The following is a 115,343-nucleotide window of genomic DNA, read 5'->3' on the forward strand; positions in this document are numbered from 1 at the left end:
AGGTGTTGGCGAGATCGGTTTGGCGGCTATGCCTCCTGCCATAGCCAATGCCATATTCCATGCCACTGGCAAACGGGTTAATCAGTTCCCCATCCACTTTGATACGCTGATGTAATTGGCTCAAACCAGTTTAGCTGAAATGTATCATTTTTGATTTATTGAAACCATATCTTAGTTCTTCTGTTTAAATTTATGTACTGATTATCAGCTACAAATCAATGGCTTATATACGCTTAACCTATAAGACCTGAAGCATGAATGAAAACAAGACCAAACTGACCGAAGAAGAAAAGAAACTCTTTGGCGACCTGATGCCCGAAGAACTTGATGAAATTATAAGTTCGGGACTGAACCGCAGGCACTTCATGAAACTAATGGGACTGGCATCGGCCGGATTACTGGCCAGTCACCTGATTGGTGCAGAGCAGCTTTTTGCACGTTCTGCCGAAATTGGTGACATTGCAGACCTGGCTCCTGCAGCCATAGAAAATGGCATCAATGTTAGTTTTAAAGTCAACAATACTGCAAAAAAGGTTCTGATAGATTCCAGGGCAACCTTACTGGACACTTTGAGAGAAAGACTGGATCTTACCGGATCTAAAAAAGGTTGCGACCATGGACAATGTGGTGCCTGTACAGTCATCGTTGATGGTAAAAGGGTACTTTCCTGTCTAACGTTGGCAGCTACCTGTGAGGGTAAATCAGTAATTACAATAGAAGGGTTAGCCAAAGACAATGAGCTCAATCCAATGCAGGCTGCCTTTTTAAAACACGATGGCTTTCAATGCGGATTTTGCACACCCGGACAAATCTGTTCGGCAGTAGCATTGATGAAAGAGGCTAAAGAAGGACAGGCAAGTTTTGTTACTGCAGATGTTAGACAAAATCAGCAGTCCGTTATCTTATCTGATGAAGAAATTGCAGAACGCATGTCTGGCAATATCTGCCGATGTGGTGCATACCCCAACATCGTTGCCGCAATCAAAGAGGCCCAAACCGGAAAGAACGTTGAACAGACCTGGCTTTTTGCAGGTTAGTATTTAAGATCAGGAATATGAGACCATTTAAATTTACCAATACCAGCAATGCATCATCTGCCATCAATCTTTTAATTAAAAATCCGAATGCCAAATTTCTTGCAGGGGGAACAAACCTGCTCGATCTGATGAAAGAAGATGTAGAGCGTCCCGATGAATTGATTGACTTAGGGCGGCTGGATCTTACTGCAGTTAGACCATTGGTTACCGGCAATAACGTCGTCGGGATTTCTATTGGCGGACTCGGGAAAAATACGGATGCCGCAAACCACCCATTGATCCGCAAAGACTATCCGTTACTTACCAAAGCCATATTGGCAGGTGCTTCGGCACAGATCCGCAATATGGCCACCAATGGCGGCAATCTGTTACAACGAACCCGCTGCTCCTATTTTTATGATATAGCCATGCCCTGCAATAAAAGACTGCCTGGAACCGGATGTTCAGCCATGCAGGGAATTAACAGGATGCATGCCATATTTGGATGGTCGGACAGCTGCATTGCCGTTTATCCGTCAGATATGGCTGTTGCCCTGTCTGCATTAAACGCATCGGTTAAAGTGATGCAGCCTTCCGGAACAGCACGCATAATAGCTATACATGATTTTCACCGGCTGCCAGGTAATCATCCGGAAAAGGACAACAACCTGGATCACGGCGAACTCATCACAGCAATTGAAATTCCTAAAAATAAATTTGCGGCCAACTCCGCTTACATTAAAGTCCGGGACCGGAATTCTTATGCATTTGCATTGGTATCTGTCGCTGCTGGATTGGAACTGGCTGGTGGCAAAATAATTTCTGCAAGCATTGCTATGGGCGGTGTTGCCCATAAACCATGGAGAGCAACCCATGCAGAAAATATACTGCGTGGAAAGATGGCAACAGTAGAGAATTTCCAAATGGCAGCAGACGCAGAAATGGAAGATGCCAGACCATTGGCTCACAACAAGTTTAAAATCGGGATGGGTAAAAAAACCATCGTCTATGCTTTAGAACAAGCATTTAAAGGAACAGGCTACAAGGCATAACGCAACAGTACCCATGGAAGAAAAGAATAAAAGCATTGGAAAAGCAATCACCCGGATTGATGGTTTATTAAAGGTAACCGGCAAAGCTACCTATGCTACAGACTATCCGGCAAAGAATATGGCCTATGCCGTTCTCTTTAAAAGTACCATAGCCTCAGGTCAGATCACCGCCATCGATAGTGCTGCTGCAGAAAAATCACCAGGAGTTTTAAAGGTAATCACGCACAAGAATACGCCAAAGCTCAATATTAAGGGTGGTCTCCGCGGCGGCGCATTACTTCAGGGATCTGAAATTCATTTCTATGGTCAGCATATCGGTATCGTTGTAGCCGAAACATTTGAACAGGCAACCCATGCTGCTCGCCTGGTTCAGGTAAGTTATGAGGAAAAAGCTGGAAAAATAGATTTTGATGAATTGGCAAAGGATGCAGTAAAGCCTAAAGGACAGGAACTGGCAGACCAGATCCGCGGCGATGCAAAAAAAGCACTTGGCGAAGCTGCTGTGAAAGTTGAGGAAACTTATGAAACACCAATTGAACACCATCATCCTATGGAGCCTCATTCTACAATTGCAGTTTGGGAAGGCGAAAATGTAATTCTTTACAACGGCTCACAAATCATCAATGGTGCCCAATCATCCGCAGCAGCAACGCTTAACTTAAAACCAGAAAATGTACGGATCGTTTCCCCATATATTGGCGGAGGGTTTGGTTCAAAAGGCGGACAATGGGCAAACCTGGTACTTACCGCGGTAGCGGCAAAAGTTACCGGCAGGCCGGTAAAATTAGCCTTAACCCGTCAGCAGATGTTTAATTCTGTAGGCTTGCGGCAAAGAAACATTCAAAAAGTAAGTCTTGGTGCTACAAAAGAAGGCAAGCTTATTTCAATCAGTCACGAGACTACTACCCACTCTGCTATTGACAGTGAATATATTGAACCTTGTGGCGACTGTACAAAGATCATGTATGACGCGCCAAATTCATTGATCAGCTACCGGGTGGTTCCCATGAATGTAATCCTTCCAACATATACCAGGGGACCAGGAAAATCAACCGGAAGCTTTGCGCTGGAATCGGCAATGGACGAGCTGGCACACAAGCTGGGAATCGATCCCATTGAACTGCGTATAAAAAATGAACCGGAAAAGGACCCCTCAAATGGAAAGCCGTGGTCGTCCAGAAAAACAGTACAATGCTTACAGGAAGGAGCCAAAGCATTTGGCTGGGAGAAAAGGAATGCCATACCCGGACAAACTAAAGCAGGCAACTACCTGATTGGATATGGCGTGGCTTGCGGCACTTACCCTGCCCGGCAGCGGGATAGTTCGGCAATTATCAAATTAAAACGGTCAGGAAGCCAGGTTACAGCAACCATAGAACTCGCTGCATCAGATCTGGGTACAGGAACAAACACCATTCTGGCACAGGTAGCGGCCGATGGATTAGACCTGCCGATTGGAAATATTACCGTAAACATTGGCGACTCCGACTTACCGCCCGCAGCAGGATCTGTAGGCTCCGTTGGTGCGGCCAGCTTTGCCAATGCAGTAAATGATGCCTGTATAAAAATTACCAATGAGCTGATTGCCAAATCAGACAAACAGTTTTTTGTACGTCCCACTGCAAGGCAGATGATGATCTCAGAGCAGACCTTAGACTTTCAAACCCGTGCAGATGCCAAAGCCCCGTCAAATACAGATCAGTATTCTACACACAGCTTTAATGCGAATTTTGCCGAAGTAAAAGTCAACATCGCTACCGGAATGGTAAAAGTTACCCGCTTCCTCGCTGCTACCGGTGCAGGTAAGATCCTGAATCCAAAAACCGCACGCTCGCAGATCATTGGCGGTAACATTTGGGGTATAGGTATGGCTTTGTCTGAAGAATCAATAATAGACCCAAGATATGGAAACTTCGCAACGCGTTCCTTTGGAGATTACCATGTACCCAGTAACCTGGATGTTGGTAAGCTGGATGCCATGTTCATCAACGAAGAAGACTTTATTCCAAATAAACTCGGCATAAAGGGCATCGGTGAAGTGGGTATAGTTGGCGTTGCTGCAGCCATTGCCAATGCGGTTTTCAATGCAACAGGCAAACGGATCAGAAGCCTTCCCATTACACCCGATAAATTATTGTAAATCAATATATTTATTAATTGAATTTTCATACCTTACACTGTCTAAACCATTTATAACATTGAACATAACGCTTATGAAAACCAGGAATCTACTCCCGTTCGTGCTATTAATGACAGTACCCGCTTTGAATTCATTTTCACAAACCATTCAGGCAAATCTGAATACAGAGAGAAAAGCCGGAGCTACTGAAGTAAAAATGAATAGTGAGTTATTCCTTTTAGGAACGCTAAACGACTACATCAGCAGAAAACGGAATACCACCGAGGTGAATCAGTTTGACAGCTATCATGAGGGAGAAAAACCACTGGTAAATTTTATAGACAGCATCTTGAAGAAGGATTTTAATACGGCGCTGAATAAAAAATACGGTATATATTTTTCTGAAATAATGTCCAAAAAAATGAATGCCTATTATGATGGCGATCATTTGATTGACAGTTTGCTCTATTCCAGTACCGAAAATAAACTCTCCTTTCTTTTGGGCGTTTACTTTAGAAACGGAGAAAAGATCAATGACAACATTTATCGGATCCACCTGGCAAATTCACCTAAACATGCCAATTGCTACGAAATATTAAAACAGCTGAGCTGTAACAACATTTATTACAAACGAATTGATAATATCCCGGTATCCCATATTCTTTATTTTGAAGCTACCCCTCAAATAAAACAATTTTTTGCGGCCATTAATTTAGAAAAGGATAAGTTACTTCAATCCAGTCTGACAAGTGCCGACGCCAGGTTAGCTCATGAAAAATATCTTAAAAGAGAAAACGATAAAGTAGACTTGCTTTTCCGCTTGCCTTATTAATCCGACCATTTAAATACAACACCTTAAACTTAACCTTGCTGTAATATTCGGACAACACAGTCCAAATAACTTTGCATTGAAATGCAGGTACATGGTTTAGAAGGTGACAAGCGCTTAATAAAGGAATTGCAAGACGATAATGTACAGGCTTTTCAAACTATATTCAATGCCTATTGGAAAGATCTCTATAAGCTTTCCTATTATCGTTTAAAAGATCAAAATGAAGCTGAAGACCTGGTACAGGATGTCTTTACAGACTTTTGGGACAAAAGGCATCAGATCGAAATAGACACCTCATTAAAAAGCTATCTGCAAGGATCCGTCAAATATCGGATCATTAGATTATTCAGCAGGGGCAATCTGCATAAAACTGCTATTGAACATTTGATATACCGCATGACGGAAATTGAAAGTACGATCCTTGATGTACTGTCGCATAATGATCTGGAGCGAACCATTTCTCAAACCATACACACTTTTCCAAAAAACATGAAAGATATATTCTTATTGAGGGCAGAAGAATATACCATCAAAGAAATCGCTGATGCATTGGGACTGGCAGAACAATCTGTAAAAAACAACATCAGCGACGGATTAAAAAGATTAAGAATTGCCCTCATCAAAACCGATCCCGATATTAAAGGATCATTCTATATGCTGCTGGCAGCCCTTATGTTGGAAAAATAAATCCAGCCCGTAGTAGTTAACGCAACTTTAACAATTACATAACCATTTCTTGAAGTACTTTATGCCTGGTCAGGTCACTATCTCTGTGTAAAAGCGAAATAGTGAAAACACAACAATTTAAACAATTATTAAAACGGTACCTGGATGAATCTGCCAGTAAAGCAGAGCGGTATATCGTAGACATTTGGTATCATTCATTTGACCGGGATCATTCCGGAATTGTACCTGGCATTGAAAACAGCTCGATCGAGTATGAAACCGGCCAGCGCATCCTAAGTAAGATCCAGACTTCCAACCATCGTAAGGGATGGTACAGCTGGCAAACTTTACGGGTTGCCTGCAGCATCCTCCTTATAAGTACGGTATCGCTATTCTTCCTTTTAAAACCAAAAGATCATTCGGGCCAGACTGCCGTTATTTTTAAGACGTTACCAGGCCAAACTAAAAAGATCCTGTTAAGAGACAGTTCGGTAGTTTGGCTAAATGCAAATTCAACATTAGAAATTGCAGCATCCTACTCTGAAAAAAACAGATCCGTAAAATTAAGTGGCGAGGCTTATTTTGAAGTAACACATGATCCTCAAAAACCCTTTTTTGTAGCTGCAGGGCCTTTAACTACCAAAGTATTGGGCACCACATTTAATGTCCGTGCCTACCCGGCTTCCAGGTTTTCGAAAATCACGCTTTTAACCGGTAAGGTATGGGTAACTGTTAAAGCACCTGGTAAAAGAACAGGTGGCGTTATTTTAACGCCAAACCAAACCTTACAGTACGATCTGCTTTCGCATCACGCAAAAACCCAAAATAAAGAATCTTCTATTGATCAGAAAGCCTGGACTACAGGCAAGTTAATATTTGACGATACGTCAATGGATGAGGTTAAAGAAATACTGAAAGAATCTTATGGACTGAATATGCAGGTAATCTCAAAGAAACTGAATTCCAGAAGGATCTCTGGCGAGTTTAGGCTCGACGATCAGCCAGAGTACATTATTAAAACGCTATGTAAGTTAATTCATGCAAAATATACCATAAACGGCAAAACGATCTATATCCAAAGCAAATGATAATGAATCAAAAAAATCAATCGAAAAAACATTTTTAATTAATTTATGAAACGATCAAAATCAATAATATTCTTTGCCATTTTTTTATGGCTTGGTACTGCAAAACAAAGCTTCGGGCAAAGCTTTCTGAAAAACCTGGTTCATGTTAATTTAAAAGACCAGAAGCTTAAAGAAGCTTTTAGTCAGTTAAATAAGCAAACCAATGTTGTATTTCTATATGCAGATTTAGAAGAACTCAATAAAAAGGTAAATGTTAATATGGAGGAAATACCATTGCAGAATGCCTTAAACCAATTGTTAACAGCTCATAGCTTAACCTATGAACTTGATGGCAATAAAATATTAATACAAAAGACCAAAGCCATTAGAAATACCTTGAAAGGGACAGTTGTTGACGAGCTGCAAAAGCCCTTACCTGGTGTAACGGTTAAGGTTAAAGGCAAGTCAATGGTTACAAGTACCAATACGGAGGGAGAATTTAGTTTAACTACCGATAATATCCAGGAAACCCTGACATTCAGTTATATCGGATTTATTACTGTGGAGAAATTGGTTCATTCGAATGCACTATCCAATATCCGGATGAAAGCTGATGAAAATAGCCTGGACAATGTAGTGGTAGTTGGTTATGGCACCCAGCTAAAAGAACAGATCACAGGGTCCATAGCAACCATAAGCGGCAAGGAGATCCAGAAATCGCAGGTAGGTACTTTTACCGAGGCGATGGCAGGTAAACTTCCAGGCGTTCAAATTAGCCAGATCACAGGTGTACCAGGTGCTGCACCTTCTATCCGGATTCGGGGAACAGGATCTATCACTGCCGGCAATGAGCCCTTATACGTTGTTGATGGTTTTCCGCTTGGAAAGGAAGCTTTAAGTAATTTCAATATGGGGGATATTGAGTCGGTCAGTGTTTTAAAAGACGCTTCGTCAACATCAATTTATGGATCCAGAGGAGCAAACGGCGTAATCATTGTAACTACTAAAAGAGGAGAACAGGAAAGAACAAACCTTACGTTAAGCTCTTATTTTGGGATCCAGCAAATCTCCAAAAAACTAGACCTGCTTTCACCGGATGAATTTATAGATTTTGCGATTGAATCCAGAAATAATGCATGGGAATATCTCGGTGGTAAACGTGATGATCCAAACTCGCTCCGGTCTCCCCTATACCAGATCTCACCGTTTTTTACGGATAAGGACAGCTGGGTAATTACCAATTGGCAGGATGAGATATTTGACATCGCGCCAGTGCGCGATCATCAGCTCTCTGTTTCTGGCGGCTCTAACACATTAAGATACCTGGTGTCTGGAGGTTACTATGGTCAGGATGGAATTATCAGGAACTCAGATTTTAAAAGATACTCACTAAGGACAAATATAGACGCACAGCCTTATAAAAACTTAAATGTAAGCGGATCTATTAATACCACAATAGTTAATCAAAAAAACGCACAGGACGAAGGCCAGTTCGGAAACGGGATTATTGGATCTATGATTAACTTCCCCGGAATATTTGGCGGTCAAAATGCAGACGGCAGCTATCCATCATTCAGAGGCTTTGGCTATGGGGTATCAGAGGTACCAAACCCACTCGAGTTCATTAACGAGTACAACGACAAGACCAAACAATTTAGAACCATAGCTAATCTATCCGCCCAGCTTAAACTTGCAAAAGGATTAAGTGTCAAATCGATGATTGGAATTGATTACAACTTAAGCCAAAACAATACGTTCATTAATGGGTACAAGTATAATGTACCAAATAATCCCAACCATGTTTCCGGCACAACCATTCCAAGTGGAAGTTATGAAAGCTTGTCTGATTTAAACTGGTTGTCAGAAAATACGATCAACTATAATTTTAAACTTGGAAATAACCATAATTTTGAAACCCTTGGCGGTTTTACAGCTCAAAAAGCAAGTATTGAAGGTGCGGGCATCACCGCAACAAACTTTCCAAATAATTTAGTACCTACTTTAAACGCTGGTCAAATTACAGGCGCAAGTACTTCCAGGTCTGAATGGTCATTACTGTCTTACTTAGCACGGGCAAATTACAATTATGGAGACCGCTACTTTGCTTCTGCCACCATCAGAACAGATGGGTCGTCCCGCTTTGGAGACAACAAACGCTGGGGCATATTCCCTTCCCTTTCTGTTGGCTGGATGCTGTCAAACGAAGAGTTCTTTGATGTTTCATGGATCAATTTCTTAAAGCTCCGTTCAAGTTTCGGATTATCGGGAAATAACGAAATCTCGAATTATGGATCTATTGGCTTACTTTCCTATAGCGATTATATCATTGGTGGCAACTTAGTGTCAGGTATATCACCCGCTACCCTCTCCAATAAGAATTTGAGCTGGGAAAGATCGGAGCAATTTGATATTGGGGTAGACATTGGACTATTAAAAAACAGAATTAATTTAGTCGTTGATGCTTATCAGCGCGTCAACAATAACTTGCTGTTAAACGTGTCGGTACCGAGTATTTTGGGGGTAAGCAATTCATTACAGAATATTGGAAAAGTTAGGAACAGAGGATTAGAGATCTCATTAAACACGAAAAACACAACAGGCAAATTTAGCTGGAATACAGAATTGAACATTTCTACAAACAGAAATATCGTACTGGCATTAGGTCCGAAGGGCGATCCGATCATTTCTTCCTCCAATGGCGTGTCACACATTACAGAGATTGGTAAACCCATTGGAAACTTTTTAGGGTACATATTTGATGGCGTATACAATACCGTTCAGGAAGTTAACGATCACCCGCATATAAGTACCGATGCGCCAGGCGATCCAATGGTTAGAGATGTTAACGGTGATGGTAAGATTACGTCTGATGACCGTACCATCCTGGGAAATAATCAGCCAGATTTCATTTATGGGGTAAACAACAATTTCTCCTATGGTAGTTTTGATTTGGGTATAATGATCCAGGGCGTTCAGGGAGCAGACATTATGAATTTAGGCATGAGACAATCTATGTCAATGACAGGCAGAACCAACAACCTGGGGATTGCCAGAGACCGCTGGAGATCAGCAGAACAACCTGGTAACGGCAGTGTATTTAAAGCCATTACAGATGTTAGGGGTGTACGCAGGGATGCATCCAGTTTCTACATGCAGGACGGTTCGTTTTTACGCGTCAGGAACATCACCCTGGGTTATAATTTCACATCATCGCTTACAAAGAAATTAGGCCTGTCTGCGGCAAGAATCTATGCCGCTGCACAGAATCCTTTCACATTTACCAATAAGAATTACTTAGGCTATAACCCAGAGGTTAGTTCTTATCACAATGCCCTCACACCAGGAGTTGATTATTTCAATTATCCCTTATCAAAAACGTATTCACTAGGTCTAAACATTACTTTTTAAGCTCATGAAAAACATTTTAAAATCCATATATTTTTCTTTCTTCATATTGGCCTTAGCCGGATGTAAAAAAGATTTTATTGCGTTAAATCCGATCTCTAACGCAAATGAAGAGAATTTCTACAAAACTGAAGATGATTTTACCAATGCGATTTATGGAGCCTATTCTTCATTGAAGTCCAATGGGATCTATAACGATTATATGCAGTTGGTTGGCGATTTGCGTTCAGACAATACAGAGATGGGATCAACTGCAAGTTCACGCTTTGCCTTTTATGAACTTTCTCAATTTCAGGTACAGCAAACCAGTGAAATTGTAGAAAGCATTTGGAAAGATCATTATGTAGGTATACGCCGTGCAAATACAATTTTGTCAAGAATTAATGACGCCGGTATTTCTCAAAACAGCAAAAATAGAATTACTGCAGAATCGCAGTTTTTGAGAGCGCTGTATTACTTTAACCTGGTTCGGGTATTTGGCAATGTGCCTTTAGTAACGAAAAGCATTCAAACCATTGAAGAATCATATACCTATGGCAGAACTGATGTTAAAACAGTTTACAATCAAATTATTGAGGATTTATTAAACGCTGCACCTGCATTACCTTTGACAGTTAAGGGTGAAGAAGGCCGGGCAACGCAGGGAGCTGCAAATGCATTATTGGGAAAAGTTTATTTAACCTTACACGATTACCAGAATGCAAAAACCAGTTTAGAAAAAGTGATCAGCTCTAAACAATATGATATTTTGCCCGATTATAGTAGCCTGTGGAATGCCGATGCTAAAAACCATAAAGAATCTATTTTTGAGGTTCAGTTTAAAACGAATTTAACGGCATCAACAGGTTCTCAGTTTACAGAGCGGTATACACCGTATCTATTTCCAAATCTACCCTATTCAAGCACCGCTGGAGGATATAACATTCCGAGGGAAGACTTGATCAATGCGTATGAAGCGACTGATCTTCGTAAAAATGCTTCTCTAAAAGAAAACTATACTAAAAAGGACGGCACTGTGGTTAGGGGATTAGAAGGCAGATACACCTATAAATTCCATGACATGCCTGTTAAGGGTGGTGGTGCAGATGATAACTGGCCGGTTCTACGCTATGCTGATGTATTGTTGATGTATGCAGAGTCATTAAATGAAATTTCATTTACAACAGATGGTGAAGCTTTTAAACAACTAAATGCCATAAGAAAAAGAGCAGGGTTGCCCGAAAAAACATTTAGCAATGCAAACCCGCTTTTGGCAATCAACTCTCAGGAAGAATTTAGAACAGCAATAGAAAAAGAAAGAAGGGTTGAGTTCGCATTTGAAGGTCACCGGTGGTTTGACCTGTTAAGAACGGGTAAAGCCATTGCCATTTTAGGGCCTAAAATTAAAACCGGTTTAGTTGCAGAACAATTGTTATTGCCAATTCCATTGAGCCAGATAGATGTTAACCCTGACAATATTAAACAAAACCCGGGATATCAATAATGAGAAGATTCATATTTAAGCCGTTTATTCTTTGTTTTGCTCTGCTGCTAACGGTTAATTTTTCAAAAGCACAGCATGCTAAACCCGTGATCAAAGTTGATGTTGCCGGGGCAACGGCAGACAAACCACAATCCAAACTATGGTTTATGGATGGCAGCTGGTGGGCACTGCTGCCAAAATCCAGCGGCCCCTCGTTATGGCAGCGTACATCAAAAGGATGGATTGAAGATCCGTTGGTCAGCAAACATTTAACCGGATACCCTGGAAGGGTTGATGTTTGGGCAAATGATCATGAAGTAATGGCTGTAGGGGTAGCATCTAATTATTTATCTGTCTATCAATTAAAAAAGGATAAGAAATCGTGGCAGGTAAAAGTAATGGGTAAATTATCAGCTCCAAAGTCTGCAGATAATGACATAGAAACGGCAACCATTGTTCAGGATAAAACAGGTTGCTGGTGGGTTGCGGCCGATGTTGGAGATCAAGTATATGTATGGAAATCTGTTGATGGCAATCATTGGAATGAAGCAGTAGAACTTGGCAACGGTATTAACAAAGATGATATATCCACATTAACCATTTTACCTGGAGGAATAGGTTTAATCTGGACAGATCAAAATCAGGACGCTGTTAAATTTAGATTTCATGAAGATAACCGGACAGACTGGAATGCAGTCGAGATCATTGAACAGGGCAACCATACGGCCGATGATCATTTGCGTTCATCTGTATCTCCGGACGGCACATTGTGGTTGGCTACAAAAAATAGTGTCGATGAAATTGGCAAACCGCAGCTTGTGCTTAGAGTTCGTCATATTGATGGCAAATGGAAAAACTATCCTTTTGCCAATCTGGATTCCATTAAGAAACCCAGCCGGCCGGCCGTACTTACTACTCCTGATACCGATGTAGTTTTCATTGGCTATACAGAATATAATGCAAAAGATTCAAACCTGGGTGTAATCAAATTTGCACGGGTCAATCTCAATAATAAGAATGTGATTATGGACATTAAAACGGTAATTAAACCTGAAATTAATGCAGAAAAGAACACATTGAGAATTAACGACATTACCAGTTCAAAAGATAAATTCCCTAAAAATGGTCCGTGGATAATTTTAGCTTCCGACCAGTTAGGGAATATTTATGAAGCTGATTTAAGAGCAGATATGAAATAGAAAACCGGAATACTTTCATCACATGATTTCTTAAACACAATAGCTCTAAGAAATATTATAACAAAATGACAAATCATTCATTTATTAATTATACATTTGTCCTTGAGAGCGTTAATTTAAACGGGAGTGGTCTTCGGATCATTCCCGTTTTCCTTTTTAAAGACCTCTGCAAAAGGCTAATTTTGTTCCTCTTCCACACACCTATTGCAATATGTATTTTTGCAGAAGCCTGTTAAATTATACCAACTCCCCGGCCATACGTCTGTTGATGCTTCATGATCTGGTAATATTTTAAAAAAACCAACTTTTGTAACACTTCATGTGCTAAATTTGCATTAATGATTCTATACAAAACCAATGAAGAAGTAGAGCTGATGAAAATCAGTGCACTTTTAGTGAGCCATACCCTTGCCGAAGTGGCAAAAGTTTTAAAGCCTGGCATGACAACCCTCGCAATAGATAAGCTAGCCAATGAGTTTATTCTTGACAACCAGGCAGTACCCTCTTTTTATAACTTTAATGGTTTCCCGCACCACATTATCACTTCAGTAAATGATGTAGTTGTTCATGGTTTTCCATCCAAAGAAGAACTAAGAGATGGAGATATCATTTCTGTTGATGTTGGTACCATAAAAAATGGCTTCCATGGAGACCACGCATATACTTTTATCATAGGCGAGGTATCAAAGGAAATCCTGAACCTCGTAAAAACCACGAAAGACTCCTTATTTCTAGGAATCAAAGAAGCTGTTGTGGGAAAGAGAATTGGAGACATCGGATATGCCATTCAGGTTCATAATGAGAACCAGGGTTTTGGCGTAGTAAGGGATTTGGTAGGGCACGGACTTGGAAAAGATATGCACGAAGATCCGCAGGTTCCTAATTATGGAAGAAAAGGGTCTGGTATGTTATTAAGGGAGAATCTCGTCATTGCTATTGAACCAATGATCAATATGGGCAAGAAAGATGTATTCTTTGATGATGATGGATGGGCCGTAAGGACTGTTGATGGACTGCCATCCGTTCATTTTGAGCACGATGTCTGTATTAAAAAGGGAGAAGCATTAATCTTGTCTGATTATTCCCCAATAGAAAGTGCAGAAAAACTAAATATCAACTTAAATACTTCCTATTATTAGTTTGTTAAAGTTCATAAGATGATTTGCGGCTAATTTCAACAACCAGGTCTTTAATCAGTTCCCGGCCGCTTTTCCATCGCTTTAATCGATTGACCTGTTGAATTGCAGGTCTGTCTTTAATGGCAAGATCCAGTTGATAATAATCAGGCATGATTTCTTTCATTGCGTCATGAACTTCAGATACACTTCCATTTAATGTAAGTTCCGGATTGTTTTTCACCAACTCGGCTAGCGCATCTGCCATGCTGGCTGCATAATAAGGGCAATCCCAATCGTGACGATAAGGATCATCACCTTTGATGTTCACCTTCTGCAGCGGGTGCGAAAGATCTTCAATGATCTCAACTATCGCATCGCCAAATACATTGGAATATTCCGAAATAAAATGATTCCACCAGCGCGGATGCTGCGGCAGCTGTTTAAGCAAGGTATCACAAACCATAACACGCCTTGGAAAGTCAGGATTTGCAGGGTCCATGATTACAAGGGATGTCCCAAAATGACCTTCTTTCAACGAGTGTCTGCTGTAGATCACAAAGAACTGGAGCTGAACCGCTCCTGCCTCATGCATTGTTGCGGTAAGCTCTTTGACATCTTGCAACCGGTCTTCCAGAAAGCCATGCTTGAAAAGCACATGCAGATTACCTTCTGATTTTGCCGTGCAGCGCTTGCTGTTTTCATCAAATACATTGTCATTTGCCGGGCGACTGGTAAAATGATTACCACTGTTGTAACGAATCTCTTCTGATTCGATGGGATAAGTGTTGATATCCGCAGTATCGCCTGCATCAGTTTGCTTATTGGGATGAATTGAGCGGAATGGAACATGCATTTGTTCGCTATCCATCCGACGGGCAAGATTATAGATCCGTTGCTCTGTATGAGCCAACAAAGGATCTCCGCTTATTGGGTCAAAATAAACACTTCCAACTCGCCTGCCCAGATGGCAGGCAATGAAACGATTCTTTAACAACATCACGATTGGATACTCTGTATTAATAAAGAAATCCCGCAACGCATCATTTGCTAAGTACGCATCCAATGTTTGCTCAAATTGGAGCAATATAGTGTCCTCATGACTTAAAACCCATGCACGCAAAAATTGGTAAACTTCCCGCTCGAAACAACGATTAGCCGCTTCCGCCATTTCTCTAGTGCAAATGCATGGTTTCATAAAATTCCCCGGAAAATATAAGATTGTGAACTATCAAATATAACATTTGTAAAGAATTGAACGGCAAAATAAATGAGTCTCGCTATCTTGTTACAACCAAAGCACTAGCTTCTCTAAATTTAACCTTTTTCGAAACTTTATTTCTCCTGAATCTTTATTATTTGAAATAAAACCAAGCTAAGAATGGCTGTTTTGCCGAACATCACAATAAAAAACATAACATCAAAGAATTACATTTATTAATCTACTACAATTGTTAGCATAGATCTTCCAGGAAGTGCAATTAGCTCCGATAATTTCTTTACAGATTGTCGTTTCATATCCATATCAACAGCATCAGTAGTTAGATAACTCAATATAGATCTATATTTCTTTGCCGAATTTTTAATATCCAGCTTCAGTTCTATGTTTATCTTGCCATAATTGGTACATACAACTACCGTTCTATCATTTTTATCTTTGTATGCAGATAAGAGCAAGTCCTTATTCAATCCGGAATTGGCAGTTAATGTTTCTGTTAAAACCCTTGTCATTCCAGGTCTTATAAACCTGCTGTAATGACCTAAAGCCCACAAATTTTTAGTTACAGCAAATTTACCATCTTTAAAACCGGGCTCAGGCTGGAGTGCTATTAAATAATACCTGGTATTTACAGCTGCGCTTCCTGGTTCATATGAATTCCAAAACTGCCAGGCTGTTGCATTACCCACCGTCAAATCTGTATGGATCACTTTAGATAAAAATAAGGCACAATCCATATTACTCCGATCTCCGGTAGTACCCTCTCTAAATCCATTATCCAGCATAGAATACTCCGATTGCCAATAGTTAACCTCATATGTTTTTGCGGTATCAGCCAGATGCTTCCGGGTACTTATTAACACATCATCATTTGATTCCGTAAAATAACTATGACCAGCAATTGTTTTAGGCACATGTGCTAAATTACCAACATATAAAGGGCTGTTTCTGTCAAAAAAACTTTGGATCTGTCTTGTTGCCTTACCTGATCCTGCATACAGGTAATTAAGCATCCCCGCTTCTGTAATCAATATCTTACTATTCAACCCGGCTTTAGTCAGGGTCGTATTTAAAGCACTGGTTATTTTATAAATTTCAGGATTGGTCCAGGATGAGCCTTCCTGATCTGCCTCTTTATATTTACGGGACCAATCCCATTGGGGTTCATTAACGGGACTTATATAGTTAAAATGTAATCCCTGCTGATCAAAATGCTTAATCACTCCAGCCAGAAATTCGGCATAGGCATCATAAGCATCTTCACGAAGATTTGATACATAATCCTTTTCTGTTTTATAACCTAAACCATTCTTTGTAAACTGAACCGGAGGCGAATTTGAAAAGGCGATAAGCGTTTCTACACCGTAGTCTTTTGCTTTCTTTAAAAAGAACTGATAACCTGCCTGCTTCGTCCAATCGTAACTTCCATCTTTGTTAAGGAAAGATTCTGTTCTTTTCCTAAAGTCCTTAATACCGCTGCTATCTCCTTGCTCAGTTGTGCCAGCACCAATATTAAAACGCCAGGCCGATAAACCTATGCCTTCTAAATTTCCATCCCGGTCAAACTTGCGGCTAAAAAGCAATTGCGCTATTCTTTCCTTTTTCTCATCTGGCCAATATCTGCCTATCCCTTCAGAAAACCAGCAGCCTGCTGCACCAATATTCTCAATAACCTGGGCTTTTTTGGTTAGATCTATCTTCACCAAAATGGTATTGCCGTTTTGTTGAGCATTTACATACAAACTAACCAGACTGAATAATAGAAATAAATAAGACCTCTTGAGCTTTTTAAAAATCATAACCATCAAAACGATTTAAACCATTACAGATGCCAAACCTCGTAAACTACAGGAATCCGGGCTGAGCACTTTCCAAATGTACTTATACCTGATGATCAATCCATTACATTCTTTTGAAAATACATTGTGATATACAAAATGAATTTCGTTAAGATTGCAGGGAATAAACGTCCGTGTACTTGACAATAACCCTTACATGATATCAGCACACCATTCTTTAACCGATCTGCAGCTGGCAGATCTCTTGCAGGAAGATGACCAAACTGCTTTCGCAGAGATCTATAACCGTTATGCTGAACGTTTAACCGGATTTGCCAGTTCCAAATTATATAACCTTGATGATGCCAGGGATATTATTCACGATGTATTTGTGAGATTATGGGAAGAAAGGAAGCAGCTAACAATCAACAGGAATTTAGAAGCCTACTTATTTACAATTGTACGTTATCGTATTGTTGACAAGATCAGGAAAAACATTACCCGTGAAGACTATATGGAAATGGTTCTTGCATTACAAACAAGCCCTGGATCTGATGTTGAACAACAAATCGCTGCAAAAGAATTAAAGCAGCAAATCGATGGCGCGCTGGATAAACTATCTCCAAGAGTAAAGGAAATTTACCATTTAAGCCGTGAAGAAAACTTAAGCATTTCCGAAATAGCCGTTAAATTAGATCTTTCTGAACAAACGGTTAAAAACCAGCTTACATTTGCTTTAAAACATTTGAGAACATCATTAACCTACCTATCTACTACTGCATTGATATTTTGGTGCCTGCATTAGTGCATCCCATTCAACCCCTAAAAAATATTTTATTTTCTTATAGTACCAAATGCCTGTTCATACGACTATTGTGCAAACCCGATAAAAATGGACAGCAACATCGAAAGCCTGCTTGACAGATACCTGAAAAGGGAAACTTCCATGGAGGAGGATCAGCACATTGAAAAATGGCTGGAAGAAAACAGCATTGCTGATCCTGCATGGCAGCATCTGGATCGTCCTTATAAAGATAAATGGCTTTCTGATGTATTTGTGGACATCAAAGCATCTGTTCAAGAAAATGAGTCTAAAACATTGCCACGCAGATCCGAAAACTATCTCTGGCACAAAATTGCAGGTGTCGCCGCGGCATTGATCTTAGTCTTTAGTTTGTATATAACCTGGCCGGTGCTGAAAAGGCAGACCTTATCTCAAGATCTAACTTTGATATCCACTCCTGCCATACAAAAGAAACAAGTTACCCTGGCTGATGGCACTACGGTTTGGTTAAATGCTGGTTCTGAATTAAAATATCCCAAAGTTTTTAATGAAAAAACAAGAGTAGTCTATCTTTCAGGAGAAGCTTATTTTGATGTTAAACACGAGGCGTCCAGAGCCTTTGTAATCCATACCGGCAAAATACTAACTACAGTACTGGGAACAGCCTTTAATATCAAAGAAAATCAAACCCGGCACACCATTCAGGTTACTGTAACCCGGGGTAAAGTTAGCGTAGCCGATGATGGCAAACTTTTGAGCATCCTTACGCCCAATCAACAGGTAAGCATTGATCTGTTGACTGGCAATTTCACCAAAACAACTACCAATGCCAATGCCGTTATTGCATGGCAGAATGATGAAATGCAATTTGATGATATCACCCTGGCAGATGCGGCAATGCAGCTTGAGCAGCGCTTTCAGGTAAAGATTACCTTTGATCATGATCAATTAAAAAATTGCCGTTTTAGCGGCAGTACATTAAAGGGAGATTCGCTCGATAAGATCCTGGATGTAATTTCTGGCTTTAACAACGCGACCTGGAAAAAGCAGTCAGACGGGCACATCGTCATCTATGGAGCGGGATGCAATTAAAACTTTTAAACTATTTTAATGAATAACAACTAAGCATAGATCATGCTGGGAAAGCTTCAGAAGCATTGTCAGTAAAAGTAACCCGTAAACCGACGGCAATCGCTTTACGGGTATCCCGGAAAACCGGGGTTTTAAACAATTCGGAATCACTTAAAACATTTAAAATTATGAAAAATTCTGCAATACTGTGGAATGGTATAACCAATAAACAATTTATCATCTGGCTGATGCGTGTAAGTTTCATCATATTCCTATCCATCTTAACTTCATTTCAACTCATGGCCGTGGACGTAAACGGACAAAGCATGAGTGAGCAAAAGGTAGCCATAAGACTGGAAGACGAAACCCTTTTAACTGCGTTAAAAAGGATTGAGGCACAGACTACCTTTCGTTTTTATTATAGAAAGGCCGAAATAAGGGGAATATCCGGACTTCATTTAGAATTTAATACCCGGTCAGTTGAAAACACATTATATGAGCTGCTGAAGAATTCTGATTTTTCCTTTAAACAGATCGAGAACAATATTTTACTGAGAAGGAGTACCCTACAGGATGCATATACTATAAAAGGACGTGTATTGGGTTCGAACAGCAAACCTGTAGAATTTGCAACGATAAGCATTACGAAGGTCTCCAATCCGCAAATTAAGTTCAGTGCGCTGGCAGATACCGGCGGCAGGTTTAACCTAAAGGTTTATGAACGCGGAGACTATTTGCTCAAAATATCATCACTGGAAACAGATAGTCTCATACAAACCATCAATATAGGAGCCTCAAAGGAATTGCAGCTTCCGGATCTTGTGCTGAATAGGTCTGCCATACAATTGAAGAATGTTGCCATTAAGGGTACAAGGCCATTGATCAGCAGATCAATTGATAAACTAACCTTAAACATAGAAGGCAGTGCTTATGAGAATGGAGAGAATGCACTCCGGCTCTTTAGTGTTATTCCGGGGGTAAATTTCGATGGAAAAGACATCCGGTTTCGTGGCGATGAGGGTGTAACCGTGTATGTAGACAATAGAAGGATGCTCTTGCCAGGTGATCAGCTCCTGGGTTATCTAAGATCCATTCCGTCTGAATCCATAAAATCCTTCGAGCTCAAAATCGTTCCGGGGGCAGAAAATGACGCTCAAAATTCCGGCGTAATCGTTAACATTGTTTTAAAGTCAGAATTTAAATATGGGCTTTCTGGTAATGTCAAAGGTGGATTCTTTCATAGCAGTGAAAACAATGTGATCGGATCAACATTTTTAAACTACAGGGCCGGAAAGTTCAACATACAGGGCGGATTTAACTATAGGCGCTGGCCGGCGTTTTATGAAGATCACATCGAACAGGTGTTTCACGATACCGGAGTTGCCAGCAGCCAGGATGAGAAATATTTTGAGCTGTACAATTCTATTGCCTACAACGCCAGCGTGGATTACAAACTTGATCAGCGGCAAACCATTGGACTGAGCTACAATATGTTTAGCAATCCCGGAGATATCCGTAATAGCCTGACCACTGATGTTAAATATTTCTCTCCCAATAGCAATGCGGCAGACTCTTCCCTCTTTTCGGAAAGGACAACCCGGTTTTCATACAGCAACCATATGGCAAACGCCTTTTACAGAAACAAACTAGACACTATGGGCGGCAGACTGGATATTGGTTATAGCTTTATTTATTACGACCTAAATGACCCCTCTGCTTTAGAAACCCGTTTTTTAAATGACCTCGGACAGGAGTTTCATCCCCGGGACAACCAGTTTACCAAAACACGGGGAAGATCTACTATACATGTTTTCAATGCAGATCTGGAGAAACATCTGTCTCCCTCAACAGTGATCAATGCAGGAGGAAAGTTCACCGGATCAATTACTGACTATACCATGGACTACCGGAATGGCCTTACGGAGCAGTCTCCATTAGATCCACTACAATCGGATAGATTTAAATACAATGAGCATATCCTTGCTTTTTATGGTACGCTTGCACAAACCTACAAGCAATGGGGGTTCAAGATTGGCTTGAGGGCTGAGCAGACCAATTATGAAGGTATATCAGTAACAACCGGGCAGACCATAGGCCGCAACCAGTGGAACCTGTTTCCTTCAGCCTATCTGAACAGAAAACTGGGCGAAAACCATTCTTACACGCTTTCCTACAACAGAAGAATAGAGCGCCCTGGATTCAGGCAGCTGAACCCATTCATCAGCTATGCGAACATCAACACGGTAGAGTCAGGAAATCCAGACCTGGTACCCTATTTTAGCAATAACCTGCAATTTGAATATTTGCTGAAAAACCGATATTCATTTACCTTAGGATATCAGAATACGGAGAATGGTATTGCTGCAAATGTCACTAACCTGGGTGATGTCATCGTTTCAAAAAATGAGAATATCAGCGACAACAACAATGTTTTTACCTCCTTCTACATTCCGGTTAAGCTAACAAAATGGTGGGAGTTCAATACCAATACCACGCTGAGGTATCGTACACTCGATGTTCAGGGAAGCTTAGGTTTACACCGGGAGAAGTTTATATACAATATGTGGGCGGCCAATAAATTTACCTTACCGGGAAAATACTATATAGAAGTTTCAGGGAATTATATCAGCAGCAGCTTTCGCGATCTATATGACCAGTTCAATGAAAAATCCATCAACATACTGGTTAAAAAGAGTTTCTTTAAGGACCGGCTAAACCTGACTTCAGAAATATGGGATCCATTCCATTTGTATAAGCCCAGGTATGAGATCAATACGCCAGAGTTTAGCCGGAATGTATTGAGAAACAAAGTAGACTATGCCCGGTACATTGGGCTTTCTATCAACTACAACTTCTCGAGCGGAAAAAAACAAAGCAATACCGAAAATGTCGATGCTGCAGGTAATGAAGCCAGGCGCCGTTTGTAAATAAACTAATTTTTTCAAAATCTATTTCTTATCATAGATCATGAGTTCTTGCTGTTGCATCATGTAACTTTGATTAAATCATTTAAAACAAACACAGATGGAAATAGGAATAGATAGTTTTGCCTCGGCCATGTATGGCAGCAAGGCTTTGAGCAGTGTCGATGCCATGGAACAGTTACTGGACAGGATAGTTTTGGCTGATCAGGCTGGCCTGGACGTTTTCGGTATTGGCGAACACCACAAAAAAGAGTTTCTGGATTCTGCCCCGGCAGTTATCTTATCTGCTGCCGCTGCCCGTACCAAACGTATACGCCTTACAAGTGCCGTGACCGTATTAAGCACTTCCGATCCGGTGCGGGTATACCAGAATTTTGCAACGCTGGACCTCATCTCCAAAGGGAGGGCAGAACTGGTGGTTGGACGTGGTTCTGCTGTAGATGCCTATCCGCTGTTTGGGTTTGACCTGCAGGATTATGATGCATTGTTTAAAGAAAAGTTAAACCTGCTGCTACAGATCCGCGACCAGGAATTTGTAACCTGGTCTGGCAGATTCAGACCGGCATTGGCAAATCAGCCGGTTTATCCGAGAGCACTGCAAAGCAAATTGCCGGTTTGGCTTGGAGTAGGCGGTACACCAGAATCATTTGCACGTGCCGGAACATTAGGCCTGCCATTGATGGTGGCCATTATTGGCGGAGAGACTGAACGCTTTCGCCCGTTGGTGGATCTGTACCGTGAAGCGGGACATAAGGCCGGCTTTGCTCCTGAAGATCTGAAGGTTGGACTGCATTCGCCAGGTTATGTGGCTTCCAGTAATGAGCAGGCAATTGATCAATACTACCCGGGTTATGCAGAACTCTGGACCAAACTCGGCAGGGAACGCGGATGGCCGCCAGTAACAAAAGCACAGTTTGATCACATGGCAGGCCCTAAGGGTGTACTGGTAGTAGGTGGTCCGGAACAGGTAGCTGAGAAACTTTTGCGCCACAGCGAATCATTGGGAGGCATTGACCGGTTTACCTTTCAAATGGACAATGCAGGCCTGAACCATGCGCAGTTGTTACAATCAATAGAACTTATTGGAACCAAAGTAATTCCACTACTGAAATAATATTTTTTCCTATAATTTATGAGGCAGCTACCAACTTAACCAATCTTACATGTAATTCTTCGAGTTGAAAAGGCTTTTGCAGGTAATCATTCATTCCACTTTCCTTTACCCTGGCCCTTACCTCATCAGAAACCGAAGCTGTAAGTGCGATGATATAGGTAGCTGCTTTATCAGGATCTGCTAATTGCCTGATTCGTTTTGTAGCCTCTATCCCATCCATAATTGGCATTTGCATATCCATTAAAACGACATCATACAACTTCTTTGTGACCAGATCCAGGGCTTCTTTCCCATTCTCTGCAATGTCTGCAACAATTTCCCATCGCCTAAACAACTCTTTCATAAAATAGATGTTCATCATGTTGTCCTCTACCAGCAATAGGTTTAATGTGCTTAATGAAACCTCAACGGAGGATTCCGTTTTTATACCAGTCGATTCTTCAATAACAGCATGCTTTAAGGCTAAATCAAAATAGATAGTTGTTCCCTTCCCGGCTTGACTTTCAAGATTGATGCTGCTGCCAAACATTTCTACCAGCTGCTTTACAATAGATAACCCAAGTCCGGAGCCACCAAATTTACGGTTGGTGCTGGAGGAAGCCTGAACAAACGGCTCAAAAATCGTTCGTTGTTGCTTTTCACTAATTCCTATTCCCGTATCAGCCACCTGAAACCGGATCAAGTCCACCTCAGCGATTGTGCTGAGCAATTTAGCCGACACGATAATTCCGCCGGATTGCGTGAACTTAACGGCATTCCCAACCAGATTAAACAGGATCTGTGTCATGCGGGTGGCGTCGCCCAGATAGATCCGGGTTTGTATCTGTTGGTCTACTTCGACCTTGAAATCCAACGCCTTTCCCTTCGCCTGGGCTGCCGTACTGGTGGATACAGATTTAATCAGTGTAAAGCAGTTGAAGGATACCGATTCCAGTTCAAGTTTGCCCGCTGCCAGCTTATTGATATCAAGAATATCATTGATCAGCGAGAGCAGATTTTCTGCTGAGAACTTGAGTATATCCAGTTGTTCTTTTTGTTTTTCGTTCTCATTGTCTTCAATAAGCAAACTTGCTATACCGATGACTGAATTGAGTGGCGTCCGCAATTCATGCGCCATGGTCGACAGGAATGTACCCTTCGCATCGGCAGTCTCAGCAAGTGCATCATTAAGCACATCCTTTTCCTTTAAACTTCCAAACAGCACGTTGTGAAAGTACACATGTGACAGCAGGATCACCACAAAATTAATGGCAATGTAGCAGTCATTTAAGTTTTCAGGTAAGGGCTCCAGCCCAGTCCATCTAAATGCAATATAATGGCTTAAAATTGGGGCGGCACATGCTACCACGCTATAGAAAAGACCCCAGCGGGCATTCAACCCATAAAAAGCGGAAATGATAACCATAACAATAGCCTGCATAGCAATGGTATCCGTTCCAATATCGTCATTAAAAATGCGATAGTAAAGATGTAAAATAGTACCAAATACCGCCCAATGAATACCAAACTTTATATAGCGCGGAAATAACCGGAGTGCCCCCATCAGCAGCACTGAGGTGATGATAAGACGCAAAGCCCTTCCGCTACCATCCCCCTGATGGCGATCATAAGCATCGTACAGATAAAGAAACCCTTTGAATACATTGGCACCGAGCATCAAATAAAAGAGCTTGAGTTGAGCCTTTAAAATTGATGAGTTCGGCTCCCGAATAAGGAAAGACTTAATTTTCGTAAAAGTGTGTTTGGTCATCATAATATATTCGCGATCTGTCCCGATAGTAAAGTTACTTTTTTAATAATTGATGTTATGAAAATATGTCATGTTACAAACCTTGGATAACCCGTAATAAGATAGATGTCATTGATATAATCACACTATATTAGCAGAAACGTTTATGCATGACAAAAAAAACACCAGGCTATTGTGGCTGACAGGCATTGCATTAGTCGCAATCGAACAGCTGTTTACCATTAGCATCTCCACTTATACCTCTGACAGTACATCTGGCAAAGTGATTATGGTGGTTGCTGATCTTTTAGCCGCCGTCCTCTTATCGGCAGGCCTTGCTATAATATTGGCAGCATTGCTAGGTTTGATACCCAGTGCAGGTAAATCATATAAAGTGCGTTTTTTAAATATACTTCCAATCGGTTTGATTATTACAGAACTCGCCATACTGTTACTGGTTCACGTAATGTAGATTTAAATATAATGATTAATTCAATGTAGTTGAATACGGTTTTTTCACCTCAGCCCTGAGTGTATCATTTTGTGGCGTAAGCAGGTAGTCGTTTTCCGCCTTGACCACTGTTGTTAAAAAAACAAGGAGCAAATTAACGGGACTAGAACAGGTAATTTCATATTCAAATTTAAAAAATTTATGGAGTAGTGCCTAACTTTTTGTAAACGTTCAATAATTCAGTTAATTTTCCCCATGCATTGACCCACCAGCAATAAGCTCCAGATTTCCTCTGAGCTTTTGCGGACTCATAAACTTTTTATACCTATTTTTTGAATACCAGGCTTTAATTTGATAGTACGGTGATGCCAGATAAATTCACCATTAAGATTGTTGGGCAAGGTAATTACGCCGGTTAAAAAGCCACCCTGATTCTCCAGGCGCATTTTTATTTCGCCTAATGGATGCGGCATGGCAGCTTCTACCCAGGTAAGGCTACCTAACTCAGGTGCTATTCGTACTTGTTTAAAGCCGGGTTTCAACGGGGTTATGCCGCAAACTGTTGCCAGCAGATCGTAGTTGGGACTGGCGCTCCAGCCATGGCAGTCTGAACGGGTAGGTTCAGGCCGCTCCGCAAAAGTAGAAAGCCCTAGATCCAGCATTTGATTCCACGGTTTCAGCAACCGGAGATATTCCTTACCCAATCCCGCCTTTTTAAAGGCTTGGATCATATAAAAGCGATAGTAAATAGTGCATTGAATGATATCCGGATCGCCTTCAATTTTTAACAGCAAAGCCTTTCTATCCTTTAGGGGAATGGCACCGGCTAAAACCGCCATAGCGTTGGTATGCTGACTAAATGTCCCTTTGTCTGGCGAATCGGCCATCATTTCTCTTTTGCGATCCCAACAGGCTTTATAAGTTGCTTCTACAAGCTTTTTAGCGCGTGTTTCGTAAACTTTAGCTTGTTGAAGCAAGCCGAAGCTCCGATAAAGTTCTTCCGCATAATTTAACGCATAAACATATTGCAGTGTCAGTACAGCAGAGTTGCCTGTTAATGCACTTTCCGGAACGCCACTCACATTTTCATTACCTTTCCAGGGCCATTCTTTGGGCCAGTCAACAAAGTTCCAAAACGGCATTTTTGAGAGCATTCCCTGTTCACTTATATATTGCTCATGCCAGTTAAGTATCTCTGCGACACCGGGAAGCAGATTCTCAACAAACTGTTCATCACTACCAAGCATCCTGTAATCATGAAGCATGGCTATCCAGAAAAGAGAAAAAGGTGGAATAATCTGCTTCATTCCAGAGGGGTAACGGCTTTGGGTTAACCCCTCAGCAATGCGCGACTGATCAAACTGAGTGATCGCATTTTTCATTAAACGGTCGTCACCGGATACATAGAGTGATATAAGTGCCTGTATCCGGGTATCGCCTATATATTGTAGCTGCTCATAATAAGGGCAGTCCATATAAGTATCATAAGCGCAAAGCCTACTGGTACGCCAGCCGACATTCCATATTTTTTCGAGCGAGATATCGCTGGAATTAAAGCTGGCATTTTCTGCAAAGGGGTAAGCCGTAAAGCTGCTTGAAAAGCTGTTTATAGTCAGCGGAAACTGATGATTCTCTATCTTGACTTCCACATACCGGAAAGTACGATAATACAGCGGCCTGAAAAGCCGCATTGCACCACCATCTAAAATAAACACATCCTGGTTGCCTTTAACGGTCTTCCCATCAATCTCATTCCGGTTGGCTTTTTGACCGTCACTATTGGCGTACAAAGCTTCGGTGTAGGTCAGTGTTATTTTGCAATCGCGGCCACCGCTCACTAACAACTCCGGATAGGCATTGGTAAGCGCACCCTGATCTAAAAGCAGCGTAACATTGCTGTGCGGAATTACTTCCAGCGGTTTTGTTCCTTTTATAAATTCATCGCCAGCTAAGATCCCCTCCGCCCTGCGCACACTTTTAAAACGTTGCGGCACTTCTTCAACCATAGCAATATTTCTCTCCAGCAGTTGCCTGCCTTGTTGTTTTTCATGGTTAAACGCAATAGCTTTTTCTGTTTCAATTGCATTTTTCCAATAACGGTCATCATAACCGCTCAGTTCCCAACCCCATGGAAATCGCTGTGCGTAGATTTGCTCAAATGGCCCTGTGATGTGCAATCCAATGGCAATTGGTGCATAAGCAAAATTCTCCGTTACTCGCCATGAGGTATCAGAATTGGCTATAGATGCAGTCCCAACGCCATCTATCAGAAGTCCGGTTTGCAGAGAAAGCTGTGCCCAGGCAGCATTTTCACCTTGGTTCCATACGGTTGCTGCTATTATATTTTCTCCAGTTTTAAGATAAGGCGCCAGATCAATGGTTTCATATCGCCAGTGACTGACGTCAGAACGTTGAGGGCCGCTGGCAACAGCCGTACCGTTTACATATAACTGGTAACGGTTGTCAGCTGAAATATGAATGATAAAATCAGCCGGTCTGGTAGCCAAATGCAGTGTTTTACGAAAGTGATAAATACCATAATTGGTAAGCTGCACATCGGGTGGTCCAATCCACCCTGCTTTAAATTGTGGTTTGTCCGTGTTTGGACCTGGTTTTATATTTTGAGCACAAACACAAGTACTGCTAATCAAAAACAGCGTTAATAAAGTACCGGCATATTTAGCAAAAACTCTCATTACTTATCTACCTTTAGGATTTAAAGTTTTTATCAAAAATCAATTTTTAAGTTTTACCGCAGGTACTGATATATTCCGGTCCCCTGGTAATCTCTCGTCATTAAAAGCAAATTACCGTTAAATCCGAGCGGGTAATTTGCCTTATTTATCATTTCTTTTGACCTATTTATCATTACCAACTTATTGGCGTATTTTAATTAAAGATTTAGTATTTTAGATTTTCGGGATCATAGCTGCCATCAGCCTGATACCCAAACCAAATATAACCTGTCAAATGAATATTCATCAACCTGTAGGCACATTTGTCAAACAGTACTTGTTATTGTTAATAGCTCTGTGTCCGCTTTTAAGCGCCGCCTCCGGACCCTTTTTGAAATTTACTACCATATCCAGGGATAACGGACTTTCCAACAGCACCATCAATTGCATAGTACAAGATAGTAAAGGTTTCATGTGGTTCGGTACCAATGACGGACTAAATAAATATGATGGCTACCAAATGATGGTGTATAAATATAACGCACAAAATAAATCCAGCATCAGTGACAACTATATCAGGCACATTTATGAGGACAGGCAAAAAAACCTGTGGGTCGGAACCTCAAATGGGTTAAATTTATTCGATCGCGAGAAAGGGATCTTTATTACCTATAAACATCAGGTAAATAAGCCTGGTTCATTATCAGACAACAGCATCAGCAGTATTCATGAAGACCATTACGGCAATCTCTGGATAGGCACTTATCATGGCGGACTGAATATTTTTAACCGGCAAACCAAAAAGTTTACGGTATTCAAAAGAAACACTGGCAATCAATCGCTCAACTATGTAAATTATATATTTGAAGACCGTGACCATAATTTGTGGGTTGCTGCCGGCTCGGGCTTAAACAGATTTAATTACAAGACCAATAAGTTCAGTGAGGAACTGCTGATCCCAAATTTCAGGGCCAATATCAGGGTGATGCAACAAGCCCCTAACGGAGATTTCTGGATAGGAACCGAAAACTCGGGCATATATGTAGTTAGTACCAAGACCAAAATGATCAGACATCTTGATCATATCGAAAAAGATGCATCCAGCATTGGCAGCAATTCCATTAACGATCTGATATTTGACCATAAAGGTAACCTATGGGTTGGCTGCGTAAACGGTGGCTTAAACTTACTAACTCCCGGCAGCAGCGGCTTTCATCATTATGCCGAAGATCCTGTAAATAAACCTGGCGCATTGCAACAAAAAACCGTATCGGCACTTTTTGAAGACAATCAAGGTAATTTGTGGATTGGCACCCACCGTGGAGGAGTCAAATTATACGCACCAAAATCGCAAAACTTTGAGTTTTTTCAACATGAGGACAGCAAAAACAGTTTAAGCTACAACGATGTTAAAGCATTTTACGAAGATCCCAAAGGTAATATATGGATAGGTACAGATGGCGGCGGACTGAATAAGTATAACCGCAGCGATAATTCCTTCAAGCATTACCGCTATAACGCCTTCGACAAAAGCTCTATCAGCTGCGATGCTGTACTGGATATAATAGATGATAACCGGGGGAATTTATTAATAGCCACCTGGGGAGGCGGTTTAAATGTTTTTAATGAAAAAACCGGAACATTTAAAAGACTGCTGAACAATCCCAATGATAACTCAAGCATCAGCTCAAACCACGTTTATAAAGTATTGAAAGACAGAAAAGGGAATTTCTGGATAGGCACTTATAATGGTGGATTAAACCGCTATAACCCAGATAACCATACATTCTCCAAAATAACCAGGGACCCGCAAAATATAACCAGCTTTTTAGGCTACGATATTGTGTCGTTAAACGAGGATAAAAAAGGAAATATATGGATTGGCACTGATGATGCCGGCCTGAACTGCTTTGATGTAACAACCAATTCATTCAGACATTATTTTTTGAGTAAGGAGAAAAACCCCATCGTAGAAGTGATCTATACGGACAGCAAAGGCCGCGTATGGGCTGGTCAATCAGGCCTTTATCTGTATAATGAAGAGAATGACAAGTTCGATCTATACCCAAAAAACAGCATACTGGCTTCAGAATTTATTAAGGGCATTGTTGAGGATGAAAGCGGATCGCTATGGATCTCAACGCTGAACGGTTTATTTAAGTTTAACCCCGATAAGGGCACCTACAAAAAATACAATAAGGCAGATGGCCTGCAAAGCGAAGAGTTTTCTGCGAATGCTTTTTTGAAAAGCAGGGATGGTAAACTATTTTTTGGTGGAATCCGGGGGTTCAATTCCTTTTATCCGCAAAACATCCTCATCAATAATTTTATCCCGAAGGTATACTTAACCGAGTTTCAAATCTTTAATAAAAAGATTACACCACTCGATCGTAATTCGCCTTTAAAAAGCGATATCAATACAGCGAAGGAAATTATTTTAAAACACGATCAGTCCACTTTTGCATTATCATTTGCAGCGCTTAACTATACGGCCACCAGTAATAACTTATATGCCTATAAGCTGGAAGGGTTTGACAAACAATGGATCAGCATTGGTCATGACCGAAAAGCTTTTTACACAAACATAGATCCCGGCACTTATATTTTTAAAGTAAAAGGATCAAATAATGACGGGATATGGAACAACCACGAAACCACCATCACCATTATAATCAGGCCGCCGTACTGGCAAACGCTGTGGTTCCGCATTTTAACAGGCCTTATCTTGATAACGGTTGCTTATTATGCCCTAAGTTTTAAACGCAAGCTTGAACTTGATAAACTCGAAAAATTAAAAAAAGAGGAACTGCACCAAATACAGCTCCAGTTTTTCACCAACATATCGCATGATCTGCGCACTCCGCTCACATTGATTATGGGCAGGCTGGAAAGGCTGATCAAGGAGGATGCAGGCGCAACCGCCGGGAGGCATTTTGCATCACTTTTTAAAAACGCCAACAGGCTCATGAACCTGATCAATGAGTTGATGGATTTCAAAAAAGTGGAATCGTCTGCCTTGTCATTAAAGGTAGCCAGGGGGAATATAGATGTATTCATTGACGAGATCACGGATGAATTTGTGGTGTTGGCGCACGAAAAGCAACTTAGCCTCTCCTTTAAGAAAAACTTAACCATAACCGATACGTGGTTTGATCGGCAGATACTTGAAAAAATAGCTTTAAACCTGATCCATAATGCGATTAAGTACACGTCTGCCGGCGGTAAGGTGACTGTCGAAATAGCCGATTTCCAAAACATGACGGTTAGCAGCTATAAAAATGAGCTGCTTATAAAAAACGAGCATCAATCTAAACAATATCTCGCCATTAAAGTAACAGATACCGGGATAGGCATCGATAAAGACTCGCTGAAACATTTATTTGAGCGTTATTACAGGATTACAGAGTCGCACTTGGGATCTGGCATTGGGCTCGCCTTTGTTAAAAGCCTTGTGGCCCTCCATAAAGGCGAAATTTATGTGTACAGTGAAAAAAATAAAGGCACAGAAGTAATTATTAAAATACCTTGTTTAAGAGATGATTATAATGAATCTGAAATATGGAATGAAACTTTAATCAGGAGTGCTGTAAGGCTGGAAAGCGTTATACCCGTTCTGCAATATACTGCAGAGCCGAGCAGTACGGCCGTAGATGATCTAATGGAAGAGGTAAATACCCATACAATTAAAAAACATATTTTAATAGTGGATGATAATCCGGAAATAATTGAATTGCTTAAAGACAGCCTAAGCAACAATTATCAAATTTCGGCAGCGGCAGATGGTGCCAACGGCATTACAAAGGCCAAAGCGGAATATCCAGACCTGATTATTAGCGACATTATGATGCCGGGAATGAATGGTATTGACTTTTGCAGGCTGATTAAGGAAGATCTTGAAACGAGTCACATTCCGTTTTTATTGTTAACAGCCAGGGATAACATCGATTCAAAGATTGAGGGGGTCGAGTCGGGCGCCGACTATTATTTTTCCAAACCGATCAATTTTAAACTGCTGTGTTTAACGATTAAAAACATTTTTGAGCAGCGCCATAAGCTCAAAAACCATTACGCTAAAGATCATCAGATTGAGGTGAGGGAGTTGGTGCATTCTGCCCGCGATAAAGAATTTATTGATAAGCTGCTGCTGCACATCACCGAAAATATGTCCGACCCTTATCTCGATGCAGATTTCCTCTCCGCACAAATGTGCATGAGTAAAACCAAACTGTACAATAAAATTAAAAGCATTACCGGCCAATCTATCGGTGAATTTATCCGTACCATGAGACTGCAAAAAGCAAAGGAGATCATGATCCATGAGGATATTTTTATTACTGATGTAATGTACCGGGTAGGGATGCAAACACAATCCTACTTTACAAGGGCATTTAAAAAAGAATTCGGCAAAACACCGACTCAGTTTATTCAGAAATAAAAGCAGCTACGCCTGCTTCCTGAAACAAAAAAGGCCGCTCCCTCAAAGGGAGCAGCCAATTATAGAGCAGTAATTAATTCCAATCGTTACTGATATCCTTTGCAACGTTCGGGTTCGCATTTTTCTCCGATATCGGGATCGGCAGCAACACATTTTTATCCTGAAAAGGCTGCGTACCATCTTCTATTGATCGCTGGGCATTTATGATTTCTTTGGCAACCCCCCAGCGGATCAGGTCAAAATAGCGGGCTTGCTCACCGGTGAGCTCCAACTGCCTTTCGCGCATTAAAATACCAAATGCATTGGTCTGATTACCCAGCGTAAGATAGGTTGGTGCCCCTACCCTGGCCCTTACCTGGTTAATTAAACCTAAAGGCTCAGCACCGGTATTACCCTGTTGAATGTAAGCCTCGGCCAATAACAGCAACACATCTGCATAACGGATCACCTGACCGTTGATGCCGCTTTGCGGACCTCCATAAACAGCGATCAGATTATAGTATCCATACTTTAAATAATGATAGCCTTTAGCCGCAAATGGGTATGCAATTGGCCCGCCGGCACACTGCTGGCAATATTGCGTTTGCCCGCCGCTTGCCGCATCCCCATAAAAAGTATAGGCTGCGCGCGGATCAACATATGGGGCGTTGGTTTGAGGATGAGCGTAGGTAAATGCCTTTACCGCTGTAGTGGTGATAAACACGTTGCTCCAGTCGTTAAAACCATACTCCTGCGCACGGTCTGAGTGGGTTGCCTTACCATTAATTTCCTGGCCTCCAAACACATAATACTGGCTGCCAATTCCCCAGTCTGTCCAGGTTTGGTTCATGATCTGGAAAATACTTTCCTTATTGTTTTGATTGGCAGCAGTAAAAAGATCGCTGTAATTGGGTGATAAGATGTAAGCATACGGTGCTTGTGTCAGTTTGTTTAGTTCGGTAACCGCCAGCGCATATTTCTTTTGGTAGAGATAAGCTTTTCCTAAAAGCGCTGTAGCAGCTCCCTTAGTAACGCGGCCCAGATCAGTATTAGCAAATGTTACTGGCAAATCGGCCTGTGCTTCCTGCAGATCTTTTTCTACAAAAGCCCATATTTCGGCCACACCGGACCGCGGCTGCTCCAGGGTGTTGGTAGTTTCCTGATAACTGACACGCAAAGGTACCCGCCCATATAAACTGACCAGGTTAAAATAAGCATAGGCACGCAAAAATTTTGCTTCTGCGATGTACTGTTTTTGATGTGCCAGTTCTGCAGTTGTTACAGCTTTCCAAACGCCGGCTCTGTCAATCACCACATTGGCACGAAAAACCATCCGGTATAATGAGGCCCACATGACATCTAAAGTCGGCTGGTTATTACCGAAATTATACTGTGCAAGATTCAGCAGATCACCAGTTAACGGCTGGTCATTCTTAGCTTCGTAGCCTAAAAGGTCAAAAATAAAGTACCACTCCCGTGCCCATAAACCATTGTGCAATAAGGTGGCGTAAGTGGCTATGGTTGCCTGGTTCAATACCGCATCGCTTGCGAAATAAGTATCGTAGGTATAGGCATTTTTGTTTTGTACATCCAGGTTCTTTTTGCAGCTGCCCGCAGTAATTAACAGCACTACGCCAAGCATATATTTGATATATTTTTTCATCATTCTAATCGTTAATTTTTAAAATCCTAATTGTATTCCCGCTATAAAGGTTCTTGGCTGTGGAACCTGACCGTTATCTATCCCCCTGCCAAAAATAAAGTCGCTGCCGCTAACCTCTGGGTCATAACCCTTGTAGCCGGTAATGGTAAACAGGTTTTGCGAGGCGGCAAACACTCTTAGCCCGCTCAGTACCTGTCCGGAAATTGAGCGCAAAGCATTTTTAGAAAAAGTATAGCCCAGGGTTAAGTTACGTACACGCAGGTAAGCGCCGTTCTCGACAAAAAAATCCGAGGGGCGTAAATTACCAGACGAGGTAACACTTTGTCCGGCTCTCGGCAAAGCAGCAACATCACCCGATTTTCGCCAGCGGTCTAAAATGGCGGTGGTCGCATTATGGCCGGTTGAGGCGTTCTCCGTGAAAAATTTAAGCGCGTTACCCAGTTGAATACCTGTTACGCCGGATATTACGAGGTTAATATCAAAGCTTTTATAGTTACCACTCATGTTAAATCCATAAATGAATTTGGGGATTGCGCTGCCAAGTACCTGTTGATCTATGGCATCTACCACACCATCTCCGGTTAGGTCCCTAAATAAAAAGTCTCCTGGTTTTACGCCTGCCTGGTATACCGCAGAGGTATTCCCGGTTTTTTGGCGGGCAGTGGCGTTAAGGGCATCAATCTCGGCCTGCGTACTTGCCACATGATCAACGCGGTAACCATAAAATGCTCCGATTGGAGAGCCCTTTTGTGTAAGGGTAAGGCCATTCAAGCTGTTAAAAACACCACTGATGATCGGTGATTGTGACAGGTTGCCCAACGAGAGCGTTTTGTTTTTGTTCAATGCGCCGTTCGCACTGATGGTGTAGCTGAAATTATGTTCGGTATTACTTTTATAGGAAACCTGCAATTCAAATCCTTTATTTTCTGCATCAGCAGCATTTGAGGTTACCACACTTTGTATACCATTTATACCTCCAATCCCAACGCTGGTAGGCACAGGTACATTAACGATCAGACCGCGGCTTTTACGTATATAATAGCCTGAACTAACCGTCAGCTGGTTGTTTAGAAAACCCAGATCAAGACCGATATCGGTCTGATCCGTCTGCTCCCAGTGCAGGTCCGGGTTGGATATGGTAGCTACCGTAGTACCGCCTGCAAATGCTTCGTTTGTACCAAAAGAGTAAACCAGGTTTCCGTTAGGATAACCGCTATAGGTAAATACGTCGGTTACACCTAAATTAAACTTATTGTTACCGGTACGTCCCCAGCCGGCACGAAGCCTGCTGTCTGAAAGGAACGGCAGTGCCGATTTAATAAAGCTTTCCTCGGTAAATCTCCATGCAAACCCTACGCCCGGAAAGTTACCGTATCTGTTATTGATACCAAAGTTTGATGAACCATCGCGGCGAACACTGCCCGAAAGGATATACCGGTCATTAAACGTATAAATTAAACGGCCGTACCAGGATTGTGCACTGCCAAATTGTGTACCGTAGCCGGAGCCATTACCCGTTGTGGTAACAGTTGGCGCAACGCTGATGTCCTTAATGTTATCATTCGTCAGGCCTGTTCCTAAAACGGTAAGCGCTTTATTATAACCCGCATCAATATAACTGGTACCTAATGTGGCCGATAAGTTATGCTTACCAAAGGTTTTGTTATAGGAGAAATAGTTTTCGAAAGTATAGGTAAATGACGAACCAAATGAGCGGCCAACCTGACGTCCATACGCCAGGTTGTTTGAGGCCACATAGGGATATTGGTACGAATCGGAATGACTGGTATTATAAGTTCCTGAAAGCTGTGATCTGAATGTCAGGCCGCTGATTAATTTCACCTCTCCAAAAACCTGCGGGTATAAAGTTAAACTATTGCTTTTGCTGGATTTAACACCCAGGTCTTGTAACGGGTTGCCTACATTGCTGTTATCATTAACATTGGTTACAATTGAATAGCCACCAAGTACCGCTGGATCCAGTATTGGCTGATACGGTGCGTAAGTAATACCGCCTACAAGGCTGGCTCCTTGTCCCGATCCCCGGTTATATCTCAGATTCAGGGTTTGGCCAAAATGAAAGCGCCCCAATGTTTCATCAAGCGAGATGCGCGTGAACAGGCGGTCATTGCGGCTGCTTTTTATGAGCGCATCCTGCGTGATATAGCTCATAGATAAATTATACAATACCTTTTCACCGCCACCGCTTACGTTCAGATCACTCTCTGTAGAATAGGCTGTTTTAAATACCTCCTTTTGGTAATCAGCACGATCAACCAATACATCTTCTGTATTTAACTTAGCTGGAACAGCAATATTGGTGGTAGCTGCAATATCCTTAAGCAGGTCAACATAGTCTCTTGCTTTTAAAATATCCAGCAGTCGCCACGCTTTGGAAATACCGGCCTGCGTATTAAAGGTTACCCGCGTTGCACCGGCTCTTGCTTTTTTTGTAGTGACAATAACTACACCATTCGCAGCTGCCACACCATATATAGCAGTTGACGATGCATCCTTTAAAACGGTGATCGTTTCAATATCCTGCGGACTTATCGTCGAAAATACATTACCATCGCCTTGTATCCCGTCAATAACATAAAGTGGGTCAACACTTGTAAAAGAGCCGGTTCCACGGATAATAATTTGCGAATTCACGACCTGAACACCTGGCATTTTACCAACAAGCAACTGTGCCGGACTCAGCGCCGTATTAGCACCGGCCTCTTTAGCGGATACCGTATTAACTGCCCCAACCAGGTCTTTTCTGCGGGCGGTACCGTAACCAATAACCACCACCTCATCCAACACCTTATTATCAGGCTGCAGGATGACATTTATTTCACGTTGGTTACCCACAACAACTTCCTTGGGGATGTAACCTATCATGGTAAAAACTAAAGTTGCATTGGCATTTATATCGATAGAAAACAACCCGGCGTTTGATGCCACAACACCATTTTGCGTTCCTTTTTCAGTAACAGTGACACCCGGTATGGGTTGGTTGTTATCTCCAGATCGTATCTTCCCCTTAACGTTTAAGGATTGTGCAAACAGTGGCCCGCAAATAAGGGCCAACATGATCGGCATCACATAATATCTGATTCGTTTTAATAAATTTTTTTGATTAGTAATTTTTGCGCTCATACTTTATTGATTTGGTTATTGATAAATTCATGTTTTTGGAATAAGCAAATCAAGCACTTATCAAGCTGGTTTATTTGTCCTATTTATCATTTCTTTTTACCTATTTATCACAACAAAATATTTAATCACAGTTAGCAATGATGCGCATGTCCATCTATAAAAAAAGAAATAGTATCCATTATAAGATTTCCTAAAAATCAAAATCCCCCAATGCTTGCCGCATTGGGGGATCCAGGTCTGAGAAGATTTTTTATTTTAATTTAGCTTTTTACCTTCATTGATCACAGCCTGATTAACCGCCCTGATTCTCTCCACATCCATTTTCTCAAAAGCACGATCGTAAGTCAGCAGACCATTAACTTCATGTTCTACATCTGTCGTTTGTGTATAGACAGCAACACTTAGCCCTTTATATTTCATAAGCTGTTCAACCTGATCTAACAAGAGTATATAGCGGTCTGTAAGTGCAGCTTTAGTAGGCTCATAGGCATAGGCATTATTTTCTACAGGCCACATATGTCCCCTTACAAACAAACCTACGCCTCCAAATTCGCCCAGTGATGCTGCTCGCTTACCATCAGGCACTGAAGCATCCCTGGGGCCAATGTAAATATGGGTATCTACAAAATCTCCATTCCCAGGATCTCCAGCTGCTTTCTGATAACCGGGGTTGTTGTTAAAGCCAGAATTACCATTAACAAGCCTCGAGGGATCATATTTTTTTACCCAGTCTGTAATCTCTTTCACATCAAATGCGCCCCAGTTCTCATTAAATGGAACCCAGGTAATGATTGATGGAGAATTGTAATGGTCGTCCATTATGGCTTTTAATTCTTTACGAAATACCGTACGGGTTCTGGCGGTATCTTCATGCTGGTACCATATGGCAGGCATATCCTGCCAAACCAGTAAACCAAGTTTATCGGCCCAGTAGTAGAATCGCTTGGGTTCAGTTTTCATGTGTTTTCTAATCAAATTGAATCCGGCCTTTTTGGTAAATTCAACATCATATTTCAGCGCCTCTTCAGTTGGTGCCGTCAAAATTCCATCTGGCCAGTATCCCTGGTCCAGCAAGCCTACCTGCATAACGAATTTATCATTTAACAAAGGTCTTACTACACCGTTCAACTTACCGGGTTTCACATCCCGCATTCCAAAATAACTGGTTACCTCGTCTGTGATCTCACCGCTGGCGGTTCTTAAAGTCAACTTGAGATCGTATAAAAAGGGCTCATCAGGAGACCAAAGCTTTGGATCTTTTATTGGAATGTAAAATGCAGTACCAGCTTCAGCTTTATGCTCAGAAACGACCTTTTTTCCATCAAGCACTACGGCTAAAACCTGTGCGGCTTCTGCATTCACCAGTACTTTCAGACGGCTGTTGGCTAAATCAGGCAGTAAGCGAATGTTCCTGATGTAATTTTTATTAACCGGTTCAAGCCAAACCGTTTGCCAAATGCCTGATGAAAACGTATAATCGCCCCTGGGGCCATTCTTACCTGACGGCGTTCGGCCATCATTTGGATCATGAGCAGCAACGATCAGTGTATTGCTTCCCTTTTTTAAAAAAGAGGTAATATTCAAACTGAAAGCATCATAGCCGCCCGCGTGTGATCCGGCTTTCTTTCCGTTAACAAAGATAGTTGCATCGTGGTCTACAGCATCGAAATGAATGATGACTTCCTTACCTGCCCAGGATTCAGGAATTTCAAGGCTCCTTCGATACCACATATTAATCTCCTGGTTTTTTTCAATTCCAGAAAGCACAGATTCGGGGCAATATGGAACAAGAATTTGATCAGTTTTGCTATCGAAAGCTATAGGCTTTGAAGGATTTAAAGCGTTCATAACCTCTTTACCACCAATATAGTCCCATTTCCCATTTAAGCACAACCAATCCTTACGCTCAAGCTGGGGCCTGGGGTATTCCGGAAAAGGAATTTTTGCTTCCATAGCAATCTTAGTCCACTTTGTCGGTAACTTAGCAACTTGTCCTACGGCCGTTTCGGCAGAGGCAAAAACTAACAATAGGAGGTAGTTTAAAAAAAGGATTTTAATATTTTTCTTCATTAAGAACATTAGTTTAGTTGATGGAATATAGGAACTGGAATGTTAATTTATTTAATTAAAGATAGTTATATTACCTGAACAATCCTGATTGTTGCTATTTTGATTCAGAATGGATCACAAAGGCTTTTAATTGCGCAATTGCACATCATTTTCCATAAATACATTTATAGCAACCCTACTGTTATTTTTGAAAAATTGCCGGGTACTTCCTTATAAAATAAACAGGAGTACAACTCCAGGCATGACAATAGCTATTAATTGGAAAGAAGTTATATGGAGAAAGCTTTTCATTATCCGGATCATAGGCCTCCCAAAACGTATCAGCACCTTTCTTCACCATCCCTCCCCAATAATCTTCCATAACTGACTTTGCTTCCTTATTAAGACCGCATTTGATAAGCGCAGTAATATAATAATGCATTAAGTATGGAGTGCCTGGTTTTACAGCATCTTTTTTGATGGCTATAGCTTTTAAAGCGCTTTGTGCTTCTGCTTTACTTGCCACCCCACTAATGATCATCCAACATTGCGACGCAAATGAAACCTGCTTAGCGGAACCGCTTAAAAATAAGCCACTTTCCTTATTGTACAAAGTTCTCGCAGCTTTAGTCATCCTGGTTTCCAGCTCTTTTAAATAGGCAACTTCATTTTCCTTACCCAGCAATTTAGCCAATGCGAGCGTTTCCTGAATTGAAAAAATCATAATGCCTTGTACCGATGCTTGTTTTTCCAATCCTTCCCTCCAGTCAACAAATAGCCACCAACCATCTCTTTCAGCACGCTGTGTGTTTAATAATCCATTTGCGTCCAAATGTTTACTGATATTTTCAACCTGCCTCTTAGCAACCGGCCAGAGATCAAGGCCAGTTTCCTTGTCATTGGTAGCGATAACGTATTCCTTCAGTGCTGCATTATATAGAAGTGAATATTCAAACAAGAAACCTCCCTCTTGTGTATGTGGTTCCGGAGCTTCGAACACGCAAGGATATAAAAATCCACTCGGTTTACTTACACCAGCAAGTAAATACAGGCATCTCTTTGTAAGGTCATGATTTTTAAAAGAATACGCATTTGCTAAAGCTTCCAGATATAGGTCTCCGGTCCATAACCTGCGATCACGTTTTGGCCCGTCTTCATAAACTGTCTGCATGCACTCCTTTAATGTCGACAGTCCCACTTTATCGATAGCAACTATCATCGGTGATGCTGATGAACTTAGCGAATCTGGTCTGTTAACTACTGATGTAACTGACTTAAATTGTATATCTGAGATCTTGAAATCAAAATTACTGGGACTAGCGAGCAACTCAATTTTGAGATATCTAAAAGACATGCGACGAGATAATGCGACCTTGGCAGGCAGTTCAGTAAGTGTTACAATCTCATCTTGTAACCAGGCGCGGCTTAAAGTACCGGGATATGGATCAAATGGAGTCGCTAATTCTGCAGGGACCTCTCCAAATATCAGCTTAAGTCTTAAAGGTCCATGTAATGCATTTTGACTGGCTTTTATGCTGAACGTAAAATATCCGGTAAGATGCTCACCAAAATCAATTACTGTCGATGATTGTGATTTAAAGGATTTTTCATAAAAATCAGAAATAGCACCAACCTTTTCCGCTTTCCAACCTTGAAAAGAGTTTTGATCTTCAATGAGTTTAACTACCGCTTTTGGTTTCTTTATTTCCGCTGATAATTGAGGCTTACTTTTTTCTGCCTTAAGCAACCACCGTTCACGAAGTTCAACTCCATAATAATCCTGGGCAGATGCAATAGATGAAATCAGCGAAAAAAATACAATTAGGGTTTTGATCATGAGAGATTCTTTTATGTTCTTAGCAGTTGCTGCCTGGATTAAGAATTATATGACGAAAGCTTTTAATTGCGCCATTTTGCCATCCTCAAACCGCCAGACGTCGCAATACGAATAATCAGTTGTTTTTCCATCCCTATCCTTCATACTGATCCTGCCTACTGCCGTAACAAAATCATTCTCAGCAATCAAATGCTCAACCATGAACTTTGGCAGCTCCAGGTAGGCAATTGCCATATACTGGCGAACGGCTTCCTTTCCTTTTAAGATTTTGTCGCCTACAAATTCCCATTCCGTATTTTCAGTGCAGAAAGAAAGAAATCCCTCATAGTCGCCTTTAGTAATCAAGGCATTTGCCTTTTCTAATATAGTTTTATTTTGTTCAGCCATATTCTATTTTTCTACAGCAAGCTCTATATCTTCCTTAATAAATATCCACTCTTTATCTAGTAAACAGATTGGATCGAAATCCTGATCCGCACTTTGGAAGTTTACAAAGTTTTCCAGGATAAGTTTTGAATCATGTGTCCATTCAAAACGTTGTCGATGTAAGTCAATCATAGTCTTGACATCATATCGCGGCAAAAGTTCATGCAAATCCCAAAAATCTTTTTTCCGTCCGCCACGTTGAATAACATCAATTTTCATAGCTATAATTTCTTCAACAGTAGCCACTCGTATTCCATCACACTCGGTTGCATCCTGAAAAAATGGATCCATCGAATAATAAACATCCAGCTTAATTGCCTGATCGGAATCTTTACCAATCAAATATGATTTTCCCATGCCCGGATTACCGCCAAAATCACCTGCAACATAATTAAAACTGTTATTTAAATAATTATCAATTGCGTCAAAATCTATTGATCTATAAGCTGCATCCGTGAACAGATCAATATCAATTGAAATTCTATGTCCCAAATGCAGACTTAAGGCAGTGCCTCCAACCAGTCTGAATTCACTAAACTCCTTAGCTTGCATCAATTTAAATAATGCATTTTGTAATTCATCACTAACTGTATTCCAATGGAGCATATGGGCATTATTTATTTTGAGTGAATATAGCTAAGTTACCATCAACAGATGAACTGCCAACAACCTCTTTTACTTTGTCTTTACCATAAAAATCCAGTATAGCTTGCTTTTCCCTGGAATCTCCCCGTTCAAATATTCTTTTAATAATCGACTTATATTGTCTCTCCCAATCAAGTTTACTTACATCTGTATCCCAAAAAAGAGCTTTCCGAAAAATACTCAAATCTGGACGCCGCTTAATTTGCGCCTTAAATTGTTCTACTCTTATAGCATGATACGCCTGAAGAAGATACATCGTTCCCTCTTCTATACCAAGTGCCCGGTCTATTTTTAAAGATACTTCAGGAGTGAGGTTGCGTTTACCCTTTGTAATATCATTAATTGTTTGCGGGTACTCCGGTAAAGAAAGCGCGAAAGGACGTTTCTTAAGCTTTCTTTTTTTAAGCTCACGTTCCAGGATCAAACCGGGATGGATACCCTTATATTTTTCCAATGACATTTCCATATACAAATATAAACAAAATTGTTTACAAGTTGTTTGAATTACGGAACTCACGACAGCCCTTCTTAGACGGTGCGCCTTTGGTTCCATTTCTGGCTTAAATATTTCCTTACAGGGATATCGTAAACTACCATAACCAGGTATGCTACCCCAACCAGCAGGATTAGTCCAGCTATAATGATGAAAGTCAGCTGCACAGTGTCCGGCTTATGACTGGCGTAATAATTACCAAACATCCATAACACGGCATAATGTGTCATATATAATGGGTAAGAGATCTTTCCCGAAAAGATGCAGACCTTTTTTAAACCAGGTGTTAACATAGCCCCCGCGCCTAAAGCAATCAGCAAGGGAAAGTAAAACAGCACGATCAAAGGTTCGGATAACCAATTCCATTTGGAGAATGGCACGATAAAGGCCAGGAACAATAATATGGCTATGCCGATAAATCCCAGCTTGTTTTTGATGATCCAGTTGGAGCGGTAAATAAGAAGTCCTGCTAAAAAAGAATATGATATCCGGGCGCTCCCGTCCCAAAAGGTTGGGCCGCTCCAGCCGCCCAATAAATTGCCGGAACGGTAACCTACCCAGCAAATAGCAACTGCAGAGAGTATGGTTAATAGCAGCAAATAACCGCGGCTGATCTTATAAAGCACAAATGCGTAAACAATATTAGCGGCATATTCCCAAAACAATGACCAGGAAGGTGCATTGAAGCTGAACAGGTTAAATCCACGGTCAGCTATTACAGGCAGTGGAATCAGCAGTATCGAACAAAAAAATGTGAGGATGATTTTACCGGTGCTGTATAATTCGGGATGGCCGCCAAACGGATCGAACAAAAATGCCAGCAGGCCCAGCACAGATCCAGCCACAACCAGCGGATGCAAGCGGATGATCCTTGATTTAAAAAAATCCAGAATACCCATTCTTGCTATACGATCGTCATAGGCATATCCGATCACAAATCCCGAAAGACAGAAGAAGAAATCGACCGCTAAAAAACCATGTGCCATAAAGTTCTTGCTGAAATCGGTATAAGCCCATTCCATAAAATGAAACGTTACAATGGCCAGCGCAGCAACGCCCCTTAATCCGTCCAGAATTTGGAAATGCGGTTTGGTTTCCAGAATTGTTGCGGTAGTTTTGTCCGTATCCATTTTAAGGTATATCCTGTAAGGTTTAATGTAACGATAGCGCTTGATTCGCCATGGCCACAAATTATCTAAATTACTGGTGTAATCAAAATCGTGTTACATGAAAAGATTTCTATTAAGCGGCGCACAGTTTACTCCTTATTTAGAGTACGCAATACTTGCGAAATAGAATTAGCCATATAGGTTTTACAGGAAGTACTCACCTGGTAACATTTGCACTGTATAACCATTAATTGGCGATACAGCAAGGCCCAGCTGAAATTATAACAGCTTGAATTTTATAATTTTAGCATTAATTCTAAATAATCGTTTTGAAACGTTCGGTTTAATATATACCTTTGTAACGTATGCCAAGGAACAAAGAATTTGATTATGATGAAAAGCTGAAAACAGCCAGGGATATCTTCTGGAAAAAAGGGTATAATGCAACATCTATGAATGATCTGGTGGATGGCATGCAGATCAACCGGAGCAGCTTATACCTAACCTATGGCAATAAACACGACTTATTCTTAAAATCCCTGGCCAATTATATACAAAAGAAGGATAAGCAGTACAGCCAGGCCGCAAAGAAAAGTAGAAAACCAATAGAAGCCATAAAGAATATTATCTATTCAGTATTTGAATCCGCATTGCAGGATAGCAATTGCCTGTTTACCAACTCCGTTTTTGAACTCGCGCTTACTGATAAAGAAGTCAGCAAACTGCTGACCAATCAGACCTTAAAAGCCGTGGAGCTTTTTGAAAAACTCTTGAATGAGGCAAAAGAGAATGAAACCTTAAAATCAGATAAAGATTCCAGGGCACTGGCGCATTTTCTGGTATCAGGCTTGGTATCGATCTACAATACCCAGATATTATTTGCTGATAAAAAATTAACAAAACAAACGACTGAAATTTTAATAGGATCAATAACCTAATATTTTTTTGACCTATTCTGGAACGAAAGGTTTAAAACAAAACCATGATGATACCACAAAAAAAGAACAATAACGGCACATCTCACTCCTGCTTATTACAGAACTTATTGCTTGTACTTGCGTTGATTGCCACTTTACTAACTGCTTGCGACAGAAGAGGAAGCCGCAATAGTAATGTGAAAAATAAGGATACAACAATTAACCCCAAAAAGGCAAAGACATTCCAGGAACTGGGCTTTTTTGGGAATATAAAGGAAGATAAATGGGATAGCTTTATCAATGCTGTGAAGAATAATATCGCCAATTCCCGGAAGGAACCAGGAAATCTATCCTTTAGTTTATATCGATCTGAAAACGGTGGACTTCAACCCATATGGTTTGAGCGCTTTAAAAACAAGGACGCTCATAATCACCACAAAGCGCAGCATTATTTTAAAGATGCGATTGCGGTTATCCAAAAGTCTTTAAAAGGAGAAGCAAGATCTATCGAACTCGAAGAAATAGACAAAATTCCGGTGGTGATCCCAACTCCTTCTGACAGGCCGGAAATGACGCGTCATGTGATTGTGCTGTTTCATGTTAAGCCAGAAAAGAGGCAGCCTTTTATTGACGGTATGGCCGGGGTAGCTGCTCAATCCAGGCAAGCTCAGGGAAACCTGGAATTTAACATTTATCAATATGCAGATGATCCAAATAAATTTGTTCTGATGGAAGGCTGGAAAAATCCGGCCGACCATGAAGCGCAATTAAAACAGGATTACATAAAACGCCTCCATGTTACTATGGTAGGTTTCTTTGTGTCCAACCCTATGGATAACCACTGGCTCGTAAAAGATATATCACAATAAAAATTATATAACAATCACAAAATAAACAAGCATGCAGAAAATCAAATTAAACAATGATGTAGAAATGCCATTATTAGGTTTAGGCGTTTTTCAGATATCAGATCTGGATGAATGCGAGCAAACGGTATTAACAGCCATACAATCGGGGTACCGGCTTATTGATACCGCTTCATTTTACGGGAATGAGTCAGCAGTTGGCAATGCCATCAGAAAAAGTGAAGTAGTAAGGGAAGAACTGTTTATTACCACGAAACTGTGGGTACAGGATAGTGGCTATGAAAAGACCAAGAAAGCCTTTGACAAGTCCTTAAAGGAATTACAGCTGGAGTATTTAGACCTGTATCTGATACATCAGGCTATGGGTGATTATTACGGTTCGTGGCGTGCCATGGAAGACCTGTACAAAGAAGGTAAGATCCGGGCTATTGGCATCAGCAACTTCTTTCCGGACAGGGTAGTAGATTTGATTGCACACAATGAGATCATTCCGGCAGTGAACCAGATCGAAGTAAATCCTTTTTATCAAAGAGCGGATGAGCACGGGCTATTGAAGAAAAACAATATTCTGACGCAATCCTGGGCATCTTTTGCAGAAGGTAAAAATGATTTCTTCAACAATGAGGTGATCTCTGGTATTGGCAGAAAATACAATAAATCCATTGCACAGGTTACCTTGCGCTGGCTCATTCAACGAGGCATAGCAGTGATCCCAAAATCAGTGCGTGAGGATAGAATGGTAGAAAATTATAGCATCTGGGATTTTGAACTGAGCAAGGAGGATATGGATGCCATAGCTACCTTAGACACCGGAAAAAGTGTATTCTTTGACCACCGTGATCCGGAAACCGCTGAATGGCTAACCAAGTTGACTTTTTAAGTAAATAGAAAAGGTTAATTGCATGGCCTCTCCGAAGCGGAGGCCATGCAATCCCAGAATTATCGATATTCAAACTATATCCTAAGGAATAAGCTTAGATGCCCGCAGCTGATCAAAAAGCGTATAAAAAGCATCCTCAGTATCCTGATAAACAAGAAATCCGAGCTTTCGGCTTTTAGACATATCGGTCATTACCTCTATAGGCCTTCCAAGATCAAGATCCGTATGCCATGCGGTGGCCACACGACTCAGGGCTTTCTCCCTTAACTGATATTTTTCAGCAATTTCCAGCCAGGTAGCCGCATCATTGGCCATTTCCTTTTCAAGGGGCTGAATCTGTGTTCCATAACCTATAGATTCTACTTCAAAATAGTCAGCCAAACGTTTCCACAACCTGCTCCATCGGAACACATCGCCATTAACCACGTTAAATGCTTCATTACGCGCTGCATCGGTAGTAGATGCCCAGATCAGATGCGCTGCCAATAATCTTGCATCGGTAACATCTGATAAACCGTTCCATTGTGCCGAAGATCCAGGCCATATAAAAGGGCGGCCTTTCTCCTTACAAATAGCTGCGTAAACAGCCAGGGTAGTTCCCATGTTCATTGCATTCCCTACAACCTTACCGATAACGGTGTGCGGACGGTGGATGCTCCAGGTAAACCCGTCCCGGTCAGCCGCAGCATACACTTCATCTTCCTGGGCATAGTAAAAGTTTTCCAGATCTAACCTGGGATGATCTTCCCTCAAAGGTGTTTCTGGCAAGAACCCTTTCTTGGCATAAGCCTCGAATGAACCTAAATAATGTTTTAAGCCGGTTACCAGTGCAACATGTTCAACGGATCCTTTTTCGGACAACACATTCAGAATATTTCGAACCATCGTTCCATTAACCCTAATATTCTCTTTCTCGGTATCATTGCGCATCCAGGTGGTGATGTAAACATGGGTTGGACTAACCCCTTCCAGGGCCAGCTTAAGGCTGTCGGGATCCAAAAGATCAGCCGAAATCGGCTTAAGGTTACTATTCTCTGTGTTGGGCGTTCTGGCCAATCCGTAAGTTTCCCATCCGGAAGAGATTAGTTTTTCTGCCAGGTTGCTTCCTATGATGCCGCTGGCTCCAACTACTAATGCTATTTTATCTGTCATCTTATTTATTTTAATTTTATACCACCAAGTTCAGGGGTGTGAATACTGACTGGGTATTCATAAATACTTTTTCCAAAATTACCTTAGTCTGAAGAACTGGCGATTGATCTGTATCAAAAAATACACTTAATCCAGATCAAGTTATTTTTGGAAACACACAGGAAAACGAACTGCTCAAAGAACTATCTTTGTTAACAAATTATCTGTCATGATCGAAGTACTCTTTAAGCATATCGGGCAAAAGGTATCCCTCACAATAGCTGATAAAGTAGCAATTGAAGCCTTTTTTGCTGAGAAAAGATTACGCAAAAAGCAATATCTGCTTCAGGAGGGCGATGTATGCAAATACCTGTCATTTGTTGCCAGCGGCTTAATCAGAACGTATAATGTAGATGAAAAAGGCGAAGAACACATGAGTATTTTCGGCTGGGAAGGATGGTGGGTATCAGACTTCAATAGTTTTCTCTCCGGTGAGCCGGCGGTGTTTAATATTGATGCCATTGAGGATTCAGAACTGTTGATCATCTCAAGATCTGATTACGACGAATTGACACTTGCAGTACCCATTATGGACCGTTATTTTCGGATATTATTTCAGAATAGCCTGGTCACAAAAGAGCGCCGCCTGATGAGTTCAATCACCCATACGGCAGAGCAAAAGTATGTAGAGCTTATGGATTCCAGCCCGGAAATCATCAACCGGATCCCGCAGAACATGGTGGCCTCCTACCTGGGCATTGCGCCTGAAACACTCAGCCGAATCAAGAGAAACCTGATCTATAAAAAATAAAGGGTTTCGAAACATCCTGCTCCTGTTCGATAAAAAATCTCATATTCCTATAAAGAATAGGAAACCCTAAAAGCAAAGAAAACGTATTTACGCTATATTATATTATAACTTACAACTATGCGTACACATTCGAAAGAGACTCAAGAAACCCTAACCCCTGACCTGGCCCTCGAAATTTTAAAAGAGGGAAATGAAAGATTTGTAAATAACCTGAAAGCCAACCGTAACTTATTACAACAGGTTAATGAAACCTCATCAGGTCAGTTTCCTTTTGCCACTATCCTGAGTTGTATGGACAGTCGTACCTCTGCGGAGCTGATCTTCGATCAGGGCCTTGGAGATATCTTCAGTATCCGAATTGCAGGAAACGTACTCAATGATGATATTCTGGGCAGTATGGAATATGCCACCAAGGCAGTGGGCACTAAAATCCTCCTTGTTTTGGGTCATACCAAATGCGGCGCGGTTATCGGTGCCTGCAACCATGTCGAAATGGGAAACCTTACCGGATTGCTGAAAAAAATTAACCCGGCGATGGACCTGGAGACCACTACAACATCCGGCAGAGACGGCTCAAACCCGGTGTTTGTTAATAACGTAACCAAAATAAATGTACAGTTGTCGATTGACCAAATCAGAAAGGACAGTCCGATCATCGCCGATCTGGAGCAGGAGGAGAAGTTAAAGATTGTAGGTGGCGTCTATGACGTGGACAATGGAAAAGTGACATTCTTCCAGGTCTAGAACAGGCTACATAGAGATTTAAATGGGCGTATTCTTGCTAATACGCCCATTTTTTTTTAGAAGATCAATTATAACGTGGCCATATCAATTACAAACCTGTAACGTACATCGCCTTTTTCCATACGTTCATAAGCAGCATGAATGTCTTTCATATCAATCATTTCTATCTCAGAAACGATACCATGCTCGGCACAAAAATCAAGCATTTCCTGTGTTTCGGCAATACCGCCAATACCTGAGCCACCAATGCTTTTCCTGCCGCCCAGCAAGCTGAAAGCAGCTATTTCTGCCGGCTTTGGCGGAACACCAACGCAGATGAGCGTACCGTCAGTTCTCAACAAAGAAAGATACATGTTAAAATCGTGCTCGGCAGAAACCGTATCCAATATAAAGTCAAATGTACCTATGGCAGCTTTTACCTGTGCCTCATCTGTAGTCACGACGAAGTTGTGGGCACCAAGTTTCCTGGCATCTTCTTCTTTTTTAGGTGAGGTACTCAGTACAGTTACTTCTGCACCGAAAGCAACGCCAAATTTAACTGCCATATGGCCTAACCCGCCAAGGCCAAGTACTGCCAGCTTATGTCCTTTACCAACTTTCCAGTGTCTTAAAGGAGAGTAAGTGGTAATACCAGCACACAATAGAGGCGCTACAGCAGCTAGGTTCAATTTGTCTGATACATGCAGTACAAATTCTTCCCTAACCACAATGGTATTGGAATAACCACCATAGGTTGGTGTTTTACCGTCTCTTTCTAAACTATTATAGGTACCTGTATTACCTTCTAAACAATATTGTTCCAGATCTTTTTTACAGTTTTCACAAACCTGACAAGAATCTACCATACATCCGGTACCGGCAAGGTCACCTACTTTGAAATTTTTCACATGGTCGCCAACTTTAATTACACGGCCAACAATCTCATGGCCGGGAACCATTGGAAATATACCCGGAAACCAGTCATTTTTAATCTGATGCAGGTCTGAGTGGCAAACGCCACAAAATAAGATATCAAACTGTACATCATGCGGGCCAACTTCGCGGCGTTCAAAAGCCCATGGAGCTAAATCTGTATCTGCGCTTTGCGCTGCATATCCTTTTGTTTCTATCATTTTAGTTTTTTTAGATCAGGTTAAAGGTAGGCACTTGTCCGGATTACCAATTGTAAAATTCAAACAATTGATATCAAAATTCAAACATTATTTGGATATATGATTGTGAAACGACGGATCATCTCATAAGGATATTCTTTCCAAAACAGCTTGGTGATATATTCTTAACATTAACATAATAATTTTGGCCTTCCTTGTGTTTGTAAGCTGATAAGATTCCCATCCTTCTTTTTCAGCGCAACAGTACATCCAAAATAGCTCAAAAATTAAATGTAAAGCCGTAATAAAGCCTGGAACATGCAATTTCTGAGCCGGCAACCCTAAAACGAACTATACCGCCCCTTTTAAAAGCCCTCCCTCAGCCCGGATTGCTGCACCATTGGTAGCTGAAGCGATCGGACTGGCCAGATATGTCACCATACTAGCTACTTCTGTTGTACTTAAAAAACGCTGTATGATGGAGGTCGGACGAATAGTTTTAAAAAAGTCCTGTTCTACCTCAGCCGAGGTCTTACTTTGGTCCTTGGCGAGATTTTCAATAAAGTCTCCCACCCCTTCAGAAAGCGTGGGGCCTGGCAGCACAGAATTTACAGTTACTGCAGTGCCTTTTGTCAGTTCGGCAAGGCCGCGGGCAACTGCGAGTTGCGCAGTTTTAGTCATCCCATAATGAATCATTTCCTCAGGAATCTGTATGGCAGATTCACTGGATATAAAAATTATCCGGCCCCAGCCCTTAGACAGCATTTTACCAAAGTAAGCTCTTGCCAAACGAATTCCGCTAAGTACATTGATCTCATAAAACCTCAACCAATCCTCATCGGTGATCTCGCTGAATGCTTTGGGCTCAAAAATAGCCACATTATTAACTAAAATATCAACCTCGGGGAGTTGGGTAACAAGACTATTGATAGATGCTGCACTGGCAAAATCAGCCACAATGCCGCTCACCTGATCATTTCCGCTTTCTGTCTTAATTTGTTCCACTGCCTTTTCGACACGTTGAGCGGTCCGCCCATTCACAAACACCCTGGCACCTTCTTTAGCCAATTGCAGCGCAATAGCATAACCTATGCCGGCAGTTGAGCCTGAAACCAAAGCGCTTTTATTTTTTAACTGTAAGTCCATTTCAAATTATTAATATGATGAATAAAATTAACTAAAATCAAGATCTATTAAAGAGGTTTTGTCATTCAGTACCATCCGTGCAACGTCATCTTTTCGCATACATTTCACGCCTTCGGCAAGTCACAGTAAAATGGATCGATGGACAGTTCATTGACAACAATGAATTCGTCCTCAACAATTAATATCCTGTTTTCAATGATGACACGATTTTAAAGCCTACAATAATCGTTACTCCGTTGTTATTTATAATAGAAAAGGTCCCACTTAATTGTTTGCTTAGCCCGCGCATAAGGCTCATTCCAAGTGTTTTTACTTCAACAGGGTCAATTTCCACTGACAAACCCACACCATTATCGCGTACGGTTAACTCGTAATGGCCGGCAGTAACCATAGTCAGCGTGATGTATATCGACCCGCTTCTACGATCTGGAAACGCGTATTTCAGCGAATTGGTAATCGCTTCGTTTAAGATCAGTCCCAAAGGAACCGATTTGGTTACTTCTAAATCAATATCTGAGATATCCAATTGGAAATCAATTTGTCCGGCAATGTCAAAACTATTGGATAAGTATTGTACCAGATCGCCAATGTACGCGGGCATATTTACCATTGCCAAATTATCTGACTGATACAGCTTTTGGTGAATCAGGGAAATGGATTGCATCCGGTGCTGGCTTTCCCGAATGGCCTGGTAAGCGATCGGATCTTTCATATATGAAGATTGGGTATTCAATAAACTGATAACGACCTGGAGATTGTTTTTTACTCGATGATGGATTTCCTTCATCAACCATTCCTTTTCTTCAAGCAGATTGTCCTTTTCATTGATTAGTTTGGTGAGGGACTGGTTTTGCTCATTGATCTCGGCTTGCTGCAGTTGTAACTGTCGGTTCACGCGTTGTTTCAGCCGGTACCGGTTGTAACTTAAGCCGAGAAGCATGGCCAATAATACGGCGCCTCCAACGGCCAGATTTTGGGTAGTCTTTTGTTGTTTGTAATTGATGGCCTGCAGTCGGGCTTGTTTGCTGAGCATCGCAATATTTGTCTCTTTCGCTTTTAGCAGCTGATCCTTTTTCTCGGTCTGATAGGCGATATCTACCTGTGCGATTTGCCAGATTTTTTTTTCACTGTACATTTTGTCCCGCAAATTAATGAAGCGCCGGTAATTTTTAATTTCGCTGACATAATCACCTTTCGCAGAGTCCAATTTATATTGGATTGCCAAAGCATTAATCAAGGCGGATTTGTCTTTACTTAAGGTACTCCAGCGCTCAAATTTTGTCGTGTATACCTGTGCCTCGGAATAATTTTTAGTCGCCGAATAATGTTTCGCCAGGGAATGCCATATGGCTGCCCTGCGAAAATCCGCTTTATCAACTTGCTGTTCCAGGCGCAGCAGCGTATCTACGTATTTTTTTGCAGCACCAAGTCGTTTCAAAGACGTCAGTATATCGATGGTAGCAACGTGGATTATCAACCTGTTGTTCAGGTCTTTCGGGAGATAAGTTCTTTGGATTTCCACCAGCAATCGATAGCCTTCTGCTGGTCTGCCTACGGCACTGAGCGCCATGGCCACATTCCGGGAAAAAATAATGATTCCATCTAACTCGTTCTTTTTACGGGCGAAATGGAGGGCTTTATCGAAATAATTTAAGCTCCGTTTGAAATCCCTGATGTTAGCATAAGAAGTCCCAACCCTATTAAGTAAATAACCAACCATTAGACTTGTGTCACCAGCAACTTCAGCGGCCTTCACACTTAACAAATCATATTCAAGTGTTCTGTCATAGTTCCCCAATTTTCTATTTACGTCTCCTAAAACAGAATATAATCGCCTTAAATCTATCTTCTCAGATTTTTTGTACATCGCCAGGGACTGGTTCAATACAGAAAGTGCTTCTTTATGACGGCCCTGCTCCTTGTAAAAATCACCAAGTACTGTCAGCGTGGCTGCAGCCCTGTCATTGATGTGGGCGCGTGTAAACAGTGCTAAGGCTTTTTTGTAATAAGCTATCCGGGGGCCATACCCATGGCCTTGAAAATACGAATAACAATTCTCGAGAGTAAGCCAGCTTTCGGCTGCTTCCCTGTCCTGCCCATTTTTTAAGAACACAGTAATGGCACTCCGTAGGTCGGAATTGCACTTTACACTGTCACCTTTTTTTTTCCAATCACCTGCAGACTGCAAATAAAAATTACCGAGAATACGACGTGTGTCTGATGCTCGGTTTTTGATATGCGCCTGGTTAAATAGTTTCAAGGCCTGTTCATAGTAGGCGATTCTTGGGCCGTAACCGGGGCCATGGAAAAAAGCATAGTAGTTTTCCAGGGTAAGCCATGCCTCGGCAGCCTCTCTAATTTTTCCTTGCCTGGAATATTCAGAAATCGCCTTTCGTATATCGCCATTGGCATTGACACTGTCTTTTTTTAATTTCCATACCTCGGCCGATGCGATGTACGCATCACCGGAATTTCGGGCGTTTATTCCCTGGGCTTTTGCCCGCGCTGGTAGGCAGAAGTATGCCAACCAGAGAATAATGAATAACCGTCTTACTTTCATGCCTGGTAAAAAACAAAATATAGTCCTTAAATGTAAGAAATTGCTATCAAGTGATTTACACTAAAATGAAACTAGCATACTTACTTCATATCGTCATCCTTGACGATATTTCGTGATTTTGCGGTAGGCTGTGTATTTCGGGGATAGTGGATCATTTGCAGCAACGATTCACGATATCCATAGACGCATTGAACTCAAAAACCCAGTCTTGCGCATGCGTGATCAAGTTAAAAAACTGGCCCTTGCTCTGCTAAGCTGATCGTTTTTTAATGCTTAACCATTTCTCTACTGTATTGTACACCGATTCCATAGGCGCCCCCATATTTAACAACCAAATCGTTAACTGGAAGATAGGTTTCCTGGCGGGCCCAATCCCGCTGTAACTCCAAAAGGTACTGCATAGAGGTAATGGGGTGTGCCCCGGCCTGGACCATTCGAGCAACAGCCATCTCGTGGGCTTCCTTGGTCAGGTCTCCACTCGCATCAGTAATTACGTACACATCGTATCCCTCGCTTATTGCTGACAATACGGGTCCAACTATACAAACGCTTGTCCAAAGCCCACCCATTACAAGTGTTTTCTTCCCCTTTCCAACTACTGCTTTATAAAACTGCGCGTCTTCCCAACTGTTCATCGTAGATCGGTCGATATAACCGGATGTCTTCTTAGGATAGAATTCTTCGAGTTCTGGAAATACCGGGCCACTAAATGATTTTTCTGCCACAGTGGTTACAACTGTTGGTACCTTAAAGATCTTTGAAGCTCCGGCAACTATTGCCGTATTGTTCCTTAACTGATCTATGGCAATACTTTTTGTGGGAAATGCCATTTGTCCTTCGTAATCAATCAGAATCAATGTATGGTTAGTTGGACTTAACAACATCGGACTTGGTTTCTGTGAATAAGCGCTAAAAGATGCGATGCCGATAACGGCAAATAATAGTAATTTTTTCATTTTTTTTTAATTGAAGTGGTTAATAATTATTGTTCTACTGTTTTGACACCCTTAGCGTTGTACATTGACCGCTCCAGATCGGGATGGATACTTTTATCCTCAATGCTTTTCACACCCAGTGCGCTTTGAGCAATGGACGGGCTGATAGAAATTAAAAACAACAGCACCAGGGCTGTCAGTATTGTTGTTTTCTTAGATGTTGTTCGATTTTTCACTTTATTAAGTTCTAATTTGTGTCAATGCTATAGCAATCCAAAAACCAACAACACAATATACTTATAATCAATGATTTAAAACTTTTTACACATATAGTATTACTTCATTTCGTAAATTATAAAGGTGAATTGGCTTAATGACGCTAATCTTGAAATTAAGCAATACAATTAATTCCAAAAATCAACAAATCTACCTGATCCGGCCTCCATCAAATACCGACCAGGAACGAAAATCCTACATCAAACAGGTGACCGAACAAAACAACAAAATCACCAAATCCCGCGAACTGCTTTTAGCTGATGTAATCACTATCAACGACAATAAAGAAATCAATTGCTGAAAATACCATCATTAGACTGAAGCCAGCATCAATGATTTGGCTAAAAAAATCGAATTAGAATACGATATCTTAAGTATACTGGACGAATCACTGGAAAACCTAAAAAACATCGTTAATCTATATAAGAAGGCCGATGCAGAGGGTAAGCAATTTATCATAGGTTCGATCTTTCCTGAAAAGTTCGTATTTGATGGTGAAATAGATCGAACCGCCCGAATGAACTTAGCCTTTCAGCTTATCTGCCACATTAACGACAAGTTATAGGACAAAAAAAAGGATTTAGCTCTAAATTTAGAACTAAATCCAGTCAGGTGCACTTAAAGGGACTTCAATTGAACACCTAATATCATTATTACATTCTTCAACAATCTAAATTAAGCTGGCAAGCACTAATTCCCAACGCTATTTCAGGGCTTTATATTCCTGGTCTGAAACAGCGGAACCAGCTGTTACTCCTCCCTTATCTAAATTGGGAGTTGCTACGGTATGTGACATTGGCGCATCTAACGTCGCGCCATGCCAGTGCATTACTCCTGGAGGACATACAACAGCTTCACCCTGAGGAATCACCTGCTTTGGTTTACCTTTTTCCTGATACCACGCTGTACCCGAAACTACTACAATGATTTGTCCTCCAGCATGTGCATGCCATATGGTTCTAACGCCAGCAGGAAAAGTTACATTTGCGACACCACTGTTGATTTCAGGGGAAGCAGCTATTCTTTTCACTATTGCATTTCCACCAGTAAAAAACCCAGTCCCTTGTCTAGGAATCTGTGGGGTTGATTTGGTTGTATCACCTGCGTTTTGTCCCTTGGCAGAACCTGTTATCGAAATAACTATTACGCCGACTAAAATCAGTCGGGCGAAATTATTTAGTAAAATTATAGTTTTCATAATGGCAACCCTTTAATTAACCCTTAATTATTTGCTTATGAACTTATTAAACTTTTATTTTTTATACGAAATCCGGTAAATAACCCCAGCAAAATCATCTGAAACAAGCATAGAACCATCAGCAAGTACCAACACGTCTACCGGACGTCCCCACATTTCCTGCGTGTCATCATCCAGCCACCCTGTTGCAAATGGTTTGTATCCTGCCACTTTGCCCTTTACAGTATTTACCAGACTAACCTTGTACCCACTTTTTTTACTTCGGTTCCAGGAGCCATGCTCGGCAATGAAGATCTGATCTTTGTATTCTGCCGGAAACATTTTCCCTGTATAGAACTTTAGACCTAGCGGGGCAACATGAGCACCAAGGTTTTGAACCGGTGCAGTAAATTCTGATGCCTGGTGATCGCCACCAAACTGCGGATCTTTAATTGTGCCGCTATGAAAATAAGGAAAACCAAAATGCATCCCTGCCTTCGGCGCAGTATTCAGCTCGCAGAAGGGAACATCATCCCCCATCTGATCTCTCCCGTTATCGGTGAACCACAATTCTTTAGAGGTCGGATGCCATGTAAATCCTACAGTATTTCGAACACCGCTGGCAAATGTTTCATAACCAGTCCCGTCATCATTAATCCTAAAAATAGCTGCATGTCTTTCATCTGGCATACCGATATTGAAAGGAGCACCTACCGGAACGTAAAGTTTGCCATCAGGCCCGAAAGCAATATATTTCCAGCCGTGCGGCCATTCAGTAGGGAATTTATCAAAGATCACCTCACCTTTACCAGGATTGGCCAGGTTGCTTTCAATGTTAGCAAACTTAGTGACCTTGCTGATCTCAGCAACATACAGACTGCCATTTTTTATGGCCACTCCGTTGGGATTGTTCATTCCCTGAGCAATAACCCATTTCTTGTCCGCTTTATGATCGCCGTCAACATCTGTTACCGCATAGACAAAACCAGATCTTTGGGTTCCGACATAAAGAGTTCCTTCTGGAGACATTACCATGGATCGTGCGCCTTGAACTTCAGCAAATACGCTAATGGAAAATCCGGCAGGCATTTTTATTTTGTCTAATGGCAGATCAGCACTTGCCTGTGTAATCGCCGGGATAGAACCATCAACAGGATTTTTTGAAAAAAAAGTAAGATCTGTCGAATTACTACCCGTAATCAGGGCAAGCAATGCAACTGCAATTGGCTTATAGGATATTAGGTTCATCTTTTTCTTATTTTACTTTATATGCGATAATACGGTGGGTTCCAAATGAAGGAACATACAAGGTTTTAGTTTTAGGGTTATAACTGATATCGTTAGCCATAATGCGTTTTTCACGGGTGTCCAGCAAAAGTTGTTTTGTGCCGTCAGCATTCAGATAGTAGAGAATTCCCCGGAAATTACTTAAGATAAATTCATTTTTAGCGGCCATCACAATGCCATCCAATCCATTTTCAAATCCTTCGGCAATTTTTGTGACTTCCTTATTTGCGTTTACTTTATGAACACTTGAGGAACCTACCACAAAAAGGTCTGTACCAATAGACAAGAGTCCGTTAGCGCCAGGCATATTTTCCAGATAAAGACTGGATTTTCCTCCTTCAACCCGGTAAACCTTACCATTGCGGGTGTCGCTCACATAAATAATTCCCTTAGCGTCTATTGTTAGGTCATTCAGCATACCTGCACCTTCAACAGGAATGCGTTTGATTATGGTGGATTTAGCAGCATCAATCACTGCCACCCCTGAGCCTTCGGCAGTATAAAATAAGCCGTCGGATAAACCTGAACCCATGTTTGATCTCAGTCCTGTTACCCAGTCGCTTTTAATAACCTTTCCATTTAGGTCGAGTTGCACTACACTCCCGGATCCCATGCTAGACACATATAGCGAATTGGACCCGGCATCAAAAAGCACTGACTCAGGCGACTTGATGGTTACTGAATCAGATTCCCATAATTTCTCCAGACTGTGTTGCGCAAAGACTGAAGAGTACGTCAATAGGAACACTGCTGAAAACAATAGCTTTTTCATATTATTGATTTTTAATGTTAACAAATTATTTTTTCTTAGGTGCTTCGACATTAGAGAAAGTCAATACAGCTTGTGGCAGACGCATGCCCTTCACTGTAATACCCGATAATTCCTGGTTAAACTGCGTTAGCTCTTCAGCGGTAAACTTAATCTCTGCTGCCCGGGAGTTCTCCAGCATATGCTGCATTTGCGTGGTTCCGGGGATAGGTACAATCCAGGGCTTTTGTGCCAGCAGCCAGGCCAGTGATATCTGACCTGGCGCTGCTTGCTTCTTAACAGCCCATTTTTTCAACAATTTCACTAATGCGAGGTTATCCGGCAGATTTTCAGGGGAGAAACGGGATTCAATCCCACGTATATCACCAGGAGCAAAACGGGTGTTCTCATCAATTGCTCCGGTCAAGAAACCTACTCCAAGCGGGCTCCAGCAAACAAAGCCAATGCCGAGTTCCTCACATAGCGGAATTATTACCTCCTCCGGTCCGCGCCATAGCAGAGAATATTCGTTCTGTATCGCAGTAACCGGATGAATTGCATGTGCCCGCCTAACGGTTTGTGGTCCGGGCTCAGACAAACCATAATGCAGCACTTTTCCTTCCCTGATCAAATCTTTAATCGCCCCTGCAACGTCCTCAATCGGAACAGCCGGATCGACCCGATGCTGATACAATAAATCTATCCGGTCAGTACGCAGACGTTTCAGCATTCCTTCTACCACTTCCTTGATATGCTCTGGGCGACTGTTTAAACCCGGGAGACGCTGACCGGTTTTCTGATCGATGTTCCAGCCATACTTCGTTTCAATTACAATCTTATTTCGGAAAGATGCAGTAGCTTCACCTAGTATCCGCTCACATTCAAAAGGGCCGTAGGCTTCCGCGGTGTCGAATAAAGTAATCCCACTATCGTATGCCTTCCTGATAATGTTGATCATTTCGGGTCTTGATGGGATAGTAGTCTGATAAGTACGGTGCATATTTTGCACGCCAAGACCGATGCTGGAAACTTCGAGTGTACCAAGTTTTCGGTGTCCTGTTGTTGTCTTTCCCTGAACAGGTAACGAATGCTCCTGAGAGGCATTCACAATATCTGGCAGTAGTGCAGCTCCCATAAGCGCTACTCCCCCCTTAAGCAGGCTACGGCGGTTAAAACCTGGCGTTAGATTATGATTTTCTGAATTTTGCATAGATAAATGAAAATTATTTGTTGCCGGACAATTTCACAGGCCTGGAAAGTTTTGAGAACGTGAGTGAGCCCATTTTCCATTTGCCATTTTCTTTGATATAAACCTCTGTCACCATAAAGGGATTAATAACTTCGTTGCCGCCTAGCGCTGCCACAAGGTCGATGTCATTTAACAGGATGGCGGTATTTCCAATCAATTTAACCGAGGCAGAATAGACCTCTGCTTTCTTGTAATGGATACCTCCTGATTTAATAACATTTAACTCCCTTTCAGTTCCCCAGCTGCCACCCATATGTACAAACATCGCTTTGGCATCAAATAGCAGACCTAGAGAATCAACATTTTTATCAGCCATCCAAAGCCATTTCTTTTTGGACAGGTCCAAAACTTCTTGTTCTGATTTTGTAGGAGTAGCCTGATTGCTGTTTGCCGTTTGTGCATGTGAAATCTGAACACCGGCAATGAGGATTAACAAGGTAAAAATCGCTTTTTTCATGTAGTCAATATTAAAATAATTATTATTTATAAGGTTATTATTTCAGGATCATTCCCGATCAATTTTGTACAGCCTGCCCTGATCAGTAATGGCATAAAGTGCACCATCGGTACCTTGTGTGATATCCCTGAAACGCTGGTTTTGATCAGCCAGTAGCCGCTCTTCACCTGTAACCTGGTTGTTCTCAATAACCAGCCGCACAATGTGCATACCACTAAGAGCACCAATAAACAGATTGTTCCGCCATTCTGAAATCCGTTCACTATTGTAAAAAGTCATTCCGCTTGGAGAAACTACAGGGTCCCAGTAGTAAACAGGTTGTGTCATTCCCGCTCGTTGTTGGATACCCGTAAGCACCGGTTGCCCGCTATACTCCAGGCCGTATGTGATAACAGGCCAGCCATAATTTCCACCTGCCTGAATCCTGTTTAATTCATCCCCGCCACGTGGCCCATGTTCACACTGCCAGATTTCCCCCGTTACCGGATGAACAGCTAATCCCTGTGGGTTTCGATGTCCAATGGAATACAATTCAGGGAGTGCCCCGGCTTGCCCGATGAAAGGGTTGCCGGCAACGGCCTGGCCCTCTCTAGTAATTCTGATCACTTTACCAATTGAAGCATCAGTGGACTGTGCCTGAGCACGTGTCACGTTATCTGCGCGCTCTCCGGTACTAACAAACAGATTACCAGCAGGGTCAAACAGGACCCTTCCTCCATAATGATTTACGCCCGAATAAGCAGGACCTGATCGAAAAATAACAGTAGCACCCTCAATGGATTGCTCATTATCTGCCAGCCTTCCTTTTGCAACAGAGGTCATATTGCCTCCTGTACCTGGCTCTGAAAATGACCAGTATACCATTCTGTTTAATGTAAAATCCGGATCCAGACACAGCCCCAATAAACCACCCTGTCCCGCGGAATTGACAGCAGGAATGCCGTTAATTGCGTTGCTCACTGTTCCGGTACCGCTAACAATCCGCATCCGGCCAGCCTTCTCAGTAACTAAAAAACGTCCATCAGGCAATGCGGCTATGCCCCATGGTGCAGTAAGAGAAGAAGTCAGTATACTCGATCGAATCCTGGTAGCCGTAGTAACTCCACTGATCCGCGTTTGCCCGGTAAAGGCGGGCGTATAATTCGTATTGGCCGCATTTCTTTCTACAGGTTGTGTTGTAGGTGTTGTGCTCACCGGTTCAGCAACATCACCAGTCTTTTTTTTCGAACAGGAGAACAGCAGCACAAGGCAGCTCCCGATCACGAACATGGTCCGCATTGTCTGTATCAAAGCTAACTTCATAATCAAAACAACGCAATTTCATCAAATAACGATTTTTTAATAGACCGCCTAGCCAATTTCCTAGATGGTCTGTCTGTTTTCATCGATGACTGATCAGAAAAAATACCGATCGATGATTTAGGTACATTCATCTATGGTTTCCCCCAGACCGTCTAGTAGTTGTAACAGTTCCCAAATAAAATGCACTCTTTTGCAGGCTTCCAATATTGGGATATAATAATATCTTTATCATTGAAAGACCTTCAAAAATTAGATGAGCTATTTATGACACGCTTCCAGAAAATATTCCGGGCAATATACAGCATCGACTTTGTGGCGGTCATTGCACTAATTGCAGGTTGCTCTTTCCCGATGACATGGGACATCGAAATGCCAGCCGTTTTCTGGGCTAAACAGATAATTGAATACCTTTTGTATGGAATCTTCTATTTTGGCAATGTCTATTTTCTCTTCCCAAAACTCGCAAACAAAAAATATGGATTTCTTTACTTTGTTTTGCTATGCCTGTGTATATACTTAATCCCGATATTCCTTCGCTGGGTCCGGAATATCACAGATTTGTACGCAACACTGGAAAAAGTTTACTCCGCTGCCGGACATCAATATCATTCCAGTGACCATTGGGACACCACCATAGTCATAGTAATTTCTATGATCGTGCTCACCCTGAGTTACCTGTCAGCAGTGGCAAAAAAAATGCACAGGAACCAGCTTGCCTACGAAACTTCCGAACGGGAAAGAGTCAGCGCCGAACTCTCCTTTTTAAAAGCACAGATCAATCCACACTTCTTTTTTAATACCTTACATACCATCTATGCCCTGATGGACACCGATCAGCCGGCAGCTAAAAGTTCTATATACAACCTCTCCCATATGATGCGTTATGTGCTGTATGACACTAGAAATGACAAAACCTCATTGAGTAAAGAGATCGGTTTTATAGAAGACTATATTGCGCTCATGAGAGTACGCATATCAGATGAGGTCCAAATCATTATTGATAAGCAAGCCCCGATGCCAGATATGGAAATTGTTCCAATGCTGTTGTTGCCCTTTATAGAAAATGCGTTTAAACATGGCATCAGCGCTGTACATCCAAGCTACATATTTATTGGCATAGGAATGACCGAAAACGAGTTAAAATTTGAAGTACGCAACTCACTTTTTGAAGACCTGGGCAAACAGCTTGATGACGATCAGGGGATTGGTATTGCCAACACCAAACGCAGGCTGGATTTACTCTATCCAAAAAAACATACCTTACAAATTGAACGCGATTCCTTTGCCAGGGAGTATAGCATCACCTTAACAATAACGAAATGATCATAAATTGTATTGCGGTAGATGACGAACCGGCTGCATTAAATCTTGTGAGCTCTTACATCAACCAAACTCCATTTCTTCAGCTAAGTGCTAAATTTAACAATGCGCTGGACGCTTTGCAGCACATGCATGCCAATCCAGGATTACAATTAATCTTTCTGGATATTCGCATGGCAGATCTCAACGGCGTTGAGCTGGCCCGGATCATCGAACAATCTGATAAGCGAAAGAGCCTAAGGGTCATTTTCACTACCGCATATGATCAGTACGCCCTGGAGGGTTTTAGGGTCGATGCTCTGGATTATCTGGTAAAGCCATTTAGTTTTGTTGACTTTTCAAAGGCTGCAGCAAAAGCATACGACTATTTCGTGATGATGGAAGGCAATCAAAATCCACCAGACAGGGGTTCTCCTCAGATAGATGAAGTCAAACAATACGTTTATGTAAAAGTTGAACATCAACTTGTGAAGGTAGAAATTGACGATATACGCTATATCGAAGGCCTAAAGGATTACGTTAAAATCTATCTTAGACAGGCAGAGAAGCCGTTACTCACGCTCACCAGCTTAAAAAAACTTCAGGAAAAGCTACCAGCCAATCAATTTCTAAGGTTACACCGATCGTTTATCGTTTCTACCTCGGCTATTAAATCTGCTACTAAAACATCGGTATTGATCGGAGATACTACCATTTATGTAAGCGAACAGTTTAAGGAATCTTTTAACGAATTTCTAAGCAAATGGGTGCTATAACTGGTAAAATATATAGAATAAACTATCCGTTCAGGCTCCGGTACTCATTCGGAGTACTACCAACCCGATTTTTGAATAATCTGATAAAATGTTGCGGATATTTAAACCCAAGTTCGTAGGCAATTTCACTCACAGTTTTGCCACTATCAAAGATTTTATTCTTAGCGACATCAATAATCTTCTCCTGAATAAATTCCTGTGCCGTCTTACCCGTTTCCTTTTTAATCAGGTCTCCAAAATAATTAGCCGAAAAATGAAGTTCCTCCGCACAGTAGGCTACTGAAGGTAAACCGATCGAATAAGGCTTCTCAGATTTAAAATACCCATTTAGCATTTCTTCAAAGTTCTCCAGAACCCCTTTGTTGATTGTATCTCTGGTGATAAACTGGCGATCGTAAAAACGGTCACAGTAATTGAGGAGCAATTCAATATTTGAGGCAATTAGCTTTTTACTGTGTTTATCAACAGACTGTTGAAGCTCGCTGTCAATCTTCGCAAATAAATCAAGTATCAGCTGACGCTCTTTCGACGAAAGATGCAATGCTTCACTGGTGTTGTAGCTAAAGAAATTATACGCACTCAGAACTTGGGCAAGCGAAGTTCCGCGGATCAGATCTGGATGAAATACCAGCCCATGCCCTACGGGCTGGTAAAAGTCTACTTTATTTTCAACGTCTACAACTTGTCCCGGTGAAATAAAAACCAGCGTTCCCTCCTGATAGTCATAATAGTGACGCCCATACTTCAGATCACCGCATTTAACGTCTTTTAGAAAAATGCAATAAAGATCAAAATTCATTTTGGAACCCGTTCTTTCCTTAGCCTTTGAAAAGTCAATCACACTCACCAGCGGATGCAGGGTCTCGCGGTTGTTAAAATCATTGTATTCACTAATCGTCTTAAAATTATATTCCTTTTCCATAGCACCATGTCTTTGCTTATACAAACTTAATGAATTTGAAGGGGTTATAATTACAACCTGTATACGATCAGTAATATTGGTAGTAAAAGCAGGAATCTGTCTACATATAGAACTGGATATTGAGCGGATATTTGTATTCTATAACTGGAGAGAAAGAAATTAAGACATGGAAACGGTTAAATTAAACAATGGAGTAGAAATGCCCCTGCTAGGCTTCGGGGTATTTCAGGTAACGGATCTGACGGAATGCGAACGTAGTGTACTGGACGCAATTCATACCGGATACCGTTTAATTGATACCGCAGCTTCTTATATGAATGAGGAAGCAGTGGGTAGGGCGATTAGAAATTGTACTGTACCAAGAGCCGAATTATTTATTACCACCAAGCTTTGGATACAGTCAGACGGATATGCGGCAACGAAAAAGGCTTTTGAAAGCTCGTTAAAGAAACTGCAACTGGATTATTTAGACCTGTACCTCATCCATCAGCCGTTCGGCGATGTATATGGAGAATGGCGGGCAATGGAAGATCTATATCAGGAAGGAAAGGTCAGAGCCATTGGAGTGAGTAACTTTCAACCAGACCGGCTAATCGACCTGATCGTTCACAACAAAATTGTTCCGGCAGTCAACCAGATCGAAACCCATCCTTTTCACCAGCAGCTCGATTCACACCACTTTTTAATAGAAAATAACGTACAAATCGAGTCATGGGGGCCTTTTGCTGAAGGAAAAAACAACATCTTTCAAAATGAGATCCTGCATACTATTGCCGGCAGGCACAACAAAACCATAGCACAAATCATTCTCCGCTGGCTTACACAAAGAGGTGTCGTCGCCATTCCAAAATCTGTGAGAAAGGAACGAATGGAAGAGAATTTTGACATTTTCGATTTTCAGTTAAGTGCTGAGGATATGGAAGCCATTAAAGCACTGGACACGCGAACCAGCAGCTTTTTTGACCATCGTGATCCAGCTATGGTAAAGTGGCTCGGTGAAAGGAAATTAAATCAATAAATATAAAAAAAGAAATGGAAAAGAGAATATTAGGTAAAAGTGGCCTGGAAGTATCTGCATTGGGATTAGGCTGTATGGGAATGAGTTTTGGCTACGGCCCGGCTGCTGATAAAAACGTAGCTATTGAATTAATTCGCGTCGCCTATCAGCATGGCGTAACATTTTTCGATACCGCCGAAGTATACGGCCCATATACCAATGAAGAACTGCTGGGAGAAGCATTAGCGCCTTTCCGCGATGAGGTCGTTATAGCAACTAAATTTGGTTTCAGGCATGCACAAACCAGCGAGGGACTTGACAGTCGCCCGGAAACTATCAGGGCAGTAGCTGAAGCATCACTTAAAAGATTGGGGACTGATCGCATTGACTTATTCTATCAGCATCGCGTTGATCCGAATGTACCCATAGAAGATGTGGCCGGAACAGTGAAAGATTTGATTGCTGAGGGTAAAGTGAAACACTTCGGCCTTTCAGAAGCTGGTGTTCAGTCAATCCGAAAAGCACATGCCGTGCAGCCCATTGCCGCTTTGCAGAGTGAATATTCGCTTTGGTGGCGGGAGCCTGAAAAGGAAATACTACCACTATTGGAGGAACTCGGAATTGGGTTTGTTCCTTTCAGCCCTCTCGGAAAAGGATTTCTAACTGGCAAGATTGATGAGAACACAAGCTTCGATAAAACTGATTTCCGAAATACGGTACCACGATTTTCTGAAGATAACAGAAAAGCCAACCAGATTTTGGTTAATCTGCTAAATACCATAGCCGGCAAACAAAATGCTACTAATGCACAAATTGCACTTGCCTGGCTACTTGCTCAAAAGCCATATATAGTACCCATTCCCGGTACAACAAAATTACATCGTTTGGAAGAAAATCTCGGTGCAGTAAAAGTTCAATTATCGGAAAATGATCTGGCTGAAATCGAAACCGCAGTATCCAAAATCGCTGTGCAAGGTCACCGGTATACAGAACAATCCCAAAAAATGGTTGCCAAATAATTTATACACTATCAATAAAACAAAGATCATGAGAAACTTATTTTATCTAATGTGCCTGCTGGCAACATTTATCAGCTCCCCGCTGCTTGCACAGGACAAGCCTATTTTTACTAAAGGAGAAAAATCACCTAATGTTCACCACTTTGGAAACGTTTGGCTTACAGAATTGAACCCATCAGACAGTATATTTAGCTATGGTACATCAGTAGCCATATTTGACCCTAATGCCCGTTTAGATTGGCACATTCACCCTGGCGGCCAAATATTGATCATCACCGATGGTATAGGTTACTATCAGGAAAAAGGCAAGCCCAAAAAAACAGTAAAAAAAGGAGAAGTAGTAAGATGCTTACCAGGAGTTGAGCATTGGCATGGAGCTGCACAAAAAACTGGTGTAACCTACATTGCAACATCGCCGGCTGAAAAAGGAAAAACCATCTGGTTAAAAAAGGTAACCGATGAAGAGTATGACGGAGGAAAATAAGCATGAAAAGAATATTCAGATTTGGCATCCTAATGATTACAACAATTTGTTTGCTGTCGGCATGTTCGAAGGCCCAAAGTTCATCAACGGATAAGAGTGATGCAATAATTGGTAAAAATGTGCTGATTGTGTATTTGTCGCGTACAAAAAACACCGAAGCCATTGCCAGGATCATCCAAAAGAACGTTGGTGGAAAACTGGTTAAATTGGAGTTGGAAATACCATACCCCGAAAACTACCAGGCTAATGTGGATCAGGTAGCCAAAGAAAATGAAAGTGGCTATCTGCCGCCACTTAAGACAAAGATTGATAGCATGGAAAAGTACGACGTAGTTTTCATTGGTTTTCCAACCTGGGGCATGCAATTGCCTCCGCCAATGAAAAGCTTCCTCAAGCAATATGATTTTAAGGGAAAAACCCTCATTCCTTTTAACACCAATGCGGGTTATGGAATTGGAAGCAGCTTTCAAACGGTAAAAGATCTTGCACCTTCAAGTAAAATCCTTGACGGATTCTCCACACAAGGAGGAAAAGAAAGAGATGGGATCTTTTTTGTGATGGAAGGTGAAAAAGAAAAACAGGCCCAGTCAGAAGTCGGCAAATGGCTGCAAAAAATAGGAATGTTGATTAAAGATTAAAAATAACTGAAAGCATGAATATTTATAAAAAAATAAAGGGCTTAACTACATTAATAGTAACGTTGGTGATGTCTTCATCCGTAAATGCTCAGGAAACCGTTTCCGGCGATGCTTCATTGACCAGCAGACAGCAAAGTTTAATTACGATCTCCGCTTACACTGCGAAGGGCGACCTAGTCAAACTTAAAGCAGGGTTAAACACAGCCCTTGATGGTGGACTAACTATAAATGAAGCCAAAGAAGCGATCATTCATCTTTATGCCTACTGTGGCTTTCCCAGAAGTATCCGTGGACTGCAAACATTGATGGCCGTACTCACGGAACGTAAAGCAAAAGGAATCAATGACAAAATGGGTGCTGAATCTACTCCTTTAAAAGATGACCGAAGTAAATACGAACGTGGTAAGGAAATACTGGGAAAACTTACCGGAGCCCCACAGGACGGCCCCGCGACGGGGTATGCAGCATTTGCACCCGAAATCGAAATATTCCTTAAAGAACATCTTTTTGCGGACATTTTTGAGCGCGATATTCTGAGCTATACCGACAGGGAGCTTGTAACAGTCGCTGTACTGAGTAGTATTGGCGGAGCAGAGCCGATGTTACGTTCACATTTAACGATCTGCCTGAATGTTGGGTTAAAACCGGGCCAGCTTCATCAATTTGTAGGAGTGATCCGATCTGCCATTGGCAAAAAAGAAGCGGAAGCAGCACAGAAGGTATTAGACGAAATCCTAATTAACAAGAAGTAGCATTTAAAATATTCAAAGATGAAAATATCAACATTAGTAATCGCATTCAACAACATCACTGGCAGGTACATTAATTTTTCAATTTATCAAAAACCTCTAAATATGAATAACCTTAAATATATCCTGCCGCTTCTGGTTGTTCTTACAAGCTGTACCTACAGTCAAAAAACAGAAAATGCAGAAGCACAAAGCGGAATCATTTTTCCTCAGGGTGATAAAAACACAAATGATAATTTTCAAGGTGAGGTTTGGGTAAAATCCCTCGTAGATGCAGATAGCTTAAATGAAACGGCGGTTGGTAATGTTACCTTTGCTCCGGGAGCGAGAAGCAATTGGCATTCGCATCCAGCCGGCCAAATTATACTGGCAACAAACGGAGTAGGATATTATCAGGAAAAAGGCCAAAAAAAAGTAATTCTTCGTAAAGGGGATACCATCAAATGTCCGCCAAATGTGGAGCATTGGCATGGTGCGAGCTCAGACAGTACTTTCGTGCAGGTAGCAATTACCGGCCGGCAAAACGGGCCGACCGTTTGGCTTAATGCGGTAACCGATAGTGTATACCACTCCAATTAGAACCCGCAGCAGGTTAAAGATTACCCGTTCTTCTGATCTTTGGCAGCCAGTTGTATTGCTTCACGGATGCGAAGATACGTACCGCAACGGCAGATGTTGCCGGCCATAGCATCATCAATATCCTGTTCACTGGGATTTTTATTCTCCCTGAGCAGGACCGCTGCCGACATGATCTGACCGGCCTGGCAATAACCACACTGGGAAACATCCAGATCAAGCCAGGCCTTCTGCAACGGATGGCTATTCGTTTCGGACAAGCCCTCAATCGTGACCACCTTTTTTCCCTGGGCACGGCTGATCTTTGTAACACAGGAACGCACGGCTTCGCCGTCAAGGTGTACCACACATGCTCCGCATTGAGCCACCCCACATCCATACTTTGTGCCTACAAGTCCAATGATATCCCTTAATACCCAAAGTAAGGGCGTATTGGGATCTGCATCTACCCTATGGGTCTTTTTGTTAATATTTAATGTGATCATAATCTAAACTTAAATGAAATAGGAATTAAATGCATTATGCGCTTGGTAAACCTGGTCTGGTCAGCAAAAAAGGCTGCTGGTAAAAACGCTTTCCGGTAGCCTTATACAGCGCGCTGGCCACTGCTCCGAAGACCGGAGGAAAAGGCGGTTCGCCCAGTCCGGTAGGATCGATCTCGTTCTGCACAAACGTAACCTCTATTTTTTTTGGTGCCTCGTGCATGCGAATGATCCTGTACTTATGGAAATTACTTTCCTCTACTACCCCCGCCTTATGCGTAAGCCCTCCATAAAGGCTATTGCCGATCCCGTCGACAACTGCGCCCTGAACCATATTAGCTGCCGCATCGGGATTGATAACAATCCCGCAATCTACTGCACTAAACACCCTTTCCACATAAGGCTGCCCATCGCGGATTACCATATCAACCACATGCGCAGCATAAGAGCTGTGACAGAAATAGGCCGCAACACCCCTGCTATATTTCCCGTGGTCTGCACCGTTCCAGTCTGATTTTTCCTTTACCAGTTGCAGTACTGCTGCATATCGATCCGCGTTATAGTCGTTGTTCCTGCCAACAGGTTTATCCTTAGCCCTTTTAAGCAGTTCAAGGCGGAAATCTATCGGATCCTTGCCCATGGCCTCAGCAAGCTCGTCCAAAAAGGACTGTTCGGCTGCAGCGGCGAAGTTTGATCCCGGTGCCCTAAAGGCACCTACAGTAATATTCGAGGCGATCTGCCAGCCCTCGGCAAGATAATTATCAATAGCACCGGCAGGGAACCTATTTGCATGCACAGCATGTTCCGGGATCCCCCCACCCTTCAAATGAAATCCGATCAGCTTTTTGTCGGCATCCAGCGCGGCACGGTAAGTGGCGGTGTACATCGGGCGGTAAATTCCGTATGTAGTATCATCTTCGCGGGTATAGATCAGCTTTACAGGTGCCTTGACTTTTCTTGAGATCAATGCGGCTTCTACCAGATAATGGCCATAGGCCCTTCTGCCAAACCCGCCGCCCATACGGGTCATCTGGATCTCGATCTTATCAGCAGGTAGGTTTAGCACCTTCATAAGTGTAGGCTCTGTCCAGCCCGGTGCCTGCAGAGGCCCTACCAACAGTGCCTTTTCCGCTGTCACATGGGCAAAGAAATTCATTGGTTCCATACAGTTATGCGCTAAAAAAGGAGCGGTATAGGTACGCTCAATAATCTGCGCGGCATTTTTAAAGGCAGTTTCAGGATCGCCATCCTTTCTAAGCTGTTGAGCAGGCTTTGCCGCGTACTCACGCATCTTTGTATGCTGTGCATCGGTATCCTCAAGTTCACCAGGAACCACTACTTCCCGCTTCCCTCCCCTTCCGCCAACGGTGTTTTTTGTGTCCCCCGCAGGCATCCATTCTACAACAAGCTTTTTACGCGCATTCATTACTTCCCATGTTGTCTTACCCACCACTACAAGCAGCTCATTGAAACTACGGACATCAAAGCCCCCCTGCTCAAATCCATCTTCGTAAAGTTTCATACTGAATACATCCTTTATTCCGGGCATTTTCAATGCCTGAGATGCATCGAAAGACTTAAGCTTCATTCCAAAAGCGGGCGGATGCTGGATCATGGCAATCTGCATGCCCGGATGGGTATAATCAAGTCCAAAAAGCGGTTTACCACTAATAATCTTTGCACCCTCTACATTTTTCCTGGAACTTCTAACAACACTAAAATCTTTGACGGCCTTAAACTTTACACCTTTTGGAACAGCAATACCAGCTGCTTTGGAGGCAAACTCACCATAGCTTCCTTTTTTGCCGCTTTTCTCATGATAGATGATTCCGGCCTTTGTAGTCAGGTCTTCCAGCACCACCTCCCAGCTCTGAGCAGCAGCCTGCATCAGCATCTGACGGGCAGTGGCACCAGCTTCCCGAAGCGGCCGCCAGTACATCCTCATGGAATTACTTCCACCGGTAAACTGTGAGCCTAATTTGACATTATCGTGCGGCCCCATCTCCACTACAACCTGCTTCCAGTCCACATCCAATTCTTCCGCCACAATCATAGGAAGCGAGGTCATCACATTCTGCCCGAATTCCGGGTTGGGACAGATCAGCTTGATCAAATTATCAGGAGTGATCTTAATGTAACCATTGAGCTCGCTCCATTGCTCTGAAACAACAGCCTCACCATTCTTTGGAAGGACGAGACTGGCAAGGCTGGAAAAATGGATCATCAGTCCGCCGCCAGCAAGAGCCGATGCTCTTAAAAAAGCACGTCTGGAGTAATCGGTATTGTTCTTTTCCATATTGGACTTTATTTGTCTTTGGATGAATATCTATTTATCTTTTGGGGCATAGGCTCCGGTGGTAAGCCAGGTAATCCACGCCTTTTTAAACTGGGCATGGGTTAATGGTGGCAGCTTACGTCCTTCTCCAGGATTCCAGCCCGCTTTAACCAGACCATCATCGGCATGTTCAATCAGTTTTTTAAGATTCTTATTGCCGTTCTGCTTTGGATCAAGCAGCTGTTTGGCAAGTTCGTAAGCCGAGCGCCCCTGGAAAACCATTTTCATATCTGCAGGCGGAAGGTGCCAGTCGGGATTGCCCGGAGGGGTGTTTAACCCAGGGGTATTGACAGGCTGATGGCAGTTTGTACATTTCATGGAATAAACTCCTTTTCCATCCAGTCCCCTTTTTGGCAGCATCGCATGCAGATGACTGTCCTCGCCCTGCAAGGGAATGTTTCCTGAAGGATGACAGTTCATGCAGCGGGGACTCATCAGTACGCTGTAAACCTCCTTAAATGCTTCGACCGAAGCGACACTATCCTTTACAGGGATTTCAGAAGGTGCCATTGCCGCCTTCTCAACCAAAGTGAACCCGGCACCGAAAGTCATCAGGCAAGCCATTGACATCAGAATGCCGATTACCGCAAAAGTTCTCATCCGAACTGAATAACTGCGTTTGTTTTTTTCTGAGTTGTCCATTTACAATTTCTTATTCTATAAACAAATAAGCACAATTTCAATCGACATTTAATCATCAATAGACAGTTCGGGGAATCTCATAGATGAATGGCAGGATGCAATAGACCAGTTGCCAATCTGAATACTGTCGGGTAAAAACCATAACCTGTCTAGAAAATCAGCCCAGCCGTCTATTAACAATCCTATTGTGGTAATTTATAGTTTGATTTGTCAATTACAGAACATTTAGTTACCAATCGAATCTGGATGGCAGATGGACTTACCATCATTACGGTTTTGCCTACCAATATTACTGATAGACAAACAAATTACATCAGTTCTTTGTAAATTGTGAACAGATAGACCAAGCTTTTATGATCAAACTCAACATTAACCAAAAGGTTCACCAGATAGATGCAGACCCGGAAATGCCGCTTCTCTGGGCAATTAGAGACCTGGTAGGGCTTACCGGAACTAAATTTGGATGCGGTGTAGCGCAATGTGGTGCCTGCGTGGTACACCTAAACGGCGAGGCCGTACGATCTTGCGTAACCAAGCTAAAAAGAGCTCAGGGGCAGCAAATCACTACCATAGAGGGCCTTTCAGAGAACAACGACCATCCACTGCAGATTGCCTGGAACGAGGTAAGCGTACCTCAATGTGGTTATTGCCATTCCGGACAGATCATGTCCGCAGCAGTATTGCTTATAGAAAAACCAAATCCAACTGACGAAGACATAGACAATGCCATGGCAGGTAATATTTGTCGTTGTGGTACATATCCACGAATTAGAAAGGCCATACACATGGCTGCAGAAATGCAGAAAAAAGGAGGTGTCTGATGCAGGAAAAAATTAAAGAGAAACACAATGGGTTAAGAACATTGGTTGTTATAAGTACACTCTCCGTGCTGGTTATATCTATGGCTTTCGGCATAGGTGGAAATAAAATTTCAAACCCGGAAACACAGGTTATACCTATTGTCAAAAAAGACAGCATAGCATCGGTTAAGGCTTTCCGACAAGTATATCGTGTATTAATGAGTCCTAGATGCATGAACTGTCACCCATCCGGTGATATTCCATTACAGGGTGATGACAGCCACATCCATGAGATGTTCCCTAAACGCGGCCATGAAGGAAAAGGCATCCTGTCCATGAAATGTACCAATTGCCATCAGCCAGAGAATACAAAAGGATTACATGCGCCACCAGGAAACGCCAACTGGCATCTGCCACCGGCAGATATGAAAATGGTGTTCGAAGGGAAAACAGCAAGCCAGCTGGCCAAACAGCTTATGGATCCTAAACAGAATGGCAACAAAAACATGAAACAACTTTTGGAGCATGCAGACGACGGATTGGTAAAATGGGGCTGGGAACCGGGCGAAGGGAGAACCCTTCCACCATTAACCCATTCAGAATTCAAGAAACAATGGCAACTCTGGCTCAATACAGGAGCCTATGCACCAAAAGACTAGAGGTAATCTAAAAAAATAACAATGAGTAGCAACGAAGTATCACGCCGCAATTTTTTAAGGGTAGCGGGCCTGGCAGGAACAGCACTCTGCCTGGGATTCTATTTCCCTTCCAGCGCAGAAGAAGCAACAATTATCAATACAAATGGTGCAGCCGATGCGGACATAGAAATGAATCCATGGATTTACATTCATACCAATGGAAAAGTCACCCTTTTCAACCATCGCGCAGAGATGGGTCAGGGCTCCTACCAGTCCGTTCCCCAAATCATCGCAGAGGAACTTGAAGTCGACCTGAAAGATATTATAGTCGCCTCAGCACAAGGCAATAAAAAATACGGAAACCAGGTAACCGGAGGAAGCTCAACCATCCGCAGCGGGTATAAAAATCTGCTTAAGCTCAGCGCAACGGCAAGGGTAATGCTGATCACTGTAGCAGCTACAAAATGGGGAGTACCTGCCGGCGATTGCTATGCAGAATCAGGTCATGTGATCCACAAAATCACAAATAAGAAATTTCATTACGGAGAGCTGGTAGAAGAGGCTGCCAAACTTCCAGCACCAAAGGACGTGGTACTTAAAAAGACATCTGAATATAAACTGATCCGAAAACCGCTCAAAAGATTAGATACCCCAATGAAGACCAATGGCACGGCAATATTTGGTCTTGACAAAAAACTTCCGGGAATGCTCTATGCAGCCGTAGAACGAAATCCCAGGCTTCGGGGAACAGTAAAAAGCTTTGACGACAGTGCCGCGCTGAAAGTTCCCGGAGTAAAAAGAGTATTCAAAGTAAAGATGTTAGTGTTCAAGACCTATCGCGAAGGCGTTGCGGTAGTTGCAACCTCTACATGGGCTGCTCTTCAGGGTAAAAAGGCACTTAAGGTAGAATGGGACGATACCGGATTTGAGCACATCAGTACACCGGTAATTTACCAGCGCCAACAGGAATTGCTCAAAAGCAGCGAAGGCCTTTTCCTCAGCAAACAGGGAAATCCGAATGAAACGCTCGGAAAAAGTAAAGATACCTTAGATGTAGTGTACCAAACACCATACCAGTCACATAGTCCCATGGAACCTGTAAATTGTGTGGCGCACTATCAAGACGACAAACTGGAAATCTGGGGTCCAATCCAGGCGCCAGACTGGGTACAGGATTATATCAGTACCGAAATGAAACTGCCACGGGAAAAGGTGATTGTGAACATGACCTTTTTGGGTGGCGGCTTCGGCAGAAAGGCATTTATGGATTATCCACACGAAGCATCAGTAATCTCAAAGGAAATGGGAACGCCGATCCAGGTTATCTGGACCAGGGAAGATGATGCCACACAGGGACCTTACCGCCCAGGTATCTCCTATCGTTGCCAGGGTGCTGTAACGAACGGAGAAATCACTGCACTCAAGTTTAGAATGTGTGGACAGAATAACGATCATTGGCGTAATGGAGCAAAATCCAATCAGGCCAACCGAAGTACTTCCGAGGGCTTTTTAAAGCCATATTATGAAAGCATTAAGGATGTAAGTTTTGCGGAGGTTCAGTTTGAAACCCCAATACCAACAATGTGGTGGCGTTCTGTCTATGCTTCCACTAATGGATTTGCATACGAAAGCTTCTTAGATGAACTGGCCGTCCAAGCGGGAAAAGATCCTTTGGACCTAAGAAGACAGCATCTAAAAGACGAGCGCAGTCAGAAACTGATTGATAAGATGGAAGAAGTATCAGGATGGAAAAACAGAAAGAAAAATGAAGGTTATGGCGTAGCGATCACCGAATGTTTTGCAAGCACAGTTGGACAGATTGTTAAAGTGTCAAAAGACCAAAATGGGAAGTTAAAAATCGATCAGGTCTGGGCGGTTATGGACTGCGGTTGGTATGTTAACCCTGATATTATCAAGGCACAGGTGGAAGGCAGCATCGTAATGGCTCTCGGAGCAGCCACCATCCATGAAATTACTTTTAAGGATGGATTGGTAGAACAAAGAAATTTCTATGATTATAAAATGCCGCGCATTACTGATATCCCACCAATAGAAGTACATATTATGGAAAATACTGCTGATGCGGGCGGTGTAGGAGAACCCGGACTGCCAGCATTTACTCCTGCCCTTACCAACGCAATTTTTGATCTCACAGGAACGCGCATCCGCAAACTTCCTTTTGACCTGAAGAACATATGACCTCCATTCAAACCAGGGTACATAGACAACTAAACAAACTTTAATAAATAATCGACCAACAATGATAGCAGATTCTTTCGGACGTGTACATGACTACCTGCGGATATCATTAACTGATAACTGCAATTTCCGGTGTTTTTATTGCATGCCTGAAGAAGACTACGACTTTACTCCGGCTTCCAGATTAATGCAGCCAGATGAAATTTTACGCCTGGCAAAAATATTTTTGGAACACGGAGTTAAAAAAATCCGGTTGACAGGCGGCGAGCCGTTGGTACGTAAAGATGCTGCAGAAATAATCTCCAGACTGGGAGAATTGCCGGTAGAGCTGGTCATTACCACCAATGGAACCAGAATTGCTGAGCTGCTGCCTGCACTGATAACAGCAGGTATAAAGAGTATCAATATCAGCCTGGATACGCTCCAACCAGAGAAGTTCATGCTCATCACCAGAAGAGACGTTTTCCATCAGGTGCGAAGCAATATTGAACTGTTACTGCAGCACAAAATTACCGTGAAGATTAACATGGTCGTAATGAAGGGCCTGAACGATAACGAAATCAACGACTTTATTGAATGGACACGGCACAACCCCATCCAAATACGTTTTATTGAGTTTATGCCATTTAGCGGAAATAAATGGACAAGTAATAAGATGTTTTCGCTTGATGAAATTTTGGCTACCGTCGGCAAAGACTACACTATTCTGCCAGTAAAGGCCGAGCCGCATGATACTGCAAAAGGCTTTATGATACCAGGTCATCAGGGATCATTCGCCATTATCAGTACAATGACAGCTCCATTTTGCAGCACCTGTAATCGAATGCGTTTAACTGCAGATGGAAAACTAAAAAATTGTTTGTTCAGCGATGGGGAGACTGATCTGCTTACCGCTCTTCGAAACGGCGAAGACGTACTTCCACTGATCAAAGCCAGCATCTGGAGCAAAAAGAAAGAACTTGGCGGCCAACTCGGCAAACATTTCCAGCAACTGGATGCCGGCAGCATCAATAACCGCAGCATGATCACTATTGGAGGGTAAGAGAAACATTAATGCGAAAACCGTTGCAAGTCGCCCCTTTTATCGTTGTCCTGCTCTTATCCTATAACGGACTTTTTGCCCAATCCAAAATAAAGACAGATACGGTTCGAAATGTCGACATACTAGAAAATCAAGTTCTCCATGAGGTAGTTGTCTCTGCATCCCGGAGATCAGAAAGCATCCTGAAAGCTCCTGTTACGATCGAAACCTTCAACAGCAGGGACATCAGGCTTTCCGCTGCACCCAGCTTTTTCGATGCATTGGAAAATGTGAAGGGTGTTCAGATGCTTACCCCGAGCATGGGTTTCAAAATCATCAATACCCGCGGCTTTGCAAACACAACGAATGTCAGATTTACTCAGCTGGTAGATGGAATAGATAACCAGGCACCACATATTGGTGCGCCGATAGGAAATGCAATGGGACCAAACGACCTGGATATTGAAAAAGTTGAAATCATCCCCGGAACAGCTTCAGCTCTTTACGGTTTAAATGCGATTAACGGTCTGGCTAACTTCATCACAAAAAATCCATTTACAACCACAGGCATTACCATACAGCAAAAAACAGGGATCACTCATGTCAATGACCCTCAGTCGCCGGCAAAATTATTCTCCGAAACCAGTTTGCGAATCGCAGAGAAAATTTCATCGCGCCTGGCCTATAAGGTAAATTTCACCTACACGAAAGGTTACGATTGGATTGCAAATGACCGGACGGACCTGAATGCCACCGCAAACAGTGGTGTGGGGATTGGCGGAGGGATTAATAATCCCGCCAATGATCCGGTAAACGGTTATGGAAATGAATCATCTAACCGTCGAAGAATTACACTTGGAGGCAGACAATATCAGGTTTCACGAACTGGATATGATGAAAAAGACATGACCGATTATGATATTAAAAACGTTAAAGCGGATATTGGATTACATTATAAACTGTCAGATAAAACACTGCTAAGTTATACCTATCGGATAGCAGGCATTAATAATGTTTATCAGCGTGCCAATCGATTTGCTTTAAAAGATTACATGCTGCAACAACATGCAGTTGAATTAAAAAGTGAAATCTTTCAGGCCAGGGGATTTGTGACCACCGAGAATACAGGAAAATCATACAATCTTCGCTCTGCTGCCGAAAATCAAGACCGTAAATTTAAAAATGACAACCAATGGTATGCAGATTACACGTCCGCTTTTAACAATGCTATCGGACAATCAGGAACTACTGCTGCACAGGCCCTGGCAAGGGCTCGGATTGCGGCAGACCAGGGCAGGCTACAGCCAGGCACTCCGGCTTTCCAAAACTCCTTAAATGAACTTGCAGGTATCAACAATTGGGACCAGGGTGCAGCATTGAGAGTTAAAGATAATCTTGCCCATGCTGAGGCCCAGGCCGATATTTCAAAGGCTATTGGAAATCAGTTCCGGGAAAAAACAGGTCTTGATTTACTGGCAGGCTTAGACTACGTGGTGTACTTCATTCATCCCGACGGCAACTATTTTATCAATCCGGCAGAGGGAAAAACATTTGATACTTTCACCTACGGCAAAACCGGTGCTTTTGTGCAGGCAAGAAAAAACGTATTAAAAAACCGGGTGTCTGTAACCGCAACTTTAAGGGTGGATAAAAACGACTATTTTGAAGCTAAACTGAACCCACGTTTCACTGCTGTTATTACACCATATAAAAATCAAAGTATCCGGATCTCCTATCAGAGCGGTTCACGCTTCCCAAGTATCTTCGAAGCATTCTCTAATGTGAATAGCGGCGGTGTAAGGCGTGTAGGAGGATTAAAAGTAATGTCGGACGGCGTATTCGAAAATGCTTACCTGCGTAGTTCAGTTGATCAGTTTCAGGCGGCTGTAACCAACGACTTTAACAATGGTATATCCACCGCCGATGCGATCCGGAGACAAAAGCAACTGCTGATAAAAAATTATTATACCTACCTGAAACCGGAACACATTACTTCCATGGAGATAGGATACAAAGGATTATTTTTAGACAGGACACTGAAAATAGACGCCGATTTTTATTATAATAAGTATAACAACTTTATTGCACAGGTAGAAATGAACGTACCCAACACAATCTTACCTGATTCTATCCCAACCGCACTTAACGACAGAAACAGGCAAAGCCGATACCGTTTATATACCAATTCCCGAAGTGTAGTTTATAATTTAGGTGGAAGCCTTGGTATGAATTATTTATTTTTAGAACGCTATACGATCGGCGGCAATCTTGCCTATGCAAAATTAAGCAGGACAGAAAATAATGATGGGTTTGAAGATGGCTTTAATACACCAGAGTGGATCAGCAATGTATCCTTAGCGGGAGAACACGTTATCAAAAGTCTCAGCTTTTTGGTGATGTACAAATATCAGAACAGTTATTACTGGCAATCATTTCTGGTAAACGGACAGGTAAAATCTTACGGTAATATTGATGCTCAGTTGAGTTATGATTTGATGAAAACCAAATTAAGGATAAAACTTGGCGCCACCAATCTATTGAATAATTATTATTATTCTTACTTAGGCGGACCATCTGTAGGTGGCATGTATTACACAACATTAACTTACCAATTATAGATCCAGGTAATAAACACGATTGTCGCATGATTTCTCCTCATAAAGGACACACTTGCCTTTGAAACTTAGCGTCCATTGATGGGTCTTAGTTTGGTTTTGCATCTGCTGACGGATCAATATTGATGGATTACATCTACACTTAGCCTAAAAAAATAATCAGAGCGACTGGGGAACTTTTAAACATCTTTTTGACTCCAAACAGGACTTTGAAATTCCCCCCCTAACCGGACTAAAGTACAAACGGTTTCTGTAACTCGCACCATCTCCTTGGGTGAACTAAAGCCGGATCGGCCATCATGCGATTGATCTCGGACTGTACGACATCCTGCACATCTGATGTACGTTTTATCTATGAAAAAGCTGATACTTTAGAAAAAAGAGAACTCATAGACCTGGTGTTCGACTCGAACTTATACTATGAAAATGGGTATTTATCGAACACCTGGTATGATGGAAGTTCTATCACACAATCATCTGAAAGTGAATTCTTTAGTTTTGTTTATTTTAAACAAAAAAAGGGAGAATTTTTCAATTCCCCCTCTAAGTGCACTTGTAGGGATTCGAACCCCAAACCTTCTCATCCGTAGTGAGATGCTCTATCCAATTGAGCTACAAATGCGTTTCCCGTTTCGTTAACGGACTGCAAAAGTAACGCTTGTAATTGAATTTCGCAATAATTTTATAAAATTAATCTAACCCGCTACGCAAACAACAATCCCCTATGCTTCTATAACTTTCTTAATCGCATCAAAATCAGGCATATTACCAGCATCTTCTAAAACCTCTGCATGGATGATTTTTCCTTCCTCATCAATTACAAAAGCTGCGCGCTTGGACACACCTTTTAAATTAAACACGAAATCTTCATAAAAAGCACCGAATGCTTTAGAAACTTCTTTGTTAAAATCAGACAATAAAGGGAACTGGTAAGACTGGTCTTCTTTAAATTTAGCCAGCGTAAAGGGAGAATCAACAGAAATACCAACCACATCAGCATTCATACCTTCATAATAACCAAAGCTATCTCTCATGGTACACAACTGGGCAGTACAAACACCGGTAAAAGCCATTGGGAAGAATTGTATTACCAATTTCTTTCCTGCATAATCAGACAAGGAAACTTCTTTCAGCTCAGAGCTGAATAATTTAAAATCAGGGGCTTTATCGCCAACTTGTAATGCCATAATATATATTTTTATACCCAAATATACAGATGTACCCAATATCTGCCAGAGCAGATGATAAAGATGATTTTACACAGATAATAGATTGATTACTCTGAACCGCGTTTTCGAGCTTCCATTTGCTGATCAAGGATAGCCAGTCCTTCCTCAAAACTATGCGGTGCATAACCCAGGTCATTAATGGTCTTATCTAAAATAAAACCCGTACGTACAGGCCTTCTGGCAGCCTGGTTCAGACTGGCAGAACTGATCTCCCGGATATAGCTTTTATCCAGGTGCCAGAAATCGGCAACTTTAGCCACCAGCTCCGAAATGCTCATCATATCCTTTCCCGATGCATTGTACACACCATACGCATCTTTCTTCACAGCCAGCAGACAGCAATCCGCCAAATCCTCAGCAAGGGTCGGCATCCGCCACTGGTCATTCACTACATGAATCGGCTCTTTCTTTTCCAATGCCCCTTTTGCCCACAGCACAATATTACTCCGGCTCAGGTCGCCCATAATACCATAAACGATAATGGTCCGGAGAATGGCCCATTTGCACTTAGAATTTTTAACAACCTCTTCAGCCGCCAGCTTCGTCCTTCCATAATAACTTAACGGATTGGGGGCCGCCAGCTCATCATACGGCCCATCGGCACCATCAAAAATGAAATCGGTAGATAAATGCACCAGTTGTATATTATAGGTTTCAGCAAGCAGGGTTAAAGTCTTAACCGAATCTACGTTCAAACGGTAGGCAAGCTCCTGCTGATCTTCGCAGGTATCCACATTGGTCATCGCCGCGGTATGAATGATCGCATCAGGTTTATACTTTTCCACAACCTGTTTCACCTGCTCCGCATCCAGAATGTCCATTTCAGCATAAACATATCCAGCTGTAACCGGATATCGGTTTGCCCCTTTAGAAGTTGCCACTAAATTAAATTGCTTTGTGATCAATAGCTGCTGGGTTAGTTTCTGCCCCAATAGCCCGTTACTGCCTGTTACTAATACCGTTTTCATCAAATAGATCTGTTTTTTAAAACAAGGCCTTAAAAGGTAATTAACCTAAGGATAACCCCCTGAAATAGCCCTGCAAATACCCCAATAACAACGGCTAAAATATCGATTATAAAACTGTTGAAAAACTTTTTATTTATATATGTATTTCTTGACGAAAAATTTTAACTTTGCAAACCGAATTGTGGGCTTACAAAAGGGCCTTTAACAAATTGATATTTATAATTTTACCCAAAACAATATATGCCTAACATTGGAAAAATAGCGCAGATTATAGGACCGGTAGTTGACGTGAGTTTTGCTGACGATGCTCATTTACCTAAAATTTTCTCTGCATTAGAGATTACAAAAGAAAACGGACAGAAAGTCGTTTTAGAAGTTCAACAACATCTTGGTGAAGATCGCGTACGTACAATTGCAATGGACTCAACCGATGGTTTAGTTCGTGGAATGAAAGCATTGGATACCGGTTCTCCGATCCAAATGCCTGTTGGTGATCAGGTTAAAGGCCGCTTATTCAATGTAGTTGGTGAAGCCATTGACGGGATCAATGCCGTTGATAAAACTGGCGGAAGACCAATTCACAACGCCCCTCCTAGATTTGATGAGCTATCAACCGAAACTGAAGTACTTTTTACAGGTATCAAAGTAATCGATTTGTTAGAGCCTTATGCTAAAGGTGGTAAGATCGGTTTGTTCGGTGGTGCCGGTGTTGGTAAAACCGTATTGATCATGGAGCTGGTAAACAACATTGCGAAAGCATATGCTGGTTTATCTGTATTCGCTGGTGTAGGTGAACGTACCCGTGAAGGTAATGACCTTTTACGTGAGTTTATCGAATCTGGTGTAATCAACTATGGCGAAGAATTCCTTCATTCTATGGAAAAAGGTGGCTGGGACTTAAGTAAAGTTGATACTGAAAAATTAAAAGAATCTAAAGCAACACTTGTTTTCGGACAAATGAACGAGCCTCCTGGTGCACGTGCACGGGTAGCCCTTTCTGGTCTTACCGTTGCTGAATATTTCCGTGATGGTGATGGTGAAGGCGCTGGAAAGGATATCCTTTTCTTCGTGGATAACATCTTCCGTTTCACACAAGCTGGTTCTGAAGTATCTGCACTATTAGGCCGTATGCCTTCTGCTGTAGGTTACCAGCCAACCCTGGCTACGGAGATGGGCTTGATGCAGGAACGTATTACCTCAACCAAACGTGGTTCAATTACATCCGTTCAGGCAGTATATGTACCGGCAGATGATTTAACTGACCCTGCTCCGGCTACAACATTCGCCCACTTGGATGCAACAACCGTATTGTCACGTAAAATTGCTGAGCTTGGTATCTATCCAGCTGTAGATCCGCTGGATTCTACCTCAAGGATCCTTTCTCCTGCAGTTCTTGGTGATGAACACTACAATACCGCTCAACGCGTTAAAGAAACTTTACAACGTTATAAAGAATTACAGGATATCATCGCAATCCTTGGTATGGACGAACTATCTGAAGAAGATAAATTGGTCGTATCACGCGCACGCCGTGTTCAGCGTTTCTTATCACAGCCTTTCCACGTAGCGGAACAGTTTACAGGATTAAAAGGTGTATTGGTAGACATTAAAGATACCATCAAAGGATTTAACATGATCATGGATGGTGAAGTTGATGAATACCCTGAAGCAGCATTTAACCTGGTAGGTAACATTGATGAAGCTATTGAAAAAGGTAAGAAACTATTAGCTGAAGCAAACGCTTAATTTTTAAAGCGGATATACAATATATATGACACTAGAAATATTAACCCCAGATAAGAAAGTTTTTGAAGGCGAAGTAACTGCAGTTACTGTACCGGGTACCATGGGCTCTTTTCAAATCCTGAGAGACCACGCGCCTATTATTTCAACTTTAGAAGACGGACCAGTAATTATTAAAAGTAAAACCGGCGACGAAACCTTCACCATTAAAGGCGGTGTAGTCGAAGTTTTAAAAAATAAGATTATTGTCCTCGCAGAAGGGGTTGCATAGTATTTAATCATACCATATTATGAAAGCCCTTTGAACATCTCAAAGGGCTTTTTTTATGCCCCCTTATTTTCTGGTTTTATTAAAAAGTTTTGCCCTTTTAAGGATTTTAGGAAGAAAACAACACATTTTATAATGTATGCATAACAAGTAGACCGAATACCGATTTCATATTTGGTATAGCAGCATCCACTTTAAGATAGGTTAAATGACAATATTTAAGAATTATATTCTTAAATAAACAAAATAAGTAGAATTATATTTTTTTTCAATTATTTTCATACAGCTATTGATAGTTTAATCAGCAACTGGTAAATTGGATTTATAAAGCAACAACAAATAAACAGTACGATGAACCCTGTATTAAACGCCATATTTATTGTCATTATTAATGTAATTCTGCTGCTGATCATTCAGCAGAAAAAGGCGCTATAACAGATATTTAATACTTAAAATATACGAAAGCGCCACCCAAAGTGGCGCTTTTTTAATAACACATAAATACAAAACAGACCATAAACCCAATGCAGTACTTCAATTCAAATACAATGCTTTACCTTAACGGCCGCTTTGAAAAAGCCGCCGCTACAACAACCACCTTGTATGGAGCTTCTCTGCACTACGGGTATGCTGTTTTTGAAGGCATCAGGGCTTATAACACACACAATGGAACCCGCATCTTTAAAGCCAGGGAACATTTTGAACGGTTAAAGCGTTCCGCAGAACTGGTACATATGCCATTTCCATGGGATGTCAACGACCTGATCAAGCAAACCTATAAATTGCTGGAATTAAACAACCTGAAAGACGCCTACATCCGTCCGCTCATCTATTGCGCACCAAACATGCAGTTGGTTGCCGCAAAAGACGTTTCCATCATGATCTGTGCCTGGGAATGGGAAGCCTACCTGGGTAATGAACAACTTCAGGTATGCATCTCCGGCTACGAACGGCCCAATCCAAAATCAACCCCCATCCAGGCAAAGGTTAGCGGCAACTATGTAAATTCCATATTGGCCACTACAGAAGCCAAAGCCAAAGGATTTGATGAAGCATTGCTGCTCGATGGAGAAGGCAACATTGCCGAAGCTCCCGGTGCAAATATATTTATAGAAAAAAATGGCCGGTTATACACCCCGCCGCTTGGAAATATCCTGGCCGGAATTACCCGCGCTACCGTAATCGAGCTTTGTCATGTTCTGGACATTGAGATCATCGAAAAGCATTTGTCCGTTACCGATCTGAAACATGCCGACAGTGCTTTTTTCTGCGGTACAGCTACAGAAATTGCCGGCATCAGATCCGTTGAAGAATATGCATTCCCCATTAAATGGTCGGAAAGCATCGGCGCAACCTTACAGCGCACCTACAAATGTTTGGTACTAGAAAAACAGAACTACGAAGTAATCATATAAGTCAAACGATAACATGTCAGAAACTAACGAAATTAACCGATATAGTAAAGTATTTACCCAGGATCCAACCCAGCCGGCGGCGCAGGCCATGCTGTATGGAATTGGTCTGACCACAGAAGATATGCAGAAAGCCCAGGTGGGCATCGCCAGCATGGGCTATGATGGCAACACCTGTAATATGCACTTAAATGATCTCGCAAAGATCGTTAAGGATGGCGTCTGGAAAAATGACATGGTCGGGTTAACTTTCAATACCATTGGTGTTAGTGACGGGATGTCTAACGGTACAGACGGCATGCGTTACTCTTTGGTTTCCAGAGATGTAATTGCCGATTCTATTGAGACCATTTGCGGCGGACAATATTACGATGCGGTAATCGCACTGCCTGGATGCGATAAGAATATGCCGGGAACAATCATGGCAATGGGTCGCCTCGACCGCCCTGCAATCATGGTATATGGCGGCAGTATCCACTCCGGAAACTATAAGGGAAAGTCCCTGAACATAGTTTCCTCCTTTGAGGCACTGGGGCAAAAGCTTGCCGGAAATTTATCCGAAGAAGATTATCAGGGCATTATCCGCAATTCATGTCCGGGTGCCGGTGCCTGTGGTGGTATGTATACTGCAAACACCATGGCCTCTGCCATTGAAGCACTGGGAATGAGCTTACCATACAGCTCTTCATACCCTGCACGCAGTGAAGAAAAAAAACAGGAATGCCTGGAAGCTGGAAAAGCCATCCGCGTTCTCTTAGAAAAAAATATCCTTCCATCAGAGATCATGACCCGCAAGGCATTCCACAATGCGATAGTAACCGTTACCGCATTGGGCGGATCAACCAACGCGGTACTTCATTTAATTGCAATGGCCAAGTCGGTAGACATTACCCTGACCCTGGAAGATTTTCAGCAGATCAGCGACAATACACCGGTGCTTGCCGATCTTAAACCAAGCGGACAGTATCTAATGGAAGATGTTCATGAGATAGGCGGAATCCCTGCAATCTTAAAATATCTGTTAAAAGTGGGCTTGATTCATGGCGACTGCATGACCGTTACCGGTAAAACACTGGCTGAAAATGTTGCCGGTGCATTAGATCTTGATTTTGAGGCACAAAAAGTGATCTTCCCAATCAGCACCCCATTAAAAGAAAGCGGTCACCTGCAAATGCTGTATGGTAACCTGGCCACAAAAGGTGCTGTAGCAAAGATCAGCGGTAAAGAAGGTGAGAAATTTGTAGGGCCAGCACGCGTATTTGATGGCGAACAATCCCTGATTGCCGGTATTCAAAGCGGAAGGGTTAAAAGCGGCGATGTAGTCGTGATCAGACAGGTTGGCCCAAAAGGTGCTCCCGGAATGCCGGAAATGCTGAAGCCTACTTCTGTAATTATCGGTGCCGGCCTGGGTAAGTCTGTCGCATTGATCACCGATGGCCGTTTCTCTGGTGGCACACACGGATTTGTGGTGGGTCACATTACCCCGGAAGCCTGGGATGGCGGCAACATTGCCCTCGTTCATGATGACGATACCATCACCATAGATGCAGTAAACAATACCATAGACGTACACCTGTCGGATGAAGAATTTGCACAGCGCAGGTCCGAATGGAAACAACTCCCTCCGCCCGTCACCAAAGGCGTACTCTATAAATACCTGAAACAAGTAAGTAATGCAAGTGAAGGATGCGTAACAGACGCATTCTCCCATTAAATAATAAGACCTTATACTTAAAAATAAGAACATGGAACTAGCACAAGCAGAAGTAACCACCCAGCCAAAACCTACCACAACGCAGGTAACGGGTTCTGTAGCTTTATTGGAAGGATTAATAGCCGAAGGCACAGAAGTGGTTTTTGGCTATCCCGGAGGTGCCATCATGCCGATCTATGATGCCCTTTATGATTACAAAGAAAGATTACAGCATATATTGGTACGCCACGAACAAGGTGCCACCCATGCCGGACAGGGTTACGCCCGTACTTCCGGTAAAGTAGGTGTCGTTTTCGCAACCAGTGGTCCCGGTGCAACCAACCTTGTTACCGGTTTAGCTGATGCGCAGATTGACAGTACACCGCTGGTATGTATTACCGGTCAGGTATTTGCCCATCTGCTGGGAACGGATGCATTTCAGGAAACCGATGTGATCAACATCACCACCCCGGTTACCAAATGGAATTACCAGGTTACCGATGCCAATGAAATTCCTGCAGCCCTGGCCAAAGCTTTTTATATTGCCAGAAGCGGCAGACCCGGCCCGGTATTAATTGACATTACTAAAAATGCACAGATGCAGTTGTTTGATTATAAAGGATACGTTCCTTGTAACCACATCCGCAGCTACCGCCCAAAACCGCATGTTCGTAAGGAATATGTAGAGGAAGCAGCAGCCCTGATCAATTCAGCAAAAAAACCATTCATATTATTCGGACAAGGTGTTTTGCTGGGTAGTGCAGAACAAGAATTTAAAGCTTTTGTAGAAAAAAGCGGGATCCCTGCTGCATGGACCATCCTCGGTGCAGGTGCAATTCCTACAGACCATCCGCTAAATGTGGGTATGCTGGGGATGCATGGTAACTACGGACCCAATGTACAAACGAACTCGTGCGATGTGCTCATTGCAATCGGAATGCGCTTTGACGATCGCGTAACCGGCAGATTGGATAAATATGCCAAACAGGCTAAAGTAATTCACCTGGATATTGATCCGGCAGAAATTGATAAGAATGTGAAAGCTGATGTTCCGGTTTGGGGCGATTGTAAAGAAACCTTACCGCTTTTAACCGAACTGATCGATCAAAAAAAGCATACCGAATGGCTGGCAGAATTCAGGGCCTTCGATAAAATAGAACAAGAACAGTTAATACAGCCGGAACTAAACCCCCAAAGTGGTGAAATGACCATGGGTGAGGTAATTCATCAATTGAACCAGCTAACCAAAGGTGAGGCGATCATTGTAAGTGATGTAGGTCAGCATCAGATGGTGGCTTGCCGTTATGCACAGTTTAACAACACCAGGAGCAATGTAACCAGTGGCGGCTTAGGAACAATGGGCTTTGGCCTTCCGGCAGCCATAGGTGCTAAATTTGGTACGCCAGACCGCACCGTAGTTGCCGTAATTGGTGACGGTGGATTCCAGATGACCTTACAGGAACTGGGAACCATCATGCAAAGTGGAGTTGATGTAAAGATCATGATCCTGAACAACCAGTTCTTAGGAATGGTTCGCCAGTGGCAGCAGCTGTTCAATGACAAACGCTATTCCTTTGTAGACATTAAAAGCCCCGATTTTGTGAAGCTTGCCGAATCGTACTACATCAGCGGCAAAAGAATTTCAGAACGGGAAGATCTTGTGGCTGCACTGGAAGAAATGCTTCAGCATAAGGGATCATACCTGCTGGAAGTAATGGTAGCGCAAGAACATAACGTCTTCCCAATGGTACCTCAAGGATGCAGTGTAAGTGAAATCAGACTTAAATAATTAAAGATCATGAGCAATTCTAACATAGAAACCAACCAGCAGCAGGAATTTACGATCACGGTATATACCGAAAATCAAATTGGTATATTAAACCGTATTGCCATCATCTTCTCCAGGAGAAAGATCAATATCGAAAGCCTGAACGTATCCCCTTCTGAGATCGAGCACATTCACCGCTTTAATATCCTGATCACAGAGACCGAGGAAGTAGTTCGCAAACTGGCCCGTCAGATCGAGAAACAGGTAGAAGTACTTAAAGTGTATTATAACACCAATGAAGATATCATCTGGCAGGAACTGGCCCTTTATAAAGTGCCAACAGATACCATCGTAGAAAAAGTACTGGTAGAACGCTTATTGCGTGAAAACGGAGCAAGGGCCGTAGTGATCCGTAAAGATTATACTGTATTCGAAACTACCGGTCACCGGGAAGAAACCGATAAGCTGATCGAAGTGCTGCAGCCTTTCGGACTGATCGAATTTGTACGCAGTGCAAGAGTAGCCATCATTAAGGACAGCGAAGGCTTCAACTCTAAACTGAGAGAATTCGAACGCATCGAACCAGGTAAGGAAGTGATCGAGAATGAGTTTCTGGATAAAGAGAAAAATGTATTCACGATGTAACGATCCTGTTCTTTACCAGGATTAAAAACATCAGAAGATTCAGGATCGGTTTCAGATAACAAGAAGATCAAAAATAGAAGATAAATACCAGAAGGTCCCGGAGCAGTTTCAAAGAATGAAACGTCAGGAACCAGCAGAGGAGATCAAACGAAACAATTAACAATAATAGTAACAGTAAATAAATTAGAACCTAATAAAAAACCAATAAAAATTATGGCACAATTAAACTTCGGCGGAAAAGATGAGAACGTGGTAACACGCGAAGAATTTCCGTTAGCAAAAGCACAGGAAGTACTTAAAAATGAAACGGTAGCAATTATCGGCTATGGCGTACAAGGTCCTGGACAAGCTTTAAACCAAAAAGACAATGGTATTAATGTAATTGTTGGACAACGCAAAGAATCAAAAACCTGGGATAAAGCAATTGCAGATGGTTTTGTACCGGGCGAAACATTATTTGAGATTGAAGAAGCCTTAGAACGCGGAACGATCATTTGTTATTTATTAAGCGATGCCGCTCAGATTGAAGTTTGGCCAACCGTTAAAAAACACCTTACCCCTGGTAAAGCCTTGTATTTCTCTCATGGATTTGGAATTACCTTCAACGAGCAAACCGGAATCGTTCCTCCTGCTGATGTAGATGTATTCTTAGTTGCCCCTAAAGGTTCTGGTACTTCATTGCGCCGGATGTTCTTACAGGGACGCGGACTAAACTCCAGCTATGCCATTTTCCAGGATGCTACCGGTAAAGCTTATGAAAGAGTAGTTGCCCTTGGTATTGCTGTAGGTAGCGGATATCTGTTCGAAACCGATTTCAAAAAAGAAGTATATAGCGATCTAACTGGCGAACGCGGTACCTTAATGGGCTGTATCCAGGGGATTTTTGCTGCTCAATACGATGTATTGCGCGCAAATGGTCACTCACCTTCTGAAGCCTTTAACGAAACGGTTGAAGAACTTACCCAAAGTTTAATGCCGTTAGTAGCAGAAAACGGAATGGATTGGATGTATGCCAACTGCTCTACTACTGCACAGCGTGGTGCATTGGACTGGTGGAAAAAATTCAGGGATGCTACCAAACCAGTATTTGAAGAACTGTACAATAGCGTAGCAACTGGTAAAGAATCTCAGCGTTCAATTGACTCTAACAGTCAGCCGGATTATCGTGAAAAATTAAATGCTGAACTGGCAGAACTTCGCGACAGCGAACTGTGGCGTGCAGGTAAAACAGTACGCAGCCTGCGCCCTGAAAACCAGCCGGCAGCAAAAGAAATAGAAGCATAATCGAATAAGAATGCCCGTCATGCAGTATGATCATCCGCTTCCTTTGGAAACAGGGATGCATCAAACCGCATGACGGTTAATAACTTAACACTAAAATAAATAACCCAAATGGGAAAAACGTTGGTTGAGAAAATCTGGGATGCACATGTCGTCAAAAGCGACGATGGTTTTCCTGATATTCTATATATTGATACACATTTTATTCACGAGGTAACCAGTCCTCAAGCCTTTGATGGTTTACGCAACAGAGGATTACCTGTTTTCAGGCCGGCTCAAACCATAGCCACAGCAGATCATAACGTTCCAACCATCGATCAGCATTTGCCAATTAAAGAAGAACTTTCCCGTTACCAGGTAGACATGCTCACCAAAAACTGTGCGGAATTTGGCGTAGAACTTTATGGTCTTGGCCATCCTTTTCAAGGAATCGTTCACGTCATCGGTCCCGAGCTGGGCATTACCCTTCCTGGTTCTACTATAGTTTGTGGCGACAGCCATACCTCTACCCACGGTGCCTTTGGCTGTATCGCCTTCGGTATCGGAACCTCACAGGTTGAACAGGTGATGGCTACGCAGTGCCTGCTGCAGCAAAAACCCAAAACCATGAAAATTGAAGTCAATGGTAAACTCGGACAAGGAGTATCTGCCAAAGACATTATCTTATACATCATTGCCCAAATCTCTGCCGCCGGTGGTACGGGTTACTTTATTGAGTATGCCGGCTCTGCCATTGAAAGCCTGAGCATGGAAGCACGGATGACCATCTGTAACATGAGCATCGAAATGGGTGCCCGCGGTGGTTTAATTGCTCCGGATCAGATCACCTTTGACTATGTAGAAGGCAGGGAGTTCAGCCCTAAAGGCGAAGAATGGGAAAAAGCACTGGCCAAATGGAAGCTGCTATACAGCGATGCTGATGCTTCTTTCGACGAAATCCTTGTCTTTGATGCCGCGGATATTGAACCGATGATCACCTACGGTACCAACCCGGGAATGGGAATGGGAATCAGTGAAAACATCCCGTCTACAGAAAGTCAGATCACTTCTGAACAACCTTCTTACCAAAAGGCACTAACCTATATGGGCATTGAAGGTGATACCCCGTTATTGGGTAAGCCTATTGATTATGTATTTATTGGAAGCTGTACAAATTCACGCATGGAAGACCTGCGTGAGGTTGCTGAGTTTGTAAAAGGCAGACAAAAAGCAGAAAATGTAACGGTATGGATCGTTCCCGGTTCTAAACAAATTGAACAGCAAGCCATCGCTGAAGGTCTGGATAAAGTGTTTGAAGCCGCTGGTTTTCATTTACGTGAACCCGGATGCAGTGCTTGCCTGGGAATGAACGAAGACAAGATCCCCGCAGGGAAATACTGTGTGTCTACATCCAACAGGAATTTTGAAGGCCGACAGGGACCCAACTCCCGTACCTTCCTCGCCAGTCCGCTAACCGCTGCTGCTGCTGCAATAACCGGACGCGTGACCGATGTAAGGCAATTATTGAACGAAGACATTCACGCTTAACAGGAATAAAGATGAAAAAATTTGAAAAATTAACATCGGCAATCGTTCCTTTACCGATCGAGAATATTGATACCGATCAGATCATACCCGCACGGTTTCTTAAAGCAACTACCAGAGAAGGCTTCGGAGAAAACTTATTCTGCGACTGGAGATATGACGAACAAAAAAATAAAAGACCTGAGTTTGTCCTTAACAATCCATTGTACAATGGCAAGATACTGGTTGCCGGTAAAAACTTTGGCTGTGGAAGCAGCAGGGAACACGCTGCCTGGGCCATTCAGGATTATGGATTTAATGTAGTGATCAGCAGTTTCTTTGCCGATATTTTTAAAGGCAATGCACTAAACAATGGCCTGCTGCCAATCCAGGTATCCGATGAATTTCTGATCAGCATCTTTAAAGCTGTTGAACAAGACCCGGCAACGGAACTGATCATCGACCTGGAACAACAAACGGTAACCTTAACCGCTACCGGGGCACAAGAGAATTTCGAGATCAATCCTTACAAAAAATCATGCCTCATCAACGGCTATGATGACATAGACTTCATCCTCAACCAAAAGGAAGCGATTGAAGTATTTGAACGGAAAGCCGATTAATAAAACTGAAAATGGGAATTAAAAAAAATATATTAGTGATACCCGGTGATGGTATCGGCCCGGAAGTAACGACCTGGGGAAAAGCTATTTTAGAGCAGATCGCGGCAGACTTCGGACATGATTTTACGTTTGATGAAGCATTGATGGGCCACGCAGCAATTGAAGCTACCGGAAACCCACTGCCTGATGAAACCTTAGAGAAAGCTAAAAAAAGCGACGCCATCTTATTCGGCGCCGTTGGTCATGCCATGTACGACAATGATCCTTCATTGAAGATCCGCCCTGAACAAGGTCTGCTTAAAATCAGAAAAGAACTGGGCCTGTATGCCAACCTTCGTCCCATCTTATTATTTGACGAGCTGCTAAATGCATCCAGCATCAAACCAAGTATCTTAAAAGGTACCGACATCCTGTTTTTCAGAGAACTGACCGGAGATGTGTACTTCGGAGAAAAAGTACGTTCTGAAGACCGCAATACCGCGTCAGACCTGATGATCTATCACAGGTACGAAGTAGAAAGAATTGCACACAAAGCTTTTGAAGCAGCCATGCAGCGCGGCAAAAAGCTGTGCTCTGTTGATAAGGCAAATGTGTTGGAAAGCTCCAGGTTGTGGAGAGAAACCGTTCAGGCCATCGCCAAGGAATACCCTGAGGTAACAACAGAACACATGTTTATCGACAACGCCGCCATGCAGCTGATCAAAGACCCTAAACGGTTTGATGTGGTATTAACCGCCAACCTGTTTGGTGATATCCTGACCGATGAAGCTTCACAAATTGCTGGTTCTATGGGCATGCTGGCCTCTGCGTCTATTGGCGACGGAACCGGGTTCTTTGAACCAATCCATGGCTCTGCACACGACATTACCGGAAAAGACCTGGCCAACCCATTAGCCTCTATCCTGTCGGTAGCACTGATGCTTGAAATCGGCTTCGGACTAAAAGAAGAAGCAAAAGTGATCATCACCGCTGTAGATAAAGCACTGAAAGAAGGTTTCAGGACCAATGACATTGCCGATGAAACGACCAACCCCTACAAAGTACTGGGCACAAAAGAAATGGGCAAGTTATTGTTAAAATATATCGCACAAACTACATATACCAACTAAACACAAAGAATTATGTTACACGATCCGAATAGAGTTTATGTGTTTGATACCACCCTTAGAGATGGTGAGCAAGTGCCCGGATGCCAGTTGGCAACCCCGGAGAAAATTGAGATTGCCAGGGCACTTGAAGCACTTGGTGTGGATGTGATCGAAGCAGGTTTTCCAATCTCCAGTCCCGGCGATTTTCAAAGTGTAGTTGAGCTGTCCAAAGCAGTCAGTGAACCGATCATCTGTGCCCTGACAAGAGCAAACAAAGGAGATATCGATTCTGCAGTTGCGGCATTGCAATATGCCAAACGCCCGCGGATCCATACGGGTATCGGCGCATCAGATATGCACATCCAATACAAGTTCAACAGCACCCGGGAGAAGATCCTGGAACGTGCGGTTGAAGCCGTAAAGTATGCGAAGCAGTTTGTAGAGGATATTGAATTCTATGCGGAAGATGCCGGCAGGGCTGATAATATTTTCCTGGCACAAATGGTGGAAGCCGTGATCGCCGCTGGTGCTACCGTAGTAAACATTCCAGACACCAATGGCTATTGCCTGCCGGATCAGTATGGTTCAAAGATCCTGTACCTGAAAGAAAATGTGAAGAATATTGACCAGGCCATCATCTCTGTTCATTGTCACAATGATCTGGGCGTAGCCACTGCAAATAGCTTAGCCGGGTTAATAAATGGTGCCCGCCAGGTAGAATGTACCATCAATGGTATTGGTGAACGTGCCGGTAACACCGCGTTGGAAGAAGTAACCATGATCCTTAAAACACATCATGCGTTAAATCTGCATACCAATATCAACACCAAACACTTTAGCGAGATCAGTGCCATGGTGAGCCGTATGATGCGCATGCCGGTACAGCCCAATAAAGCAATCATCGGACAAAATGCATTTGCACACAGCTCTGGTATTCATCAGGATGGTTTCCTTAAACACCGGGAGAACTACGAGATCATGAACCCTGAAGATGTTGGCGTAAACTCATCAGACATCATCTTAACCGCAAGAAGCGGACGTCATGCGTTGAAGCATCATTTAGAGCGCCTGGGTTATGAAATAGACCGCATCAACCTGGATCAGGTATACGATCGTTTCCTGATCCTTGCCGATGAGAAAAAAACCATTTCTGACGATGACATCCTTTCTCTAATGAGCGATGGCAGCGAAGATCCCTATAAAAACGGATACAAGATCAATGCGCTGCACGTGGAATGCGGAGACCTTACCGCACCCTCAGCTACCGTTAAGCTGGAATATAATGGCATTGAAAAAGAAGCCAAAGCTACCGGCAACGGGCCTGTTAATGCAACCATCAATGCCATTCAAAGTATTGCAGGCAAAGATATTCTGTTAAAGGAATTCACCATACAAGCCATACATGGCGGCAGTGATGATGTAAGCAAGGTTAATATGCGTGTCTCTTATGAAGGCAAATCCTATTTAGGGTATGGCTTCAGCACAGACATCGTTAAGGCATCTGCCGATGCCTATCTGGATGCAATGAATAAATTTTTATAACATGAGCGTAGAAAAAGAAATAGAACTGGACTTTCTTGCAGCTGCAGAACGGTTAAAAGGAACGGTAAAACGTACACCTCTGGAATATAATGCCAGCCTTTCTGAAAAATACAACGCAAATATTTACCTGAAAAGGGAAGATCTGCAGTTGGTACGCTCCTATAAACTACGCGGCGCTTACAATATGATCAGCACCCTGCAGCCGGAGCAGATCGCCAAAGGGGTTGTTTGCGCCAGTGCAGGCAACCATGCCCAGGGTGTAGCGCATTCCTGTAAAAAGCTGAACATTAAAGGGGTAATCTTCATGCCTGAAATTACACCCAAACAAAAAGTAAAACAAACAGAAATGTTTGGCGGCAGCCACATTGAGATCATCCTGGTAGGTGATACCTTTGATGATTGCTTACGGGAAGCCTTATTATATACTGCGGCACACAGCATGACCTTTATCCCCCCTTTTGATAATGCAAAGATCATTGAAGGCCAGGGAACAGTAGGTGTAGAGATCTATGAAGATCTGCCCGAACTGGATGTGGTGGTTATGCCCATCGGTGGCGGCGGACTAGCCTCTGGTGTGGGCAGCTACATTAAAAACCTGAAACCAAATGTCCATCTGATCGGTGTAGAGCCGGAAGGTGCCCCCTCCATGAAATTTGCGATGGAGAACGGTGGCCCTGTAATCCTGGAAGAGATCGATCGCTTTGTAGACGGTGCAGCAGTTAAACGTGTAGGTAACCTAACCTTTGAATACTGTACTGAATTACTGGATCAAATGCTGCTCATTCCGGAAGGACAGATCTGTACAACCATCTTAAAATTGTACAATGAAGATGCGATTGTAGTAGAGCCTGCAGGAGCACTTGCTGTGGCATCCCTCGATCAGATCAAAGATACCATTGAAGGGAAAAATGTAGTGCTTATCGTAAGCGGCGGAAACAATGATATCGAACGCATGCAGGAGATCAAAGAGAAGTCTTTACTCTTTGAAGGACTAAAACACTATTTCATTGTCCGCTTTCCACAAAGACCAGGTGCCTTAAAGCTATTTGTAAATAATATACTAGGCCCGCAGGACGACATCACACGCTTCGAATTCATCAAAAAAACAAACCGTGAATATGGACCGGCCCTGGTAGGCATCGAACTTGCAAAACGCACCGATTACGACGCACTGGTACAGCGGATGAAGGAATTTAAATTTGAGATCATCGAATTGAATAACGATCAAACCTTGTTCGAATACCTGGTATAAATCAATAAAAACAATATTCTGCATAACATTTTAATTACAGAATAAGTAAACGGGAACGGTTTGATATTGTGGCAATAGATTTGCTTTATAAAAATCAAACACACAAATATAAATTCACACAAATGAAAAAGCTCCTTTTATTACTCCTTTGCACCACCACGCTGGGCCTGGTATCGTGTAAAAAAGAAACACTGATTGATACAGGTTTGCCAAACCAAACCATCGAAACAGTGATCAACCAAAGTCAATGGACTTCCGTTGAAAATGGCACCCGGTTAACAGTTACCGTAAATTTCCCTGAAATTGATGCAGCAACATTTAGAAATGATGGTCTGCTGGTATACTTTTATCCAAATAACAGTGTAGATGAATACAAACAATTACCTTATGTATTCGATGCACAAACCTATAGCTATACCGCAAGACCTGGCTCCATTACTTTTGATATACAAACTACAGGAGATGCTGTTCTTAATCCGGTAAGGCCAACTGCGCCAATCGGATTACGTGTGGTTATCGTAACTTCCTCGTTAAATTAAAACTTTTTAGCCAATTGTGTCCGCACTGCGGACACAATTCAAGCTATTTATCGAAACTTCAAAAAAATGATTATTATTTACTAATTATGATCATTCCCCATAAGCACCCAATGTCAAAAACATTGGGTGCTTTGCATTAAAAAGCAATTAATACCTTTTTCAATTTATTTTCTGAAATCGTGCTACTCACCTGCACTTCCAATATTTTTCATCAAATCCTTATAAGCACAATCAAAATAACAACTATACTCACAATACATTGATTACAAACATTTTAATAAAAAATTATATTTCCCAAATTTTAACCACCCATACTATAAAAGTGGATAGCTTAGCCTATAACAACCACAGATCATGCAGCTCAATCCTTCAGTAATATCAGATATTAAGAATATAATCTACAGCGCAAGGGATAAAGCGGTCCGCGCTGTAGATAAAGAACGTGTGCTCATGTACTGGAACATAGGAAAAAGGATCTTTGAAGAAGAGCAAGAAGGAAAAAACCGTGCTGATTACGGTAAATTTCTTATAAAATCAATTTCAGCACAAATACAACCCGAATTCGGCATAGGTTTCTCCTACCGTCAGCTCAACTGGTACAGACAGTTTTACAGAACCTTCCCAATTGTGTCCGCACTGCGGACACAATTGACATGGACGCATTACAAGTTCATCTTAGGTCTTGACAATCAACACAAAGCCGATTTTTATATTACTGAAACGGTTAAAAACAATTGGTCTTCCAGACAACTGGAACGCCAAATTGGAAGCAATCTGTTTGAACGCCTTTTACTAAGCAATGATAAAGACGCTGTATTAGCAATTGCAAAAAAAGAAAAACAAACCAATGAACCCAGGCAGATCATTAAAGATCCGATGTATCTTGAATTCCTGGGTTTAAAAAAAGAGTCATCCTATTATGAAAAGGATATCGAATCCGCAATAATTACACATTTGCAGGAATTCTTATTGGAATTAGGCAATGGCTTTTCTTTTGTAGCAAGGCAAAAACGCATTCACCTCGACGGAGATGATTTTTACATCGATCTGGTATTGTACAATCGTCTCCTGCAATGTTTTGTACTGGTCGATCTTAAAACAAAAAAATTAACCCATGGAAATATCGGTCAAATGCAGATGTATGTAAACTACTATGATCGTTTAGAAAAACTTCCATCTGAAAGCCCTACCCTGGGTATATTACTTTGCGCAAATAAAAACGATGCCATCGTAAAGTTCACCCTGCCTGAAGACAATAAAACCATTATTGCAAGCAGATATGAACTATACCTGCCAACGGAACAACAACTGATCACAGAAATAAATAAAGAGATTAAAAACAGAGATCCATATAACTAACCCTTGCTAAGATTAAAAGCTTAAAAAGCGATCAATGTTCGCCTGAACATGGTCGTTTTTTTTATGCTCGCCCCTGTTCAGTTGTATCGCACGGATCTGTACACCATTTCGTTCAAGCAGCAATTCTTCATAAAACCCCTTGTAATACACATCCTTTACTTCAAAACGCCTGCTGTTCCAGGAGCTCTTCAGATCTACCCATTCCGGATAAAATACAACATCACCCTTAACCGTTTCCAACCCTAGCTTCCTGGCATCATCTGCCTTTAATACCACGGCATTCCCTAAGATCTGTGCAGTATAGATGTGATCAGGATGGTTGTAGATGTGCGCAGGTTTACCTTTCTGCAATAAACTCCCATCCTTTAAGATCAGGAGTTCATCCGCAAGGAAAAGTCCGTCAGCAGGGTCATGGGAAACCATGATCACCGTAACACCCGTTTCAGCAGCAATCCGCTTAATATCGGCACGCAGTTGATTTTTTAATAACGCATCAACCTGGCTGAAAGGCTCATCCAGTAACAATACCGAAGTATCGCTCACCAATGCCTTGGCAATTGCAACACGCTGCTGCTCGCCGCCACTGAGCTGGGTAATCTTTTTATCCCTCAAATGTCCGATGTGCAGATGTTCCATCATCTCAATGGTCTTCTCCTGCTTGGCCTGTACATTGGTATTGGAAAGCATGGAAGCGATGTTATCGTAAACTTTGGCGTAGATGTTTAAGGAAAAATCCTGGGTAACCATCTTCATTTCCTTGTGTCCCGGAATCAATTGCTCATCCGGACCCAGGATTCGTTTTCCATTGAAAAGAATCTCTCCGGAATCCACCTTGATCAAACCGTAGATACTTTTAAGCAGGGTAGACTTCCCACTTCCGCTCTCCCCGATTATGGCAACAATACTTCCTCCTTTAATGTCAAAACTGATGTTTTGAATGCCAGAGGCCTGTTCGGTTTGATACTGTTTTGTAAGGTTCTTAACGCTGATGATCTTTTCTTCCACCCGGTAAAGATAAATCATTTCGGCAATTCCCTAAAATAGAAAATCCCGCAGCGTAATACTGCGGGATTGGTTTTATTTGTGTGTAGTGTGTGTCTTTTAGAAACGCAGCCCGGTATAATCCTTAATTCAATCCTAAAGTGATACCAAAGGCCATGTTAGTTAAGCCTTTTTGAGGAGTGCTGGCAAACATGTCGTTGAAATAGTATTTGGTAAAGAAGCCAAGGCCATCATAACCAAACCGTACGGTACCGCCAGTTCTGAATGCCTGGAAACGATAATCATCTTTAACCTTTACTTTACCTCTTTCCTGGCTGATCTGTTTAACTTTTCCATTTAAAAGGAAGCTAACTTCAGGTCCGGCAACAAAGTAAAAGCGTTTTCCATTATCATTTTCATTGGTCCTGAATTCAAAGTTCAATGGAATGTGAATATAACTGCTGGAGAAACGGTTCTTCTCAAAATGAAAATCAGCTGGCTCTTCAATATACGTAAGTACTGGTGTATTTTTCTGTATTGTAATGTCTTTGTTTAAGCGGATGTGTGTCCAGTCAAAACCACCGGCAACAGCAATCTTAAAGTTTTGGTTAAAACGATATCCCAGCTGAACGATATCAAAAGAGAACATACTGGTTTTGCCGCCCCTGTAATCTAAAAACTCATTCTCAGGAGATAAGGTGAAGCTGCCGTTATCAATTAGTCTCATGTAACCAATATCGATCCTGGTAAAGGTTAAACCACCAACAAAGCGGCCTTTATTGGCTTTCGCTAACTTAGCACTGTCATCTTTAGACTTCGGACGGTCAAATTCTTCTTCCGAAGTATGAAACTTCCAGGTAAACTTTCCTTTATGATTGGTGGTACTGTCTTTTTTATAGGAGATGCTTTGAGCGGAAGCACTGGCAAGTCCGCTTACCAAAAGTGCTGCTAATATTAGATGTTTCATTGTATTGTGGTTTGTGTGTTTATGACTATTTAGCTTTTTTATTAAATTTCAGAATTCCGATATTAATGGCAATCAGCGATGAGTTGTCATCATCATCCGTATTAAACTGTATTATTTTTTGATCTCTTTTATCTACTTTGTTAACAACCAGGTTAATCAGGTCACCAACATTTTTAATCCCCTTACGTTCCCGCTCTGGTTCTTGTTCCCTTGCGCTTTCCCGCTCTCGCTCTCGCTTACCAGATTGAAGATCTGTAATCACGTTCCGGTCAACCGGGCTTGCTGCACTTGCAATCATTAATTCTTTAGCAGGAACCACGTTTCGTACGGGTGTTTCATCTGCTGCAGGCTTAACCATTTCAGATCCGGTATTAACAGGACGATCAGGTTTTGAAATAGGTTGCATCGGAATAAAATCTTTTTTCACATCCGCATCAGTAAGGCGTGGAGCAATCACAAGCGGTGTGCTTTCGGCAGCCTGACCTGCAGATCCTGAGTTTACAGCATCAGGGGCAGACGGTTTATTCAACACAGAACCATTCACGGAACTTCCGCTAGTCAAATGGTCAGCTGGAATTACAGGGGATTCAGTATACGCAGCCAAAGGTTGTCCGTGCAGCTGGATCTTTTCTGTCTTCGGAACCAGAACTCCAACCGTTACCGCTATAAAAACGACAGCAGCAGCCATCCAGTACGCCGGTAAGATCCGTTTGCGTAGTTTAGGCGCAATACCTGCTTCAATGCCATCCCATAAATTTCTGCCTGGCTGGATCTCTGCATGTTCAAACCTGTCTTTGAATAACTGATCAAATTCTTTATCCTGTATATGTTGCATAATTAATGCCCTCCAATTTTATAATTTGTTCTTTTAATATTGCCCTTGCACGGGATAACTGTGATTTGCTTGCACCTTCAGAAATGCCCAGCGCAGCTGCGATCTCTTTGTGAGAAAAACCCTCAATGATGTACATATTGAATACGATCCGGTAGCCATCTGCGAGATTCTGGATCAGCTTCATCAGCTCCTGCATCCCCAGCCGGCTAAAGTCAAACCCGGTTGATGGCTGCTCATACGCATCTTCGATAGGCACCACATTCATCATCCTTAAGTTTTTACGGTAACTTTCAATTGCCGTATTGACCATGATCCTTCTAATCCATCCTTCAAAAGAACCGTCCCCACGGTATTCCTTTACCTTCTGAAAAACTTTAATGTATCCCAGCTGAAGTACATCTTCAGCCTCCATATTGTCTTTAGCGTAGCGCGCGCAAACGGCCAGCATCTTTGATGAGGTTTGCTTATACAGCGCTTCCTGCATCTTTCGGTTGCCTGCTTTGCAGCCATCCAAAAGTTCGTCTATACTATATTGCGTCAATTTCATTTGTGTGTTTGGTATAGGGAAGATGAAGGAACCAGACCAAAGGTTGCATGTCTTTTAAAAAAAAATAAATTATTTTTAAAGATCGTGCTTTTTGCGGTAATGTTTATACCATTTTACAGCGATCATGATCACTGCAGAAAATAAGATCAGGCCTATGAGGCCGTAGATCCAGTTCACAGCACTTTTAAGCACCACAGTGAACACAATAGCAACAAGAAGGACGGTAGCGACTTCATTCCATAAACGAAGCTGAAAAGAGCTAATATTGCATTTGCCGTCTTTAAGCTGCTTCATGATCCGCTGGCAGATAAAATGATAGACGAGCAGCAGTAAAACAAACCCAAGTTTAACCTGCATCCAGGGCATCTGCAGATATTCAGGCCGGATATACAGCATACCAGCACCCGCAAGTACCGTAAGTACCATGGCAGGTGTGGTAATGATATTCCAAAGTTTGGCTTCTATTTTTTCATACTCCTTCTGGAGGATGTTCCGCTCAATTTCCGGACGGTCATTGGCTTCAGTATGATAAATGAATAAGCGGACACTATAAAACAGTCCGGCCATCCAGCTCACCACAAAAATGATGTGAACCGACAGGACGTAATAGTAAAAATCGTACTTAGTCATTTTAAGATCTTTAGTATTTAAAATCTTTGATTACTTCAATCGCATATTTTACATGGTCAAAAGGAATGTCAGGCATAATACCGTGACCCAGGTTAAAGATAAATCCATCCGTTCCGCGCATACGCTCAAACAATTGAAGGATCGTTTTTTTGATCACTGGCTTATCCGCATACAAGATATGCGGATCTAAATTCCCCTGCACCGCAATACCAGCAGGCAGGCTATTTTTAATGTTTAACAAATCTGCATTCCAGTCTACCGAGATCACATCCGGTTTCGCTTCTGCCATAACCGGCGCAAATACAGAACTTCCCTTGCAGAAAGATATTACCGGAATATCCTTACGGTTCAGGTTGGCAATGATTTCCTGGATATAACGGTGTGAAAATTCCTGGTAATCATTCCAGGATAAAGCCAATGCCCAGCTGTCAAAAATCTGAACGGCATTAACGCCCGCAGCAATCTGCAGGTTTAAATACTCAGCGGTGACCTTCGCAATTTTCGCCAATAACTTATGCGCAATCTCAGGGTGATTGTGCATCAGCAATTTAGTCGTTTTAAAATCTTTGGAAGACGCACCTTCAACAAGGTAGCTCATTACCGTAAAAGGAGCTCCGGCAAAACCGATCAGCGGAATGCTTCCGCCCAAACGCTGCTGAATAACTTTGATCGCATCAGCAACATATTGTAATTTATCAAGCACATCAACCTCTAGTGCATCCACATCGGCAAGGCTGCGTACCGGGTTTGCAAACCTCGGACCAACACCCTGGGTAAAGCTAAGATCGCCGCCCATTGCTTCAGCAGTCACCAAAATATCAGAGAACAGGATAGCCGCATCAATCCCTAAAAGGTCAACCGGCAGCATCGTTACATCAGCAGCAAGTTCAGGGGTTTTACACATTTCCAGGAAAGAATATTTGTTTTTAATCTCCCAGTATTCTGGCATAAAACGGCCGGCCTGGCGCATCATCCATACCGGTGGACGCTCTGTTGGCTTTGAAAATGCGGCATCTAAAAATAACGTGTTCATCTAAATCTATTGGTTTATAAGCTATTCGCTTCTTTTTCTATCTTATTAATTATCTCTTGTGCTTTGGTTGTGGTAGCCAGTTCTTTGGCCTTTGCAATATAGGCCCTGCTCCGTTCCCCGTCTTCTTTTCGAAGGGCAAGGTTGGCCAGGTGGATCAGAACAAATGCTTTATCATTCTTTCCGCCCAATGGAAAGCGGCTGGCAATTTGAAAGTGATATTCTGCAGCCTCGTAATCTTCGCTTTTTAATGCAATATTGCCACGCATAAATTCATAATACCCGCGCCTGTTCCGTGCCAAACGATCCGCATTTGGAACTTCAGCAAGAACCCGGCTGGTCTTTTCATAATCACCCTGCTTAAAATATTTGGACGCCAGCAAGATCGAACTGTGCTTAAAGTGGCTCCACAATACAAAAGCGAAGAACAACCCGGCCAGTGCGGCCAGCTGAAACTGATCGTAAAATAGGAATACAGCAGCGGCAGCAACAAAAACTGCCATCAGTGCATACCTGCCCCTGGCGTTATACATTAATGAATATCGGTAAATTTATAACCTACACCTCTAATGGAATGAAAGTAAACCGGATTTTTTTGATCTGGCTCAAAATACTTACGGAAGGTTAGGATAAAGTTATCAATGGTACGGGTAGATGGGTAAACATCATAGTTCCATACCGTTTCCAGGATCTGCTCACGCGATACGGCTTCGTTCTTGCGTTCGATCAGTAATTTAAGCAGCATGGTTTCTTTTTTGGTCAATGGAACAATTACACCATCATCCTGTTTCAATTCAAATGAGTTGAAATAAATGGTCTTATCACCAATCTTGTAAGAGTTTAGTTCTTTAAGATCATCAGCTTTCATGCTGCGTTTCACCAGGATACCAACCCTTAAGATCAGCTCTTCTAAATTAAAAGGCTTAACCAGGTAATCATCAGCACCTTTTTTAAGACCCATTACACGGTCTTCACTGGTGTTTTTAGCCGTTAAAAATAAGATAGGAACTTCAGTATTTTCCAAACGGATCGTTTCACAAACCTGGAAACCGTCCATCTCCGGAAGCATTACATCCAGGATGATCAGGTTAAAACGTTCTTCCTTAAAAACTTTTAAAGCCGTTTTACCGTCTTTTACCGCGTGGACTTTATAACCTTCCAATTCAAGGTTTAATTTTATGGCGTCTAATAAATGGTCTTCATCCTCAACCAATAGGATTCTTAATTTCTGTTGTTGCATATCAACTAAATGTTATTTCAAAAATAGCACCCTGCGGTACGTTATCTCTAACGCTGATGTCAGCGTCGTGTCTTTGTAATACTTCTTTAACAATAAACAGGCCTAAACCTGTACCCTTCGATTTCCTGACATTTTCGTCACCTACCCGGTAAAATTTATCGAAGATCAGCATCTTTTCAGCATCCGGAATCCCGGGGCCTTTATCAGAAACACTCAAATGAAGATGTCCGTCCTTATTTGTCAGTTCTACCCCAACCTCAGCACAGGGACCTGAATATTTAACCGCATTTTCAACCAGGTTGGTCACCACAGACGAAAGTGTGAACGGATCGCCAATGATACGGGCACCCGGCTGGATCTTCGGACTGATCACCTGCTCACAGCCGCAGGAATGGATTTGAAGCCTGTCGATGATCTTGGTAACCATTTCAGAAAAGTCAAACTCCTCTTTAGGAAATGAATACGAGCGGTTTTCAATCTTGGTGGCCAGCAGCATATTCTCTACCAGGTCGTCCAGGCGCTCTATATCTTTTAAGGAATTGTTCAGCAATGAATTTTGACGTACTTTATCCAGATCACGTTTTACAATCGTTTGAATACTCAGTTTAATCGCCGCCAAAGGCGATTTCAGTTCGTGGGTAACCGATAGCAAAAAGTTCTGCTGCTGTTCACGCAGCTTATCTTCTTTCTTGATAGATTTATGCAGAAAATAAGCCCCAATGCACAATAGGAACAAGAAAACAGATCCCTCACCCATCACCATTGCCATTCTTGAAGGCTGCAGTTTAACGACAAGGGAACCCCATGAAAACAACTGCACAACAGAATACAGCAATAGAAAATAAAATATAACGATCGATTTCTTCAAAACTATCCGGTTTACTTTTTAAATATACTATTATTTACTTATTCCTGAAAACAACATCAAGACTCTCAAATATTGCCCTTTTGGCCTTTTCCAGTTCTATTTTAGTATGCGCAGCAGAAACAAATCCTACTTCGTAACCCGAAGGGCCTAAATAAACACCCCTGTTTAGCAATTCACGGTGCATCACCTTAAATTTCTCCATGCTTGCCGGATCAATATCCTCCGCACACTGGATCTTATCCTTATCGGTAAAAGCCATCCAAAAGATAGAACCTACATGGAAAACCTTTAATTTATAATTCCTGGCCGCAGCAAAACGCTGAATGCTTTCTGCAAATTCAGAAGCCTTGCTGTTCAGCTCTTTATAGAAACCAGAGCGTAATAATTCCGTTAACTGGGCAATACCTGCAGCCATTGCAACCGGGTTACCTGATAAGGTACCCGCCTGGTAAACACTACCATCCGGAGAGATGTGTCCCATAATTTCTGCAGAAGCCCCATACATCCCAACAGGCAATCCTCCTCCGATAATTTTACCATAGGTAACTATGTCAGGTTTAACGCCATAATGTCCGGCTGCACCTTCAAAGCCCAGCCTGAATCCGGTGATCACCTCATCAAATATCAGCAATGCATTATTTTCTTTACAGATCTTATCCAGAAAAGTGATGTATTCCGGATCCTGCATCAGCAGTCCGTTATTCGCAGGAATCCCTTCGATGATCACTGCAGCAACTTCGCCTTTAAATTGCGCAAAAGCTTTTTCCAGTGCAGTGGTATCGTTCAATGGGATCACGATCGTTTCAGCAGCAAATGATTTGGGAACACCCGCAGAAGAGGTTTCACCAAAAGTAACCAATCCGGAACCGGCCTTAACCAGTAAAGAATCGGTGTGACCATGGTAGCAGCCTTCAAATTTGATGATCTTATCCTTACCGGTATAACCACGTGCCAGGCGGATGGCCGACATTACCGCTTCCGTTCCGGAACTGGTAAAGCGAATCTTTTCTACCAGTTTATTATTTTTAATGATCAGTTCGGCAAGTTCATTCTCCAGTGCCGTAGGTGCACCAAAGCTCATTCCGTTCTGCATCACTTCAGTTACCTTTTCACGGACCTTAGCATTGTTATGGCCCAGGATCAAAGGACCCCAGCTGCCGCAGAAATCGATAAACTGGTTTCCATCGGCATCCCATACAAAACAGCCATCACCTTTTTGAATAAACAATGGCGTACCATACACTGACTTAAAAGCCCTAACCGGAGAGTTCACACCACCCGGGAAGTAATTTTTAGCCTTAGCATACAGTTCAGCCGATTTCTCCCTGGAGATGTCCGGCTTCGTTCCAGTATTAACAGGCATCTCAGCTTCATTTCCAGAAAACATTTTTTTTAAAGATTCTAACATATTACATCCAGTTCTTTTCTACAATATCCCGTATATGGTAGGTGGTTATGATACTTGCCCCAGCACGCGCAAAGGCATGCATGGTTTCCATGACTACTTTTTGTTCATCAATCCAGCCCTTTTGTGCCGCAGCTTTCACCATCGAATATTCTCCGGATACATTATAGCAGGCAATAGGCAGATCGGTATGCTGTTTTAAATTATGGATCACATCCAGGTAAGCCAAAGCCGGCTTAACCATCAGGATGTCTGCACCTTCACTTTCATCCAGCAAAGCCTCACGAACCGCTTCATTCCCGTTCCTAAAGTCCATCTGGTACGCTTTGCGGTCACCTTTACTTGGCGCGCAATCTGCAGCCTCCCTAAAAGGACCATAATACGCAGAAGCAAATTTGGTGGCGTGAGACATGATCGCGGTATTTACAAAACCTGCACCGTCCAGTACACTCCGCATGGCTCCAATCCTGCCGTCCATCATATCTGAAGGGGCAAGCAGATCCGCGCCGGCCTGTGCATGGGCCAATCCCATTTTAGCGATCACCTCAACAGTAGGATCATTCTGTACATAGTCATCCTTTAAAATGCCGCAGTGCCCGTGTGTCGTGTAAGAACACACACAAACATCCGTTACAACATATAAGTCATCACCAAAATTCTGTTTCAATAAGCGAACGGCAGAAGGCACCAGAGAATGATCGTGGTAAGCAGATTTAGCATCCTCACTTTTCTCATCACCAACACCAAACAGCATGATCTTATTTACACCCAGTTCCAATCCTTTCTCTACATCCCGGATCAGCGTATCCTCAGAAAAATGACTTACCCCCGGCATTGCATCTAACGGATGAACCACATTTTTACCCGGCACCACAAAGTATGGGTAAATGAACATATCTTTAGACAACCTGGTTTCAGCAACCATTTCCCTAACAACAGGGTTTTTTCTTAATCTACGCGGACGGTGTATCATATCAGCCTCTCTTATTTAACCTCTCTTTTTATTTAATATCAATTCCAAACACAGCCTCAGCCAGTCCAATCTCATCCGGAGAATAAGGCAATGCATACTGCACACCCATCTCATCAAATTTCTTACCGGTAGAATTGCCAATTGCAATCACCTGCTGACCCGGATCTAACAGGTTGTCTGCAAAGTAAGCATCCACATTAGAGGGGCTGGTAAAGATCAGTACCTCAGCAGCGGTTGGATCAATATCATCTTCCACTACCGTTTCATAAATCGGCAGATCTACCACCTTAGTGCTTTCATCCAAAGATTTCTGAATGCTCAGCAAAGAATCCTGTGCACGCGGAAACAAAACGGTCTTACCCGTAACCAGTTTTGCAAAATCTTCAGCAACTTCTTTAATATCACCACTCTCGCCAACATAATCGGCAAGCTCATTGTATTTTCTCAGTGCATCTTCACTTCCCCGGCCTACTACACCATACTGTACCTTTTTAGATAAGGTGGGTTTCAGCTTAAAGAAATATTCAACCGCATTGCGGCTGCTAAAGAAGATCCAGTCTATATTTTTCAGGTAAAAAGGATCCAGTACATTCACAATAGGGAAAGTACGGATCAGCGATCGGCCTTCAATTTCAATCGAATGCTTTTCAAGGGCCTTTCTAAAATAGCTATGCTCCCCAATTTCACGGGAGATAAACACTTTAGAAGGCTTTTTACGGTCGGCAGCAAACTTGCTTACAATCTTTTCAGCAAGACCATCCAGGCGATCTACGCGGTAGAACAAACGGTCCGGAAAATCCTCATCCGTTTCCGCCTTTGAGGTCCACACCTCATACATGCCATTCTCTTTTTTACAGTAACAGCCTAATGGCATGTGGCAGCCACCCTCAAACAAATTCAGGACCTTACGTTCAACGGCAATTTCCTCAGCCGTTTCAGCATGGTTTATTTTTTGAAGAAGGTCAAACAATTCCGTATCATTTTCACGGATCTGAATGGCTAAAGCACCCTGGGCAGGAGCCGGAACCAGTTCAGTGGTATCAACCACCTCTACATGAAATTCAGAAAGGTCAATATTCAAGCGGTTAACACCCGCTTTGGCAATTAAGATGGCGTCGTAATTTTCATCCCTTAATTTTTGGATGCGGGTAGGAACATTACCCCTCAGGTCCTCAATATTCAAATCCGGACGCAAAGCTAAGATCTGTGCCTTACGGCGGTTTGACGAAGTGCCAACCATGGCACCTGTTTTCAGGGAAAGCTTTTGGGTAACGTCTACACAATCTTTTAAGATCAGCAGCAGTTCAGAAGCATCCTCACGTTCAGTAACTGCGGCAATGGTTAATCCTGCCGGATGTACTGTGGGCAGGTCTTTATGAGAGTGCACGGCAATGTCAATGGTTGCATTTAAGAGCTCTTCTTCCAGTTCTTTGGTAAAAAAGCCCTTACCTTCCAGTTTATCCAACCGGAGGTTTAAGATCTTATCGCCCTGGGTTTTGATGATCTTCAGATCTGCGTCAACGCCAATGCCTGCAAGTGTGTCTTTAATGAAATTGGCTTGCCATAAAGCCAGGTCGCTACCTCTAGTACCTATAATAAGTCTTTTCACGTTGATGCTAATTTTTCAGCAAATTTAGCTATTCTTTACCAATATCTCTTTGGCCATGACCATTGGAACGCTGATACATTTTTTTTCCATGTAATTCATCACGCGTTCCAGCACCATTCTTGAATTCTCATCCAGGGCATTGATCTCATCGGCAAAGACACCATTGATAGCAGTATGCTTTATTTCCTTGATTTTTTGAGGAACGCCGCTCATCGCGATTTCAATTTTACGCTGGCGAAGAACCAGTTCAAAATCTTTGATATTTTCTTCAATAATGTGCTCAGCGTTAACCAGCTCATCGTAGCGTTCCTGTATATTTTTACGGGCAACCTCTTTTAAAGATTCAACCTCAATGTAATGAACAAAATAATTGTTAACCACTTCAGGGGCAACATCATTTGGAATAGCCAGATCTACAATTACCTTTTTATCGGTATCACCATTCAATAGTTTTTTATAGATGGCTTCGGTAATGATCGGTTCAGTCGCACCGGTACAGGTAATGATCACATCAAAACCCTGGCTAAAGTTTTCCAGTTCTGAAAGCGGATAAGCGGTTCCGTTGAGGTCTTTGGCAAGCACCTCAGCATTTTCTAACGTCCTGTTAAAGATGGAGAAATTAGAATATTTATGTTTTTTAAGATATTGGGCGATGTTCTTGTTGGTTTCACCCGCTCCGATGATCAGTAACCTGGCGTTACCGCACATTTTAAGGTCACGAAGCTTGCGGTATGCCAGAGAGACAATAGAAACGGGATTTTTTGAAATATTGGTATGCGTATACACCTCTTTAGCAGTCTTCACCACACGGTTCATGATCATCCGCATATAGTCGCCGGTAAAACCAGCAACGCGGCAGGCTTCATACGCTTTACGGATCTGGGCAAGGATTTCTTTTTCCCCAACAACCAGGCTTTCCAAAGAACAGGAAGTACGCAGTAAATGATTGAAAGCTTCGGCTTTCTCAAATACAGAAACGTTCTCAATGAACTGGTCCATGTATTCTATCGGAAGCCCCATATCTAAAGTAGTCAGAAAACGACGGATAAAATCGCCATCAACACTATTTGCAGAAGTAAATATGAATTCAACGCGGTTACAGGTACCAACGTAGAATATTTCCTTAACACCGAGTTCAGCCTGTATATTCCTCAGCCTGTCATCCAGTGTATGCTCACATATCACTAACTTACCCAAAGACTTAAGGTCAATCTGTTTATGTGTAAAAGCAATGATTCTTAAATATTCCAAAATGTAGTACCCTAATTATTTTTTGCGTAACAAAAGTAATAAGACGATAGTGCACCACTGTCATTAGGCTGTAATTAAGAACTATTTAGAAAGATTTTAAATAAATACAGGGTTTTAAACAAGCCAGAATAAAATTTGTTATATTGGCTAGACTACATAAAAGCTTGATATATGCCACTTAAGGAGCAATTTACAATCACGGGAGCAGACGGAAAAATCATATTCGGTGATTATACCATTGACGATAGGATAGAAAATAAAGGCCTCATTATATTTATCCATGGATTTAAAGGCTTCAAAGACTGGGGCGCACACCATCTTGTTGCTTCTTTTTTTGCAGAAAACGGGTATCCATATCTTAAATTCAATTTGTCACACAGTGGGGTAACGGCAGAAAAGCCAGCAGATGTAACCGATATGGAAGCCTTTGCATCCAATACATTCAGTAAAGAACTGTTTGATATTGATGCGGTACTTAATTATGCAGCGCAAAAATTTAATGCACTGCAGATGATCCTGATCGGACATAGCCGTGGTGGTGGTTTAGCAATTCTAAAAGCAGCAGCAGATTCCAGGATCAGTAAACTGATCACCTGGTCGTCCATATCAGATTTTTCCAGTTTATGGAAAAAAGAACAGGAAGCCGAATGGATGGAGATGGGAAAGATCTACGTAGAAAATGCACGCACCAAAGAAAAGATGCCGCTCAACAGCACGCTTCTGGAAGATCTGGATCAGAACCGGGAAAAACTGGATATCTTAAATGCAGCAGAGCAGGTCAATGTTCCCTGGCTGATCCTGCATGGCGATGACGATGTAAATGTTGATTTTAGCGTGGCTCAGCAACTGGCACAAAAACAGTTAAAAGCAAAGATCCAGAAAATTGAAGGGGCCAATCATGTATATGGTGCATCGCATCCCTACACTTCCGCATCTTTACCGGCACATTTACAACAGGTATGCGGGAAGACGCTTGCGTTTTTAAACGAATAAACGGAGTTCATCCGGGGATTTACCGCAAAAACGAAATCCCGGGCAAGCCCGGGATCACGACAATTTCATAGTCAGTTATCACCATCCATTTGACATCATTTGTATTCAATGCTCAAATAATGGATATCAATTTATGGACCGGATTATTTCACGTTGAAAGCAACAGCTTTATCACCCCATACAAAAGTAACTTTACCTGCTTTATCTACACTAAAAGTTAACTTTTCAGATACAGCTGGGGCCTTACCTGTTTTTACAACTACACGTAATGCATCATCTGCTTCAGTATAGTTTGTTCCCCATTGTTTCCAGGTTTTATTGAAAATAAGGGTCCATTCTTTTTCACCAGGAATAGAGTATAGACCGTATTTACCCGCAGCAAGTGCTTTACCTTCTACTTTCACATCTTTATCAACCTCAAATACGGTTGCTTCATTTGCACCCGTGCGCCATACTTTACCATAAGGGGCAAGCTCAGTTCCAATAGCTCTGCCTTTAAGCGCAGGCTGGCTGTAATCAATAGTTACCGTAGCACCAGATTTAATCGTTTCTTTAACAATTGCTGGCGGACTCGCTCTTTTCGTTTTATCCTGTTGGGCAAAGACGGTAGCCGTAGTAAAAAAACCGGCTATCAATGTCAATACAAATATTTTTTTCATAATGTATAATTTTTATACCCCTAATATACAAAAACCAAAGGTTTGTGCCCCAATCAAAGTCAAAAGTTTGAGCTTGAAACAACAATCTTACAACTGGATTATTTAACCACCTCGATCCAGTTGCCGTCTTCTTTGATCAGCTCAATCAGATCATCCAGTGCACGCGAAGCATTTACATTCTTCTTAACCACTTCCCTGCCCCGGTATAAAGTGATCTTATCCGGGCCGGTACCTACGTAACCATAATCTGCATCAGCCATTTCTCCGGGCCCGTTAACAATACATCCCATAATGCCGATCTTGATTCCCTTTAAATGATCTGTTCTCGAACGGATCAGCTGGGTTGTTTCCTGAAGATCAAATAAGGTCCTTCCGCAACTCGGACAAGAGATGTATTCTGTTTTCGAGATCCGGGTACGCGTAGCCTGAAGAATACCAAAACTGGTGCTGTTGATCAACGACAAGCCAATAGAGTCCGCAGCATTGATCCATACCCCGTCTCCCATTCCATCCGTAAACAATGCGCCCAGATCCGTTGCCGCATGCAGCATCAGGTCGTCCGCACCAACATCGGCATAGGTCCTCTTAATGATCACAGGGATCTGCAGGTTATTCTTAAGCAGCGAGATGAAGAATTCGCGTTGTGCAGACATGCCGCTGAGCACACCCGTTTCCAGAACAATGACCACATTTCCCTCCAAAACCGACAGATCAAGGTCGGCAGATTTCTCTGCCCTGATTTGAACCAGGTTCAAAAAGTTATCTTTAACCTCCGATCTTACATATTCTTCGTAAGAAAAGATCGGATGGCAATTGTTTTTCTCCTTCAGGCCCAGCCACACCGCATGGGTATAAATCTGCCTTAAGTTACCAGGAAAAGAAAATGACGGCAAAGCATCGCCCAGGTAAACCAGGTCACAGGCCTGATCGGCCATGTGGTACTTATCCAGTCCTGCACTATACGTATACCCTACTGAAGATAAAATGAATGGGTCCTTTAAATTTTCTTTCGACAGATCCATCATCACAACCGGATGGTGGTGTCCGCCGATGTGCTGCACCGGGATCGTATTTCTCCGGTTATACTCATACGGGTTATAGGGAAGGTCTTTAAGGATAATTCTTTCCCGGTCTATAACCGGTGTATTTAATGCGTGTGTATTGAGCAGGCTCCGCTGCTCATATCTTAATGCAAGGGCTTTTGCAACAGGTGCTTCAAATTCCGGATCTTCCGTTAAAGAAACGCGGATGGTATCACCAAGACCATCTTCTAACAGGGTACCGATTCCTACAGCAGATTTAATCCGTCCATCTTCACCATCACCAGCTTCGGTAACGCCTAAATGCAGGGGATAGTTCATGCCTTCCTTAACCATGGTTTCTACCAGTAAACGGTACGCCTGAACCATTACCTGGGTATTGCTGGCTTTCATAGAGATGACCAGGTTGTAATAATTCAGATCTTCGCACATGCGGATAAATTCCATGGCAGATTCTACCATGCCCCTGGGTGTATCCCCATAGTGGCTCATGATCCGGTCAGATAACGAACCATGGTTCGTACCGATCCGCATGGCCGTTCCGTATTCTTTACAGATCTTAACTAAAGGCGTAAACTTTTTATAGATCCTGTCCAGCTCAGCCTGATAGGCAGCCGTGGTATATTCAATATTTTCAAAACGTTTTTTATCCGCATAGTTACCCGGGTTTATCCGTACCTTTTCTACAATCCGTGCGGCAGATTCAGCGGCATTTGGTGTAAAATGAATGTCGGCAACCAAAGGAACATGATAACCACGGTAGCGGAGTTCCTTTTTAATATTTGCCAGGTTTTCAGCTTCTTTCACACTGGGTGCAGTGATGCGCACATACTCACAGCCAGAATTCACCATCCTGATCGTTTGCTCCACCGTACCTATCGTATTCATGGTATCTGTAGTGGTCATCGACTGGATCCGGATTGGGTTTAAACCACCCATCGGAACGTCACCAATGGTCACCTCCCGGGTTAAGAATCTAGAATATTGGGTCAGGCTATTACAATAACCCCCATTTAATGCTCTTTGAATAACGGCTTCTTCCATGACTTAAAATGTAGGACAAAGATAAAGATTAAATTAATCTATCCTTTATGACCAATGTATTTGCAACGATGTCGTGGAAACATTGTTGCTTTTTATTGAGAAAACTATATAAATATCCTAAAAAAAAGGGAGCTGCAGACAATGCTTTCGCGAAGTTCCGGCCAAAGGAATTGCCCAGTGTAACCGGGTTTCCGGCCAGGTCTGTCACTTTAATATTCATCAGCGCCTTACCCGCAGTAGCCTGCTTTTTACCCGCTTCAGCAATACTGCTATAGATTAATTTAACAATTGGGATAACCGGAAGCCCGGCAACGATAGCCATTATGCGTTCGTTCTGGCCTTCAATTATCAAAAAGCTAAGCAATGCCAGGAGTACAAAAGCAATGGTGATGAAAAAATAATCAATAACGGAAGCCAAAAGCCGCTGGTCAAAAGAAGCAAAATATTGAGGTGCAGTACGCTGGTAAGTAAAACCAAGAAGCTCACGCAGTTCGGCGAACTCGTGAGCTTCTTTATAATCGTCCATCCCCGGTTTTCGAATGAACGTACCGGGACGGATATTTAACGCTTTTAATTGTTCCAGTTGATAGGGCCCTTCGGGTTTCCCATTGATCACAACTGTATATGCTATATTTTCAGCTTCCATTGCAGCGGACGTACTTAATAACGCCTCACCTCAAAGCTACTCAATCCGCCGTCTAAATTAATAAATATCTTTTTTGCCGACGTCGCATAGTTCGACGTTTCATAGGTACCATCGTCCAGTTTATTGAACCCGCTAAAGTCTTTAGAAGACAATCCGCTTTTCGATTTAATCCGGCATCCCGAACCTTCCGGCACATTGATCTTCACCTCAGCAACGCCTGTTTTCACATTCACATCTGCAATAGGAAGCAGATCACCAAGCTTAATGTCAAGGGTTGCAGCACCACCGTCAAAGTTAAATTCACGCACTTTATACGAAGAAAGATCAAAATCTACTTCTCCGGCACCCATGTTCATGTGGATCTCCCAGTTTGGTGCCTGATTCAGCTTTAGCTTCACATCATTACCGCCTTCACTCCAGTTGGAGTTGCCTTTCATCTTAAAATTTAAGGTTCTTAAACTATCTGTAAATTCATTTTTTAGGGT

At 42.3% G+C, this 115,343-nt stretch carries 98 protein-coding genes and 1 tRNA gene (2 of these 99 cut by a window edge); 51 read left to right on the forward strand and 48 right to left on the reverse strand.

Annotation, left to right across the window (positions count from 1 at the left end; all coding sequences use genetic code 11):
- The 11 genes from ATK78_RS15380 to map form a co-directional block, all read left to right on the forward strand.
- Positions 1–115, forward strand: partial view of a xanthine dehydrogenase family protein molybdopterin-binding subunit gene (locus ATK78_RS15380; RefSeq protein ID WP_243732547.1) — the end only. Its footprint begins 2,147 nt before the window's first position; 115 of the gene's 2,262 nt are visible here — the last part of the coding sequence; its start codon lies beyond the left edge, outside the window; its stop codon occupies positions 113–115.
- Positions 116–254: 139 nt separating this feature from the next.
- On the forward strand, positions 255–1,037 hold the full coding sequence (locus ATK78_RS15385; RefSeq protein ID WP_133576996.1) for a 2Fe-2S iron-sulfur cluster-binding protein: 783 nt from the start codon (positions 255–257) through the stop codon (positions 1,035–1,037).
- Positions 1,038–1,054: 17 nt separating this feature from the next.
- Positions 1,055–2,068: an FAD binding domain-containing protein gene (locus ATK78_RS15390; RefSeq protein WP_133576997.1), complete on the forward strand. Its 1,014-nt coding sequence runs from the start codon at positions 1,055–1,057 to the stop codon at positions 2,066–2,068.
- Between the two features lie 13 nt (positions 2,069–2,081).
- On the forward strand, positions 2,082–4,208 hold the full coding sequence (locus ATK78_RS15395; RefSeq protein WP_133576998.1) for a xanthine dehydrogenase family protein molybdopterin-binding subunit: 2,127 nt from the start codon (positions 2,082–2,084) through the stop codon (positions 4,206–4,208).
- A 73-nt stretch (positions 4,209–4,281) separates the two neighbouring features.
- Positions 4,282–5,019: a hypothetical protein gene (locus ATK78_RS15400; protein ID WP_133576999.1), complete on the forward strand. Its 738-nt coding sequence runs from the start codon at positions 4,282–4,284 to the stop codon at positions 5,017–5,019.
- A gap of 81 nt (positions 5,020–5,100) precedes the next feature.
- The gene (locus tag ATK78_RS15405) at positions 5,101–5,706 is read left to right on the forward strand and encodes an RNA polymerase sigma factor (RefSeq protein WP_133577000.1); all 606 of its coding nucleotides are present in this window, start codon (positions 5,101–5,103) and stop codon (positions 5,704–5,706) included.
- A 101-nt stretch (positions 5,707–5,807) separates the two neighbouring features.
- Positions 5,808–6,773: a FecR family protein gene (locus tag ATK78_RS15410; RefSeq protein ID WP_133577001.1), complete on the forward strand. Its 966-nt coding sequence runs from the start codon at positions 5,808–5,810 to the stop codon at positions 6,771–6,773.
- Between the two features lie 45 nt (positions 6,774–6,818).
- Entirely contained in the window at positions 6,819–10,160 is a 3,342-nt protein-coding gene (locus ATK78_RS15415) for a TonB-dependent receptor (RefSeq protein ID WP_133577002.1), read from the forward strand.
- Between the two features lie 4 nt (positions 10,161–10,164).
- Positions 10,165–11,640: a RagB/SusD family nutrient uptake outer membrane protein gene (locus ATK78_RS15420; RefSeq protein WP_133577003.1), complete on the forward strand. Its 1,476-nt coding sequence runs from the start codon at positions 10,165–10,167 to the stop codon at positions 11,638–11,640.
- Positions 11,640–12,818 carry a hypothetical protein gene (locus ATK78_RS15425; protein WP_133577004.1) on the forward strand — a complete coding sequence of 393 codons (1,179 nt, stop codon included), beginning with the start codon at positions 11,640–11,642 and terminating at the stop codon, positions 12,816–12,818. Before ATK78_RS15420 ends, ATK78_RS15425 begins: the two co-directional genes overlap by 1 nt.
- 338 nt (positions 12,819–13,156) lie before the next feature.
- Positions 13,157–13,957, forward strand: coding sequence for a type I methionyl aminopeptidase (gene map, locus ATK78_RS15430; protein ID WP_133577005.1), 801 nt, complete (start codon positions 13,157–13,159; stop codon positions 13,955–13,957).
- A 4-nt stretch (positions 13,958–13,961) separates the two neighbouring features.
- On the opposite strand, the gene ATK78_RS15435 is transcribed toward map, so the two are convergent.
- Both ATK78_RS15435 and ATK78_RS15440 read right to left on the reverse strand, forming a co-directional pair.
- Positions 13,962–15,104 carry a hypothetical protein gene (locus ATK78_RS15435; RefSeq protein ID WP_243732548.1) on the reverse strand — a complete coding sequence of 381 codons (1,143 nt, stop codon included), beginning with the start codon at positions 15,102–15,104 and terminating at the stop codon, positions 13,962–13,964.
- A 266-nt stretch (positions 15,105–15,370) separates the two neighbouring features.
- Positions 15,371–16,951 carry a glycoside hydrolase gene (locus ATK78_RS15440; protein WP_243732549.1) on the reverse strand — a complete coding sequence of 527 codons (1,581 nt, stop codon included), beginning with the start codon at positions 16,949–16,951 and terminating at the stop codon, positions 15,371–15,373.
- A 196-nt stretch (positions 16,952–17,147) separates the two neighbouring features.
- Here ATK78_RS15440 and ATK78_RS15445 point away from each other — a divergent pair, with 196 nt between their 5' ends.
- The 4 genes from ATK78_RS15445 to ATK78_RS15460 all read left to right on the forward strand — a co-directional run bounded on the left by ATK78_RS15445 (position 17,148) and on the right by ATK78_RS15460 (position 22,823).
- Complete coding sequence (locus ATK78_RS15445; RefSeq protein ID WP_133577008.1) at positions 17,148–17,735, forward strand: RNA polymerase sigma factor; 588 nt, start codon at positions 17,148–17,150, stop codon at positions 17,733–17,735.
- Positions 17,736–17,822: 87 nt separating this feature from the next.
- Positions 17,823–18,806 (forward strand): FecR family protein, encoded by a 984-nt coding sequence (locus tag ATK78_RS15450; protein WP_133577009.1) that lies wholly within the window; start codon positions 17,823–17,825, stop codon positions 18,804–18,806.
- Positions 18,807–18,973: 167 nt separating this feature from the next.
- Positions 18,974–21,712 (forward strand): outer membrane beta-barrel family protein, encoded by a 2,739-nt coding sequence (locus ATK78_RS15455; RefSeq protein ID WP_133577010.1) that lies wholly within the window; start codon positions 18,974–18,976, stop codon positions 21,710–21,712.
- 97 nt (positions 21,713–21,809) lie between these two features.
- On the forward strand, positions 21,810–22,823 hold the full coding sequence (locus ATK78_RS15460; protein WP_133577011.1) for an LLM class flavin-dependent oxidoreductase: 1,014 nt from the start codon (positions 21,810–21,812) through the stop codon (positions 22,821–22,823).
- Positions 22,824–22,839: 16 nt separating this feature from the next.
- Here the strand turns inward: ATK78_RS15460 and ATK78_RS15465 are convergent, their stop codons facing one another.
- The gene (locus tag ATK78_RS15465) at positions 22,840–24,576 is read right to left on the reverse strand and encodes an ATP-binding protein (protein ID WP_133577012.1); all 1,737 of its coding nucleotides are present in this window, start codon (positions 24,574–24,576) and stop codon (positions 22,840–22,842) included.
- A gap of 142 nt (positions 24,577–24,718) precedes the next feature.
- Here ATK78_RS15465 and ATK78_RS15470 point away from each other — a divergent pair, with 142 nt between their 5' ends.
- Positions 24,719–25,024, forward strand: coding sequence for a hypothetical protein (locus ATK78_RS15470; protein WP_133577013.1), 306 nt, complete (start codon positions 24,719–24,721; stop codon positions 25,022–25,024).
- A 287-nt stretch (positions 25,025–25,311) separates the two neighbouring features.
- Here ATK78_RS15470 and ATK78_RS15475 read toward each other — a convergent pair whose 3' ends face one another.
- Positions 25,312–27,699 carry a family 78 glycoside hydrolase catalytic domain gene (locus tag ATK78_RS15475; RefSeq protein ID WP_133577014.1) on the reverse strand — a complete coding sequence of 796 codons (2,388 nt, stop codon included), beginning with the start codon at positions 27,697–27,699 and terminating at the stop codon, positions 25,312–25,314.
- Between the two features lie 274 nt (positions 27,700–27,973).
- Here ATK78_RS15475 and ATK78_RS15480 point away from each other — a divergent pair, with 274 nt between their 5' ends.
- A complete protein-coding gene (locus tag ATK78_RS15480) occupies positions 27,974–32,113 on the forward strand; it encodes a hybrid sensor histidine kinase/response regulator transcription factor (RefSeq protein ID WP_133577015.1) in 4,140 nt (1,379 codons plus the stop codon).
- A gap of 73 nt (positions 32,114–32,186) precedes the next feature.
- Here the strand turns inward: ATK78_RS15480 and ATK78_RS15485 are convergent, their stop codons facing one another.
- The 8 genes from ATK78_RS15485 to ATK78_RS15520 form a co-directional block, all read right to left on the reverse strand.
- On the reverse strand, positions 32,187–33,758 hold the full coding sequence (locus ATK78_RS15485) for a RagB/SusD family nutrient uptake outer membrane protein (RefSeq protein ID WP_208112381.1): 1,572 nt from the start codon (positions 33,756–33,758) through the stop codon (positions 32,187–32,189).
- 15 nt (positions 33,759–33,773) lie between these two features.
- Complete coding sequence (locus ATK78_RS15490; RefSeq protein ID WP_133577016.1) at positions 33,774–36,899, reverse strand: SusC/RagA family TonB-linked outer membrane protein; 3,126 nt, start codon at positions 36,897–36,899, stop codon at positions 33,774–33,776.
- 255 nt (positions 36,900–37,154) lie between these two features.
- Positions 37,155–38,969: a glycoside hydrolase family 2 protein gene (locus ATK78_RS15495; protein WP_133577017.1), complete on the reverse strand. Its 1,815-nt coding sequence runs from the start codon at positions 38,967–38,969 to the stop codon at positions 37,155–37,157.
- 181 nt (positions 38,970–39,150) lie between these two features.
- Positions 39,151–40,785, reverse strand: a complete 1,635-nt coding sequence (locus tag ATK78_RS15500; RefSeq protein ID WP_133577018.1) for an alpha-L-rhamnosidase-related protein — start codon at positions 40,783–40,785, stop codon at positions 39,151–39,153.
- A 45-nt stretch (positions 40,786–40,830) separates the two neighbouring features.
- Positions 40,831–41,172 (reverse strand): nuclear transport factor 2 family protein, encoded by a 342-nt coding sequence (locus ATK78_RS15505; protein WP_133577019.1) that lies wholly within the window; start codon positions 41,170–41,172, stop codon positions 40,831–40,833.
- Between the two features lie 3 nt (positions 41,173–41,175).
- Complete coding sequence (locus ATK78_RS15510) at positions 41,176–41,817, reverse strand: nucleotidyl transferase AbiEii/AbiGii toxin family protein (RefSeq protein ID WP_133577020.1); 642 nt, start codon at positions 41,815–41,817, stop codon at positions 41,176–41,178.
- A gap of 7 nt (positions 41,818–41,824) precedes the next feature.
- Positions 41,825–42,322, reverse strand: a complete 498-nt coding sequence (locus tag ATK78_RS15515; protein WP_133577021.1) for a helix-turn-helix transcriptional regulator — start codon at positions 42,320–42,322, stop codon at positions 41,825–41,827.
- A gap of 62 nt (positions 42,323–42,384) precedes the next feature.
- Complete coding sequence (locus tag ATK78_RS15520; protein WP_133577022.1) at positions 42,385–43,479, reverse strand: acyltransferase family protein; 1,095 nt, start codon at positions 43,477–43,479, stop codon at positions 42,385–42,387.
- A 344-nt stretch (positions 43,480–43,823) separates the two neighbouring features.
- Between ATK78_RS15520 and ATK78_RS15525 the strand changes: the two genes are divergently transcribed.
- Genes ATK78_RS15525 through ATK78_RS15535 form a run of 3 tightly spaced genes read left to right on the forward strand, consistent with a single transcriptional unit; the run spans position 43,824 to position 46,121 of the window.
- Entirely contained in the window at positions 43,824–44,396 is a 573-nt protein-coding gene (locus ATK78_RS15525) for a TetR/AcrR family transcriptional regulator (protein ID WP_133577023.1), read from the forward strand.
- A gap of 44 nt (positions 44,397–44,440) precedes the next feature.
- A complete protein-coding gene (locus tag ATK78_RS15530) occupies positions 44,441–45,244 on the forward strand; it encodes a putative quinol monooxygenase (protein ID WP_133577024.1) in 804 nt (267 codons plus the stop codon).
- A 31-nt stretch (positions 45,245–45,275) separates the two neighbouring features.
- The gene (locus ATK78_RS15535; RefSeq protein WP_133577025.1) at positions 45,276–46,121 is read left to right on the forward strand and encodes an aldo/keto reductase; all 846 of its coding nucleotides are present in this window, start codon (positions 45,276–45,278) and stop codon (positions 46,119–46,121) included.
- Positions 46,122–46,202: 81 nt separating this feature from the next.
- Here the strand turns inward: ATK78_RS15535 and ATK78_RS15540 are convergent, their stop codons facing one another.
- Positions 46,203–47,273 carry an SDR family oxidoreductase gene (locus ATK78_RS15540; protein WP_133577026.1) on the reverse strand — a complete coding sequence of 357 codons (1,071 nt, stop codon included), beginning with the start codon at positions 47,271–47,273 and terminating at the stop codon, positions 46,203–46,205.
- 208 nt (positions 47,274–47,481) lie between these two features.
- Here ATK78_RS15540 and ATK78_RS15545 point away from each other — a divergent pair, with 208 nt between their 5' ends.
- Together ATK78_RS15545 and ATK78_RS15550 are read left to right on the forward strand one after the other, a co-directional pair.
- Positions 47,482–48,063, forward strand: coding sequence for a Crp/Fnr family transcriptional regulator (locus ATK78_RS15545; protein WP_133577027.1), 582 nt, complete (start codon positions 47,482–47,484; stop codon positions 48,061–48,063).
- A gap of 117 nt (positions 48,064–48,180) precedes the next feature.
- A complete protein-coding gene (locus tag ATK78_RS15550) occupies positions 48,181–48,807 on the forward strand; it encodes a carbonic anhydrase family protein (protein WP_133577028.1) in 627 nt (208 codons plus the stop codon).
- Positions 48,808–48,875: 68 nt separating this feature from the next.
- Here ATK78_RS15550 and ATK78_RS15555 read toward each other — a convergent pair whose 3' ends face one another.
- From ATK78_RS15555 to ATK78_RS15575, 5 genes are all read right to left on the reverse strand, one after another.
- Positions 48,876–49,919 carry an NAD(P)-dependent alcohol dehydrogenase gene (locus ATK78_RS15555; protein ID WP_133577029.1) on the reverse strand — a complete coding sequence of 348 codons (1,044 nt, stop codon included), beginning with the start codon at positions 49,917–49,919 and terminating at the stop codon, positions 48,876–48,878.
- 330 nt (positions 49,920–50,249) lie between these two features.
- Positions 50,250–51,044 carry an SDR family NAD(P)-dependent oxidoreductase gene (locus ATK78_RS15560; protein WP_133577030.1) on the reverse strand — a complete coding sequence of 265 codons (795 nt, stop codon included), beginning with the start codon at positions 51,042–51,044 and terminating at the stop codon, positions 50,250–50,252.
- Positions 51,045–51,222: 178 nt separating this feature from the next.
- Positions 51,223–53,604, reverse strand: coding sequence for a histidine kinase dimerization/phosphoacceptor domain -containing protein (locus tag ATK78_RS15565; protein ID WP_133577031.1), 2,382 nt, complete (start codon positions 53,602–53,604; stop codon positions 51,223–51,225).
- A 266-nt stretch (positions 53,605–53,870) separates the two neighbouring features.
- A complete protein-coding gene (locus tag ATK78_RS15570) occupies positions 53,871–54,560 on the reverse strand; it encodes a hydrolase (protein ID WP_133577032.1) in 690 nt (229 codons plus the stop codon).
- A gap of 26 nt (positions 54,561–54,586) precedes the next feature.
- Complete coding sequence (locus tag ATK78_RS15575) at positions 54,587–54,775, reverse strand: hypothetical protein (RefSeq protein ID WP_133577033.1); 189 nt, start codon at positions 54,773–54,775, stop codon at positions 54,587–54,589.
- A gap of 377 nt (positions 54,776–55,152) precedes the next feature.
- Here ATK78_RS15575 and ATK78_RS15580 point away from each other — a divergent pair, with 377 nt between their 5' ends.
- A complete protein-coding gene (locus tag ATK78_RS15580) occupies positions 55,153–55,380 on the forward strand; it encodes a hypothetical protein (RefSeq protein WP_133577034.1) in 228 nt (75 codons plus the stop codon).
- A 138-nt stretch (positions 55,381–55,518) separates the two neighbouring features.
- On the opposite strand, the gene ATK78_RS15585 is transcribed toward ATK78_RS15580, so the two are convergent.
- The 6 genes from ATK78_RS15585 to ATK78_RS15610 are packed head-to-tail and all read right to left on the reverse strand — an operon-like array spanning position 55,519 to position 61,035.
- On the reverse strand, positions 55,519–56,013 hold the full coding sequence (locus ATK78_RS15585; RefSeq protein WP_133577035.1) for a cupin domain-containing protein: 495 nt from the start codon (positions 56,011–56,013) through the stop codon (positions 55,519–55,521).
- A 54-nt stretch (positions 56,014–56,067) separates the two neighbouring features.
- Positions 56,068–57,240 (reverse strand): PQQ-dependent sugar dehydrogenase, encoded by a 1,173-nt coding sequence (locus ATK78_RS15590; protein ID WP_133577036.1) that lies wholly within the window; start codon positions 57,238–57,240, stop codon positions 56,068–56,070.
- 7 nt (positions 57,241–57,247) lie between these two features.
- Positions 57,248–58,051 carry an SMP-30/gluconolactonase/LRE family protein gene (locus ATK78_RS15595; RefSeq protein WP_133577037.1) on the reverse strand — a complete coding sequence of 268 codons (804 nt, stop codon included), beginning with the start codon at positions 58,049–58,051 and terminating at the stop codon, positions 57,248–57,250.
- Between the two features lie 25 nt (positions 58,052–58,076).
- The gene (locus ATK78_RS15600) at positions 58,077–59,237 is read right to left on the reverse strand and encodes an aldo/keto reductase (RefSeq protein WP_133577038.1); all 1,161 of its coding nucleotides are present in this window, start codon (positions 59,235–59,237) and stop codon (positions 58,077–58,079) included.
- Between the two features lie 13 nt (positions 59,238–59,250).
- Positions 59,251–59,733: a nuclear transport factor 2 family protein gene (locus tag ATK78_RS15605; protein ID WP_133577039.1), complete on the reverse strand. Its 483-nt coding sequence runs from the start codon at positions 59,731–59,733 to the stop codon at positions 59,251–59,253.
- 48 nt (positions 59,734–59,781) lie between these two features.
- Entirely contained in the window at positions 59,782–61,035 is a 1,254-nt protein-coding gene (locus tag ATK78_RS15610) for a PQQ-dependent sugar dehydrogenase (RefSeq protein ID WP_243732550.1), read from the reverse strand.
- Positions 61,036–61,299: 264 nt separating this feature from the next.
- Here ATK78_RS15610 and ATK78_RS15615 point away from each other — a divergent pair, with 264 nt between their 5' ends.
- Both ATK78_RS15615 and ATK78_RS15620 read left to right on the forward strand, forming a co-directional pair.
- The gene (locus tag ATK78_RS15615; RefSeq protein ID WP_166664896.1) at positions 61,300–62,358 is read left to right on the forward strand and encodes a sensor histidine kinase; all 1,059 of its coding nucleotides are present in this window, start codon (positions 61,300–61,302) and stop codon (positions 62,356–62,358) included.
- Positions 62,355–63,110 carry a LytR/AlgR family response regulator transcription factor gene (locus ATK78_RS15620; protein ID WP_133577041.1) on the forward strand — a complete coding sequence of 252 codons (756 nt, stop codon included), beginning with the start codon at positions 62,355–62,357 and terminating at the stop codon, positions 63,108–63,110. The genes ATK78_RS15615 and ATK78_RS15620 overlap by 4 nt, the downstream gene beginning before the upstream one ends.
- A gap of 22 nt (positions 63,111–63,132) precedes the next feature.
- Here the strand turns inward: ATK78_RS15620 and ATK78_RS15625 are convergent, their stop codons facing one another.
- Positions 63,133–64,032, reverse strand: a complete 900-nt coding sequence (locus tag ATK78_RS15625; RefSeq protein WP_133577042.1) for a helix-turn-helix domain-containing protein — start codon at positions 64,030–64,032, stop codon at positions 63,133–63,135.
- 166 nt (positions 64,033–64,198) lie between these two features.
- Here ATK78_RS15625 and ATK78_RS15630 point away from each other — a divergent pair, with 166 nt between their 5' ends.
- The 6 genes from ATK78_RS15630 to ATK78_RS15655 all read left to right on the forward strand — a co-directional run bounded on the left by ATK78_RS15630 (position 64,199) and on the right by ATK78_RS15655 (position 68,498).
- Complete coding sequence (locus ATK78_RS15630; RefSeq protein ID WP_133577043.1) at positions 64,199–65,050, forward strand: aldo/keto reductase; 852 nt, start codon at positions 64,199–64,201, stop codon at positions 65,048–65,050.
- Between the two features lie 14 nt (positions 65,051–65,064).
- Complete coding sequence (locus ATK78_RS15635; protein ID WP_133577044.1) at positions 65,065–66,048, forward strand: aldo/keto reductase; 984 nt, start codon at positions 65,065–65,067, stop codon at positions 66,046–66,048.
- A 28-nt stretch (positions 66,049–66,076) separates the two neighbouring features.
- The gene (locus tag ATK78_RS15640) at positions 66,077–66,532 is read left to right on the forward strand and encodes a cupin domain-containing protein (protein ID WP_133577045.1); all 456 of its coding nucleotides are present in this window, start codon (positions 66,077–66,079) and stop codon (positions 66,530–66,532) included.
- Between the two features lie 2 nt (positions 66,533–66,534).
- Positions 66,535–67,170, forward strand: coding sequence for a flavodoxin (locus ATK78_RS15645; RefSeq protein ID WP_133577046.1), 636 nt, complete (start codon positions 66,535–66,537; stop codon positions 67,168–67,170).
- Between the two features lie 14 nt (positions 67,171–67,184).
- Positions 67,185–67,922 carry a carboxymuconolactone decarboxylase family protein gene (locus ATK78_RS15650; protein ID WP_133577047.1) on the forward strand — a complete coding sequence of 246 codons (738 nt, stop codon included), beginning with the start codon at positions 67,185–67,187 and terminating at the stop codon, positions 67,920–67,922.
- A gap of 102 nt (positions 67,923–68,024) precedes the next feature.
- Positions 68,025–68,498 carry a cupin domain-containing protein gene (locus ATK78_RS15655; protein WP_133577048.1) on the forward strand — a complete coding sequence of 158 codons (474 nt, stop codon included), beginning with the start codon at positions 68,025–68,027 and terminating at the stop codon, positions 68,496–68,498.
- Between the two features lie 20 nt (positions 68,499–68,518).
- On the opposite strand, the gene ATK78_RS15660 is transcribed toward ATK78_RS15655, so the two are convergent.
- The 3 genes from ATK78_RS15660 to ATK78_RS15670 are packed head-to-tail and all read right to left on the reverse strand — an operon-like array spanning position 68,519 to position 71,954.
- Positions 68,519–68,980, reverse strand: coding sequence for a (2Fe-2S)-binding protein (locus ATK78_RS15660; protein WP_133577049.1), 462 nt, complete (start codon positions 68,978–68,980; stop codon positions 68,519–68,521).
- 34 nt (positions 68,981–69,014) lie between these two features.
- On the reverse strand, positions 69,015–71,273 hold the full coding sequence (locus ATK78_RS15665) for a xanthine dehydrogenase family protein molybdopterin-binding subunit (RefSeq protein ID WP_133577050.1): 2,259 nt from the start codon (positions 71,271–71,273) through the stop codon (positions 69,015–69,017).
- 30 nt (positions 71,274–71,303) lie between these two features.
- Positions 71,304–71,954, reverse strand: a complete 651-nt coding sequence (locus tag ATK78_RS15670; RefSeq protein WP_133577051.1) for a hypothetical protein — start codon at positions 71,952–71,954, stop codon at positions 71,304–71,306.
- Positions 71,955–72,307: 353 nt separating this feature from the next.
- Here ATK78_RS15670 and ATK78_RS15675 point away from each other — a divergent pair, with 353 nt between their 5' ends.
- The 5 genes from ATK78_RS15675 (at position 72,308) to ATK78_RS15695 (ending at position 79,230) form a co-directional block, all read left to right on the forward strand.
- Positions 72,308–72,775 carry a (2Fe-2S)-binding protein gene (locus tag ATK78_RS15675; protein WP_133577052.1) on the forward strand — a complete coding sequence of 156 codons (468 nt, stop codon included), beginning with the start codon at positions 72,308–72,310 and terminating at the stop codon, positions 72,773–72,775.
- Positions 72,775–73,413, forward strand: coding sequence for a hypothetical protein (locus tag ATK78_RS15680; protein WP_133577053.1), 639 nt, complete (start codon positions 72,775–72,777; stop codon positions 73,411–73,413). Before ATK78_RS15675 ends, ATK78_RS15680 begins: the two co-directional genes overlap by 1 nt.
- A 21-nt stretch (positions 73,414–73,434) precedes the next feature.
- The gene (locus ATK78_RS15685; protein WP_133577054.1) at positions 73,435–75,591 is read left to right on the forward strand and encodes a xanthine dehydrogenase family protein molybdopterin-binding subunit; all 2,157 of its coding nucleotides are present in this window, start codon (positions 73,435–73,437) and stop codon (positions 75,589–75,591) included.
- Positions 75,592–75,652: 61 nt separating this feature from the next.
- Positions 75,653–76,633 (forward strand): GTP 3',8-cyclase MoaA, encoded by a 981-nt coding sequence (moaA, locus tag ATK78_RS15690; RefSeq protein WP_133577055.1) that lies wholly within the window; start codon positions 75,653–75,655, stop codon positions 76,631–76,633.
- A gap of 11 nt (positions 76,634–76,644) precedes the next feature.
- The gene (locus tag ATK78_RS15695; RefSeq protein ID WP_208112382.1) at positions 76,645–79,230 is read left to right on the forward strand and encodes a TonB-dependent receptor; all 2,586 of its coding nucleotides are present in this window, start codon (positions 76,645–76,647) and stop codon (positions 79,228–79,230) included.
- A 545-nt stretch (positions 79,231–79,775) separates the two neighbouring features.
- On the opposite strand, the gene ATK78_RS15700 is transcribed toward ATK78_RS15695, so the two are convergent.
- The 3 genes from ATK78_RS15700 to ATK78_RS15710 form a co-directional block, all read right to left on the reverse strand.
- A tRNA-Arg gene (locus ATK78_RS15700) sits at positions 79,776–79,849 on the reverse strand.
- A 100-nt stretch (positions 79,850–79,949) separates the two neighbouring features.
- Positions 79,950–80,414: a redoxin domain-containing protein gene (locus tag ATK78_RS15705; protein ID WP_133577056.1), complete on the reverse strand. Its 465-nt coding sequence runs from the start codon at positions 80,412–80,414 to the stop codon at positions 79,950–79,952.
- Positions 80,415–80,503: 89 nt separating this feature from the next.
- The gene (locus tag ATK78_RS15710; RefSeq protein WP_133577057.1) at positions 80,504–81,424 is read right to left on the reverse strand and encodes an SDR family oxidoreductase; all 921 of its coding nucleotides are present in this window, start codon (positions 81,422–81,424) and stop codon (positions 80,504–80,506) included.
- A gap of 240 nt (positions 81,425–81,664) precedes the next feature.
- On the opposite strand from ATK78_RS15710, the gene atpD reads away from it, so the two are divergent.
- From atpD to ATK78_RS15780, 14 genes are all read left to right on the forward strand, one after another.
- Entirely contained in the window at positions 81,665–83,170 is a 1,506-nt protein-coding gene (gene atpD, locus ATK78_RS15715; protein ID WP_133577058.1) for a F0F1 ATP synthase subunit beta, read from the forward strand.
- A gap of 25 nt (positions 83,171–83,195) precedes the next feature.
- Positions 83,196–83,438, forward strand: coding sequence for an ATP synthase F1 subunit epsilon (gene atpC, locus ATK78_RS15720; RefSeq protein ID WP_133577059.1), 243 nt, complete (start codon positions 83,196–83,198; stop codon positions 83,436–83,438).
- Between the two features lie 545 nt (positions 83,439–83,983).
- Positions 83,984–84,850: a branched-chain amino acid transaminase gene (locus tag ATK78_RS15725; protein WP_317126216.1), complete on the forward strand. Its 867-nt coding sequence runs from the start codon at positions 83,984–83,986 to the stop codon at positions 84,848–84,850.
- Positions 84,851–84,863: 13 nt separating this feature from the next.
- The gene (gene ilvD, locus ATK78_RS15730; protein ID WP_133577061.1) at positions 84,864–86,561 is read left to right on the forward strand and encodes a dihydroxy-acid dehydratase; all 1,698 of its coding nucleotides are present in this window, start codon (positions 84,864–84,866) and stop codon (positions 86,559–86,561) included.
- A 31-nt stretch (positions 86,562–86,592) separates the two neighbouring features.
- Positions 86,593–88,329, forward strand: a complete 1,737-nt coding sequence (ilvB, locus tag ATK78_RS15735) for a biosynthetic-type acetolactate synthase large subunit (protein ID WP_133577062.1) — start codon at positions 86,593–86,595, stop codon at positions 88,327–88,329.
- Between the two features lie 9 nt (positions 88,330–88,338).
- On the forward strand, positions 88,339–88,953 hold the full coding sequence (gene ilvN, locus ATK78_RS15740; protein ID WP_133577063.1) for an acetolactate synthase small subunit: 615 nt from the start codon (positions 88,339–88,341) through the stop codon (positions 88,951–88,953).
- A gap of 213 nt (positions 88,954–89,166) precedes the next feature.
- Positions 89,167–90,237 carry a ketol-acid reductoisomerase gene (gene ilvC, locus ATK78_RS15745; RefSeq protein ID WP_133577064.1) on the forward strand — a complete coding sequence of 357 codons (1,071 nt, stop codon included), beginning with the start codon at positions 89,167–89,169 and terminating at the stop codon, positions 90,235–90,237.
- 108 nt (positions 90,238–90,345) lie between these two features.
- Positions 90,346–91,761 (forward strand): 3-isopropylmalate dehydratase large subunit, encoded by a 1,416-nt coding sequence (leuC, locus tag ATK78_RS15750; RefSeq protein ID WP_133577065.1) that lies wholly within the window; start codon positions 90,346–90,348, stop codon positions 91,759–91,761.
- 11 nt (positions 91,762–91,772) lie between these two features.
- Positions 91,773–92,360, forward strand: coding sequence for a 3-isopropylmalate dehydratase small subunit (gene leuD / locus ATK78_RS15755; protein ID WP_133577066.1), 588 nt, complete (start codon positions 91,773–91,775; stop codon positions 92,358–92,360).
- Positions 92,361–92,377: 17 nt separating this feature from the next.
- A complete protein-coding gene (gene leuB, locus ATK78_RS15760; RefSeq protein WP_133577292.1) occupies positions 92,378–93,469 on the forward strand; it encodes a 3-isopropylmalate dehydrogenase in 1,092 nt (363 codons plus the stop codon).
- Positions 93,470–93,481: 12 nt separating this feature from the next.
- The gene (locus ATK78_RS15765) at positions 93,482–94,990 is read left to right on the forward strand and encodes a 2-isopropylmalate synthase (RefSeq protein WP_133577067.1); all 1,509 of its coding nucleotides are present in this window, start codon (positions 93,482–93,484) and stop codon (positions 94,988–94,990) included.
- Position 94,991: 1 nt separating this feature from the next.
- Positions 94,992–96,242, forward strand: coding sequence for a threonine ammonia-lyase IlvA (gene ilvA / locus ATK78_RS15770; protein ID WP_133577068.1), 1,251 nt, complete (start codon positions 94,992–94,994; stop codon positions 96,240–96,242).
- A 122-nt stretch (positions 96,243–96,364) separates the two neighbouring features.
- Positions 96,365–96,781, forward strand: a complete 417-nt coding sequence (locus tag ATK78_RS15775) for a hypothetical protein (protein WP_243732551.1) — start codon at positions 96,365–96,367, stop codon at positions 96,779–96,781.
- A gap of 354 nt (positions 96,782–97,135) precedes the next feature.
- Entirely contained in the window at positions 97,136–98,140 is a 1,005-nt protein-coding gene (locus ATK78_RS15780; protein WP_133577070.1) for a PDDEXK nuclease domain-containing protein, read from the forward strand.
- A 12-nt stretch (positions 98,141–98,152) separates the two neighbouring features.
- Here ATK78_RS15780 and ATK78_RS15785 read toward each other — a convergent pair whose 3' ends face one another.
- The 13 genes from ATK78_RS15785 to hemA all read right to left on the reverse strand — a co-directional run bounded on the left by ATK78_RS15785 (position 98,153) and on the right by hemA (position 110,476).
- Positions 98,153–99,163: an ABC transporter ATP-binding protein gene (locus tag ATK78_RS15785; protein WP_243732552.1), complete on the reverse strand. Its 1,011-nt coding sequence runs from the start codon at positions 99,161–99,163 to the stop codon at positions 98,153–98,155.
- Positions 99,164–99,266: 103 nt separating this feature from the next.
- Positions 99,267–100,088 carry an outer membrane beta-barrel protein gene (locus tag ATK78_RS15790; protein WP_133577071.1) on the reverse strand — a complete coding sequence of 274 codons (822 nt, stop codon included), beginning with the start codon at positions 100,086–100,088 and terminating at the stop codon, positions 99,267–99,269.
- A gap of 25 nt (positions 100,089–100,113) precedes the next feature.
- Positions 100,114–100,923 carry a hypothetical protein gene (locus tag ATK78_RS15795; RefSeq protein WP_133577072.1) on the reverse strand — a complete coding sequence of 270 codons (810 nt, stop codon included), beginning with the start codon at positions 100,921–100,923 and terminating at the stop codon, positions 100,114–100,116.
- Positions 100,904–101,470 (reverse strand): RNA polymerase sigma factor, encoded by a 567-nt coding sequence (locus tag ATK78_RS15800; protein ID WP_133577073.1) that lies wholly within the window; start codon positions 101,468–101,470, stop codon positions 100,904–100,906. The genes ATK78_RS15795 and ATK78_RS15800 overlap by 20 nt, the downstream gene beginning before the upstream one ends.
- 75 nt (positions 101,471–101,545) lie before the next feature.
- The gene (gene hemJ, locus ATK78_RS15805; protein ID WP_133577074.1) at positions 101,546–102,100 is read right to left on the reverse strand and encodes a protoporphyrinogen oxidase HemJ; all 555 of its coding nucleotides are present in this window, start codon (positions 102,098–102,100) and stop codon (positions 101,546–101,548) included.
- Between the two features lie 10 nt (positions 102,101–102,110).
- Entirely contained in the window at positions 102,111–103,133 is a 1,023-nt protein-coding gene (gene hemE, locus ATK78_RS15810; RefSeq protein ID WP_133577075.1) for a uroporphyrinogen decarboxylase, read from the reverse strand.
- A gap of 14 nt (positions 103,134–103,147) precedes the next feature.
- Positions 103,148–103,663, reverse strand: coding sequence for a hypothetical protein (locus ATK78_RS15815; RefSeq protein WP_133577076.1), 516 nt, complete (start codon positions 103,661–103,663; stop codon positions 103,148–103,150).
- Positions 103,663–104,370: a response regulator transcription factor gene (locus ATK78_RS15820; protein WP_133577077.1), complete on the reverse strand. Its 708-nt coding sequence runs from the start codon at positions 104,368–104,370 to the stop codon at positions 103,663–103,665. Before ATK78_RS15820 ends, ATK78_RS15815 begins: the two co-directional genes overlap by 1 nt.
- 1 nt (position 104,371) lies before the next feature.
- Entirely contained in the window at positions 104,372–105,238 is an 867-nt protein-coding gene (locus ATK78_RS15825) for a sensor histidine kinase (protein ID WP_133577078.1), read from the reverse strand.
- A gap of 34 nt (positions 105,239–105,272) precedes the next feature.
- The gene (gene hemL, locus ATK78_RS15830) at positions 105,273–106,625 is read right to left on the reverse strand and encodes a glutamate-1-semialdehyde 2,1-aminomutase (protein WP_394346944.1); all 1,353 of its coding nucleotides are present in this window, start codon (positions 106,623–106,625) and stop codon (positions 105,273–105,275) included.
- A gap of 22 nt (positions 106,626–106,647) precedes the next feature.
- Positions 106,648–107,616, reverse strand: a complete 969-nt coding sequence (gene hemB, locus ATK78_RS15835) for a porphobilinogen synthase (protein ID WP_133577080.1) — start codon at positions 107,614–107,616, stop codon at positions 106,648–106,650.
- A gap of 28 nt (positions 107,617–107,644) precedes the next feature.
- Entirely contained in the window at positions 107,645–109,225 is a 1,581-nt protein-coding gene (gene hemC, locus ATK78_RS15840; protein WP_208112383.1) for a hydroxymethylbilane synthase, read from the reverse strand.
- Between the two features lie 24 nt (positions 109,226–109,249).
- A complete protein-coding gene (hemA, locus tag ATK78_RS15845) occupies positions 109,250–110,476 on the reverse strand; it encodes a glutamyl-tRNA reductase (protein ID WP_133577082.1) in 1,227 nt (408 codons plus the stop codon).
- A 171-nt stretch (positions 110,477–110,647) separates the two neighbouring features.
- Between hemA and ATK78_RS15850 the strand changes: the two genes are divergently transcribed.
- Complete coding sequence (locus ATK78_RS15850) at positions 110,648–111,469, forward strand: alpha/beta hydrolase family protein (RefSeq protein ID WP_133577083.1); 822 nt, start codon at positions 110,648–110,650, stop codon at positions 111,467–111,469.
- 143 nt (positions 111,470–111,612) lie between these two features.
- Here the strand turns inward: ATK78_RS15850 and ATK78_RS15855 are convergent, their stop codons facing one another.
- From ATK78_RS15855 to ATK78_RS15870, 4 genes are all read right to left on the reverse strand, one after another.
- A complete protein-coding gene (locus ATK78_RS15855) occupies positions 111,613–112,128 on the reverse strand; it encodes a DUF2911 domain-containing protein (RefSeq protein ID WP_133577084.1) in 516 nt (171 codons plus the stop codon).
- A gap of 98 nt (positions 112,129–112,226) precedes the next feature.
- Positions 112,227–114,212 carry a (E)-4-hydroxy-3-methylbut-2-enyl-diphosphate synthase gene (gene ispG / locus ATK78_RS15860; RefSeq protein WP_133577085.1) on the reverse strand — a complete coding sequence of 662 codons (1,986 nt, stop codon included), beginning with the start codon at positions 114,210–114,212 and terminating at the stop codon, positions 112,227–112,229.
- Positions 114,213–114,240: 28 nt separating this feature from the next.
- Positions 114,241–114,858, reverse strand: coding sequence for an RDD family protein (locus tag ATK78_RS15865; RefSeq protein WP_133577086.1), 618 nt, complete (start codon positions 114,856–114,858; stop codon positions 114,241–114,243).
- A gap of 14 nt (positions 114,859–114,872) precedes the next feature.
- On the reverse strand, positions 114,873–115,343 hold the 3' portion of the coding sequence (locus ATK78_RS15870; protein ID WP_133577087.1) for a LiaF transmembrane domain-containing protein. Its footprint extends 450 nt past the window's final position; 471 of the gene's 921 nt are visible here — the last part of the coding sequence; its start codon lies off the right edge, out of view; it ends in the stop codon at positions 114,873–114,875.

Source organism: Pedobacter metabolipauper (assembly GCF_004362715.1).
In the GTDB taxonomy this organism is placed as follows: Bacteria; Bacteroidota; Bacteroidia; order Sphingobacteriales; family Sphingobacteriaceae; genus Pedobacter; species Pedobacter metabolipauper.

Coding starts and splice junctions, on each gene's coding strand:
- ATK78_RS15460 (WP_133577011.1), top strand. CDS start 21,810: ATGGAAATAGGAATAGATAGTTTTGCCTCGGCCATGTATGGCAGCAAG.
- ATK78_RS15455 (WP_133577010.1), top strand. CDS start 18,974: ATGAAAAATTCTGCAATACTGTGGAATGGTATAACCAATAAACAATTT.
- ATK78_RS15425 (WP_133577004.1), top strand. CDS start 11,640: ATGAGAAGATTCATATTTAAGCCGTTTATTCTTTGTTTTGCTCTGCTG.
- ATK78_RS15405 (WP_133577000.1), top strand. CDS start 5,101: ATGCAGGTACATGGTTTAGAAGGTGACAAGCGCTTAATAAAGGAATTG.
- ATK78_RS15520 (WP_133577022.1), bottom strand. CDS start 43,479: ATGGATACGGACAAAACTACCGCAACAATTCTGGAAACCAAACCGCAT.
- ATK78_RS15705 (WP_133577056.1), bottom strand. CDS start 80,414: ATGGCATTACAAGTTGGCGATAAAGCCCCTGATTTTAAATTATTCAGC.
- leuC (WP_133577065.1), top strand. CDS start 90,346: ATGGGAAAAACGTTGGTTGAGAAAATCTGGGATGCACATGTCGTCAAA.
- ATK78_RS15820 (WP_133577077.1), bottom strand. CDS start 104,370: ATGCAACAACAGAAATTAAGAATCCTATTGGTTGAGGATGAAGACCAT.
- ATK78_RS15615 (WP_166664896.1), top strand. CDS start 61,300: ATGACACGCTTCCAGAAAATATTCCGGGCAATATACAGCATCGACTTT.
- ATK78_RS15680 (WP_133577053.1), top strand. CDS start 72,775: ATGCAGGAAAAAATTAAAGAGAAACACAATGGGTTAAGAACATTGGTT.
- ATK78_RS15395 (WP_133576998.1), top strand. CDS start 2,082: ATGGAAGAAAAGAATAAAAGCATTGGAAAAGCAATCACCCGGATTGAT.
- ATK78_RS15660 (WP_133577049.1), bottom strand. CDS start 68,980: ATGATCACATTAAATATTAACAAAAAGACCCATAGGGTAGATGCAGAT.
- ATK78_RS15595 (WP_133577037.1), bottom strand. CDS start 58,051: ATGAAAAAGCTATTGTTTTCAGCAGTGTTCCTATTGACGTACTCTTCA.
- ATK78_RS15470 (WP_133577013.1), top strand. CDS start 24,719: ATGCATGACAAAAAAAACACCAGGCTATTGTGGCTGACAGGCATTGCA.
- ATK78_RS15670 (WP_133577051.1), bottom strand. CDS start 71,954: ATGGACAACTCAGAAAAAAACAAACGCAGTTATTCAGTTCGGATGAGA.
- ATK78_RS15525 (WP_133577023.1), top strand. CDS start 43,824: ATGCCAAGGAACAAAGAATTTGATTATGATGAAAAGCTGAAAACAGCC.
- ATK78_RS15655 (WP_133577048.1), top strand. CDS start 68,025: ATGAATAACCTTAAATATATCCTGCCGCTTCTGGTTGTTCTTACAAGC.
- ATK78_RS15545 (WP_133577027.1), top strand. CDS start 47,482: ATGATCGAAGTACTCTTTAAGCATATCGGGCAAAAGGTATCCCTCACA.
- ATK78_RS15675 (WP_133577052.1), top strand. CDS start 72,308: ATGATCAAACTCAACATTAACCAAAAGGTTCACCAGATAGATGCAGAC.
- ATK78_RS15585 (WP_133577035.1), bottom strand. CDS start 56,013: ATGAAAACTATAATTTTACTAAATAATTTCGCCCGACTGATTTTAGTC.
- ATK78_RS15685 (WP_133577054.1), top strand. CDS start 73,435: ATGAGTAGCAACGAAGTATCACGCCGCAATTTTTTAAGGGTAGCGGGC.
- ATK78_RS15605 (WP_133577039.1), bottom strand. CDS start 59,733: ATGAAAAAAGCGATTTTTACCTTGTTAATCCTCATTGCCGGTGTTCAG.
- ATK78_RS15640 (WP_133577045.1), top strand. CDS start 66,077: ATGAGAAACTTATTTTATCTAATGTGCCTGCTGGCAACATTTATCAGC.
- ATK78_RS15570 (WP_133577032.1), bottom strand. CDS start 54,560: ATGAAAAAATTACTATTATTTGCCGTTATCGGCATCGCATCTTTTAGC.
- ATK78_RS15665 (WP_133577050.1), bottom strand. CDS start 71,273: ATGGAAAAGAACAATACCGATTACTCCAGACGTGCTTTTTTAAGAGCA.
- ATK78_RS15630 (WP_133577043.1), top strand. CDS start 64,199: ATGGAAACGGTTAAATTAAACAATGGAGTAGAAATGCCCCTGCTAGGC.
- ATK78_RS15450 (WP_133577009.1), top strand. CDS start 17,823: ATGGACAGCAACATCGAAAGCCTGCTTGACAGATACCTGAAAAGGGAA.
- ATK78_RS15480 (WP_133577015.1), top strand. CDS start 27,974: ATGAATATTCATCAACCTGTAGGCACATTTGTCAAACAGTACTTGTTA.
- ATK78_RS15465 (WP_133577012.1), bottom strand. CDS start 24,576: ATGATGACCAAACACACTTTTACGAAAATTAAGTCTTTCCTTATTCGG.
- ATK78_RS15610 (WP_243732550.1), bottom strand. CDS start 61,035: ATGAAGTTAGCTTTGATACAGACAATGCGGACCATGTTCGTGATCGGG.
- ATK78_RS15780 (WP_133577070.1), top strand. CDS start 97,136: ATGCAGCTCAATCCTTCAGTAATATCAGATATTAAGAATATAATCTAC.
- ATK78_RS15650 (WP_133577047.1), top strand. CDS start 67,185: ATGAATATTTATAAAAAAATAAAGGGCTTAACTACATTAATAGTAACG.
- ATK78_RS15505 (WP_133577019.1), bottom strand. CDS start 41,172: ATGGCTGAACAAAATAAAACTATATTAGAAAAGGCAAATGCCTTGATT.
- ATK78_RS15440 (WP_243732549.1), bottom strand. CDS start 16,951: ATGATTTTTAAAAAGCTCAAGAGGTCTTATTTATTTCTATTATTCAGT.
- ATK78_RS15725 (WP_317126216.1), top strand. CDS start 83,984: ATGCTTTACCTTAACGGCCGCTTTGAAAAAGCCGCCGCTACAACAACC.
- map (WP_133577005.1), top strand. CDS start 13,157: ATGATTCTATACAAAACCAATGAAGAAGTAGAGCTGATGAAAATCAGT.
- ATK78_RS15785 (WP_243732552.1), bottom strand. CDS start 99,163: ATGATTTATCTTTACCGGGTGGAAGAAAAGATCATCAGCGTTAAGAAC.
- ATK78_RS15855 (WP_133577084.1), bottom strand. CDS start 112,128: ATGAAAAAAATATTTGTATTGACATTGATAGCCGGTTTTTTTACTACG.
- ATK78_RS15400 (WP_133576999.1), top strand. CDS start 4,282: ATGAAAACCAGGAATCTACTCCCGTTCGTGCTATTAATGACAGTACCC.
- ATK78_RS15590 (WP_133577036.1), bottom strand. CDS start 57,240: ATGAACCTAATATCCTATAAGCCAATTGCAGTTGCATTGCTTGCCCTG.
- ATK78_RS15815 (WP_133577076.1), bottom strand. CDS start 103,663: ATGTATAACGCCAGGGGCAGGTATGCACTGATGGCAGTTTTTGTTGCT.
- hemE (WP_133577075.1), bottom strand. CDS start 103,133: ATGAACACGTTATTTTTAGATGCCGCATTTTCAAAGCCAACAGAGCGT.
- ATK78_RS15530 (WP_133577024.1), top strand. CDS start 44,441: ATGATGATACCACAAAAAAAGAACAATAACGGCACATCTCACTCCTGC.
- atpC (WP_133577059.1), top strand. CDS start 83,196: ATGACACTAGAAATATTAACCCCAGATAAGAAAGTTTTTGAAGGCGAA.
- ATK78_RS15800 (WP_133577073.1), bottom strand. CDS start 101,470: ATGAAATTGACGCAATATAGTATAGACGAACTTTTGGATGGCTGCAAA.
- ATK78_RS15850 (WP_133577083.1), top strand. CDS start 110,648: ATGCCACTTAAGGAGCAATTTACAATCACGGGAGCAGACGGAAAAATC.
- ATK78_RS15635 (WP_133577044.1), top strand. CDS start 65,065: ATGGAAAAGAGAATATTAGGTAAAAGTGGCCTGGAAGTATCTGCATTG.
- ATK78_RS15385 (WP_133576996.1), top strand. CDS start 255: ATGAATGAAAACAAGACCAAACTGACCGAAGAAGAAAAGAAACTCTTT.
- ATK78_RS15510 (WP_133577020.1), bottom strand. CDS start 41,817: ATGCTCCATTGGAATACAGTTAGTGATGAATTACAAAATGCATTATTT.
- ATK78_RS15710 (WP_133577057.1), bottom strand. CDS start 81,424: ATGAAAACGGTATTAGTAACAGGCAGTAACGGGCTATTGGGGCAGAAA.
- ATK78_RS15865 (WP_133577086.1), bottom strand. CDS start 114,858: ATGGAAGCTGAAAATATAGCATATACAGTTGTGATCAATGGGAAACCC.
- ATK78_RS15550 (WP_133577028.1), top strand. CDS start 48,181: ATGCGTACACATTCGAAAGAGACTCAAGAAACCCTAACCCCTGACCTG.
- ispG (WP_133577085.1), bottom strand. CDS start 114,212: ATGGAAGAAGCCGTTATTCAAAGAGCATTAAATGGGGGTTATTGTAAT.
- leuD (WP_133577066.1), top strand. CDS start 91,773: ATGAAAAAATTTGAAAAATTAACATCGGCAATCGTTCCTTTACCGATC.
- ilvA (WP_133577068.1), top strand. CDS start 94,992: ATGAGCGTAGAAAAAGAAATAGAACTGGACTTTCTTGCAGCTGCAGAA.
- ATK78_RS15540 (WP_133577026.1), bottom strand. CDS start 47,273: ATGACAGATAAAATAGCATTAGTAGTTGGAGCCAGCGGCATCATAGGA.
- ATK78_RS15790 (WP_133577071.1), bottom strand. CDS start 100,088: ATGAAACATCTAATATTAGCAGCACTTTTGGTAAGCGGACTTGCCAGT.
- hemJ (WP_133577074.1), bottom strand. CDS start 102,100: ATGACTAAGTACGATTTTTACTATTACGTCCTGTCGGTTCACATCATT.
- hemB (WP_133577080.1), bottom strand. CDS start 107,616: ATGATACACCGTCCGCGTAGATTAAGAAAAAACCCTGTTGTTAGGGAA.
- hemL (WP_394346944.1), bottom strand. CDS start 106,625: ATGTTTTCTGGAAATGAAGCTGAGATGCCTGTTAATACTGGAACGAAG.
- ATK78_RS15420 (WP_133577003.1), top strand. CDS start 10,165: ATGAAAAACATTTTAAAATCCATATATTTTTCTTTCTTCATATTGGCC.
- ATK78_RS15515 (WP_133577021.1), bottom strand. CDS start 42,322: ATGGAAATGTCATTGGAAAAATATAAGGGTATCCATCCCGGTTTGATC.
- ATK78_RS15560 (WP_133577030.1), bottom strand. CDS start 51,044: ATGGACTTACAGTTAAAAAATAAAAGCGCTTTGGTTTCAGGCTCAACT.
- ATK78_RS15495 (WP_133577017.1), bottom strand. CDS start 38,969: ATGAAGAAAAATATTAAAATCCTTTTTTTAAACTACCTCCTATTGTTA.
- ATK78_RS15485 (WP_208112381.1), bottom strand. CDS start 33,758: ATGATGAAAAAATATATCAAATATATGCTTGGCGTAGTGCTGTTAATT.
- ATK78_RS15390 (WP_133576997.1), top strand. CDS start 1,055: ATGAGACCATTTAAATTTACCAATACCAGCAATGCATCATCTGCCATC.
- ATK78_RS15795 (WP_133577072.1), bottom strand. CDS start 100,923: ATGCAACATATACAGGATAAAGAATTTGATCAGTTATTCAAAGACAGG.
- ATK78_RS15415 (WP_133577002.1), top strand. CDS start 6,819: ATGAAACGATCAAAATCAATAATATTCTTTGCCATTTTTTTATGGCTT.
- ATK78_RS15645 (WP_133577046.1), top strand. CDS start 66,535: ATGAAAAGAATATTCAGATTTGGCATCCTAATGATTACAACAATTTGT.
- ATK78_RS15555 (WP_133577029.1), bottom strand. CDS start 49,919: ATGATAGAAACAAAAGGATATGCAGCGCAAAGCGCAGATACAGATTTA.
- ATK78_RS15765 (WP_133577067.1), top strand. CDS start 93,482: ATGTTACACGATCCGAATAGAGTTTATGTGTTTGATACCACCCTTAGA.
- ilvN (WP_133577063.1), top strand. CDS start 88,339: ATGAGCAATTCTAACATAGAAACCAACCAGCAGCAGGAATTTACGATC.
- ATK78_RS15695 (WP_208112382.1), top strand. CDS start 76,645: ATGCGAAAACCGTTGCAAGTCGCCCCTTTTATCGTTGTCCTGCTCTTA.
- ATK78_RS15775 (WP_243732551.1), top strand. CDS start 96,365: ATGAAAAAGCTCCTTTTATTACTCCTTTGCACCACCACGCTGGGCCTG.
- ATK78_RS15475 (WP_133577014.1), bottom strand. CDS start 27,699: ATGAGAGTTTTTGCTAAATATGCCGGTACTTTATTAACGCTGTTTTTG.
- atpD (WP_133577058.1), top strand. CDS start 81,665: ATGCCTAACATTGGAAAAATAGCGCAGATTATAGGACCGGTAGTTGAC.
- ATK78_RS15535 (WP_133577025.1), top strand. CDS start 45,276: ATGCAGAAAATCAAATTAAACAATGATGTAGAAATGCCATTATTAGGT.
- ATK78_RS15600 (WP_133577038.1), bottom strand. CDS start 59,237: ATGCAAAATTCAGAAAATCATAATCTAACGCCAGGTTTTAACCGCCGT.
- moaA (WP_133577055.1), top strand. CDS start 75,653: ATGATAGCAGATTCTTTCGGACGTGTACATGACTACCTGCGGATATCA.
- ATK78_RS15490 (WP_133577016.1), bottom strand. CDS start 36,899: ATGAGCGCAAAAATTACTAATCAAAAAAATTTATTAAAACGAATCAGA.
- ilvD (WP_133577061.1), top strand. CDS start 84,864: ATGTCAGAAACTAACGAAATTAACCGATATAGTAAAGTATTTACCCAG.
- ilvC (WP_133577064.1), top strand. CDS start 89,167: ATGGCACAATTAAACTTCGGCGGAAAAGATGAGAACGTGGTAACACGC.
- ATK78_RS15625 (WP_133577042.1), bottom strand. CDS start 64,032: ATGGAAAAGGAATATAATTTTAAGACGATTAGTGAATACAATGATTTT.
- ilvB (WP_133577062.1), top strand. CDS start 86,593: ATGGAACTAGCACAAGCAGAAGTAACCACCCAGCCAAAACCTACCACA.
- ATK78_RS15565 (WP_133577031.1), bottom strand. CDS start 53,604: ATGAAAGTAAGACGGTTATTCATTATTCTCTGGTTGGCATACTTCTGC.
- ATK78_RS15445 (WP_133577008.1), top strand. CDS start 17,148: ATGATATCAGCACACCATTCTTTAACCGATCTGCAGCTGGCAGATCTC.
- ATK78_RS15500 (WP_133577018.1), bottom strand. CDS start 40,785: ATGATCAAAACCCTAATTGTATTTTTTTCGCTGATTTCATCTATTGCA.
- ATK78_RS15435 (WP_243732548.1), bottom strand. CDS start 15,104: ATGGCGGAAGCGGCTAATCGTTGTTTCGAGCGGGAAGTTTACCAATTT.
- ATK78_RS15620 (WP_133577041.1), top strand. CDS start 62,355: ATGATCATAAATTGTATTGCGGTAGATGACGAACCGGCTGCATTAAAT.